This window comes from Enterobacter cloacae complex sp. IR53041, from assembly GCF_049238285.1.
Lineage (GTDB): Bacteria > Pseudomonadota > Gammaproteobacteria > Enterobacterales > Enterobacteriaceae > Enterobacter > Enterobacter roggenkampii.
The window spans coordinates 113,774-229,116 of the sequence record NZ_JBMKHB010000004.1 but is presented as its reverse complement, the minus strand read 5'-3'; the positions used below and the strand labels follow the sequence as shown (position 1 = coordinate 229,116).

The 115,343-nt window shown below is 55.6% G+C and carries 103 protein-coding genes, 1 tRNA gene, 1 other RNA gene and 1 pseudogene (2 of these 106 running past the window's edge); 48 read left to right on the top strand and 58 right to left on the bottom strand.

Annotated elements, in window-relative coordinates:
- Positions 1-218, bottom strand: the 5' end (the start) of a protein-coding gene (gene trhA / locus ACOTXF_RS05065) for a PAQR family membrane homeostasis protein TrhA (RefSeq protein WP_008499713.1). The gene continues 442 nt to the left of window position 1, outside the view; the window shows 218 of its 660 coding nt (coding positions 1-218); the start codon lies at positions 216-218; its stop codon lies beyond the left edge, outside the window.
- Between the two features lie 265 nt (positions 219-483).
- On the opposite strand from trhA, the gene ACOTXF_RS05060 reads away from it, so the two are divergent.
- Both ACOTXF_RS05060 and ACOTXF_RS05055 read left to right on the top strand, forming a co-directional pair.
- On the top strand, positions 484-1,215 hold the full coding sequence (locus ACOTXF_RS05060) for a MurR/RpiR family transcriptional regulator (protein ID WP_232927153.1): 732 nt from the start codon (positions 484-486) through the stop codon (positions 1,213-1,215).
- Positions 1,216-1,331: 116 nt separating this feature from the next.
- Positions 1,332-2,765, top strand: coding sequence for a 6-phospho-beta-glucosidase (locus ACOTXF_RS05055; protein WP_234115160.1), 1,434 nt, complete (start codon positions 1,332-1,334; stop codon positions 2,763-2,765).
- Between the two features lie 65 nt (positions 2,766-2,830).
- Here ACOTXF_RS05055 and ACOTXF_RS05050 read toward each other — a convergent pair whose 3' ends face one another.
- From ACOTXF_RS05050 to ACOTXF_RS05015, 8 genes are all read right to left on the bottom strand, one after another.
- Positions 2,831-3,574, bottom strand: a complete 744-nt coding sequence (locus ACOTXF_RS05050) for an SDR family oxidoreductase (protein ID WP_032675464.1) — start codon at positions 3,572-3,574, stop codon at positions 2,831-2,833.
- Between the two features lie 70 nt (positions 3,575-3,644).
- The gene (gcvP, locus tag ACOTXF_RS05045) at positions 3,645-6,518 is read right to left on the bottom strand and encodes an aminomethyl-transferring glycine dehydrogenase (RefSeq protein ID WP_069598760.1); all 2,874 of its coding nucleotides are present in this window, start codon (positions 6,516-6,518) and stop codon (positions 3,645-3,647) included.
- Between the two features lie 127 nt (positions 6,519-6,645).
- Complete coding sequence (gene gcvH, locus ACOTXF_RS05040) at positions 6,646-7,035, bottom strand: glycine cleavage system protein GcvH (protein ID WP_048963292.1); 390 nt, start codon at positions 7,033-7,035, stop codon at positions 6,646-6,648.
- A 23-nt stretch (positions 7,036-7,058) separates the two neighbouring features.
- On the bottom strand, positions 7,059-8,153 hold the full coding sequence (gcvT, locus tag ACOTXF_RS05035) for a glycine cleavage system aminomethyltransferase GcvT (RefSeq protein WP_048963301.1): 1,095 nt from the start codon (positions 8,151-8,153) through the stop codon (positions 7,059-7,061).
- A gap of 397 nt (positions 8,154-8,550) precedes the next feature.
- Positions 8,551-9,753: an FAD-dependent 2-octaprenylphenol hydroxylase gene (gene ubiI / locus ACOTXF_RS05030; protein WP_232927147.1), complete on the bottom strand. Its 1,203-nt coding sequence runs from the start codon at positions 9,751-9,753 to the stop codon at positions 8,551-8,553.
- Between the two features lie 12 nt (positions 9,754-9,765).
- Positions 9,766-10,944, bottom strand: coding sequence for a 2-octaprenyl-6-methoxyphenyl hydroxylase (gene ubiH, locus ACOTXF_RS05025; protein ID WP_048963291.1), 1,179 nt, complete (start codon positions 10,942-10,944; stop codon positions 9,766-9,768).
- The gene (gene pepP / locus ACOTXF_RS05020; protein ID WP_086538466.1) at positions 10,941-12,254 is read right to left on the bottom strand and encodes a Xaa-Pro aminopeptidase; all 1,314 of its coding nucleotides are present in this window, start codon (positions 12,252-12,254) and stop codon (positions 10,941-10,943) included. Before pepP ends, ubiH begins: the two co-directional genes overlap by 4 nt.
- Positions 12,255-12,285: 31 nt before the next feature.
- The gene (locus tag ACOTXF_RS05015) at positions 12,286-12,864 is read right to left on the bottom strand and encodes a YecA family protein (protein ID WP_074172861.1); all 579 of its coding nucleotides are present in this window, start codon (positions 12,862-12,864) and stop codon (positions 12,286-12,288) included.
- 168 nt (positions 12,865-13,032) lie between these two features.
- Between ACOTXF_RS05015 and zapA the strand changes: the two genes are divergently transcribed.
- From zapA to ACOTXF_RS05000, 3 genes are all read left to right on the top strand, one after another.
- Positions 13,033-13,362 carry a cell division protein ZapA gene (gene zapA / locus ACOTXF_RS05010; protein ID WP_006811891.1) on the top strand — a complete coding sequence of 110 codons (330 nt, stop codon included), beginning with the start codon at positions 13,033-13,035 and terminating at the stop codon, positions 13,360-13,362.
- A 41-nt stretch (positions 13,363-13,403) separates the two neighbouring features.
- Positions 13,404-13,587: non-coding RNA, 6S RNA (gene ssrS / locus ACOTXF_RS05005), on the top strand.
- A gap of 24 nt (positions 13,588-13,611) precedes the next feature.
- Entirely contained in the window at positions 13,612-14,208 is a 597-nt protein-coding gene (locus ACOTXF_RS05000; RefSeq protein WP_025912458.1) for a 5-formyltetrahydrofolate cyclo-ligase, read from the top strand.
- Positions 14,209-14,310: 102 nt separating this feature from the next.
- Here ACOTXF_RS05000 and serA read toward each other — a convergent pair whose 3' ends face one another.
- Complete coding sequence (serA, locus tag ACOTXF_RS04995; RefSeq protein ID WP_021242062.1) at positions 14,311-15,543, bottom strand: phosphoglycerate dehydrogenase; 1,233 nt, start codon at positions 15,541-15,543, stop codon at positions 14,311-14,313.
- 266 nt (positions 15,544-15,809) lie between these two features.
- The gene (gene rpiA / locus ACOTXF_RS04990; protein ID WP_045351717.1) at positions 15,810-16,469 is read right to left on the bottom strand and encodes a ribose-5-phosphate isomerase RpiA; all 660 of its coding nucleotides are present in this window, start codon (positions 16,467-16,469) and stop codon (positions 15,810-15,812) included.
- Between the two features lie 127 nt (positions 16,470-16,596).
- Between rpiA and argP the strand changes: the two genes are divergently transcribed.
- A complete protein-coding gene (gene argP / locus ACOTXF_RS04985; protein WP_008499727.1) occupies positions 16,597-17,490 on the top strand; it encodes a DNA-binding transcriptional regulator ArgP in 894 nt (297 codons plus the stop codon).
- 43 nt (positions 17,491-17,533) lie between these two features.
- Here argP and ACOTXF_RS04980 read toward each other — a convergent pair whose 3' ends face one another.
- The 13 genes from ACOTXF_RS04980 to tkt all read right to left on the bottom strand — a co-directional run bounded on the left by ACOTXF_RS04980 (position 17,534) and on the right by tkt (position 31,550).
- Positions 17,534-18,265, bottom strand: coding sequence for an oxidative stress defense protein (locus ACOTXF_RS04980; RefSeq protein WP_008499728.1), 732 nt, complete (start codon positions 18,263-18,265; stop codon positions 17,534-17,536).
- A 92-nt stretch (positions 18,266-18,357) separates the two neighbouring features.
- Positions 18,358-18,993, bottom strand: a complete 636-nt coding sequence (argO, locus tag ACOTXF_RS04975) for an arginine exporter ArgO (protein WP_021242063.1) — start codon at positions 18,991-18,993, stop codon at positions 18,358-18,360.
- A 149-nt stretch (positions 18,994-19,142) separates the two neighbouring features.
- Positions 19,143-19,997, bottom strand: a complete 855-nt coding sequence (mscS, locus tag ACOTXF_RS04970; RefSeq protein WP_008499730.1) for a small-conductance mechanosensitive channel MscS — start codon at positions 19,995-19,997, stop codon at positions 19,143-19,145.
- Between the two features lie 186 nt (positions 19,998-20,183).
- Entirely contained in the window at positions 20,184-21,263 is a 1,080-nt protein-coding gene (gene fbaA, locus ACOTXF_RS04965) for a class II fructose-bisphosphate aldolase (RefSeq protein WP_008499731.1), read from the bottom strand.
- Between the two features lie 92 nt (positions 21,264-21,355).
- Entirely contained in the window at positions 21,356-22,519 is a 1,164-nt protein-coding gene (gene pgk, locus ACOTXF_RS04960; protein WP_008499732.1) for a phosphoglycerate kinase, read from the bottom strand.
- A gap of 49 nt (positions 22,520-22,568) precedes the next feature.
- Entirely contained in the window at positions 22,569-23,588 is a 1,020-nt protein-coding gene (epd, locus tag ACOTXF_RS04955; RefSeq protein ID WP_032675470.1) for an erythrose-4-phosphate dehydrogenase, read from the bottom strand.
- A 305-nt stretch (positions 23,589-23,893) separates the two neighbouring features.
- The gene (locus ACOTXF_RS04950) at positions 23,894-24,604 is read right to left on the bottom strand and encodes a nucleoside/nucleotide kinase family protein (protein ID WP_047745985.1); all 711 of its coding nucleotides are present in this window, start codon (positions 24,602-24,604) and stop codon (positions 23,894-23,896) included.
- A complete protein-coding gene (locus tag ACOTXF_RS04945; RefSeq protein ID WP_047745984.1) occupies positions 24,601-25,110 on the bottom strand; it encodes an MltR family transcriptional regulator in 510 nt (169 codons plus the stop codon). Before ACOTXF_RS04945 ends, ACOTXF_RS04950 begins: the two co-directional genes overlap by 4 nt.
- A 15-nt stretch (positions 25,111-25,125) precedes the next feature.
- Positions 25,126-26,097, bottom strand: coding sequence for a class II fructose-bisphosphatase (glpX, locus tag ACOTXF_RS04940; protein ID WP_232927144.1), 972 nt, complete (start codon positions 26,095-26,097; stop codon positions 25,126-25,128).
- Complete coding sequence (locus tag ACOTXF_RS04935; protein WP_232927141.1) at positions 26,094-27,371, bottom strand: zinc-binding dehydrogenase; 1,278 nt, start codon at positions 27,369-27,371, stop codon at positions 26,094-26,096. Before ACOTXF_RS04935 ends, glpX begins: the two co-directional genes overlap by 4 nt.
- A gap of 23 nt (positions 27,372-27,394) precedes the next feature.
- Positions 27,395-28,774 carry a PTS mannitol transporter subunit IICB gene (locus ACOTXF_RS04930; RefSeq protein ID WP_048957300.1) on the bottom strand — a complete coding sequence of 460 codons (1,380 nt, stop codon included), beginning with the start codon at positions 28,772-28,774 and terminating at the stop codon, positions 27,395-27,397.
- 27 nt (positions 28,775-28,801) lie between these two features.
- On the bottom strand, positions 28,802-29,245 hold the full coding sequence (cmtB, locus tag ACOTXF_RS04925; RefSeq protein ID WP_047745980.1) for a PTS mannitol transporter subunit IIA: 444 nt from the start codon (positions 29,243-29,245) through the stop codon (positions 28,802-28,804).
- Between the two features lie 313 nt (positions 29,246-29,558).
- Positions 29,559-31,550 carry a transketolase gene (gene tkt, locus ACOTXF_RS04920; protein ID WP_021242065.1) on the bottom strand — a complete coding sequence of 664 codons (1,992 nt, stop codon included), beginning with the start codon at positions 31,548-31,550 and terminating at the stop codon, positions 29,559-29,561.
- Positions 31,551-31,822: 272 nt separating this feature from the next.
- Between tkt and ACOTXF_RS04915 the strand changes: the two genes are divergently transcribed.
- A complete protein-coding gene (locus tag ACOTXF_RS04915) occupies positions 31,823-32,581 on the top strand; it encodes a M48 family metallopeptidase (protein WP_021242066.1) in 759 nt (252 codons plus the stop codon).
- Between the two features lie 209 nt (positions 32,582-32,790).
- Positions 32,791-34,059, top strand: coding sequence for an OprD family outer membrane porin (locus ACOTXF_RS04910; protein ID WP_047745979.1), 1,269 nt, complete (start codon positions 32,791-32,793; stop codon positions 34,057-34,059).
- Between the two features lie 51 nt (positions 34,060-34,110).
- Here ACOTXF_RS04910 and speB read toward each other — a convergent pair whose 3' ends face one another.
- Positions 34,111-35,031: an agmatinase gene (gene speB / locus ACOTXF_RS04905; RefSeq protein WP_008499737.1), complete on the bottom strand. Its 921-nt coding sequence runs from the start codon at positions 35,029-35,031 to the stop codon at positions 34,111-34,113.
- 448 nt (positions 35,032-35,479) lie between these two features.
- Here speB and ACOTXF_RS04900 point away from each other — a divergent pair, with 448 nt between their 5' ends.
- From ACOTXF_RS04900 to ACOTXF_RS04875, 6 genes are all read left to right on the top strand, one after another.
- Positions 35,480-36,040, top strand: coding sequence for a fimbrial protein (locus tag ACOTXF_RS04900; protein ID WP_232927138.1), 561 nt, complete (start codon positions 35,480-35,482; stop codon positions 36,038-36,040).
- 63 nt (positions 36,041-36,103) lie between these two features.
- On the top strand, positions 36,104-36,838 hold the full coding sequence (locus ACOTXF_RS04895) for a fimbrial biogenesis chaperone (RefSeq protein ID WP_265101809.1): 735 nt from the start codon (positions 36,104-36,106) through the stop codon (positions 36,836-36,838).
- Between the two features lie 32 nt (positions 36,839-36,870).
- The gene (locus tag ACOTXF_RS04890; RefSeq protein ID WP_052954093.1) at positions 36,871-39,453 is read left to right on the top strand and encodes a fimbria/pilus outer membrane usher protein; all 2,583 of its coding nucleotides are present in this window, start codon (positions 36,871-36,873) and stop codon (positions 39,451-39,453) included.
- Between the two features lie 6 nt (positions 39,454-39,459).
- Entirely contained in the window at positions 39,460-40,470 is a 1,011-nt protein-coding gene (locus ACOTXF_RS04885) for a fimbrial protein (protein ID WP_048963284.1), read from the top strand.
- Positions 40,471-40,487: 17 nt separating this feature from the next.
- Complete coding sequence (locus tag ACOTXF_RS04880; protein WP_023294519.1) at positions 40,488-42,221, top strand: ShlB/FhaC/HecB family hemolysin secretion/activation protein; 1,734 nt, start codon at positions 40,488-40,490, stop codon at positions 42,219-42,221.
- Between the two features lie 14 nt (positions 42,222-42,235).
- The gene (locus ACOTXF_RS04875) at positions 42,236-50,203 is read left to right on the top strand and encodes a hemagglutinin repeat-containing protein (protein WP_232926844.1); all 7,968 of its coding nucleotides are present in this window, start codon (positions 42,236-42,238) and stop codon (positions 50,201-50,203) included.
- Positions 50,204-50,255: 52 nt separating this feature from the next.
- On the opposite strand, the gene speA is transcribed toward ACOTXF_RS04875, so the two are convergent.
- From speA to ACOTXF_RS04855, 4 genes are all read right to left on the bottom strand, one after another.
- The gene (gene speA / locus ACOTXF_RS04870) at positions 50,256-52,232 is read right to left on the bottom strand and encodes a biosynthetic arginine decarboxylase (protein WP_048963282.1); all 1,977 of its coding nucleotides are present in this window, start codon (positions 52,230-52,232) and stop codon (positions 50,256-50,258) included.
- A gap of 8 nt (positions 52,233-52,240) precedes the next feature.
- Entirely contained in the window at positions 52,241-52,372 is a 132-nt protein-coding gene (gene yqgB / locus ACOTXF_RS04865) for an acid stress response protein YqgB (protein ID WP_127312443.1), read from the bottom strand.
- 94 nt (positions 52,373-52,466) lie between these two features.
- Positions 52,467-52,610 carry a hypothetical protein gene (locus ACOTXF_RS04860; RefSeq protein ID WP_418250466.1) on the bottom strand — a complete coding sequence of 48 codons (144 nt, stop codon included), beginning with the start codon at positions 52,608-52,610 and terminating at the stop codon, positions 52,467-52,469.
- A 116-nt stretch (positions 52,611-52,726) separates the two neighbouring features.
- Complete coding sequence (locus ACOTXF_RS04855) at positions 52,727-52,897, bottom strand: hypothetical protein (RefSeq protein WP_045335271.1); 171 nt, start codon at positions 52,895-52,897, stop codon at positions 52,727-52,729.
- A gap of 138 nt (positions 52,898-53,035) precedes the next feature.
- On the opposite strand from ACOTXF_RS04855, the gene metK reads away from it, so the two are divergent.
- The 8 genes from metK (at position 53,036) to ruvX (ending at position 60,182) form a co-directional block, all read left to right on the top strand.
- Positions 53,036-54,190, top strand: coding sequence for a methionine adenosyltransferase (gene metK / locus ACOTXF_RS04850; protein WP_008499745.1), 1,155 nt, complete (start codon positions 53,036-53,038; stop codon positions 54,188-54,190).
- A 427-nt stretch (positions 54,191-54,617) separates the two neighbouring features.
- Positions 54,618-56,015, top strand: a complete 1,398-nt coding sequence (galP, locus tag ACOTXF_RS04845; protein ID WP_232926843.1) for a galactose/proton symporter — start codon at positions 54,618-54,620, stop codon at positions 56,013-56,015.
- A 58-nt stretch (positions 56,016-56,073) separates the two neighbouring features.
- On the top strand, positions 56,074-56,571 hold the full coding sequence (locus ACOTXF_RS04840; RefSeq protein ID WP_021242073.1) for a SprT family zinc-dependent metalloprotease: 498 nt from the start codon (positions 56,074-56,076) through the stop codon (positions 56,569-56,571).
- Positions 56,572-56,665: 94 nt separating this feature from the next.
- A complete protein-coding gene (gene endA / locus ACOTXF_RS04835) occupies positions 56,666-57,373 on the top strand; it encodes a deoxyribonuclease I (protein ID WP_021242074.1) in 708 nt (235 codons plus the stop codon).
- 51 nt (positions 57,374-57,424) lie between these two features.
- Complete coding sequence (gene rsmE, locus ACOTXF_RS04830) at positions 57,425-58,156, top strand: 16S rRNA (uracil(1498)-N(3))-methyltransferase (RefSeq protein ID WP_046092708.1); 732 nt, start codon at positions 57,425-57,427, stop codon at positions 58,154-58,156.
- A gap of 19 nt (positions 58,157-58,175) precedes the next feature.
- Positions 58,176-59,123: a glutathione synthase gene (gshB, locus tag ACOTXF_RS04825; protein ID WP_008499751.1), complete on the top strand. Its 948-nt coding sequence runs from the start codon at positions 58,176-58,178 to the stop codon at positions 59,121-59,123.
- A gap of 82 nt (positions 59,124-59,205) precedes the next feature.
- The gene (locus ACOTXF_RS04820; RefSeq protein WP_008499752.1) at positions 59,206-59,766 is read left to right on the top strand and encodes a YqgE/AlgH family protein; all 561 of its coding nucleotides are present in this window, start codon (positions 59,206-59,208) and stop codon (positions 59,764-59,766) included.
- Positions 59,766-60,182, top strand: a complete 417-nt coding sequence (ruvX, locus tag ACOTXF_RS04815) for a Holliday junction resolvase RuvX (RefSeq protein WP_023326041.1) — start codon at positions 59,766-59,768, stop codon at positions 60,180-60,182. Before ACOTXF_RS04820 ends, ruvX begins: the two co-directional genes overlap by 1 nt.
- 10 nt (positions 60,183-60,192) lie before the next feature.
- Here ruvX and ACOTXF_RS04810 read toward each other — a convergent pair whose 3' ends face one another.
- A complete protein-coding gene (locus tag ACOTXF_RS04810) occupies positions 60,193-61,173 on the bottom strand; it encodes a type IV pilus twitching motility protein PilT (RefSeq protein WP_049028019.1) in 981 nt (326 codons plus the stop codon).
- A 17-nt stretch (positions 61,174-61,190) separates the two neighbouring features.
- Here ACOTXF_RS04810 and ACOTXF_RS04805 point away from each other — a divergent pair, with 17 nt between their 5' ends.
- Genes ACOTXF_RS04805 through hemW form a run of 5 tightly spaced genes read left to right on the top strand, consistent with a single transcriptional unit; the run spans position 61,191 to position 64,511 of the window.
- Complete coding sequence (locus ACOTXF_RS04805) at positions 61,191-61,892, top strand: YggS family pyridoxal phosphate-dependent enzyme (RefSeq protein WP_045351707.1); 702 nt, start codon at positions 61,191-61,193, stop codon at positions 61,890-61,892.
- Positions 61,893-61,913: 21 nt separating this feature from the next.
- Positions 61,914-62,480 carry a YggT family protein gene (locus ACOTXF_RS04800; RefSeq protein WP_008499757.1) on the top strand — a complete coding sequence of 189 codons (567 nt, stop codon included), beginning with the start codon at positions 61,914-61,916 and terminating at the stop codon, positions 62,478-62,480.
- Entirely contained in the window at positions 62,477-62,773 is a 297-nt protein-coding gene (yggU, locus tag ACOTXF_RS04795) for a DUF167 family protein YggU (protein ID WP_008499758.1), read from the top strand. The genes ACOTXF_RS04800 and yggU overlap by 4 nt, the downstream gene beginning before the upstream one ends.
- Positions 62,774-62,776: 3 nt before the next feature.
- Positions 62,777-63,370 carry an XTP/dITP diphosphatase gene (locus ACOTXF_RS04790; RefSeq protein ID WP_047745970.1) on the top strand — a complete coding sequence of 198 codons (594 nt, stop codon included), beginning with the start codon at positions 62,777-62,779 and terminating at the stop codon, positions 63,368-63,370.
- The gene (hemW, locus tag ACOTXF_RS04785) at positions 63,363-64,511 is read left to right on the top strand and encodes a radical SAM family heme chaperone HemW (RefSeq protein ID WP_047745969.1); all 1,149 of its coding nucleotides are present in this window, start codon (positions 63,363-63,365) and stop codon (positions 64,509-64,511) included. Before ACOTXF_RS04790 ends, hemW begins: the two co-directional genes overlap by 8 nt.
- A 184-nt stretch (positions 64,512-64,695) precedes the next feature.
- Here the strand turns inward: hemW and ACOTXF_RS04780 are convergent, their stop codons facing one another.
- Genes ACOTXF_RS04780 through trmB form a run of 3 tightly spaced genes read right to left on the bottom strand, consistent with a single transcriptional unit; the run spans position 64,696 to position 66,514 of the window.
- On the bottom strand, positions 64,696-65,412 hold the full coding sequence (locus ACOTXF_RS04780; protein WP_008499762.1) for a DUF2884 domain-containing protein: 717 nt from the start codon (positions 65,410-65,412) through the stop codon (positions 64,696-64,698).
- A 56-nt stretch (positions 65,413-65,468) separates the two neighbouring features.
- A complete protein-coding gene (locus ACOTXF_RS04775) occupies positions 65,469-65,795 on the bottom strand; it encodes a YggL family protein (protein ID WP_003862421.1) in 327 nt (108 codons plus the stop codon).
- Complete coding sequence (gene trmB / locus ACOTXF_RS04770; protein WP_025760376.1) at positions 65,795-66,514, bottom strand: tRNA (guanosine(46)-N7)-methyltransferase TrmB; 720 nt, start codon at positions 66,512-66,514, stop codon at positions 65,795-65,797. Before trmB ends, ACOTXF_RS04775 begins: the two co-directional genes overlap by 1 nt.
- Positions 66,515-66,658: 144 nt before the next feature.
- Between trmB and mutY the strand changes: the two genes are divergently transcribed.
- The 4 genes from mutY to ACOTXF_RS04750 all read left to right on the top strand — a co-directional run bounded on the left by mutY (position 66,659) and on the right by ACOTXF_RS04750 (position 70,686).
- Complete coding sequence (mutY, locus tag ACOTXF_RS04765) at positions 66,659-67,711, top strand: A/G-specific adenine glycosylase (RefSeq protein ID WP_169809165.1); 1,053 nt, start codon at positions 66,659-66,661, stop codon at positions 67,709-67,711.
- Positions 67,712-67,737: 26 nt separating this feature from the next.
- Positions 67,738-68,010 carry an oxidative damage protection protein gene (locus tag ACOTXF_RS04760; protein WP_008499765.1) on the top strand — a complete coding sequence of 91 codons (273 nt, stop codon included), beginning with the start codon at positions 67,738-67,740 and terminating at the stop codon, positions 68,008-68,010.
- A gap of 124 nt (positions 68,011-68,134) precedes the next feature.
- The gene (gene mltC / locus ACOTXF_RS04755; RefSeq protein WP_021242082.1) at positions 68,135-69,211 is read left to right on the top strand and encodes a membrane-bound lytic murein transglycosylase MltC; all 1,077 of its coding nucleotides are present in this window, start codon (positions 68,135-68,137) and stop codon (positions 69,209-69,211) included.
- Positions 69,212-69,429: 218 nt separating this feature from the next.
- Positions 69,430-70,686 carry a nucleoside permease gene (locus tag ACOTXF_RS04750; RefSeq protein WP_008499767.1) on the top strand — a complete coding sequence of 419 codons (1,257 nt, stop codon included), beginning with the start codon at positions 69,430-69,432 and terminating at the stop codon, positions 70,684-70,686.
- A 79-nt stretch (positions 70,687-70,765) separates the two neighbouring features.
- On the opposite strand, the gene citG is transcribed toward ACOTXF_RS04750, so the two are convergent.
- Genes citG through ACOTXF_RS04710 form a run of 8 tightly spaced genes read right to left on the bottom strand, consistent with a single transcriptional unit; the run spans position 70,766 to position 78,077 of the window.
- The gene (gene citG, locus ACOTXF_RS04745) at positions 70,766-71,569 is read right to left on the bottom strand and encodes a triphosphoribosyl-dephospho-CoA synthase CitG (protein ID WP_047745966.1); all 804 of its coding nucleotides are present in this window, start codon (positions 71,567-71,569) and stop codon (positions 70,766-70,768) included.
- Complete coding sequence (gene citX / locus ACOTXF_RS04740) at positions 71,547-72,086, bottom strand: citrate lyase holo-[acyl-carrier protein] synthase (RefSeq protein ID WP_047745964.1); 540 nt, start codon at positions 72,084-72,086, stop codon at positions 71,547-71,549. The genes citG and citX overlap by 23 nt, the downstream gene beginning before the upstream one ends.
- Complete coding sequence (citF, locus tag ACOTXF_RS04735; protein WP_048963275.1) at positions 72,083-73,606, bottom strand: citrate lyase subunit alpha; 1,524 nt, start codon at positions 73,604-73,606, stop codon at positions 72,083-72,085. Before citF ends, citX begins: the two co-directional genes overlap by 4 nt.
- Positions 73,607-73,616: 10 nt before the next feature.
- Positions 73,617-74,492 carry a citrate (pro-3S)-lyase subunit beta gene (gene citE / locus ACOTXF_RS04730; protein ID WP_032675481.1) on the bottom strand — a complete coding sequence of 292 codons (876 nt, stop codon included), beginning with the start codon at positions 74,490-74,492 and terminating at the stop codon, positions 73,617-73,619.
- Complete coding sequence (gene citD / locus ACOTXF_RS04725; protein ID WP_021242087.1) at positions 74,489-74,782, bottom strand: citrate lyase acyl carrier protein; 294 nt, start codon at positions 74,780-74,782, stop codon at positions 74,489-74,491. Before citD ends, citE begins: the two co-directional genes overlap by 4 nt.
- 16 nt (positions 74,783-74,798) lie before the next feature.
- Positions 74,799-75,821, bottom strand: coding sequence for a [citrate (pro-3S)-lyase] ligase (citC, locus tag ACOTXF_RS04720; protein WP_047745959.1), 1,023 nt, complete (start codon positions 75,819-75,821; stop codon positions 74,799-74,801).
- A 13-nt stretch (positions 75,822-75,834) separates the two neighbouring features.
- On the bottom strand, positions 75,835-76,698 hold the full coding sequence (locus ACOTXF_RS04715) for a fumarylacetoacetate hydrolase family protein (RefSeq protein ID WP_021242089.1): 864 nt from the start codon (positions 76,696-76,698) through the stop codon (positions 75,835-75,837).
- A 17-nt stretch (positions 76,699-76,715) separates the two neighbouring features.
- Entirely contained in the window at positions 76,716-78,077 is a 1,362-nt protein-coding gene (locus ACOTXF_RS04710) for a 2-hydroxycarboxylate transporter family protein (RefSeq protein ID WP_021242090.1), read from the bottom strand.
- Positions 78,078-78,421: 344 nt separating this feature from the next.
- On the opposite strand from ACOTXF_RS04710, the gene ACOTXF_RS04705 reads away from it, so the two are divergent.
- A complete protein-coding gene (locus tag ACOTXF_RS04705) occupies positions 78,422-80,047 on the top strand; it encodes an ATP-binding protein (RefSeq protein ID WP_047745957.1) in 1,626 nt (541 codons plus the stop codon).
- Complete coding sequence (locus tag ACOTXF_RS04700; RefSeq protein ID WP_008499779.1) at positions 80,037-80,729, top strand: response regulator; 693 nt, start codon at positions 80,037-80,039, stop codon at positions 80,727-80,729. The genes ACOTXF_RS04705 and ACOTXF_RS04700 overlap by 11 nt, the downstream gene beginning before the upstream one ends.
- Before the next feature lie 88 nt (positions 80,730-80,817).
- Here the strand turns inward: ACOTXF_RS04700 and ACOTXF_RS04695 are convergent, their stop codons facing one another.
- Positions 80,818-82,953, bottom strand: coding sequence for an ornithine decarboxylase (locus tag ACOTXF_RS04695; protein WP_047722613.1), 2,136 nt, complete (start codon positions 82,951-82,953; stop codon positions 80,818-80,820).
- A gap of 182 nt (positions 82,954-83,135) precedes the next feature.
- Between ACOTXF_RS04695 and ACOTXF_RS04690 the strand changes: the two genes are divergently transcribed.
- The 3 genes from ACOTXF_RS04690 (at position 83,136) to ACOTXF_RS04680 (ending at position 85,382) form a co-directional block, all read left to right on the top strand.
- Entirely contained in the window at positions 83,136-83,849 is a 714-nt protein-coding gene (locus tag ACOTXF_RS04690) for a DUF554 domain-containing protein (RefSeq protein WP_008499781.1), read from the top strand.
- Between the two features lie 95 nt (positions 83,850-83,944).
- Positions 83,945-84,020, top strand: a tRNA-Phe gene (locus ACOTXF_RS04685).
- Between the two features lie 543 nt (positions 84,021-84,563).
- Positions 84,564-85,382 carry a DUF4225 domain-containing protein gene (locus ACOTXF_RS04680; RefSeq protein ID WP_023326053.1) on the top strand — a complete coding sequence of 273 codons (819 nt, stop codon included), beginning with the start codon at positions 84,564-84,566 and terminating at the stop codon, positions 85,380-85,382.
- Here ACOTXF_RS04680 and ACOTXF_RS04675 read toward each other — a convergent pair.
- Together ACOTXF_RS04675 and ACOTXF_RS04670 are read right to left on the bottom strand one after the other, a co-directional pair.
- On the bottom strand, positions 85,360-85,686 hold the full coding sequence (locus tag ACOTXF_RS04675) for a hypothetical protein (protein ID WP_039265473.1): 327 nt from the start codon (positions 85,684-85,686) through the stop codon (positions 85,360-85,362). The genes ACOTXF_RS04680 and ACOTXF_RS04675 overlap by 23 nt on opposite strands.
- Positions 85,687-85,944: 258 nt before the next feature.
- Positions 85,945-86,496 (bottom strand): LuxR C-terminal-related transcriptional regulator, encoded by a 552-nt coding sequence (locus ACOTXF_RS04670; protein WP_044597653.1) that lies wholly within the window; start codon positions 86,494-86,496, stop codon positions 85,945-85,947.
- 672 nt (positions 86,497-87,168) lie between these two features.
- On the opposite strand from ACOTXF_RS04670, the gene pgaA reads away from it, so the two are divergent.
- The 4 genes from pgaA to pgaD are packed head-to-tail and all read left to right on the top strand — an operon-like array spanning position 87,169 to position 93,305.
- Positions 87,169-89,607 (top strand): poly-beta-1,6 N-acetyl-D-glucosamine export porin PgaA, encoded by a 2,439-nt coding sequence (pgaA, locus tag ACOTXF_RS04665; protein ID WP_048963153.1) that lies wholly within the window; start codon positions 87,169-87,171, stop codon positions 89,605-89,607.
- Positions 89,608-89,609: 2 nt separating this feature from the next.
- The gene (gene pgaB / locus ACOTXF_RS04660) at positions 89,610-91,553 is read left to right on the top strand and encodes a poly-beta-1,6-N-acetyl-D-glucosamine N-deacetylase PgaB (protein ID WP_232926842.1); all 1,944 of its coding nucleotides are present in this window, start codon (positions 89,610-89,612) and stop codon (positions 91,551-91,553) included.
- Positions 91,546-92,874 (top strand): poly-beta-1,6-N-acetyl-D-glucosamine synthase, encoded by a 1,329-nt coding sequence (gene pgaC / locus ACOTXF_RS04655; protein ID WP_048963154.1) that lies wholly within the window; start codon positions 91,546-91,548, stop codon positions 92,872-92,874. The genes pgaB and pgaC overlap by 8 nt, the downstream gene beginning before the upstream one ends.
- Entirely contained in the window at positions 92,874-93,305 is a 432-nt protein-coding gene (gene pgaD, locus ACOTXF_RS04650; RefSeq protein ID WP_008499789.1) for a poly-beta-1,6-N-acetyl-D-glucosamine biosynthesis protein PgaD, read from the top strand. The genes pgaC and pgaD overlap by 1 nt, the downstream gene beginning before the upstream one ends.
- 52 nt (positions 93,306-93,357) lie before the next feature.
- Here the strand turns inward: pgaD and gss are convergent, their stop codons facing one another.
- The 6 genes from gss to ACOTXF_RS04620 all read right to left on the bottom strand — a co-directional run bounded on the left by gss (position 93,358) and on the right by ACOTXF_RS04620 (position 100,788).
- A complete protein-coding gene (gss, locus tag ACOTXF_RS04645; protein ID WP_021242099.1) occupies positions 93,358-95,220 on the bottom strand; it encodes a bifunctional glutathionylspermidine amidase/synthase in 1,863 nt (620 codons plus the stop codon).
- A 184-nt stretch (positions 95,221-95,404) separates the two neighbouring features.
- A complete protein-coding gene (locus tag ACOTXF_RS04640; RefSeq protein WP_047747047.1) occupies positions 95,405-96,382 on the bottom strand; it encodes an ABC transporter ATP-binding protein in 978 nt (325 codons plus the stop codon).
- On the bottom strand, positions 96,379-97,356 hold the full coding sequence (locus ACOTXF_RS04635; protein ID WP_047747049.1) for an ABC transporter ATP-binding protein: 978 nt from the start codon (positions 97,354-97,356) through the stop codon (positions 96,379-96,381). Before ACOTXF_RS04635 ends, ACOTXF_RS04640 begins: the two co-directional genes overlap by 4 nt.
- Positions 97,349-98,194 (bottom strand): ABC transporter permease, encoded by an 846-nt coding sequence (locus ACOTXF_RS04630; RefSeq protein ID WP_008499793.1) that lies wholly within the window; start codon positions 98,192-98,194, stop codon positions 97,349-97,351. Before ACOTXF_RS04630 ends, ACOTXF_RS04635 begins: the two co-directional genes overlap by 8 nt.
- A gap of 5 nt (positions 98,195-98,199) precedes the next feature.
- Positions 98,200-99,153 carry an ABC transporter permease gene (locus tag ACOTXF_RS04625; protein ID WP_032664406.1) on the bottom strand — a complete coding sequence of 318 codons (954 nt, stop codon included), beginning with the start codon at positions 99,151-99,153 and terminating at the stop codon, positions 98,200-98,202.
- Positions 99,154-99,198: 45 nt separating this feature from the next.
- Positions 99,199-100,788: an ABC transporter substrate-binding protein gene (locus ACOTXF_RS04620; protein WP_047747051.1), complete on the bottom strand. Its 1,590-nt coding sequence runs from the start codon at positions 100,786-100,788 to the stop codon at positions 99,199-99,201.
- 245 nt (positions 100,789-101,033) lie between these two features.
- Between ACOTXF_RS04620 and yghU the strand changes: the two genes are divergently transcribed.
- Both yghU and ACOTXF_RS04610 read left to right on the top strand, forming a co-directional pair.
- Positions 101,034-101,900, top strand: a complete 867-nt coding sequence (gene yghU, locus ACOTXF_RS04615; protein WP_008499796.1) for a glutathione-dependent disulfide-bond oxidoreductase — start codon at positions 101,034-101,036, stop codon at positions 101,898-101,900.
- Between the two features lie 158 nt (positions 101,901-102,058).
- On the top strand, positions 102,059-102,391 hold the full coding sequence (locus ACOTXF_RS04610) for a glycine zipper domain-containing protein (protein WP_008499797.1): 333 nt from the start codon (positions 102,059-102,061) through the stop codon (positions 102,389-102,391).
- 119 nt (positions 102,392-102,510) lie between these two features.
- On the opposite strand, the gene ACOTXF_RS04605 is transcribed toward ACOTXF_RS04610, so the two are convergent.
- From ACOTXF_RS04605 to ACOTXF_RS04595, 3 genes and pseudogenes are all read right to left on the bottom strand, one after another.
- Positions 102,511-102,783 carry a hypothetical protein gene (locus ACOTXF_RS04605; protein WP_032653384.1) on the bottom strand — a complete coding sequence of 91 codons (273 nt, stop codon included), beginning with the start codon at positions 102,781-102,783 and terminating at the stop codon, positions 102,511-102,513.
- Positions 102,784-102,985: 202 nt separating this feature from the next.
- Positions 102,986-103,240, bottom strand: coding sequence for a hypothetical protein (locus tag ACOTXF_RS04600; protein ID WP_023326067.1), 255 nt, complete (start codon positions 103,238-103,240; stop codon positions 102,986-102,988).
- Between the two features lie 126 nt (positions 103,241-103,366).
- A pseudogene (locus tag ACOTXF_RS04595) lies at positions 103,367-104,897 on the bottom strand (methyl-accepting chemotaxis protein).
- Between the two features lie 550 nt (positions 104,898-105,447).
- On the opposite strand from ACOTXF_RS04595, the gene ACOTXF_RS04590 reads away from it, so the two are divergent.
- Positions 105,448-107,994: an autotransporter outer membrane beta-barrel domain-containing protein gene (locus tag ACOTXF_RS04590; RefSeq protein WP_232926841.1), complete on the top strand. Its 2,547-nt coding sequence runs from the start codon at positions 105,448-105,450 to the stop codon at positions 107,992-107,994.
- Between the two features lie 181 nt (positions 107,995-108,175).
- Positions 108,176-109,216, top strand: a complete 1,041-nt coding sequence (locus tag ACOTXF_RS04585) for an aldo/keto reductase (protein ID WP_048963157.1) — start codon at positions 108,176-108,178, stop codon at positions 109,214-109,216.
- 64 nt (positions 109,217-109,280) lie between these two features.
- On the opposite strand, the gene ACOTXF_RS04580 is transcribed toward ACOTXF_RS04585, so the two are convergent.
- Positions 109,281-109,769, bottom strand: coding sequence for a TIGR00645 family protein (locus ACOTXF_RS04580; RefSeq protein WP_008499805.1), 489 nt, complete (start codon positions 109,767-109,769; stop codon positions 109,281-109,283).
- Between the two features lie 82 nt (positions 109,770-109,851).
- On the bottom strand, positions 109,852-110,355 hold the full coding sequence (locus ACOTXF_RS04575) for an ESA_00282 family adhesion-associated protein (RefSeq protein ID WP_047747056.1): 504 nt from the start codon (positions 110,353-110,355) through the stop codon (positions 109,852-109,854).
- 103 nt (positions 110,356-110,458) lie between these two features.
- On the opposite strand from ACOTXF_RS04575, the gene ACOTXF_RS04570 reads away from it, so the two are divergent.
- Both ACOTXF_RS04570 and ACOTXF_RS04565 read left to right on the top strand, forming a co-directional pair.
- The gene (locus ACOTXF_RS04570; RefSeq protein ID WP_008499807.1) at positions 110,459-110,863 is read left to right on the top strand and encodes a hypothetical protein; all 405 of its coding nucleotides are present in this window, start codon (positions 110,459-110,461) and stop codon (positions 110,861-110,863) included.
- Position 110,864: 1 nt separating this feature from the next.
- Positions 110,865-111,314 carry a cytoplasmic protein gene (locus tag ACOTXF_RS04565; RefSeq protein WP_232926840.1) on the top strand — a complete coding sequence of 150 codons (450 nt, stop codon included), beginning with the start codon at positions 110,865-110,867 and terminating at the stop codon, positions 111,312-111,314.
- Positions 111,315-111,357: 43 nt separating this feature from the next.
- On the opposite strand, the gene exbD is transcribed toward ACOTXF_RS04565, so the two are convergent.
- Both exbD and exbB read right to left on the bottom strand, forming a co-directional pair.
- Entirely contained in the window at positions 111,358-111,783 is a 426-nt protein-coding gene (gene exbD / locus ACOTXF_RS04560) for a TonB system transport protein ExbD (RefSeq protein WP_008499809.1), read from the bottom strand.
- Between the two features lie 4 nt (positions 111,784-111,787).
- Positions 111,788-112,519, bottom strand: coding sequence for a tol-pal system-associated acyl-CoA thioesterase (gene exbB, locus ACOTXF_RS04555; RefSeq protein WP_232926839.1), 732 nt, complete (start codon positions 112,517-112,519; stop codon positions 111,788-111,790).
- 251 nt (positions 112,520-112,770) lie between these two features.
- Between exbB and metC the strand changes: the two genes are divergently transcribed.
- Positions 112,771-113,958: a cystathionine beta-lyase gene (gene metC, locus ACOTXF_RS04550; RefSeq protein WP_023344922.1), complete on the top strand. Its 1,188-nt coding sequence runs from the start codon at positions 112,771-112,773 to the stop codon at positions 113,956-113,958.
- A gap of 143 nt (positions 113,959-114,101) precedes the next feature.
- Positions 114,102-114,761, top strand: coding sequence for a DedA family general envelope maintenance protein YghB (gene yghB, locus ACOTXF_RS04545; RefSeq protein ID WP_008499812.1), 660 nt, complete (start codon positions 114,102-114,104; stop codon positions 114,759-114,761).
- A gap of 49 nt (positions 114,762-114,810) precedes the next feature.
- On the opposite strand, the gene ACOTXF_RS04540 is transcribed toward yghB, so the two are convergent.
- Positions 114,811-115,343, bottom strand: partial view of an AraC family transcriptional regulator gene (locus ACOTXF_RS04540; protein ID WP_008502996.1) — the 3' portion only. Its footprint extends 367 nt past the window's final position; the window shows 533 of its 900 coding nt (coding positions 368-900); the start codon falls outside the window, past its right edge; the stop codon is at positions 114,811-114,813.

Genomic DNA, 115,343 nt, shown 5'->3' with positions numbered 1-115,343 from the left:
GCGTGATACAGCGTCGAGGCCAGAAACAGCAGGATCATGCTCCCGCCATAGAGGCTGTAGCTGGTAATCGCCATCGCGCTGGCATCGGCGTCTACCGCCTGCACCAGCAATAACACTAAACCGACAATCCCAAACACCAGGCCAATGCCGTGGCTGATGCTGTTGGCTATTTCCTCAGCCAGCGAATATCCCTGTGCGATTAATGGTCTGCTCACCATACAAAACTCCGGGAAAACAAAAGATGATTATTCATCGCATCACTATGCTAACTGAGAATGATTCCAGTGAACACCTGTTAGCTAAAATAATTTCACATCAAAATTTATGACTATAAATCATAGGCATAAATAAATTTTTCACCTAACATTTGTTCACATTAAAATTTAACCATTAAGAATCAAGAGCATAAAAATGGATCCTGCCGTCTGGCCGCATGTTATGATGGATACATGAGGTCTGAATAAGAGTTATGCCACTGTGAGTATGTTCACCCAATCCGCCATTGCCAGTCTCAATAATCTGGAGATGATGGTCTACAACTATGTCATTAAAAACCGTGACAAAGTCATGTACATGACCATCCGCGAGCTGGCGGATGCGGCGGGTGTCTCGACGACCACCATCCTGCGCTTTTGCCGCAAGCTTAACTGCGAAGGCTACTCGGAGTTTCGCGTGCGCTTTAAGCTCTATCTCGAGCAGAATGAACCCCAGCAGGCGAACTTTGGCGCCAGCGAAATTATCAGCTTCTTTAAAAGCGTAAATAATGAAGAGTTCGACGCGTTGTTAGATAGTGCGGTCGATATTATTTTATCGTCGGAACGCATTATATTTGTCGGCGCAGGAACGTCAGGCTCGCTGGCAAAATATGGCGCACGTTTCTTTTCTAATATCGGAAAATTCAGTAACCATATTGATGACCCTTATTTCCCGGTCACCAATGACATGGCGAAAAATGCGCTGGCGATTGTGCTCTCCGTCTCGGGTGAGACCGAGGAAATCCTGCGCTTCGCCAGCCAGTTTAGCCTGCATCACTGCAAGGTGCTCTCCATTACCAGCCACGAGCACTCGCGTCTCGCAAAACTGGCGGACTTTAATCTCTCCTGGCACGTTCCCCAGACGCGTATTGCAGGCGTCTACGATATCACCACGCAAATTCCCGTCATCTATATTCTGGAATCTCTCGGCCGTAAGCTGGCGAAGAAACTTGCAGAATAAAACATCCTGTTTTTTTGATGTGACAAATCACATTATGCCCAATTTGTTATATCGTGACATTTAATTTCGCTTTGCTAGACTCGATGCCAATAAGCCATTTATTGAGAATAGCAGCGATGAAAAAATTGACCTTACCAAAAGATTTTTTATGGGGTGGCGCGGTTGCCGCTCACCAGGTTGAAGGCGGCTGGAACAAAGGCGGCAAAGGGCCAAGCATTTGCGACGTATTGACGGGCGGCGCACACGGCGTGCCGCGCGAAATCACGCAGGACGTGGTGCCGGGAAAATACTATCCCAACCATGAGGCGATTGATTTCCACGGCCATTACAAAGAAGACATCAAGCTGTTTGCCGAGATGGGCTTCAAGTGTTTCCGCACCTCGATTGCCTGGACGCGTATCTTCCCGAACGGTGACGAAACGCAGCCAAACGAAGAAGGGCTGAAGTTTTACGACGACATGTTCGATGAGCTGCTGAAATACAACATCGAACCGGTGATCACCCTCTCCCACTTCGAAATGCCGCTGAACCTGGTGAAGGAGTACGGCAGCTGGACCAACCGTAAAGTGGTCGATTTCTTTGTACGCTTCGCGGAAGTGGTCTTCGAGCGCTACAAAAACAAGGTCAAATACTGGATGACCTTCAACGAAATCAACAACCAGCGTAACTGGCGCGCCCCGCTCTTCGGCTACTGCTGCTCGGGCGTGGTCTATACGGAACATGAAAATCCGGAAGAGACCATGTACCAGGTCCTGCATCATCAGTTTGTGGCCAGCGCCCTGGCGGTGAAGGCCGCGCGCCGCATCAACCCGGAGATGAAAGTCGGCTGCATGCTGGCGATGGTGGCGCTCTATCCGTTCTCCTGCAAACCGGAAGACGTGATGTTCGCCCAGGAATCGATGCGCGAGCGCTACGTCTTTACCGACGTCCAGCTGCGCGGCTACTACCCGTCCTACGTGCTGAACGAATGGGAGCGTCGTGGCTTCTCCATCAAAATGGAAGCGGGTGACGAGCAGATCCTGCGCGAAGGCACCTGCGACTACCTGGGCTTCAGCTACTACATGACCAACGCGGTGAAGGCGGAAGGCGGCACCGGCGATGCCATTTCCGGTTTCGAAGGCAGCGTGCCGAACCCGCACGTGAAGGCGTCCGACTGGGGCTGGCAGATTGACCCGGTGGGCCTGCGCTATTCCCTGTGCGAACTGTACGAGCGTTACCAGAAGCCGCTGTTTATCGTTGAAAACGGCTTCGGTGCCTACGACAAGGTGGAAGAAGACGGCAGCATCAACGATGACTATCGCATCGACTACCTGCGTGCCCACGTGGAGGAGATGATCAAAGCCGTCACCCACGATGGCGTCGATCTGATGGGCTATACGCCATGGGGCTGTATCGACTGCGTGTCGTTCACCACCGGCCAGTACAGCAAGCGCTACGGCTTTATCTACGTGAACAAGCACGACGACGGCACGGGCGACATGTCGCGTTCCCGCAAGAAGAGCTTCGAGTGGTATAAAGGCGTGATTGCCAGCAACGGCGAGGCGCTGTGATTTTTTGCCCGGTGGCACTGCGCTTACCGGGCCTACACGAATAGGAGGCCGGGCCGCCACCCGGCTTATTTCCCGCCCGCTAACTCAATAAAACTCCCCGTCACGTACGACGCCTTTTCGCTCAGCAGCCAGACAATCGCCTGGGCGACCTCTTCCGGCTGGCCGCCGCGCTGCATCGGCAGTAACGCTTTCACGCGGTCCACTCGCCCCGGTTCTCCGCCCGAAGCATGAATATCGGTATAGATCAGGCCCGGACGGACGCAGTTGACGCGAATGCCCTGCGCCGCCACCTCCAGCGACAGCCCCGTTGTCAGCGAATCCACCGCCCCCTTGGACGCGGCGTAATCCACATATTCACCCGGTGCGCCCAGGCGGGACGCCGCGGAAGAGACATTCACTATCGCCCCGCCCTTGCCGCCATGTTTGAAGGACATGCGTTTTACCGCTTCCCGGCAGCAGAGGAAGTAGCCCGTAACGTTGGTCGCCAGGACGCGGTTAATACGCTCGGCGGAGAGATTCTCGATGGTGGATTGCTCAAACAGAATCCCCGCATTATTGACCAGCGCGGTCAGCGGCTCGCCTTCACGATCGAGGCTTTCAAACATCGCCAGCACCTGAGCTTCATCACTGATGTCTGCCCGAACGGCAAAGGCTTTACCGCCCGCCTCAACAATCTGGTTGATCACATCCGTTGCGGCCTTAATGTTGTGATGATAGTTCACCGCCACGGTGTAGCCTTCGCGGGCCAGCTGCAGCGCAGTGGCCTTCCCAATGCCCCGGCTGGCGCCGGTCACAAGTGCAATGCCCATTTTCTTCTCCCAATAAAAAAGCCGGGTGGCGGCTTCGCCTTACCCGGCCTACGTTACTACATCAGCAATGTTACTGGTATTCGCTCATCGGCACGCAGGAGCAGAACAGGTTACGGTCGCCGTAGACATCATCAAGACGCTTCACGGTCGGCCAGTATTTGTTCGCCACGCCTGCCGGGAAGACGGCCAGCTCGCGGGAATAGCCGTGGTTCCACTCGGCCACCAGCTCGTGCTGGGTGTGCGGAGCGTTGACCAGCGGGTTATCTTCCAGCGTCCACTCGCCGTCCTGCACGCGGTCAATTTCCATGCGGATGGCCAGCATCGCGTCGATAAAGCGGTCAAGCTCGGCTTTACTTTCGGACTCCGTTGGCTCCACCATCAGCGTGCCCGCAACCGGGAACGACATAGTAGGCGCGTGGAAGCCGTAGTCAATCAGGCGTTTGGCAATATCCAGCTCGCTAATGCCGGTCTGCTCTTTCAGCGGACGAATATCGAGGATGCACTCGTGCGCCACGCGACCGTCGCGGCCGGTGTAGAGCACCGGGTAGGCAGACTTCAGGCGCGTCGCAATGTAGTTGGCGTTCAGAATGGCCACCTGGCTCGCCTGCTTCAGCCCTTCCGCGCCCATCATGCGGATGTACATCCAGCTGATTGGCAGGATAGAGGCGCTGCCGAACGGTGCCGCAGAGACCGCGCCCTGACGGGTCAGCATGCCTTCGATCTGCACCACGCTGTGGCCTGGGACAAACGGTGCCAGGTGCGCCTTCACGCCGATTGGGCCCATGCCCGGGCCGCCACCGCCGTGCGGGATGCAGAAGGTTTTGTGCAGGTTAAGGTGCGACACGTCCGCGCCGATAAAGCCCGGAGAGGTAATGCCCACCTGCGCGTTCATGTTCGCGCCGTCGAGGTATACCTGACCGCCGAACTGGTGCACCACTTCGCACACTTCACGGATGGTCTCTTCGTACACGCCGTGGGTGGACGGATAGGTCACCATGATGCAGGAGAGCTTGTCGCCCGCCTGTTCGGCTTTCGCGCGCAGGTCAGCCAGGTCGATGTTGCCGTTCTTATCGCACGCGACCACCACGACTTCCATGCCCGCCATCTGGGCTGAAGCCGGGTTGGTGCCGTGGGCGGAGCTTGGGATCAGGCAGATATCGCGATGGCCTTCGTTACGGCTTTCGTGATAGTGACGGATTGCCAGCAGGCCGGCATATTCACCCTGCGCGCCGGAGTTCGGCTGCATGCAGAGCGCGTCGTAACCGGTCAGCTTCACCAGCCAGTCGGAAAGCTGGTTAATCATCACGTGATAACCTTCCGCCTGCTCCGGCGGGCAGAACGGGTGCAGCTCGGAGAATTCAGGCCAGGTGATCGGGATCATCTCTGCTGCAGCATTCAGCTTCATGGTGCAGGACCCCAGCGGGATCATCGCCTGGTTCAGCGCCAGATCCTTGCGCTCCAGAGAGTGCATGTAACGCATCATCTCGGTCTCGCTGTGGTAGCGATTGAAGACCGGGTGCGTCAGGATGGCGTCGTTACGCAGCATGCTGTCCTGAATGGAGCGGCTGTCGAGCGCAACTTCTTTGTCGAGCGCGTCAATATCCAGACCGTGCGCGTCACCCAGCAGCACGCTGAACAGGTTCAGGATATCGTCGCGGGTGGTGCTTTCATCCAGCGTAATGCCGACGGCGTTGTGGATGTCGCTGCGCAGGTTGATCTTTGCCGCGTCCGCGCGTGCCAGCACGGCGGCTTTGTCCGCCACGTCCACGCACAGGGTATCGAAGTAGTGGGCATGGCGCAGCTTAAGACCTTTTTGCTGCAGGCCGCAGGCCAGGATATCGGCCAGGCGGTGAATGCGGCTGGCAATGCGTTTCAGGCCTGCCGGGCCGTGGAACACGGCGTACAGGCTGGCGATGTTAGCCAGCAGCACCTGTGAGGTACAGATGTTGGAGTTCGCTTTCTCGCGGCGGATATGCTGCTCGCGGGTCTGCATCGCCATGCGCAGCGCGGTATTACCAGCAGCGTCTTTGGAGACGCCGATAATACGGCCAGGCATGGAACGTTTGAATTCATCTTTCGCGCCGAAGAACGCCGCGTGCGGGCCGCCGTAGCCCATCGGTACGCCGAAGCGCTGTGCTGAGCCGAATACGATATCCGCGCCCTGTTTGCCCGGGGCCGTCAGCAGCACCAGCGCCATAAAATCGGCGGCAACGCTGACAACAACCTTGCGGGATTTCAGCTCGGCAATCAGCGCGCCGTAGTCGTGCACTTCGCCGGTGGTGCCCACCTGCTGCAGCAGCACGCCGAAGACGTCCTGGTGATCCAGCACTTTGTCAGCGTCATCGACGATCACGTCAAAGCCGAAGGTTTCCGCACGGGTGCGCACCACGTCCAGCGTCTGCGGATGTACGTCAGCCGCCACGAAGAAGCGGTTGGCATTTTTCAGCTTGCTCACGCGCTTCGCCATCGCCATCGCTTCGGCGGCGGCGGTCGCTTCATCGAGCAGAGACGCGGAGGCGATATCCATACCGGTCAGATCCAGCGTTACCTGCTGGAAGTTCAGCAGCGCTTCCAGGCGACCCTGGGACACTTCTGGCTGATAAGGCGTATAAGCGGTATACCAGCCCGGGTTTTCCAGCATGTTGCGCAGGATCACCGGCGGCAACTGCACGTTGGTGTAGCCCATGCCAATGTAAGACTTATAGCGCTTGTTCAGGCCGGCGATAGCCTTCAGCTCCGCCAGCGCGGCGAACTCCGTGGTGGCTTCCCCCACCTGAGGCGGCGTGGCTAGCTGGATGTCTTTTGGCACAATCTGGCCGATCAGTGCGTTTAATGAATCCGCGCCAACCGTCTTCAGCATCTCCTGCTGTTGCTGAGCATCCGGCCCAATGTGACGTTCAATGAAGGCGCCACGGTTTTCAAGCTGGCTTAAAGTCTGTGTCATGAGCGATGGTTCCTGAAACGTGCAGTGAATCGTAGTTATCTGTAACGCTGTTGCCCGGTGGCGCTAACGCTTACCGGGCCTACGTTGATCTCCAGGCCGGATAAGCGCAGCGCCATCCGGCACAACGTTATTCGTCTTCCAGTAGTGCTTCGTACGCGGTCGCATCCAGCAGCGCGGCAACCTGGGATTCGTCGCTGGCTTTGAGCTTGAAGATCCAGCCGCCTTCATAAGGCTCGCTGTTGACCAGCTCCGGGGAGTCGCTCAGCGCGTCGTTGACCGCAACAATCTCACCGCTTACCGGTGCGTAGATGTCTGATGCCGCTTTTACGGACTCCGCCACGGCGCAGTCGTCGCCTGCGCTCACGGTCGTGCCCACGTCAGGCAGGTCAACAAACACCATGTCGCCCAGCAGCTCCTGCGCGTGCTCGGTGATCCCGACGGTGTAAGTGCCGTCCGCCTCTTTACGCAGCCACTCATGTTCTTTGCTGTATTTCAGTTCTGCTGGCACATTGCTCATTGAAGTTCTCCTGATAAAAATAGTTAGGCGACCGGCTTACCGGCGCGAACAAAAATCGGTTTGGTCACGTTGACCGGCATTTCGCGGTTGCGGATTTGCACCACCGCCGTTTCGCCAATGCCTGCCGGCACGCGTGCCAGTGCAATACTGTAGCCCAGCGTCGGTGAGAAGGTTCCGCTGGTGATCACGCCTTCGCGAGGATTGCCGTCAGTATCGGTAAAACGTACAGGCAGCTCGCCGCGCAGTACGCCTTTTTCCTTCATCACCAGGCCAACCAGCTGTTCAGTGCCCTTCTCGCGCTGCATCTCCAGCGCTTCACGGCCAATAAAGTCACGGTCAGCCGGTTCCCACGCGATGGTCCAGCCCATGTTGGCGGCCAGCGGAGAGACGCCTTCGTCCATCTCCTGACCGTAGAGGTTCATGCCCGCTTCCAGACGCAGCGTATCGCGCGCGCCCAGGCCCGCAGGCTTCACGCCCGCCTCCACCAGCGCACGCCAGAAATCAGCGGCCTTTTCGTTCGGCATCGCAATTTCGTAGCCCGCTTCACCGGTGTAGCCGGTGGTGGCGATAAACAGATCCCCCGCCTGCACGCCGAAGAACGGCTTCATGCCTTCGGTGGCTTTACGTTGCTCATCGTTGAACAGAGACGCGGCTTTCGCCTGCGCGTTAGGCCCCTGCACGGCGATCAGCGACAGGTCATCACGGACGGTGATGTCGATGGCATACGGTTCGGCGTGTTGGGTGATCCAGGAGAGGTCTTTTTCGCGGGTGGCGGAGTTTACAACGAGGCGGAAGAAATCTTCGGTGAAGTAGTAGACGATAAGGTCATCAATCACGCCGCCCGAGGCATTCAGCATGCCGGTATAGAGCGCTTTACCCGGCGTCTTCAGTTTGGCAACGTCGTTTGCCAGCAGATAACGCAAAAACTCCCGGGTGCGGCTACCGCGCAGATCGACAATCGTCATGTGGGACACGTCGAACATACCGGCATCGGTGCGCACCGCGTGGTGCTCATCAATCTGCGAGCCGTAGTGCAGCGGCATCATCCAGCCGTGGAAGTCCACCATGCGGGCGCCGCATAACACGTGTTGTTCGTACAAAGGAGTCTGTTGAGCCATCTTGTCCTCGTTGAAAAATTCACCGTGAAACCCGGTATCGGCCCCGCGTTCGGGCACCGACGCAAACGTTCTCTTTTACCTGAACTTACCACCGAAAACGGCGGTTAACCATAAGGCAAAACAGGTCATCACATTAGCTTATGACCAAAAAACGCTGAAAAGCCTACAGAGTTATCCACTGGAAAAATGCGATTAACCCCGCACAAAATTAACAATGATCTAACAGGATTTAGCACATGGTGATATTTCGTGCGGAAAAACGGGCCGAATTTCTGTAACGAGAAAAACACGACATTATATTATCTAATGCGAAAAATGACGTGAAATTAGAATATTTCAAACGAGGGAATTTCCCCGGCGCAGAGGCCGGGAAAATAAAGTGTGACGGGGGTCTAAATTAGCGTAGCCAGTCCGGCAGGTCGTTCAGACCCATCGCCTGACGAAGGAGTTGGGGTTTAACACCCGGAAGGGTGTCAGCAAGCTTGAGGCCAATGTCGCGCAGCAGTTTTTTCGCCGGATTGGCACCCGCAAACAGCTCGCGGAAGCCCTGCATGCCCGCCAGCATCATCGCCGCGCTGTGCTTGCGGCTGCGCTCGTAGCGACGCAGGTAGAGATGCTGGCCGATATCTTTGCCTTCACGATGCAGGCGACGCAGCTCTTCTACCAGCTCCGCCGCGTCCATAAAGCCAAGGTTAACGCCCTGCCCGGCCAGCGGATGGATGGTATGCGCCGCATCGCCCACCAGCGCCAGACGGTGCGCCGCAAACTGGCGCGCGTAGCGGCCGGTTAACGGGAATACCTGACGCTCGCTTTCAAGCGTGCACAGGCCAAGGCGGTTATCAAAGGCCACGCACAGCGCCTGGTTAAAGGCCTCCGGCGTCGCCTCATGCATCTGCTGGGCTTTTTCCGGCACCAGGGACCAGACAATTGAGCACAGGTGCGGATCGGCAAGCGGCAGGAACGCCAGTATGCCATCGTTGTGGAAAATCTGGCGCGCGACGCCGCCGTGCGGCTCTTCGGTACGGATCGTCGCGACCAGAGCATGATGGCGGTAATCCCAGTACGTCAGCGGGATATCGGCTTTATTACGCAGCCAGGAGTTGGCACCGTCAGCACCGACCACCAGACGCGCGGTCAGCATGTCGCCATTCTGCAGGGTGATAAACGCCTCGTTTTCGCCCCACGCCACCTGCTGGATCTGCGCAGGCGCAATCAGCGTCACGTCGCTGCACTGCTGTGCTTTCTGCCAGAGCGCGTGGTGGATCACCGCGTTTTCAACGATGTGCCCCAGATGGCTATAGCCCATGCTTTCATCATCAAAAGCAATATGACCAAAGCTGTCTTTATCCCACACTTCCATGCCGTGATAGCAGCTGGCGCGGTGCGCCACAATATCTGCCCAGACGCCAAGGTGCGTCAGCAGCTTTTCGCTGGCCGCATTGATCGCCGAGACGCGGAGTTCCGGCGGCGCATCCGGTGCAACGGGCTGAGGCTGCTTTTGCTCCAGCACCGCCACGCGCAGGCCGCTGCCCTGTAATCCGCAGGCCAATGCCAGTCCAACCATTCCGCCGCCAACGATGGCGACATCAACATTTTGCACGGTGATAACTCCTTAACGCGCGACCCAACCCAGGGTCCGCTGCGCCAGCACGTCGCGTGCCGGAATGAATAGTTCCATCGCCATCAGTCCAAGGTTGCGACCCGCAACCAGCGGTGCCCAACGATTGGCAAAAAGATGGACCAGACCATCGGTCACACCGATGGTGGCCTCTTTATCCGCCTGTCGGCGCTTCTGGTAATGACTCAGCACCGAATAGGCCCCACAGTCTTTTTGCTCGCCCCACGCCTGCGCCAGAGATTCGGCCAGGCTCATGACATCGCGTAAGCCAAGGTTGAAACCTTGCCCCGCGATGGGGTGCAGCGTCTGCGCAGCGTTACCGACAAGCGCCAGACGATGGGAGACAGACTGAGACGCCGTGGTCAGCGAAAGCGGGTAGACCGTCCGCTTGCCGGCATGGGTAATACGCCCCAGCCGCCAGCCAAAGGCTTTCTGCAGCTCGGTACAAAAACGTTCGTCGGACCAGGCCTTAACCTCTTCCGCCTTATCCTGCGGGTGACACCAGACCAGGGAACAGCGCCCGTCCGACATCGGCAGCATCGCCAGCGGGCCATGCTGCGTAAAGCGCTCAAAGGCCCTGCCGTTGTGTTCAGCTGCGGTAGAGACGTTCGCAATGACCGCCACCTGCCCGTAAGGCTGCTGGCGCCACTCCACGCCACACTGGGTGCCGAGCGACGAGCGCGAACCGTCCGCAGCGACCAGAAGCTGGCCTTCAAGGACGGTACCGCTTTCCAGGGTCACGCTGACCGACGCGTCACTCCGACTCACGCTGGCCACGCGCGCGGGACAATGCAGCGTAACGCCCGGCGCGTCCTGGAGCAGGCGGAACAGACGTAATCCGACGTCGTGCAGCTCAACAACCTGACCCAGGGCATCAATCCGGTAATCCTGCGCGTCCAGCGTGACAAAGCCTGCATGGCCGCGATCGCTGACGTGAACGGTCCCGATCGCCGTAGCACGGTCGGCAATCGCCTGCCAGATCCCAATGCGGGAAAGCTGCTGGCAGGTGCCCTGCGCCAGCGCAATGGCGCGAGCATCAAAACCGGGGTGGTTCGACGCCTCTGGCGCAACGGCTTCTACCAGGTGCACCGGAAGCTGGCCCTGCGTCATATGCGAAATGGCCAGCGCCAGCGTGGCCCCGGTCATGCCGCCGCCCACGATAATCACGCTCATGCGCGCGCCGCTGCCATCAGCGCCTCGATATCGTCAGCGTTTTTCACGACGCTGGCGGTCAGGTTTTCGTTACCGGTTTCGGTGATCACGATGTCGTCTTCAATACGAATGCCAATCCCGCGGTATTCTTCTGGCACGTCGGCATCCGGCGCGATGTAGAGACCCGGCTCCACGGTTAACACCATGCCCGGCTCCAGCACGCGCGAACGGTCGGTGCCGTATGCGCCAACGTCATGCACGTCCAGCCCCAGCCAGTGGCTCAGGCCGTGCATGAAATACGGTCGGTGCGCATTTTCAGCAATCAGGGTGTCGACATCCCCTTTCAGGATCCCGAGCCTGACCAGACCGGTAATCATGATGCGCACCACTTCGCCGGTCACTTCCTGCATGGAAGTCCCCGGACGATACAGTTTGAGCGCTGTCTCAAGGGATTCGAGAACAATGTCGTAAATCGCGCGCTGTGCCGGCGAGAATTTACCGTTCACCGGGAAGGTACGGGTGATGTCCCCCGCATAGCCCTGATATTCGCAACCGGCGTCAATCAGCACCAGATCGCCGTCGCGCAGCGCACTTTCGTTTTCGGTGTAGTGCAGAATGCAGCCGTTTTCCCCGCCGCCGACAATGGTGTTGTAGGAGGGATAGCGCGCGCCGTGGCGGTTAAATTCGTGGTGAATTTCGCCTTCCAGCTGGTATTCGAACATCCCGGGACGGCATTTCTCCATGGCGCGGGTGTGTGCCAGCGCGCTGATTTCGCCCGCGCGGCGCATCACATTTAGCTCTTCCTCAGACTTGAACAGGCGCATCTCATGCACCACCGGACGCCAGTCCGTCAGCGTGGCCGGTGCGGACAGGTTCTGGCGCGAGCCTTTGCGCAGCTTATCCAGCGCGGTGAAGACAATCTCATCGGCGTAGGCATATTCGCCCTGCGCGTGATAGAGCACGTCGAGGCCGTTAAGCAGCTGGTAGAGCTGCTGGTTGATTTCGCTAAACGCCAGCGCACGGTCAACGCCCAGCTTCGCCGGCGCGGCCTCCTGGCCCAGGCGGCGGCCAAACCAGATTTCGGCCGTCAGGTCGCGCACGCGGTTGAATATCACGCTGTGGTTGTGGGTGTCATTGCTTTTAATCAGCACCAGTACCGCTTCCGGCTCGTTAAAGCCGGTGAAGTACCAGAAATCGCTGCTCTGGCGATAGGGATATTCGCTGTCAGCGCTGCGCGTCACTTCAGGCGCAGCAAAAATTAGCGCGGCGCTGCCCGGCTGCATTTTCGCCAGCAGCGCCTGACGGCGGCGCGAATACTCTTGACTCGAGATAACCATGACACCCTCCTGTGCGTTATTTTTCTTAATGTAAGGTTGGCTTACGAACTTCCGGTGCGGTCGGCTGTGAGCGCGTAAAGTTGTCGTGGCACAGCAGTGCCGCCACGCGCACGTACTCGATGATCTCTTCGAGAGACATTTCCAGCTCTTCCTGGTCTTCGTCTTCATCGTAGCCAAGCTGGGCAATGTTGCGCAGGTCGTCGATCGCTTCACCCGCTTCGCCGGTCACTTTATCCAGTTTAGGCTGCGTGACGCCCAGCCCCAGCAGATAGTGGTTTACCCAGCCGGCCAGCGCATCGGCGCGATCGAACACGCTGACGTCGTCGCCGTCAGGCAGATAAAGCTGAAAAAGGAAGCCATCGTCTTCCAGCGAATCGCTGATGGCGGCGTGCATTTTACGCAGCGCTTCCGCCAGCTCGTGACCAAACGCCAGCCCTTCATTCGTGAGGTCGTGGATCAGCGGCTGCCAGGAGCTGTCGCTGTTTCCGCCGCACAGCATGCCACTGATCAGACCGTGCATTTCGGCAGGGGTTAAACCGACTCCCTGCTGGTTCAGTAACTGGTATAAATCCTTGTAACCAGGCATTTCGTTCTGTATAGACATGCGCATTCGTCATCATTGGGGGGAAGTTTCATGATATGCTACCACTTTGGACCCTGGTGATACCAGAAAAGGGCTTGTATCTTCACATCAGGGTAGCTATAGTGTCGCCCCTTCGCAGCCCCCGGGGCCGTAAGCGAAGGCAGCGCAGTCAATCAGCAGGAAGGTGGCATGTCTGCACAACCCGTCGATCTCCAGATTTTTGGCCGTTCACTGCGAGTGAATTGTCCGCCTGAACAAAGGGATGCTTTGAATCAGGCTGCGGACGATTTGAATCAGCGGTTGCAAGATCTAAAAGAACGCACTAGAGTCACAAATACTGAGCAGCTGGTTTTCATCGCCGCGTTGAACATCAGCTATGAACTGACTCAGGAAAAAGCGAAGACCCGCGACTACGCGGCAAGCATGGAGCAGCGCATTAAAATGCTCCAGCAGACCATAGAACAGGCATTGCTTGATCAAGGTCGCAATCCCGAAAGACCGGGACCCAAGTTTGAATAACACTTCTCAGTTGACTATGGTAGAGTAACTGTGAAGACAAAATTTCTCTGAGATGTTCGCAAGCGGGCCAGTCCCCTGAGCCGATATTTCATACCACAAGAATGTGGCGCTCCATGGTTGGTGAGCATGCTCGGTCCGTCCGAGAAGCCTTAAAACTATGACGACACATTCACCTTGAACCAAGGGTTCAAGGGTTACAGCCTGCGGCGGCATCTCGGAGATTCCCTCTCTTTTCTTCTACCGACTACCATGACTCAATTCCCTGAAGTTTCAGCTTCACGCCAGGACATTCGTCAGCTCATTCGTCAACGCCGTCGTGCGTTAACCCCAGAACAGCAAGCGCATTTTGCCCAGCAGGCCGCCGCCCGTATGATGGCGTATCCCCCTGTCGTGATGGCGCGCACGGTTGCCCTGTTTCTGTCGTTTGACGGCGAACTGGACACCCAACCGCTGATAGAGCAGCTCTGGCGCGCCGGGAAGAAAGTATACCTGCCGGTGCTGCACCCGTTCAGCGAAGGCAATCTGCTTTTTTTGCACTATCACCCGCACAGCGAGCTGGTGGTGAATCGTCTGAAAATCACCGAGCCGAAACTCGACGTGCGCGACGTGCTGCCGCTGTCACAGCTGGATGTGCTGATTACGCCGCTGGTGGCGTTTGATGAGCAGGGACAGCGCCTGGGAATGGGCGGTGGTTTTTACGACAGAACGCTACAAAACTGGCAGCAGTATGGGTTGCAGCCGGTAGGCTACGCGCATGATTGCCAGGGCGTGGAGGCGTTGCCGGTGGAGAAATGGGATGTGCCGTTGCCGGCGGTAGTGACGCCCAGCAAAATCTGGGTCTGGTAGGATAAAGCCGGGTGGCGGCTGCGCCTTACCCGGCCTACATAAATCCTCAAACATTGTAGGTCGGGTAAGCGTCAGCGCCCCCCGACACCACAGACCGCACCATCAGTAAAGCAGACGCGCGCGAATCGTCCCCGGAATGGCCTTCATGCTCAGCAGCGCTTTCTCGGCCACATCGTCATCCGCTTCGATATCAATGACCACATAGCCCATCTGCGAGTTGGTCTGCAGATACTGCGCGGCAATGTTGACGCCCTGCTCGGCAAAGATCTGGTTGATCGCGGTGAGCACGCCTGGACGGTTTTCGTGGATATGCAGCAGACGACGACCGCCGTGCAGCGGCAGAGACACTTCCGGGAAGTTCACCGCAGAGAGCGTAGAACCGTTGTCGGAGTATTTGCTCAGCTTACCTGCCACTTCCAGACCGATATTCTCCTGCGCTTCCTGCGTAGACCCGCCGATGTGCGGCGTCAGGATCACGTTGTCGAACTCGCACAGCGGAGAGGTGAACGGATCGCTGTTGGTGGCAGGCTCCGTTGGGAAAACGTCGATGGCCGCCCCTGCCAGATGCTTACGCTTCAGCGCATCGCACAGCGCAGGGATATCGACCACCGTGCCACGCGCGGCGTTAATCAGCAGTGAGCCCGGCTTCATCAGCGCCAGCTCTTCTGCGCCCATCATGTTTTTGGTGGAGGCATTTTCCGGCACGTGCAGGCTTACCACGTCACTCATGTTCAGCAGGTCAGACAGGTGTTGAACCTGGGTGGCATTGCCTAAAGGCAGCTTGCTTTCGATATCGTAAAAATAGACATGCATACCGAGAGATTCCGCCAGAATCCCCAGCTGGGTACCGATGTGGCCATAGCCGATGATACCCAGTTTTTTCCCACGGGCTTCGTAGGAGCCCGCAGCCAGTTTGTTCCAGACGCCGCGGTGTGCTTTGGCGTTAGCCTCCGGAATGCCGCGCAGGAGCAGCAGCAGTTCGCCAATCACCAGCTCCGCCACGGAACGGGTGTTAGAGAACGGGGCGTTGAAGACAGGAATACCGCGTTTCGCAGCAGCATTCAGGTCAACCTGGTTGGTACCGATGCAGAAGCAGCCGATAGCCACCAGCTTTTCCGCCGCGGCAATCACATCTTCAGTCAGGTGAGTACGGGATCGCAGGCCAATGAAGTGGGCATCACGGATGGACGCTTTCAGCTCTTCGGTATCGAGCGCGCCTTTGTGAAATTCGATGTTGGTGTAACCTGCCGCACGAAGGCTATCGATTGCTTTTTGATGCACGCCCTCGACCAGCAGGAATTTAATCTTGTCTTTCTCCAGTGATACCTTTGCCATTTACCCGACCCTGTTTTTGTCTGAACTGATGTTGTGCTGGATATAAATCCGCTGTAGCCAACATATCAAAAAAAACTATTGCAGCAATATGAACGTTTGCGTCGGCACGCTGAAGGAAAGTCATACAGCGCAAAATGGCAGAGGAAAATGCTATGGAAATTTACAAACGCGGAAGGATCGGCAAAAGAGCCATAAAAACGTGACACAAGTCACCGAATTTAGCGTTTCAAAAATTTTTTAGCGGGGGGAGGACTCCCCCCGTCAGATCATTTTACGATGGTTTTCACGCCCTCAGCGGTGCCGATCAGCGCCACATCCGCGCCACGGTTGGCGAATAGCCCTACGGTCACTACGCCTGGAATGCCGTTGATGGCGTTTTCCAGCGCAATCGCGTCAAGAATTTCCAGACCGTGAACGTCGAGGATTACGTTGCCGTTGTCGGTCACTACGCCCTGACGATATTCCGGACGACCGCCCAGCTTGACCAGCTGACGGGCAACCGCGCTGCGGGCCATCGGGATCACTTCAACCGGCAGCGGGAAATTACCCAGAATGTCCACCTGCTTGGAGGCGTCGGCGATGCAGATAAACTTGTCCGCAACGGAGGCGATGATTTTTTCGCGCGTCAGCGCCGCGCCGCCGCCTTTGATCATCTGCATGTGGCCGTTGATTTCATCCGCGCCATCAACGTAAATCCCCAGACGATCCACTTCGTTAAGATCGAAAACGGTAATGCCGAGGCTTTTCAGCTTTTCCGTGGAAGCATCAGAGCTGGAAACCGCGCCCTCGATCTGCCCCTTCATCGTGCCCAGCGCATCGATAAAGTGTGCCGCGGTTGATCCCGTACCGACACCGACAATGGTACCCGGCTGTACGTACTGGAGAGCGGCCCATCCTACTGCTTTTTTCAGTTCATCCTGCGTCATGATCGTTTTGCCTGTGGTGTGAAAACTCAGGGCGCATTATAGAACACGTCGAATGGAATTCGTCTGCCACAAAGGGAAAATTGTGTCATAGTGCAGAATAAGCAAAATTAAGGAGCCAGCCAGAGCAATGAAACGTCCGGACTACAGAACACTACAGGCACTTGATGCAGTTATTCGTGAACGAGGCTTTGAGCGCGCGGCGCAAAAGCTTTGCATCACGCAGTCCGCCGTCTCTCAGCGTATCAAACAGCTTGAAAACATGTTCGGCCAGCCGCTGCTGGTGCGTACCGTGCCGCCACGTCCAACAGAGCAAGGGCAAAAGCTCCTCGCTCTGCTGCGTCAGGTTGAACTGCTGGAAGACGAGTGGCTGGGTGACGAACAAACGGGCTCTACGCCGCTGCTGCTCTCTCTGGCGGTCAACGCCGACAGTCTGGCAACCTGGCTGCTGCCGGCCCTGGCGCCGGTCCTCGCGGACTCCCCTATCCGCCTGAATTTGCAGGTTGAAGACGAAACCCGCACCCAGGAGCGCCTGCGTCGCGGTGAAGTGGTTGGAGCGGTCAGTATTCAGCCTCAGGCGCTGCCAAGCTGCCTTGTCGATCAGTTAGGCGCCCTGGACTACCTGTTTGTGGGTTCAAAAGCCTTTGCGGAACGCTACTTCCCCAACGGCGTCACCCGCGCGGCGCTGCTGAAAGCCCCTGCCGTGGCCTTCGACCATCTGGACGATATGCATCAGGCGTTCCTGCAGCAAAACTTCGACCTGCCGCCGGGCAGCGTGCCGTGCCATATCGTGAACTCGTCAGAAGCCTTCGTGCAACTTGCGCGCCAGGGCACCACCTGCTGCATGATCCCGCACCTGCAGATTGAGAAAGAGTTGAAAAGCGGTGAGCTGATTGACTTAACGCCGGGGCTGTATCAGCGTCGGATGCTCTACTGGCACCGTTTTGCGCCGGAAAGCCGCATGATGCGCAACGTCACTGACGCGCTGCTGGCGTACGGGCATAAGGTATTGAGACAGGATTAAAAAGAAAAGCCGGGTGGCGGCCACGCCTTACCCGGCCTACAGATTACTGAGCCGGTTTCGGCTGTGCTGCAACAGGTTCAAGCTGGAACACCACATCCACCTGATCGTCGAACTGGATTGTCGGCTGCTCGTAAGTTTCCTGAGCGGATACCGGCGCTGCGTCAGCCTTCATCATACGAACCATTGGGCTTGGCTGGTAGTTAGAGACGTGGTAACGCACGCTGTAAACCGGACCGAGCTTGCTCTTAAAGCCAGAAGCCAACTGTTCCGCCTGGTGAATGGCATCATCGATCGCCGCTTTACGCGCTTCGTCTTTGTACTTCTCCGGTTGCGCAACGCCCAGCGACACGGAACGGATCTCGTTCAGGCCCGCCTTCAGCGCACCGTCCAGCAGCGAGTTAAGCTTATCCAGCTGACGCACGGTCACTTCAACGGTACGCACCGCACGGTAGCCTTTCAGGATGCTTTTGCCATTCTGGTAGTCGTAATCGGGTTGAGTACGCAGGTTCGCAGAGTTGATATCTTTTTTACCGACACCGTTCTGCTCGAGGAAAGAGAGGTATTGCGCAACGCGATCGTCAGCCTGCTTCTTGGCCGTCGCTGCATCTTTCGCCGCCACATTCACCTCAATTGCCAGGGTTGCAACATCGGGTACCGCGTCCACGCTTGCGGTGCCTGACGTGACGATGTGCGGGCCATCCGGCAATTCGCTTGCCTGCACCGACACCGCACCGAAACTCACTAATGCCGCCAGGGCCATCACTTTAAACTTCACTGTCATTCCTCCATGTTGCGAAGAGTGCCCCAATAACAGGGCGCATGCCAGCAAGCTTAGCGGGTCTTATTCAGTTGTCCATAAGACAAGGATTAGTTGAACAATTCCTGGACATGATGAATCCCCTCTTTCGCCAGCTGGAAAGCGATAAACCACATCACCAGGCCGACCAGGGTATTAATGATGCGCTGGGCTTTAGCCGTACGCAGGCGGGGTGCCAGCCATGCCGCCAGAATGGCGAGACCGAAGAACCACAGGAAAGAGGCGCTGACCGTACCGAGCGCAAACCAGCGTTTCGGCTCAACGTCCAGTTGACCGCCCAGGCTGCCCAGCACGACGAAGGTGTCGAGATACACATGCGGGTTAAGCCAGGTCACCGCCAGCATGGTGACGATAATCTTCCAGCGCCCCTGCTTCATGACCTCCGCGCTCGCCAGTTCGAGGTTGCTGCTCATTGCCGTTTTCAGCGCGCCGAATCCGTACCAGAGCAGAAACGCCACGCCGCCCCAGGTGACCAGCGCCAGCAGCCACGGAGACTGCATCAGCAGCGCGCTGCCGCCAAAAATCCCGGCACAGATCAGCAGCAAATCGCTTACCGCGCACAGCAGGGCAATCATCAGATGGTACTGGCGGCGGATGCCCTGATTCATCACGAACGCATTTTGCGGGCCGAGGGGAAGGATCATGGCTGCACCTAAGGCAAGCCCTTGAAAATAATAAGATAGCATGATGATTTTCTCGCAGTGTTGTTCTGGAAGCTGACTATACTGCGCGAACTACATTAGATGAAATGGATAATATTAATTGGGTATTAGCGGAGCTTATGAAGGTAAAGCCCGGTGGCGCTAGCGCTTACCGGGCCTACAACGTCGGGGGATTACTCGGCGGCTTTCTCGCGTTTAAGATTCACGTCCATCTGCGGATACGGGAAACTGATGCCGTTGGCGTCGAAGTCGCGCTTAATGCGTTCCAGCACGTCCCAGTATACGTTTTGCAGATCGCTGCTTTTGCTCCAGATACGCACCACAAAGTTAATGGAGGAAGCGCCGAGTTCATTCAGGCGAACCGTCTGCTCTTTGTCTTTCAGAATGCGATCGTCAGAAGCAATGATGTTGGTAATCAGCGACTTCACCTGATCGATGTCGGAGTCGTATGCCACGCTGATAATCAGTTCGTTACGACGCACCGGCTCACGGGAGAAGTTGATGATGTTGCCCGCGATAATTTTCCCGTTCGGCACGACCACGATGCGGCCATCGACGGTACGCATAGTCGTTGAGAAAATCTGCACCTGCAGCACGGTTCCGGCAATGCCGCCAAGGTCAACGTATTCGCCGGAGCGGAACGGACGGAAGGTCACCAGCAGCACGCCTGCCGCCAGGTTTGAAAGCGAGCCCTGCAGTGCCAGACCAATGGCCAGACCGGCGGCACCGAGAACGGCAATGACGGAGGCGGTTTGCACCCCCACACGGCCCAGCGCGGCAATCAGCGTGAAGGCGATAATGCCGTAGCGCACCAGTGCGGAGAGGAAGTCTGCCACCGTGGCGTCAATGTGACGGGCCAGCATTACGCGGTTAACCGTATTCGAGACAATACGCGCCACGATCATCCCGACGATGATGATGGCAATCGCCGCGACGATGTTCACGGCATAGCTCAGCAGCAGGGCCTGGTTGCGCACCAGCCAGTTACCGGCGTTATTGATGCTGTCTACAACATCGAGTTGTTCCATTTATTCTTCCTTTTGTTAAACCAAAACACAAAATCCATCCCCCATGGAGACAGGCAGGTCAGTAAAGGGTAAACAAAAAGCACCGGCTTTGCCAAACAGATCACAAAAACAGGGCTGGCAGGGTATTGAAAAAGCATAAAAAAAGGCCCGCTTTTGCGGGCCTTCTGATGCTGTTAGCAGCTCAAATTACAGAACGTCGATCGCGTTCAGTTCTTTGAAAGCCTGCTCCAGACGGGTCACCATGGACGTCTGCGCTGCGCGCAGCCATACGCGTGGATCGTAGTATTTCTTGTTCGGCTGGTCTTCGCCTTTCGGGTTGCCCAGCTGGCCCTGCAGGTAAGCTTCGTTCGCTTTGTAGTACTGCAGGATACCGTCCCAGGTTGCCCACTGGGTGTCGGTGTCGATGTTCATTTTCACAACGCCGTAGCTTACGGAGTCTTTGATTTCCTGAGCAGAAGAACCGGAACCGCCGTGGAAGACGAAGTTCAGGCTGTTGTGCGGCAGGTTGTGTTTCTTGGAAACGTATTCCTGAGAATCACGCAGGATGGTTGGGGTCAGAACCACGTTACCTGGTTTGTAAACGCCGTGTACGTTACCGAAGGACGCTGCAATGGTGAAGCGTGGGCTGATTTTGCTCAGCTCGGTGTAAGCGTAATCAACGTCTTCTGGCTGGGTGTACAGTGCAGAAGCGTCCATGTGGCTGTTGTCCACGCCGTCTTCTTCACCGCCGGTGCAACCCAGTTCGATTTCCAGGGTCATGTCCATTTTGGCCATGCGCGCCAGGTACTTAGAGCAGATTTCGATGTTTTCGTGCAGTGACTCTTCAGACAGGTCGATCATGTGAGAAGAGAACAGTGGCTTACCGGTTGCCGCGAAGTGTTTTTCACCCGCGTCCAGCAGACCGTCGATCCACGGCAGCAGTTTCTTCGCGCAGTGGTCAGTGTGCAGGATAACTGGAACACCGTAGTGCTCAGCCATCTGGTGTACGTGGTGCGCACCAGAGATAGCACCCAGGATTGCAGCACCCTGAGGAATGTCAGTTTTCACGCCTTTACCTGCGATGAACGCAGCGCCGCCGTTAGAGAACTGAACGATAACTGGAGCTTTAACTTTAGCAGCAGTTTCCAGTACGGCGTTGATGGAGTCGGTACCCACGCAGTTAACTGCTGGCAGAGCGAAGTTGTTTTCTTTAGCTACCTGGAACACTTTCTGTACGTCATCACCAGTGATAACGCCAGGTTTTACGAAATCAAAAATTTTAGACATGTTGCTTAGTCCTGTATCTTCGGCCGTTAGAAAAGGTGCGAGCTCTTAAAAGCGCGCTGAAAATTGGGCAGGTTTCCCTGCCCTTGAATGGCTTACTTCTTAGCGCGCTCTTCGAGCATTGCTACTGCTGGCAGTACTTTGCCTTCCACGAATTCGAGGAATGCGCCGCCACCAGTGGAGATGTAGGAGATCTTGTCAGCGATACCGAACAGGTCGATTGCTGCCAGGGTGTCACCACCGCCTGCGATAGAGAACGCTTCGCTGTCTGCGATTGCGTTAGCCACGATTTCAGTCCCTTTGCGGAAGTTCGGGAATTCGAACACGCCAACAGGACCGTTCCACAGGATAGTTTTTGCGTTTTTGAGGATTTCAGCCAGTTTCTGTGCAGAAACGTCGCCCAGGTCCAGAATCTGCTCTTCGTCTTTGATGTCGTTTACAGATTTCAGGGTCGCGGTTGCGGTTTCGGAGAACTCGGTCGCGACGCGAACGTCAGTTGGAACCGGGATATCACAGGTACCCAGCAGGCGTTTGGCTTCGTCAACCAGGTCTGCTTCGTACAGGGATTTACCGACGTTGTGGCCCTGAGCGGCAACGAAGGTGTTCGCGATACCACCGCCAACGATCAGCTGGTCAGCGATTTTAGACAGAGAATCCAGAACGGTCAGTTTGGTAGAAACTTTAGAACCACCAACGATAGCGACCATCGGACGAGCAGGCTCTTTCAGTGCTTTACCCAGCGCTTCCAGTTCGTCAGCCAGCAGAGGACCGGCACACGCTACGTCTGCGAATTTACCGATACCATGGGTAGACGCCTGAGCACGGTGAGCCGTACCGAATGCATCCATCACGAATACGTCGCACAGCGCAGCGTATTTTTTGGACAGGGTTTCGTCGTCTTTCTTCTCGCCTTTGTTAAAGCGAACGTTTTCCAGCACAACCAGTTCACCGGCTGCAACGTCAACGCCGTCCAGGTAATCTTTCACCAGGCGAACCGGGTTGGACAGTTTGTCTTTCAGGTAATTAACCACTGGCAGCAGAGAGAACTCTTCGTTGTACTCGCCTTCAGTTGGACGACCCAGGTGGGAGGTGACCATCACTTTCGCGCCCTGCTTCAGAGCCAGCTCAATGGTTGGCAGAGATGCACGGATACGCGCGTCGCTGGTCACTTTGCCATCTTTAACCGGTACGTTCAGATCGGCACGGATGAAAACGCGTTTACCAGCCAGATCCAGATCGGTCATCTTAATTACAGACATGGTGAATCCTCTCGTTGATTCTTAAAGTTTTGCAGACGCACGATGCGCCTTACCTGAAACCTTGAGCAGCCATTGCTAACGTGGTGTCGAGCATTCGGTTAGCAAAGCCCCATTCGTTATCACACCAGACCAGCGTCTTGATAAGGTGTGCGCCACTGACCCTCGTTTGCGTGCCATCGACGATGGCGCTGTGCGGGTCGTGGTTAAAATCTACTGAGACCAACGGTAATTCCGTATAGTCAACTATACCATGAAATGCCCCCTGTGCCGCTTTTTGCAGCAACAGGTTGACTTCACAGGCTTTTACCGGTTTTTTCACCGTCACGCTAAGGTCGATCGCGGTGACGTTGATCGTCGGGACGCGCACGGCAATCGCCTCAAAACGATCGTTGAACTGCGGAAAAATTCGCGTGATCCCTGCAGCCAGCTTTGTATCCACCGGAATGATTGACTGGCTCGCTGCACGCGTGCGCCGTAAATCCGGGTGGTAAGCGTCAATGACCTGTTGATCGTGCATGGCGGAGTGAATCGTGGTCACGGTGCCGGACTCAATGCCATACGCATCGTCTAACAGTTTGATGACCGGAATAATGCAGTTGGTGGTACAGGAGGCGTTGGAAACAATGCGATGTTCGGCTTGCAGCTCATGCTGGTTGACGCCAAACACGACGGTCGCGTCGAGGTCGTTACTGCCGGGATGAGAAAACAGGACTTTTTTCGCACCTGCAGAGAGATGCGCTTCGCCATGTTCGCGATTGCCATACACACCGGTACAGTCAAGCACCACATCCACACCCAGTTCACGCCAGGGTAGCCCGGAGATGCTGTTCTCATGCAGCACACGAATAGCGTCATCACCCACAAAAAGCTGATCTCTTTCCTGGCGCACATCCCAGGCAAAGCGTCCGTGGCTGGTGTCATACTTCAACAAATGCGCCATGCCCGCAGCATCCGCCAGTTCATTGATTGCCACCACGGTCATTTCCGCCCGACGTCCGGATTCATACAAAGCACGAACCACATTACGCCCGATGCGACCGAAGCCGTTAATCGCTACGCGTACGGTCATAGATCTCCTGCAAAGCAATCCCTGAGTTTGAGGTGGCTGAAAGAGTAATCCAGCTACGCCCGAAGGGGAATCCTTGCTGTCACAAACTGCGATTGATTGGTCATTTGTCGAACATTTAATCGACTGAAACGCTTCAGCAAGAATAAGCGAATCGGGGAATAAAAGGAATGTCTGTCCAGATTAAGAGCGATTTTATCTGATCTCCATCACATTTTTCCGGAATAATCGCTTTCGTACCCGCCACGTTAAAACGCGGCGGGTGGAACGACGCACCGAAGACACCGATCCGTGAGTGTCGCGCACGATCAGACGAGGCGGTATTCGCCACTTGCCGACATCATCAGTTCCACATTGGCAGGACGGCTATGACGCAAAACACGTTCCACGTTTGGCCCATCGGTGCGCGCATAAAACGCCTCAGCGTCGGCCTGAGAGAGTCCCCCGGCCAGCTTACGCCCCACGAGGCGCGTACGTAACGCTTCGGCGGGCGCGCGAATAAACACTGAAAAATCGCAGTATTCCATCAGCGCCTGCCATCGTTCGTCATCAAGCAGCAACCAGTTACCTTCAACAATCACGACAGGCGCCGTTACCACAATCGCCTCTTCGACAGGATCGTGCGTTTGTCGGTCATACTGCGGCCAGGTACCGTCGCCCTCTTTGATCTGCCGCAGGTGTTGTGCAAGCCTGTCGACATCAAAGGTCTCCGGCGCACCTTTGTACGCACGCAGGTTATGGGCCTCAAGCCACACGTTGTAGTGATGAAATCCATCCATCGGCAACGTCTGGATGGGCGGCATTCCCTCCGTCTGACGCGAGAGGTATTCCCAGAAGGCGGTCAGCGTGGATTTGCCCGTCCCGGGCGGCGCGCTGAGAAAAACAATCGTACGTCTGCTGGCGCTGGCGAAATGCCGTTTCGCCAGTTGGCGCAGCAAAGGTTTATGAACATTTTCGATTTCGTCGTCAGGATAGTGTGCTTCTACATGAAGCCCGTTAACCGTTAACCCAATTTTCACGGCGTAAGTTCCTTTAAAATTGTCGTTACCGCCAGGGTGAGCGCCGTTTTGATCATTGCGGTAAACCGAACCTCAGACCATGCGGCAAAATCAGCAAATTTCATCGACTCCAGCGCGCCGAATAACGTCGCGTTACGGGTGATGCAATTAACATTACTGATAAAATCCCAGGTGATGTCATCGGCGAAGCCAGGGATCGTATCCTGCTCCTTCAGATACTGAAAAAACTGGGAAAAATGCGTAATGTCGGCATAGAGCCATTTTTCCATTTTCCCCAGCGCATAGATCAGGCGTAACGCCACGTCGATGTCATCAAGCGGCCCACTCCGGGCAAGTAACGGCTTCACTGCATATTCCACGATCTCTTCATCGTTATCGACAAACAGCGACGGCAGAAAACATTTAATGCCCTGGAGCAAAAAAGAGTGTGCCGTCGTCATAAATGCCAGGAGGTTGTTCTGAGCATCCAATTGCTCAAGCACATCGTCTTCTGTCAGCGTCGTCATTGGTATCCCGATAAATCACCATGAATGCAGAGAGTCTATTATATTACACGTTCGATCTGCGCCGCCGATCAGTAAAGTTTGCGTGCGCACACCCTTCGCAACCTGTTGAATACCTTTGACCAGATCGCCACCCGTTACGCCCGTCGCGCTGAACAGGATGTCATTGCCCTCCACCAGTTCGTTGAGGGTATAGATGCGATTGATCTCCACGCCCATTTCTGCACATCGACGGTGCTCATGCATGGCGATCGAACAGTTCTCAGGGCTCTCCCCTTTTGCTGCACAAAAATCAATAAGCTCCGCCTGCATATCGCCGCCCAGCGCTTTCACCGCGCAGGCGGAGATCACCCCTTCCGGCGCGCCACCTATGGTGTACATCAGGTCATAGGGATTATCCGGTAAGCAGGTCAGTACGCTTGCAGCGACGTCACCATCGGGCAGCGCAAACACTTTCACGCCCAGCCGTGTCGCCTCGGCAATTGCATCTTGCAGGCGCGGCTTGTCCAGCGTCACCATCCGCAGATGCTCAAGCGACTTGCCCAGCGTCCGGGCAACGTTACGAAGGTTTTCCGCCAGCGTGAGCTCAAGGCTGATCGCCCCCGCCGCCGCCGCGTTAACCACCAATTTCTTCATATACATATCAGGCGCATGAAACAGGCTGCCCTCCGGCGCGAACGCCATTACGGCCAGCGCATTGCTTTGTCCCATCGCCACCATGCGGGTCCCCTCAATGGGATCGACAGCAATATCCACCGCCGGGCCAGCGCCGCTTCCGACCTCCTCACCAATCCACAGCATTGGCGCATGGTCGATCTCACCTTCGCCAATGACGATCCGCCCACGAATCGCTATATCATTTAGCGCCCCGCGCATGGCGGTTACTGCCAGCCCGTCGATCCGATTTTTATCGCCGCACCCGGTTTGCGGCCAGGCGGCCATCGCCGCCCGTTCCGTCACGCGAAAAAGCGGCCATGCCAGAGACATCATGCCGCAGCCTCCCCAATATCCACACCAAACTGCGCCAGCAGATAGCGTTCTGCTTTTTCATTCCAGATGCCATGCGTCTCTTCCACCAGCCTTGCCAGTTCCCGGAACAGCGGGTCGGTTTTGCCCTTTTCAGCAAAATCGGCAATGGCCGTTAACGGCATGGTGACGCCGTTATAGATAAGCTTTTTGCCACCCGGAATGTCCGGCAGATTGAGCACCGTATGCGGCACAGCATCAAGGCCGCCGATGTGGGTCACCATAAACGACGGCTGAAGCTGGCCCGTCGCGCTCAGCGCAATTACCTCTTTCATGTCCTCCGTCGAGCCGCCGGAGGTGCCTACCACATGCGTACTGTTGTAATGAACATTGTAAAAATTAAACGGCACCTTGAAATTGCTGTCCGTGGGCCCGGCGAAGAAATTCAGACACCCATCTTCGGCGAGCAGGTCGTCCGCCAGCTCTATGACCGCCGGAACCGCGGCATAGACAAACACGTCGTCAAAGCCGACATTGTCCGTCATTGCACGTAACGCAGCGGCAGGCGCCTCCATTTCGGCGGTATTGACATAGATAAGTTCAATGCCCTTTTGTGCCGCCAGCTCAACGGGCAGCAATTTTTTCGCCTGCGCGAGTCGCGCGTTATCAATATCCACCACCACAACGCGCGACGGCTGAATACCGCCGTTAATCGCATAATCAATCGCACCAATCCCCATCGGCCCGGCGCAGGCCAGAAGCGCAATATTCCCCCCCGGCTTCACTCCCATCCGGTGTTCATAAACATATTGCGTCGTATGATAATTGGCGTTATATGCGCCGATAATGCAGCACATGGGTTCCGCCAGCGAAGCCGCCGCAAAATAAGAACCGTGATAAGGCAAAACGCAGCCCAGATTAATCGCAACTTCAGGAATAATCATATACGTCGCATTGCCGCCAAAATATTCATAGCTGTAGCCAGCAGAATAACCACTAGGCAATCCCATTGCCGGTTGTAATACAAAGCGCTGACCTTTTTTATATTTATCGGTTAGATTTTTTCCGACCTCAACAATCACCCCGGCGCATTCGTGTCCAGTAATGACCGGATGGTTTTCCAGATCGCCCGGCACACGTTTATGTTCACTGCCTAATTTCGCCGCCTTCCAGGTGGATAAACAGACGCTGTCGGAAATTACGCTAACCAGGAGTTCATTGTCACTTATTTCGGGCAGTTCAAATTCACGGATACGAACATCCTGCTTGCCATAAATGGCAGCCACTTTCGTTTTCATATTGACTCCAGAAATCAGATAGATTAATTCGTCGTTAAATGCTTAAATAATTCGTCAAGCTGCGGATCGCCAAGATAGTTTTTTATCAACACTAACGGTTTATCACTGACTCGTTTAGCGCGTCCCTCCAGGCTGGCATGGGTAACAACAATGTCCGCGTCGTCAGGCACATTTTCGATGGCGTAATGTTTTACTTCTATATCTCGCCCGGCTTTTTCCAGACGTTTACGGAAAGTCGTTGCGCCCATCGCGCTGGAACCCATTCCGGCATCGCAGACAAAAGCGATACGCTTAATATCCCGATAAGAAAACTTGCCTTCCTGCTTCATGGCTTTTACGGCTTTGGCAGAATCACCGAACGTATCTTCTGTTCCAGCTTCGTTATTCTTATCCATTTTTAGGATAAAAGAGGCGATAGCAAAGGTGACTAGCGTGCCTGCCGTTACGCCAGCGATCGTGGCGAGGAAAGCGCCTTTAGGCGTTAACGCGAGGTAGGCGAAAATCGAGCCCGGACTTGGGCCAGCCACCAACCCACCGCCTAACAGGTTAAATACCCACGTACCACTCATGCCGCCAGCAATCATCGCAATCAGCGTCAACGGTTTCATCAGTACGTAAGGGAAATAGAGCTCATGAATGCCGCCCAGGAAGTGGATGATCATCGCGCCGGGCGCAGACTTCTTCGCCATCCCTTTGCCGAAAAACGCAAAAGCCAGCAACAGGCCCAAACCCGGCCCCGGGTTGGAGGCCACCATAAAGAAGATGGACTTACCCGTCTCGGAAGCCTGCTGCATTCCCAGGGGATAATAAACGCCCTGATCGATGGCGTTATTCAGAAACAGAATTTTTGCCGGCTCGTTAATCAATGACAGCAGCGGCAAATAGCCCGCATGTACCAGTGATTCGATACACCCTTTAATAAAGTTATTCGCAATCGACACCGCAGGGCCTATGACTTCAAACCCCAGCAGGCAGAGGATCATGCCCGCGATGCCCAGCGAGAAGTTATTGATGACCATCTCAAACCCCGCCGGAATGCGCTTATCCAGCAGTCGGTCGATGTGCTTAATCACCAGACCGCCGAGTGGTCCCATGATCATTGAACCGAGGAACATAGGAATATCCGCGCCGATAATCACGCCGATAGTGCCGATCCCCCCCATCACTGCGCCACGTTTGCCACCAACCAGGTGTCCGCCGGTAGATCCAATCATCACCGGCAGTAAGTAAGTGATCATCGGACCGACAATTTTGGCGAAATGCTCATTTGGCATCCATCCGGTTGGAATAAATAATGCGGTAATAAATCCCCAGGCAATAAAAGCACCAATATTCGGGATGACCATCGCAGTCAAAAAGCCCCCAAAAGCCTGGACCTTCGCACGAGCAGACTTGTGTTCCATAATAATGTCCTGTAAAGGAAAGAATAATTATGCGCGAGCGATGATATCCGCCAACTGTTTTTCTGACTTAGCGGTTAACAACGCTGACAACATTTCTTCTTCACATAATAATTCGCTTAATGCCTGAATAGCGCCGATATGTGAATCCGCATCCGCAGCCGATAAACCAATGAGTAATTTTACAGGTTCATCTACTTCGGTAAACTGCACTTCCTGTTTAAGAAGCGTTAATGACATACCTGTTTTTAACGCACCGCACTCCGGACGGGCATGAGGCATTGCCACACCCGGAGCGAGAATATAATAGGGACCATTCGTGACCGTAGAGGTTTTAATCGCCTCAATATAAGCAGCATTAATATAATGATTTTGCAGCAAAGACGACATGGAAAAATCAATGGCTTCCTGCCAGTTCTTTGCTGCCGGTTTTACTGAGATAGAGGATTCAGGGAAATAATCAATCAACCGCATATATAATCCTTATTGTATTTTAAGGGTGCAGCGTATCGCTAAAAATAAAAATACGCCTGCGGTGGAATGAAATCAAACGGGGAGAAAATAGCAACGGTGTTACGCTGCGTTTTATTAAAACGAAGAAAAACAATTCGTTATCGACAGAAAAATAAAAAGCAATCCTATATTTGTGATGTGGCTTGCAAATCACACATTTATCAACATTTCATATTTGTGATAAAAATCACCAAATAACCATTGTTAATTATAAAATAAGTCACAGGAAATAAAACGGGCCGCCTGAGCGACCCGTTTTGCCTCACAGGGAGAATTACAGCAGTTCTTTCGCCTTAGCGACCACGTTCTCAACGGTGAAGCCGAACTCTTCGAACAGCAGTTCTGCCGGAGCAGATTCACCGAAGGTGGTCATACCGACGATAGCGCCGTTCAGGCCCACATATTTGAACCAGTAGTCAGCGATACCCGCTTCCACTGCCACACGCGCGGAAACCGCTTTAGGCAGTACGGATTCACGGTAAGCGGCATCCTGCTTGTCGAACGCGTCGGTAGACGGCATGGAAACCACGCGCGCCTTCACGCCTTCGGCAGTCAGTTTTTCCCATGCAGCAACGGCCAGCTCAACTTCAGAACCGGTAGCGATGAAGATCAGCTCTGGCTGGCCCGCGCAATCTTTCAGCACGTAACCACCGCGAGCGATGTTCGCCAGCTGCTCTGGCGTACGCTCCTGCTGTGCCAGGTTCTGACGGGAGAGGATCAGCGCGGTAGGACCGTCCTGACGCTCAACGCCGTATTTCCACGCTACCGCGGATTCCACCTGGTCACACGGACGCCATGTGCTCATGTTCGGGGTCACGCGCAGGGAAGCCACCTGCTCTACCGGCTGGTGAGTTGGACCGTCTTCGCCCAGACCGATGGAGTCGTGGGTGTAAACCATCACCTGACGCTGTTTCATCAGCGCCGCCATACGCACGGCGTTACGCGCATATTCGACGAACATCAGGAAGGTAGAGGTGTACGGCAGGAAACCACCGTGCAGGGAGATACCGTTAGCAATCGCAGTCATACCGAATTCACGTACACCGTAATGGATGTAGTTACCGGCAGTGTCTTCGTTGATTGGCTTAGAACCGGACCACAGGGTCAGGTTAGATGGCGCCAGGTCAGCGGAGCCGCCGAGGAACTCAGGCAGCAGAGGACCAAACGCTTCAATGGCATTCTGAGACGCTTTACGGCTCGCAATTTTAGACGGGTTCGCCTGCAGCTTAGCGATGAACTCGTTCGCTTTCGCGTCGAAGTCAGACGGCATGTCACCTTTCATACGACGGGTGAATTCAGCCGCTTCCTGCGGGAAGGCTTTCGCGTAAGCCGCGAACTTCTCGTTCCACGCCGCTTCTTTCGCCTGGCCTACTTCTTTTGCATCCCACTGAGCATAGATCTCAGATGGGATTTCGAATGCAGGGTATTTCCAACCCAGCGCTTCGCGGGTCAGTGCAATTTCTGCGTCGCCCAGCGGCGCGCCGTGGGAGTCGTGCGTACCCGCTTTGTTCGGGGAACCGAAGCCGATGATGGTTTTGCACATCAGCAGGGACGGTTTGTCCGTCACAGCGCGCGCTTCTTCTACTGCACGTTTAATCGAGTCAGCATCATGACCATCAACGCCACGCACAACGTGCCAGCCGTAAGCTTCGAAACGTGCAGCGGTGTCGTCAGTGAACCAGCCTTCAACGTGACCGTCGATGGAGATACCGTTGTCGTCATAGAACGCAACCAGTTTACCCAGCTTCAGGGTACCTGCCAGGGAGCACACTTCGTGAGAAATGCCTTCCATCATGCAGCCGTCGCCCATGAACGCGTAGGTGAAGTGGTCAACGATGTCGTGGCCAGGACGGTTGAATTGCGCCGCCAGGGTCTTCTCAGCGATCGCCATACCCACAGCGTTAGCAATACCCTGACCCAGCGGGCCGGTGGTGGTTTCTACGCCAGCGGTGTAGCCCACTTCCGGGTGACCTGGAGTTTTGGAGTGCAGCTGACGGAAGTTTTTCAGCTCTTCGATAGGCAGATCGTAGCCGGTGAGGTGCAGCAGGCTATAGATCAGCATAGAGCCGTGGCCGTTAGACAGTACGAAACGGTCGCGGTCAGCCCATGACGGGTTCTGCGGGTTGTGGTTCAGGAAATCGCGCCACAGGACTTCGGCGATATCAGCCATACCCATAGGGGCCCCTGGGTGGCCGGATTTGGCTTTCTGTACTGCGTCCATGCTCAGCGCACGAATAGCATTAGCAAGCTCTTTACGTGAGGACATTTTAACTCCAGATCGGACTGTTAAAGGCCATGCCCTTGACGACAGCGCGTTTTGGGCTACGCCGGAAAAAAGTGCCAACAATGTAACCCAAGCGGCATGCCATGTACATGGACCATTCTTTTGCAGCTTAAGAAATCTCTGGATCATGCTCGCATGTTGCGCAATCTGCTCGCCCGGCCCTGTAGATATTCCTTATACTTAGCCCGACACCGGCTTCGCTGACGGTGCACTTTTCGGATTTTATTCAGATTAACGAGTACGGAAGCAACCTCATGAAAATGCGTGCAATAGTGCTGGCCCTGGGTACAACGCTCCTGCTGAGCGGCTGTCAGAATATGGATTCTAACGGCCTGATGACCTCAGGCGCAGAGGCCTTTCAGGCCTATTCCCTGAGCGATGCGCAGGTAAAAGCGCTGAGCGACCAGGCCTGTAAAGATATGGACGGAAAAGCCACGCTTGCGCCGGCTAACAGTACCTACACGCAGCGTCTGAATAAGATTGCTTCCGCGCTGGGCGATAACATCAATGGCCAGCCGGTGAACTACAAGGTGTACATGGCGAAAGACGTCAACGCCTTCGCGATGGCAAACGGCTGTATCCGCGTTTACAGCGGGCTGATGGACATGATGACCGACAACGAAGTTGAAGCGGTTATCGGCCATGAAATGGGCCACGTTGCCCTGGGCCACGTGAAGAAAGGGATGCAGGTAGCCCTGGGCACCAATGCCATCCGCGCAGCGGCTGCCTCTGCAGGCGGTATCGTTGGCAGCCTGTCGCAGTCACAGCTGGGCGACGTAGGTGAAAAGCTGGTGAACTCTCAGTTCTCCCAGCGTCAGGAGTCCGAAGCGGATGACTACTCCTATGATCTGTTGCGCAAACGCGGCATTAATCCATCCGGTTTAGCCACCAGCTTCGAAAAACTGGCCAAGCTGGAAGCGGGACGTCAAAGCTCCATGTTTGACGATCACCCTGCCTCAGAAGAACGCGCACAGCATATTCGCGACCGTATGGCCGCAGACGGAATTAAATAATTTCAGAAGGAGGCAGTTTTGCCTCCTTTTTATTTCGCATGAATTGTTAACTTAACAGCACGTATCGATAACACCCCTGAAAGCCCCGCCAAATCTGCCCTGTCACATCGAAACGCCTGGTCACATAATTATTGCAAAGGTCACTTTTTCCGGTAATTATCCCCCCTGCAGTTATTCAATTAATATATCCAGACAGAGACGTTCCCTCCGTGAAAAAAGAATTATCATTAATTGCTTTAAGTTTATTTGCCGCATTACCTGCCGCTGCAAGCCAGCAATCCGACAGCCAGGGTTTTATTGACGACAGCCATCTGGACCTGTTTTTACGCAATGCGTATATTAGCCGTGATTATCATCAGGGCCAGCAGGACAAAGCCGAATGGGGTCAGGGGATCATCGCCACGTTTGCATCCGGCTATACCGAAGGACCGGTTGGCTTTGGTGTGGACGGTATTGCTCAATACGGCGTGCGCCTGGACGGCGGCCGCGGCAAGAGCGGCGCGGGCGGCATCGACTTCTTTAAGCAGGAAGACGACGGCCGGGCAAAATCCGATCTGGCAAAGTTTGGCGCAACCGCCAAAATGCGCATCTCGAATACCGTACTGAGCTACGGGAATCAGCGACCAGAATTGCCTATCGTGAATGCCGACAGCTCCCGCCTGCTGTTTGAAAGCTATACCGGCACCATGCTGACCTCAAAAGAGATCGATGGTCTGGAAATCAACGCCGGTTATTTCACGGACGAGCAGCGTAAAAGTGACGACCGCCACAACAGCGGGCTGAAGAGCCTCTCCTTCGGCGGCGCGAGCTACCAGTTCAACGACCAGTTCAGCGGCGCGCTTTACGCCTCTCACAATGAAGAGGTGATGAACAAGCAATATCTGGGCCTGAACTTCAAACAGCCGTTCAGCACCGGGCAGCAGCTGGTGCTCGACTTCAACGGTTATAACTCCCGTCTGGACCAGAGTTATGCGGACAGCCTCGACACGGGCCGCAGCAACGCTATCTGGAGCCTGGCGGCGAGCTACATCTGGGATATTCACACGTTCAAAGTGGCGTACCAGCAGAGCAGCGGCAGCACCGGCTACAACTACGGCGGCTACCGCGACCAGGGCGGCGTGGGTGATGGCGGTAACACCATCTGGCTGGCAAACTCCTACTGGTCTGATTTTAACGGCGAAGATGAACGTTCCTGGCAGGCATCCTACGGTCTGGACTTTGGTGGCCTTGGCCTGCCGGGTCTGAGCTGGACCACCGCCTACGTGCGCGGGGACAACATCAAAACCGCAGAAACCAGCAACGGCAAAGAGCACGAGTGGTTTAATCAGATCCAGTACCAGGTGCAGGATGGCCCGGCGAAGGATCTGAAACTGAAACTGCGCTATTCCGTACTGCGCGTCTCCAGCAACGCCAGCGATTATAACGTGGGTGGGGACGAGATCCGCGCTTACGTGGAATACCCGTTTAACGTGTTTTAAAGGCAATAAAAAACCTCTCCAGGGAGAGGTTTTTTTTACGCCAGAAGAGGCTTATTCGCCTTTTTTGGCTGCCTGGATGTAGAGCATTTCCAGTGCCAGGGTCGCTGCGGCCAGCGCAGTGATCTCGGACTGGTCATACGCAGGCGCCACTTCCACCACGTCCATCCCGACAATGTTAAGATCCTTCAGGCCGCGCACCAGCTTGATGGCACGGTCTGAGGTCAGGCCGCCGATCACCGGCGTACCGGTACCCGGTGCAAATGCCGGATCCAGGCAGTCGATGTCGAAGGTCAGATACACAGGCATATCACCCACGATCTGCTTCACCTGCGCGAGGATGTCATCAACACCGCGATCGTTAACCTGACCCGCATCCAGCACGGTGAAGCCGTTGTCTTTGTCGAATTCAGTGCGAATACCGATCTGCACGGAGTGGTTCGGGTCGATCAGACCTTCGTTCGGCGCGGTGAAGAACATGGTGCCGTGGTCAAACTCACAGCCGTTGGCGTAGGTGTCGGTGTGGGCATCGAAGTGCACCAGCGCCATTTTACCAAAGTGCTTCGCGTGGGCGCGCAGCAGCGGCAGGGTCACGAAGTGGTCGCCGCCGAAGGAGAGCATGCGCTTACCGGCAGCCAGCAACTTCTCGGCGTGGGCCTGCAGCTTTTCGCTCATCTCACGCGCGTCGCCAAAGGCGTACACCAGGTCACCGCAGTCCACCACGTTCAGACGCTCGCGCATGTCGAAGTTCCACGGGAAGCGGTTGTGCTCCCAGGCCAGGTTAGTGGAAACCTGACGGATCGCCGCCGGGCCATGACGGCCACCCGCACGGCCTGACGTTGCCATGTCGAACGGCACGCCGGTGATCACCCAGTCCGCATCACTGTCGTACGGCTGGAAGTTCATCGGAAGGCGTAAAAAACCAAACGCGTTAGATACCAGAGAGTTATCGTACTGATGACCTAAAGTGCTCATGTCCTGTCCTCGTATCATAGATAGACGATCGTTGCTAAAGGTGAAAAAAAATCCCTTCCGCGTCGTTAAGCCCGACGAGGAAGGGATCGTTTCATATCGTAATGCTGTATGGCGCTAAGAATAGCGCCTGAATCCATTAAATTCAAGCGACTCATAAATACAACATATATAGACAACCCATCCTATTCACCAAATAAAATCATAGCCATAAAAATATTATAATCTTTACAATTCACATATTTTCCAAGTGAATATTCAATTCATCCCACCATCTATTTCGCCCTTGTAATTCAAAGAAAAAAACACCTCATACCATATTCATACATACATAAACAGCATGAGACAGTCTCAATTCGGAATTTATTTAGTTTCATCCTGTGGTTTTCTCTTTTTTTACTCCCTACAATCCCGCCGCTTTATTAAAATTTATGTCTAAATGGAATTATCTATGAACAAATATTTAAAAATTGGTCTTTTTACCATTCTGGCGGGAGCGGGTTCTGCAGCAGCGGCAGAAGATGGCACAATTACCTTTGACGGAACGATCAGTGACGCCACCTGTATTATTACAGGCGGTGACGCACAGGGTGAATCCACCTCTCCTGATTTCACCGTGCATCTGCCAAGCGTCAGCACCACCGCGCTGGCCACTGCGGGTCAGCGCGCGGGAGACACGCCATTCTTCATTAAACTGAGCGGCTCAAATTGCACCAACAACAAAGTCGCCAGCGTCTTCTTCGAACTGGCACAGAGCACCAATATCAACACCGCGACCGGTAACCTGAAAAACACCGTTACCACGGGTGGTGCCGATAAAGTTGAAATCGGTCTGTTAGATTCCAGCAAAGCTGTTTTGGATCTGAATACCGCAAACAATAACCCGAAAACAGCGGTCATTTCGGGTAATACCGCTCGCTTCGACTACTGGGCGCAGTACGTTGCCACCGGCGGTGCGGCAACGGCCGGTAAAGTCACCACTGACGTCGTTTATTCCATTAAGTACCAGTAAGACCTTTGAGCAGTGGGAGTGATCCCACTGCTTTCCCTGCCACATTTAGGAACGTTGAGCCTGATGGTCAGTAATATTCTCAAAGTAATGTTAATGGTGACATTGACGTGGTTCCCCTGCGCCAACGCCACTATACAAATTTTAACAACTCGTGTGGCATTCAATGCAAACGAGAGTGAACAAACCGTTCGCGTAAATAACCTCAGTAAAAACCCGGAGCTGGCGCAGGTCTGGCTTTCCAGCACCGACAAAACCGATGGGACGGAGAAGGAGAATCTTCCGTTCTTTATCAATCCTCCCGCTGCGCGCGTTAACGGTCAGAAAGGGAAAGTTTTCCGTATATTCCAGACAGAGGAAGCCGCAGGAAAATACCCGAAAGATCGCGAAACCCTACTCTGGCTAAACGTGCTGGATATTCCACCTGAACTGCCGGAAGAGGCGGATCGGAATCAGATAAAAATGGCGTTCCGCACGATGATCAAATTTTTCTATCGCCCTGCGGGCCTGAAAGGCAATCCCATGCAGGCGGGCGATGATCTGAAGTGGGAACTGCGTAAAGTGGCAAAGGGCTACGACGTGGTGGGAACCAATAACTCGCCTTTCCACGTGAGCATGACGAGCGTGTGGCTAACGAATGCCGACAATAAAGACATTGAGATCCCCGGTGACATGATTGTCCCTTATGGAACGCTGGTTTATCACTTTCCGCAGGTGAGCGCAGTGAGTGGACGCGGCATATTTAAATACAATTATATCACTGATTTAGGCGCATATATTAAGCGCACCTATAACTTTTAACTTTTTATACGTTCTACCTTTCGGAAGGTCAAATGTCCGCACGCCATAATAAATACAGGCTTCTCAAAAAAGCGAAAAGTACCCTTGGCCAGATAATGATTCTGGCATTGTGCATTTCAGGCCAGGTTAACGCAGAAACAGAAAAAAAAGCGGTAAACTTTTCTCGCGGCTTTATGAATTTCTATGACAGTGGATTAGACCTTAGCCAGTTCGACGGGGTAGATAAAATCCAGCCAGGTGATTACAAACTGGAAGTATTTAGCAACTTGCGGAAATTAGGAACCTGGCCCATTTCATTTATTCCGGCAAACAATACGCAGGGCGTAAATGCCTGCATGACGCCGGAAATGATTATCCGCTTTGATGTCGATACCAGCAAACTGCCGGAAAACTGGAAGACGGGCCGCTGCCTGATCCTTGAAACGCTTATCCCCGGCGCCACCGTCACCTACAACCAGGATGATGAGCGCCTGGATGTCACCGTTCCGCAGGCGATGCTGCTCAATACACCAGAGGGTTATATCAGCCCTGAACTATGGGATGACGGTGAACCTACCCTCATGGCCTCCTACGCGCTGAGTGGTTCAAGCACGCGCAACCGTGAGTTAGGTGAAACCAGCAACTATCTCTTTGGTAACCTGCAAACCGCTATGACGCTTGGTGCGTGGCGTTTTGTAACCTATGACACCCTGAACCTCGGTAATGATATTGAGGATGAAGGGGTCGATCATCTGCAGGCATTTGCCAGCCGGGGAATTGCGGCCTGGCAATCTGAAGTGGTGCTGGGCGATCTCAACACCAGCGGGGAGATGTTTGATACAACGGCCATTCGCGGCGTCAGACTCGCCACCGACGATCGCATGCTGCCGGATTCCGTGCGCAGCTATGCGCCTGTCGTTCGTGGTTTTGCCAACAGCAACGCGACGGTCACCATCAAGCAGTCCGGCAGTACCCTCTATGAAAAAGTGGTTCCCCCAGGCGAGTTTGCCATCAGCGATCTCTATGCAACGGGCTACAACGGCGATCTGGAAGTCACCGTCAAAGAGACCGATGGCACCATCAATACCTTTACCGTCCCCTACTCCAGCGTTCCGCAGCTGCTGCGCGAAGGCTATTTTCGCTATTCGGTCTCCTCGGGTGAAATCCGCAACACATTTCTTGCCGATGATCCGTGGATGACGGAAGGCACGCTTCAGTACGGTTTGCTTAATAATCTGACCGGTTACGTAGGCGCTCAAACCGCGTTTGATGGCGATTACAACGCCCTGCTGGGTGGTGTGGCTATCAATACCCCGCTGGGGGCATTAGGCCTGGACGTTACCCGCTCTTATACGAACTTTAACTCCAGCACCGGGAGCGATGACTGCGGCTCACTGTGTGACATGTCCCTGCGTATCAGCCTTGCTAAAAATCTTTCCGAAACCGGGACAAATTTCAGCCTGGTGGGTTACCGCTACTCCAGTAAAAATTACTACTCGCTGTCGGATGCCGTCAGCGTGAAGCAGGCGCTGGAGCATGGTAACGACCGATATTTACCCGAGCGCTATCGTGAACGCCTGGAAGCAAACATCAACCAGATGCTGCCTGCGGGTTGGGGAAGTTTCTACGTCAGTGGTTTCATCGGCAACATCTGGAACGATGAACTGCGCCGCACGGAAAAATCCAACTACGCGCTGGGATACAACAACAGGTTTGGCTCGTCGACCTGGGGCATTTCGCTTGGCCGAACCAACAATGAAGACGGTGGTCACGACGATACGATCTACCTGAGCGTATCTATGCCGCTCGGCCATCGTTATGAAAAACAGGCTCGCCTGGGAGCAAACTTTAGCTACAACAGTGATGAGGCCACCATCCGCACCTCGCTCAGCGGCTCGGCCGGCGAGCGATCGCAGTATGGCTTTAGCGGCTACTTCAGCGAGTCCAGCAGGCCAGAAACCAACTTCGGTACCAACCTGTCTTATGTGGGCGATAGCGCTTCCGGCGGCGTCGCGTTCAGCCAGTCCCTCCATAGCTTCATGGGCGGTCTGAACATGAACGGTGGCGTGGTTGTGCACCGTGGCGGTATCAATTTGACCCCAACGTTAGGCGACACCATTGGCGTGATAGAGGCCAAAGGCGCTGAAGGGGCAAGAGTTTACCCTGATTCAAATGCGGTCATTAAAGATAACGGCTATGGGATTGTCGGCTATCTGACGCCTTACAGATACAACGATGTCTTCATTGATCCAAAAGGTACATCAATGAGTGTCGATGTAGAGGATACGCGTAAGAGCATTGTGCCAACCGCCGGTGCCGCCGTGCATATCAAAATGGAAACACAGCAGAAGCAACAGACCTTTGTGCGCTTCACACATGCCTCCGGGCAAAAGATCCCCTTCGGCGCATCCATTACCGATGGTAGCAATACCACGCTCGGTATGGTCGGACAGGGTGGCCTGGCGATGCTGACCTTACCTGAACCTGGCAAGCCGATCGTTATTAAATGGAATAGTAATAAGGTGATGAACGCGTGCTCAGCAGATGTCAATCACCTTTCTGATAACAGAAAAACCCGCAACATGAATAAAGCCGCCTCCTTTAATGCAATAGATATTATCTGCAAAGGCCTTTAACAGAAAATGAATAAATACATTACTACTCTGCTTTATCTCGTTTTATTATCCGTTTTATGGATGTTTACCCTTGAAGCAAAAGCCTCTGCGTGCAGACTCGAAGGCGTGGAAAAGGTTTTAAATATTACAGACGACATTACGTTAAACCCTGCGGATAAAGGCTCCACTGGAACGGTCTTATGGTCGAAAACGTATACTTCACCTAACATCAAATATATCTGTGATGAATCAACGCAAACGCAGTGGCACACCGCTTACAGCCGAAATTATCTCTCTTCCTCGGTAGATAAAGTCTATACAACCGAAATTCCGGGTATCGGTATTCGGATGAAATGGCCAGCCAACGCAGGGAACACCTGGGTGCCGGGTAACTCCGGCTCTCCGGTGACCTGCAGCCCGAGCTGTTCTATCGACAACAGCACCGTATTGGTAGAGTTCGTGCAGACAGGTAATATTAATCAGGGAGAATCCGAGATCCCTGCCGGCGAAATGGTTAACGTAAAAGTCAAACCTTTGCTCACGCCAGAGGATGCGCTTCGTATTCTTACTATCAATTTCTCAGCGCCAATTAAAGTAAATACGCGTTCATGTTCCATTTATCCCTCGTCGACCAACGTCGATTTGGGGACCTACAGTATTGCCTCATTCCAGAATACGCAAAATTATCAAGGTGATAAAAAGGACTTTTCTATTACCATCACATGCCCGGAACAGGCACAAGTTGGCTTAACTTTCTCTTCCCTGATCAATACCAAATTCGCATCAATGAACGGTCTTTTGGGCGTCGAGACCGGCGAAGGTTACGCGAAAAATTTCGCGATTATGGTTTACGAAAAATCCAGCCCTTATGTCTCATCGGCCCTTGTTCTTGGAAAAGAATACCCTTTCCAGGTTTCATCCCGCTTAACTAAAAACTATCAGGCCCAGATATTCGTTCCTGCCGAGGTTAATCGCGAAAACTCATTAAGTGCTGGCAGGGTGGTCGGCGCAATTCAATACACCATGGCTTTAAGATAATTATCAAGGAGAGATTCGTGCTTCAGCGTTTTTCAAAATATGCACTTTTATTAGTGCCGTTCATTCCTGTGGCTCACGCTACGGCGGCACTCCCTGGTCAGCAAAATAAACAGGAACTGGATCGTCTCGAAAGACAAACCAGCCAGGCATTAATAGAAGAAGCCAAGCGGACCGAGCAGTTAATCCAGCAACAAAAAAAAATGCGCGAAGCCGGAGATGAAACCCTGGCCAGCAGCGACTCGAACTGGAAATTTCAGGTCAATCATATTGTCATCCTTGATGATACGCAGTTTGACAACTCACCGCAGCGTCAGGCGATTATCGATCGCTATGAGGGCAAAATGCTCGGTCGAACAGAAATATTTGAACTGGCCAAAGAACTGACCGATTTTTATATTTCTCGTGGTTATGCCACGACGCTGATTGGTGTTGAGCCCGGTAATATCAAAACGGGCACACTCTCTCTGCGGGTGATGTGGGGAAAAATACACGATCTTAAGGTTAACGGGCAAGCGCCGTCCTTCCGTGAACGCACGCGCATGTTCACTGCCTATCCTTTTGCGAAAGACAAGATTCTGAACATGCAGGATGTCGATCAAATGGTCGAAAACCTGCTGCGCGTTTACCCTAACGACAATATTGAAATTCAACCGTCTGTTATAAACAGCTATTCCGATCTTAATCTGCTGCACGTGCCTGCATTCCCTCTTTCGGTCACCGCGGGTCTTAACAACTCTGGCTTTAAGGCTGACGGCTGGCAGCAGTATTATGGCAGCGTAACCGCTAAAAACATTGCCGGCATCAATGATATTTTCAACGTTTATTATTCATGGAATAACCTGAAGAATAACCAGGATAATCAGGATTCGTGGTCAACGAGTTACAGCATCCCACTGGGTTATTGGTCGTTTGACGCGCTTTATTACAAATCCAGCTACGACAAAACGCTTGCCGGCAATAACGCCAGCTACGCTTCTGACGGAGATTCTGACCGTGCTTCTCTGCGTGTCAGCCGCATGCTCGGCCGTAACGCCACGGGTAAAACCAGCTGGTGGGCAAAAGTTGAAAGACGTAATAGCAACAACAGCATTGAAAACCAGCGTATAGACGTCAGCTCTAAAACCTATACCTCGATTTCGTCGGGCGCTACCTGGGTCGGCGCCCTGATGAACGGCTGGTTCTATGGCGATGTGGGCGTGACGGCAGCGGTTCCCTGGTTTGGTTCCGCCTGGAAAAACGATGCCGACCTTAAAGGGTTTGACCTTGATTACGTCAAGTACAACGGCATTGCCAGCTGGACGCGTCCGCTTTTTCAGTCTGGCCGTTTAGGTGGCGTGTATGAACTCAACGCAGGGTTCCAGTACACCCCGAATGTACTGGTTAGCGATGCAAAATTAACGCTGGGCGATGAATTCACCGTACGCGGCTTCAAGGACGATAGCCTGCTGGTTGATAGCGGCGGCTGGATCGCCAATACCCTGCAGTTTCCATTCGATGTTGGCGTCGGCGGTATCTATCAGCTTATTCCCTATGTAGGTTATGACCTGGGCTTTGCCAAAGATAATTGCCCGAAAGGCGTCAACGTATGTGATAGCCAATTCATGATGGGTGGCTCTGTCGGGATTAAAGCTACCGGTAGCCATTTTTCAACGTATGTCCTCGCGGGCTGGCCTATAAAAAAACCAGATTCACTGGAAGAGAATACCGTCGATAACACGGTCGTTTATTACAAGATGGAAGTAACGTTCTAATTTAAGGAATTTTTATGAGCAACAATAAAACCTCAAAAACGAAGCTAACCGCAGGGAATTTGCATAAACACCTTTGCCCACTTTTTATTTCAATAGCGGGTATTCTCGCAGCTAATGCCGAAGCCGCAACGGTGCCGGATGCCAGCCAGAGTAAAGGGCCAACAATGGGTCAGGCGGCTAACGGCACGCCAGTCGTGAATATCACCGATCCGAATGCGAAAGGCGTCTCGCATAATAAATTCGACCAGTTTAACGTTGATAAAAATGGCCTTATTTTTAACAACAGCATGCAGGATGGTGTGTCTAAGATCGGGGGTTACACGGTTAAAAACGCCCAGCTTGAGCATGAAGCAAAAGCAATTATCAGTGAAGTGACGGGAGCCCAGGCGTCCTATATTAACGGGACGATGGAAGTCTTCGGCAGAAAAGCGGACGTGATCGTTGCTAACCAAAACGGTATTAGCGTTAACGGCGCCACCACCATTAATGCCAACAGCCTGACGCTGAGTACCGGTAAGGTGCAGATGAAAGAGGACGGCAACTATAAACTAGCTGTTGAAAAAGGCACCGTGTCTCTAACAGGGCAAGGCATTTCTACCGAAGGGCTAAGCTACTTCGACATTGTCAGCCGAAGTGCAAAACTGGAAGGTGAAATTGCCGGCCAGGCGGACGTTAAGGTAGTTGCCGGGCAGAACGATTACGATCTCTCCAGCCGCCAGCACACGACTCGCGCCACGGGTGACGGCCATACGCCGGATGTCGCGATTGACGGTCGGGCGATGGGGTCAATGTACGGTGGTAAAATTCAGCTTATCAGCACCGAATCCGGCGCAGGCGTCCGTCATGAGGGCAGTATTATTGCCACGGGTGACATTGAGATCAGTGCGAACGGCGACGTGACGCTGACAGGTTTACGCAGCGATAAAAATGTCACTGTCAGCGGCAACAATATTGCCCTGAACAAAAACAGCAGCGGCACCGGAAGTGCAGAAGCGCAAAATAATATTATCCTGCATGCGCTCTCTGGCATGACGGTGAATAACGACGTTATCTCCCGTAACGGCACAATCCGAATTGATGCCTCAACCCTGCTGCAAAATACGGCTGCTATCATTGCGCAAAACAGTGCCACAACAGCGGTACCCGCCATTCAGATTAATGTTGCCGGGCAGTACACCCTTTCCGGAAAACTAAAAGCGCTGGATGCTAACGGCGCTGTCATTTCCGGTGGCGTCGTGACGTTAAAAAATGGCGATTTTGTCGTCATCCAGAATGGCCAGCAGGTGCCCTTCAGCACCCTCGTCTCCGATGCGGAGATCGTCAGCAACAGTGGTAATGTCAACGTTACCGCGGGCAGCATGACTAACAATGAAGGCGTTATTCTCGCGAAGAAAGGGACGCTGCAGTTCAACCTGACCGGTGCGTTTGAAAACAAGGGTTCCGTCAGCGCCACAGGGGATATCTGGATTGCATCAGGTTCAATGAAGAACAATGGCATCCTGTATGCCAGCAACGCCCAGACGCTGTCTGTCGGCCATCTCGACAACGCAGGCCGCCTCTACGCGGATAAAAACCTGGTTATGACCGCCAGCGCCCTGAACAACAGTGGTCATATTGGCGCTAATAGCGGTGAGATGCGCATTAAGGTCAACGGTGAGGTTTCAAACAGCGGCACCCTGAGCGGTAACGATGCGCTGATCTTCATTGATGCCGACGGTAACATCGTCAACGACGGCACCATTGCCAGCAACAAGCATGACGTGACGGTGGCATCCGGCGGCGACACGCTCAGCAATACCGGACGTATTTCAGGACGTAATGTCTCCACCCAGACCCGTAAAGCCAGTGCAACCGTCAGTAACAGCGGCACCATCAGTGCCAGCGAGAAACTGGCCATCGCAACCGCGAATCTGAAAAACCAGGCCGGCACGCTGAGTGGGACCACTGACATGCAGCTTGATGTCAAAAAAGAGCTACAGAATAGTCAAAAAGGCAGCATTATTGCCGGGAAGAACCTCACCATAAAGGGTGACGGCGCGCTGGCAGTACACAATGACGATGGGCTGATCCAGGGCGATAATATCAATGCCAGCGGAATTACCACCCTCTCTAACACCCATGACGCGCTGATCGCGGCAAGAGAAAACCTCTCCGTTACAGCGACATCGTTGCTTAACGACGCCTCAACCATTCAGGCCGGTAGCCTGACGCTCGATCGCGTCAGCACCGTCGATAACCTTAACGCCGCCACGCTGTATGCCAGCAAGACGCTGCAACTTACCCATCTCAACACGCTGAATAACACCGGCAGTTTTGTGATTTCTGACGGCACGCTGTCACTGTCCGATGTGAACACCCTCAATAACACTGAAGGTGCAACGCTATTCGGTGCTGGAAATACCACGCTGAGAAACGTAGGTACCCTTAATAACAGCGGCGCATCGATGATTAAATCGGATAATGCGCTCTCGATCGCGACGACCACGACGCTTAATAACAGCAGTGATGCAGTGATTGCCTCTGAGGGCAATCTGAATATCAGCGGCGTGAAGACGTTAAACAACCGCTCGGTGATCATCGGCAATGGCAATATCGCGATCGATGCCGTTGAGGAGCTGAAAAACGACGGTGTGGTTCAGGCAGGTCTGGATCTGATTATTCGCAACGTCAAAAACCTGGCCAACACAGGTGAAGGGCATGTTTTAGCTGCACTGCGTAACCTGACGATTGAAGACGTTGAGTCGCTCATCAACAGCGACGGCGCGGTCATCTCCGCCAATATGCAGACGGTGCTGAACGCCATCGGCGTTCTGACCAACCGCACGGCCGGTGTCATTCAGGCTGTAAACGGCCCGCTGGAGATTGTCGCCAACACGTTGAGCAACATTGGCAGCCTCACCGCAGAGGACGGGCAGCAGTCGGTGTCCACTCTCGTGGCGGGCGGCGACATTACGATCAATGCGCAAAACATGCTTAACACCGAACAGGCGGTGATTGTGTCGACGCAGAGCGATCTGTCAGTTAATGTCGCTAATAATCTGATCAACGCCAATGCAGCGGTACTATCGGGTGCCAACAATACGAACCTTAACGTAGCGGGCGGGACGATTAGCAACGAAAAAAATGCCCTGATCGCCGGGAATAACATTACGATTAATGCCTCGCAGCTGAATAATCATGATTCCGGCACGACCTCTGCCAGAAACGACCTCAACATCCATACCGGTTCATTCAATAACATCAATGGCATCCTCGAAGCGGGTCATGATTTATTGCTCAAGGTAAAAGACTCCATCGCGCTGAATGACAATAACCGCAGTATTCGTGCAGGTCATGATATGACGCTCAGCACGGAAGGTACGCTGTTCAACAACACCATGATGGAAGCCATCGGTAACTTGACGCTCCAGGCAGACGGTAAGGTGATCAACAGCAAGTCTGTGGTCACGGGGGGTGATTTACACATCAACGCTAATGAGGTAATGAACAACAGCAACAGCCTGCTCTGGTCGTTAGGGAAGATGGATATTAATGCCCACGACGGTGCCTTTGTTAACGACTATAACGGCAACGTTCTGAGCATGGGTGACATGTCGCTCATCGCGAAAACGATTATCAACTCCGCTGGGATCATTCGCTCCGAACAGAACATCAATATTGATGCGGCCTCTCTGGAAAACCAGAGCACTTATACGGGTGGCACCATTTCGCAAACCCAAACGCAGGATGCCGTGGGTCAATGGGCCGGTATTGATAATGTAATGACGCAGGTCAGGATTACCACGGTTCTGCACATCCCGGTTCTGGCGTCAGATATCGCTATGAGTAAGCTCGGCGAAATCAGCGCCGGGAAAGATATTAATATTAACCAGCGCGGCATTTTCGACGAAAAAGAGGTTAAAAATAACGGCGGCCTGATCCAGGCGGGACGTGATATCACCATCACGGGTAATCTGCTGAACTCGCCAACCTATACCTCCGAATCCATGTATGACTATCTGAATCTCATTCTTGAGCAACCGATAGTACTGACCGACTACTGGAAGGTGGCAGCAGAGCACTACACGACGCTGACCTTCAACTCGCTCTATCAATACCTTGATTTCATCTTTGGTGACGGCGCACCTGCAACCAAAAGCGGTACCCAGGCTCCAAACAGAGAGCGTAGCTATAAATCGCTTCTCGACGCCGCGAATGACTCAACCCAGCTCAACTACGTCATGAGCAAAGTGTTTGGTGAAACGTGGAATTCGCAAGATTACGCGACCCTGAACACGGCATGGCATAACCTGGTAAGCAATGACACCAGCATTACCCCTCTGAAGACGAATATGATCTACTTCGTGCCTTCAGAAAAAGGTGAAATCACGGCGGGTCGTAACTTTACGCACAATGGCGGCACGCTGGATAACGGCCTGGCTAACGCTGGCACAATCAAAGAAAACGCCAAAATTGAGAATATCGACGTGGGTGACTACACCATCGACACCGCCGTCGCGGGCTATGATGTTGCCATCAATACCAAAAAGCTGAATGAACTGGCCATGGGGATCAGCCCACTGCCGACCATCAAGGATTTGGTCTCTCTGCCGGGCATGTTTGAAGTCACTGACGAATTCAAAAAAGCCTCTGAGGCGGCGAAAAACGGTACCGAATACAGCGGCCCGGCCAACCACATCATTCCGATTTTCGAAACGCGCCCGGAAATGATCGATCAGAGCAAGTACAGCGGCTCTGACTACTATTTCGACAAGGTGGATTACACTACCACCGAAACCGTTAACGTCATTGGCGATAACTACTTTATCTCCGAACTGATTCGTCGAGAGATCAGCCGCTCCGTAGGCAGCATGTTTGCGATACGAGACGGTCTTGAAGGCGATGCGCTGGTACAAAACCTGATGGATAACGCCGGTATTGCGGCGAAAAACAGCGATCTAAATCTGGTGGTGGGACAGCCTCTGAGCGAAGAGCAGCGCAATGGGCTGACCCAGGATATCGTCTGGTTCGTGAGCCAGAACATCAAAGGGACGGAAGTGCTGGTGCCGGTGGTCTACCTTTGCCCTGAAACCCTTAGCCAGCTGGCTAACGGTGATATCAGTAAAGGCACAGCGTCCATTGCAGCCGGAAATAGCCTTTCAGTTGATGCCACCGCCATTAACAACGTGAACGGTACCCTCTCCTCTAAGGGTGACGTCACGCTGAAATCCAAAGGGGATATTAACAACATCAGCAATGCGACAGATGCTGGCATCTCGGCGGGCGGTAACGTCTCAATGACGTCGGAAAATGGCAGCATTGCCTCAAACGGCGCGGCAGTGAACGCCGGTGGCGACATTGACATGAAGGCTGAAAAGGGCGACATCACCCTGACCGCATCTGTCGGACACGGCGAAGACGGCAAGCAGAAGATTCATGCGCACGATGATGGCGTCACCGCAGGCGGCAGTATCAACATGCAGGCGAAAACTATCACTTCCAACGCGGCTGATATTACGGCAGGCCAGGACGTGAATATGAAGGCGAGCGAAGGTGACGTCACCTTCAACGACCTGCATCAGATTGATTCTAACCGTACCATCAATACCGAGATCAACGGTCTGTCCAGCTATACCACCACCGACACCAAAACGGTGACCGGCGAAGCTATCGGCGCAACCGTCAAGGCTGGCGGCAATGTGCAGATTGATGCCAGCAAGAATGTGGTCATCGAAGGCGGCAGCATTGACGCGAAAAGCGGCTCCATCAACGCGGCAGAAAACGTTGAGATAAAGACGTCTGAAAACGTGTCCGCTGAGGAACACACCACACAGTCTCGCCAGTTTGTTGCTGAGGCCGGCATCAGCGGCGCCGGTAAATCCGCCTCGGCTTCCTACGGCAAAAACGAGGGCACCACAAAAAATACCACCTCTGGCGACTACACCAGCGCAGGCGGTAATTCTGAAACCTCCGCGATTGGTGCCAAACCGGGCCGCGCACCGATCACCGATACTGCCGGTTTCAGGGTGGGTATGGAAGACACAACCGATACCGTGTCGACCCAGAGCAAGCAGAACACCAACGCGTCCATTAATTTTACCGATTCCGGCTCCGTAAATGCAGGAAAAACGGCGGATATTGGCGGCGCAGACCTTTCCGCCGGAGATAAGCTCAGCATTAACGCGAAGGATGTCGCAAGCACCAAATACGAGGATGAAACCAAAACCACCGTCACACATAAAGACCGCTTTGTCGGTGTTTCAGGTGAGGCCCACAGTGCGGTAGTTGATGCGATCGACAAAACCGGGAATCTCATTGATAAATCGCAGCAAGGCCAGTCGATTAACAGCGGAACCACGACGGCGGAAGTGCTGGGCGATGTGTCCAACATCATGCTAAACGATCTTGCTGGCGGCTCCGTCACTTTCGGCGGGAACACGACAAAAACGAAAGAAACGCGCACCGCAACGGCGGAGAATACCACCAATATTAATGCTAAAAACGTCAGCATTAATTCGACCAACGATACCACGCTCAACGGCGTGAACGTGAACTCGCAGAATACGGAGATCAATGCGGGTGGTAATGTGGACATTAACGCAGCGAAATCAACGACCTCTTACACCAATGAAACCGAAAAACACAAAGGCGGCCTTACCGCAGGCGTGGGAGTGGATATAACCGGCGCAAGCGGCGGTATTTCAGTCGATTACAACGGCAGTACGGAACACGGCTCGGGCAACTCTACGTCGTATAAGAACAGTACTATCAACGGCAACACGGTGACAGTGAACGCTGGCGGTGATATGAACATGAAGGGCGCTAACATCGATGCAGAAAAAGCGGATGTTAACATTGCAGGCGATATGAATATCACCTCCGTGCAGAATACCGAGCACACCGAAAGCAGCCGCGGTAACTGGGGCGCTTCTGTGGGCATCTCCGTCTCGGCAGCGGGCATCATCCCGAACGCGTCCGTCAACGGGGGCGGCGGCTCTGAAAGTTACGATTCGTCTAAAACAGCGAAGCAATCCGGTATCAATACCAGCGGCGAGCTGAATGTGAAAACCGGAGGCGACCTCAATATGACCGGGGCTAATCTGGTATCTCAGGATGGCACCGGGTCGGTGAACGTTGCGGGTGATATCAATGCGAAAACGCTGGAAGACCACGTTGAGCAGGATAGTCTGTACGGCGGTGGCGGCATTGGCCTGAGCAATGGCGTAGTGCCTTCCGGTAACATCTACGTCGACACCGTGGATGAAATTCACTACAACGAAACGCAGAAATCCACTATCGCCGTGGGTGACACCACCAGTGCGGCAGTGAATGGCGATCTCAATACCAATAAAGATGAAATGTCGGTTGTCACGCGTGATGAGAAAGAAGCAGGAAATAACATTTCCTACACGCTTGCCGATCCGGGGATTCGTAAGAAGAAGAAAAGCGGCGCTGACGCAGACAGCGATACTCCAGCGAAGCCGGATGACGGCCATACGGACGATGGCGGCTGCCCTCAGAAGTGTACGCCGACTAAGCCAGGCTCAACGCAGCAGCAGACGACTACCACGACGCGTACAACGTCTGATTCTCAGCATATGACGATTGAGAAAACGACGGCGACAACGACCTCTACGTCCGCCTCTTCGGCGGTCCATAAGGAGGTCGTCGCGTCTGAAACCGCACGCAGTGAAGCCGTGCCAAACGTTGCGCCGTCAACGTCCCAGCCGCTGACGCCAAAAGCGAAACCAGAAGCCACAACAGTTACACCAGTGAAGAAATGGGCCGTACCGGAAACTAACTATCCGGTGCTCTCTCCGGGCTCTGCAACGGGTAAAACCGGTAAAGACATGCCGAAAACGCCGGAACACAAGAAGTGGAATGGCGACATGAGCAAAGGTGCGATGAACGCGCGTCCACAGTGGAAGGCGTTGCAAATCGATCGACCGATTGATATCTATGCTCCGGTAACCATTACCTTCACCGACGAGCAGTACAGCTAAAACAAAAGGGTCTGACTTTCGTCAGACCCTTTTTTAACGCCCCTTTCGAACGTTATTCGTCTTCCAGATACGTATATCCGTACAGACCCGCTTCAAACTCTTCCAGGAACTGCTGCTGCAGCGCATCGTCCAGCCCGGTGTTTTTCACCTGGTCGCGGAACTGCGTGAGCAGGGTTTTCGGATCCAGCTGAACGTATTCCAGCATGTCCGCCACGGTATCCCCTTCGTCAGACAGCTCAACTTCCACGCTGCCGTCAGGGAAGACAAACACGTCAACCGCCTCGGTATCGCCGAACAGGTTGTGCATGTTGCCGAGGATCTCCTGATACGCGCCGACCATAAAGAAGCCCAGCATTGGCGGGTGCTCCGGGTCGTATTCCGGCATTGGCATCGTCGTGGCGATACCGTCGCCGTCCACGTAGTGGTCGATGGCGCCGTCAGAGTCGCAGGTGATGTCCAGCAGTACCGCGCGACGTTCCGGGGCATGATTCAATCCTTCCAGCGGCAGAACCGGGAACAGCTGATCGATACCCCAGGCATCCGGCATCGACTGGAACAGCGAGAAGTTGACGTAAATCTTATCCGCCATACGCTCCTGCAGCTCGTCGATTATCGGACGGTGGGCGCGGTTGCTCGGGTCGAGCTGCTTCTGCACTTCATGGCACATATTCAAATAGAGCTGCTCTGCCCACGCGCGCTCCTGCAGGCTGAAGGTGCCTGAAGAGTAGCCGACGTGAATGTCGTGCAGATCCATCTGGCTGTCGTGCAGCCATTCGCGCAGGGAACGACGCGTGCCCGGCTCGTGCATCTCCTGCCAGGTTTCCCACATGCTTTGCAGGGAACGCGGGGCATCATCTGCCGGCGGCGTCGCTTCGGTGGTTTCGCTGCGCTCAACGCCGATAATGTTAGAGACCAGCACCGTATGGTGCGCGGTCACCGCGCGACCGGATTCGGTAATCACCGTCGGGTGCGGCAGGCCGTTCTCTTCACAGGCGTCGCCGATCGCCCAGATGATGTTGTTCGCGTATTCGTTCAGGCCATAGTTCACGGAACAATCAGATTGTGAGCGGGTCCCTTCATAGTCCACGCCCAGGCCGCCGCCCACGTCGAAGCACTGAATATTCACGCCAAGCTTGTGCAGCTCAACGTAGAAACGCGCCGACTCTCGCACGCCGGTGGCGATATCACGAATGTTGGCCATCTGCGAGCCGAGGTGGAAGTGCAGCAACTGAATGCTGTCCAGACGACCACGCTCGCGCAGAATTTCTACCAGCTGCAGCACCTGGTTGGCCGCCAGGCCGAACTTGGATTTTTCACCGCCGGAGGACTGCCATTTTCCGGAACCCTGCGACGCCAGACGCGCACGCACGCCAAGGCGCGGCACCACGTTCAGACGCTCGGCTTCTTCCAGCACGATGGCGATTTCAGTCATCTTCTCGATAACCAGATAGACCTTGTGGCCCATCTTCTCGCCAATCAGCGCCAGACGAATGTATTCACGGTCTTTATAGCCGTTACAGACGATCACTGAACGGGTCATCCCCGCATGCGCCAGCACGGCCATCAGTTCGGCTTTGGAACCCGCCTCCAGCCCCAGCGGCTCGCCGGAGTGGATCAGCGATTCAATCACGCGGCGGTGCTGGTTTACCTTGATCGGGTAAACCAGGAAGTAGTCGCCTTTATAGCCGTAGGATTCACGCGCGCGTTTGAACGCGGCGTTAATCGAACGCAGGCGATGTTGCAGGATCTGCGGGAAGCAGAACAGTGCAGGCAAACGCTGGCCCTGAGCCTCACGGGCTTTCACCAGTTTGGCGAGATCCACGCGCGCTTCAGGGACGTCGGGATCCGGGCAGACGCTGATGTGGCCCAGTTCGTTGACGTCGTAGTAGTTATTGCCCCACCAGGCAATATTGTAAGTGCGCAGCATCTTGCTGGCTTCCTCGGAGCTCATCGCAACCTCCTGCATAGAACGTAGTACACCCTGTTCGCCCGCTGACGAAGGCGAAAAAGAAGACATGTCGTCAGACATAGCGAACCTCAACTCTTTGTATTAAGTGTAAAACAGTTGACTACTATCGCAGCGTTATACGGCGATAACAACCCATAAACGGCTCCGTTTCCCAGCAGAGTATGCTGAAATCCAGACCGTGCGACCGGTTTCTTATTCATATCATTGTAAAACACGTATCCGAACTCTGTATGACAAGGTTCGGCGAAACCACGAGAAAACTCTTGTATTAACAAGAGCGCCCTTGTTCAGTTTTCACAAAGCGTGACCGGCCCTGGAATCCTGAGAAGCGCCGAGATGGGTATAACATCGGCAGGTTTGCAGACTAGAAATGCGGGTTGCGGGAATCAAATGCGCGCCAGAACGGCTGCGCTGAATTAGCGGAAAACGATGGTTCATTATCTCGTATCACCTCCACGGCCGCCTCTGCTGAAACGGACCCCAAGCCAAAGCTAAAAGTTCACTGCTTTACCCGGCTGGAAGTGGCGACACGATGAGTTCATCGAGCGCTTATTTTATATGAGCCGCGCGCCGCGTTTTATACCGAGAAGGGGGCTAAAAAGCAAAACAAAAATGCGCGTGTTGCCAGCACCGTCAGGAATTTTTGCCAGCAGCAATTTCAACTGAGTGAGAGATGAGTCAAAAAAAACTGGAAATCGGGTGAAGAAGTGACCTAAAATAGCCATCCAGATGTTAATCCATCTATACTGATTAACACTCATACTGCCAGTGTCAAAAACCTGCAGGCCTTGGTAGAATTATCTCCTTTGGCTATTCCACACAGCAGCTTGAGCTAACCAAATTCCTCTTAGGTGAAATAAAACATGGCAAAACACCTGTTTACGTCCGAGTCCGTATCAGAAGGACATCCTGATAAAATTGCTGACCAAATCTCCGATGCGGTGCTGGATGCGATCCTCGCGCAGGATCCAAAAGCACGCGTCGCGTGTGAAACCTATGTCAAAACCGGCATGGTTCTGGTTGGCGGTGAGATCACCACCAGCGCATGGGTTGATATCGAAGAGATCACCCGTAACACGGTGCGTGAGATCGGTTATGTGCATTCTGATATGGGCTTTGATGCCAACTCCTGCGCGGTACTGAGCGCGATTGGCAAACAGTCTCCAGACATCAACCAGGGCGTTGACCGTGCCGATCCGCTGGAACAGGGCGCGGGCGACCAGGGCCTGATGTTCGGCTATGCAACCAACGAAACCGACGTGCTGATGCCAGCGCCAGTCACCTACGCACACCGTCTGGTGCAGCGTCAGGCTGAAGTGCGTAAAAACGGCACCCTGCCGTGGCTGCGCCCGGATGCGAAGAGCCAGGTCACCTTCCAGTACGACGACGGTAAAATTGTCGGTATTGACGCGGTGGTTCTGTCTACCCAGCATGCCGAAGATATCGATCAGAAATCCCTGCAGGAAGCAGTGATGGAAGAGATCATCAAGCCGGTTCTGCCAACCGAATGGCTGAGCAGCGCCACCAAATTCTTTATCAACCCAACCGGACGCTTTGTTATCGGTGGCCCAATGGGTGACTGCGGCCTGACCGGTCGTAAAATCATCGTTGATACCTACGGCGGCATGGCGCGTCACGGTGGCGGTGCATTCTCCGGTAAAGATCCATCAAAAGTGGACCGTTCTGCAGCGTACGCGGCACGTTATGTGGCGAAAAACATCGTGGCTGCCGGCCTGGCTGACCGCTGTGAGATTCAGGTTTCCTACGCCATCGGTGTGGCTGAACCCACCTCCATCATGGTGGAAACCTTTGGTACCGAGAAAGTGCCTTCAGAACAGCTGACCCTGCTGGTGCGCGAGTTCTTCGACCTGCGCCCATACGGACTGATTCAGATGCTGGATCTGCTGCACCCAATCTACAAAGAAACCGCTGCATACGGTCACTTTGGTCGTGAACATTTCCCATGGGAAAAAACCGACAAAGCCGCCCTGCTGCGTGAAGCTGCCGGTCTGAAGTAATCGACTGACATCGCTTTTAAAAGGCCAGCCTTCGGGCTGGCTTTTTTTTTGTCGGGTGGCGGCTACGCCTTACCCGACCTACGGGGTACGGAGGTTTTGTAGGCCGGGTAAGGCGCAGCCGCCACCCGGCTTAAAGGCACACCGTTTGGAACCGATTACACCGTAGCGGATGTCTTCCGCTTTCAGAATATTCTCTTTGCATGATCGCCATTCTTCTGCTGTTACATTCCCTTTCAGTTAAGTCTGAAATATCTCCTTTCGCGATGCGCCTCACTTCATTTACCTCTATATTTTCAAAGCTTTAATTTTATTTACGGTTGCACACGAGTGTAACCGATTACACCTATGTGATTAATCTCACATATTTTTACGGGTCGCTCACCTACCCTTACCATCAATAAAACTGATAACCCAACTGGAGGGCATAATGCCTGACAATAAAAAACAGGGGCGTACGTCCAACAAGGCGATGACATTCTTCGTCTGTTTCCTCGCCGCCCTGGCAGGATTACTTTTTGGCCTGGATATCGGCGTGATTGCCGGTGCATTACCTTTCATCACTGACGAGTTCCAGATTAGCGCTCACACCCAGGAATGGGTGGTCAGCTCCATGATGTTCTGTGCGGCCGTTGGGGCCGTCGGCAGCGGCTGGCTCTCCTTCAAACTCGGACGTAAAAAGAGCCTGATGATTGGCGCGATCCTGTTCGTGGCCGGCTCACTCTTCTCTGCCGCAGCGCCTAACGTTGAGGTTCTGCTGGTTTCCCGCGTGCTGCTCGGTCTGGCCGTGGGCGTGGCGTCCTATACCGCCCCACTGTATCTGTCGGAAATCGCGCCGGAGAAAATCCGCGGTAGTATGATTTCGATGTACCAGCTAATGATCACCATCGGTATCCTGGGCGCGTACCTTTCCGATACGGCGTTTAGCTACAGCGGCGCATGGCGCTGGATGCTCGGCGTGATCATCATACCTGCGGTTCTGCTGCTGATTGGCGTCTTCTTCCTGCCGGACAGCCCGCGCTGGTTTGCTGCAAAACGTCGCTTCCACGATGCCGAACGCGTGCTGATGCGCCTGCGCGATACCAGCGCGGAAGCGAAAAACGAGCTGGAAGAGATCCGCGAAAGCCTGAAGGTCAAACAGTCCGGCTGGGCGCTGTTTAAAGAGAACAGCAACTTCCGCCGGGCGGTGTTCCTCGGCGTGCTGCTCCAGGTGATGCAGCAGTTCACCGGGATGAACGTCATCATGTACTACGCGCCCAAAATCTTTGAGCTGGCGGGTTATACCAACACCACCGAGCAGATGTGGGGGACCGTCATCGTGGGTCTGACCAACGTGCTGGCGACCTTTATCGCCATCGGTCTGGTGGACCGCTGGGGACGTAAGCCAACCCTGACGCTGGGCTTCCTGGTGATGGCGGCCGGTATGGGCGTCCTCGGTACCATGATGCATGTGGGCATTCACTCCCCAACCGCCCAGTACTTTGCGGTAGGCATGCTGCTGATGTTTATCGTCGGGTTTGCGATGAGCGCCGGGCCGCTGATCTGGGTGCTGTGCTCTGAGATCCAGCCGCTGAAAGGACGTGATTTTGGTATCACCTGCTCTACCGCAACGAACTGGATTGCCAACATGATCGTCGGCGCAACGTTCCTGACCATGCTCAACACTCTGGGCAATGCCAATACCTTCTGGGTCTACGCCGGTCTGAACATCTTCTTTATTGTGCTGACTATCTGGCTGGTTCCGGAAACCAAACACGTTTCGCTGGAACATATTGAACGTAACCTGATGAAAGGTCGCCCGCTGCGCGAAATCGGCGCTCACGACTGATCCTCTTGCGGGAGGCGCCTCTTGCGCCTCCCCGCTTCCCGCTTTATGCTCTGCCCCTATGAAAGCTCCCCGTCTCCCCATCGCCATTCAGCAAGCCGTTATGCGCAGCCTGCGGGAAAAACTCGCCCAGGCGAACCTGAAGCTTGGTCGCAATTACCCTGAACCCAAACTCGTCTACCAGCAGCGTGGCACCTCGGCCGGTACCGCCTGGCTGGAATCCTATGAGATCCGCCTGAACCCGGTTCTGATGATGGAAAACCAGCAGGCGTTTATTGATGAGGTGGTGCCGCACGAGCTGGCGCACCTGCTGGTGTGGAAACACTTCGGACGCGTCGCCCCCCACGGCAAGGAGTGGAAGTGGATGATGGAAGCGGTGCTCGGCGTTCCGGCGCGCAGAACCCATCAGTTCGAGCTGGAATCGGTGCGCCGCAATACCTTCCCCTACCGCTGCCAGTGTCAGCAACATCAGCTTACCGTCCGCCGCCATAATCGCGTGGTGCGCGGCGAGGCAACCTACCGCTGCGTGAAATGCGGCGAGCCGCTGGTGGCGGAATAATTATCTGAACGTTCAGGAACTTTCCTGATCTGACTGATTGCATACAGGAACAACATTCGTTACGTTGCGGGCTCGTTTTGACACGGAGTGTAAGATGTCCCGTAATTTTTCTCTCGCGGTCGCCTTTCTGACGACGGCGCTCTCAGGCCACGCCCTGGCCGACGGTATCAACAGTTTCTCTCAGGCCAAAGCGGCCGGTGTAAAGGTCAACGCTGACGTACCGGGTGATTTCTACTGCGGCTGTAAAATTAACTGGCAGGGTAAAAAAGGGGTCGTTGACCTTGAGTCCTGCGGCTACAAGGTGCGTAAAAACGAAAACCGCGCCAGCCGTATTGAATGGGAACATGTCGTTCCGGCATGGCAGTTTGGCCACCAGCGCCAGTGCTGGCAGGATGGTGGACGTAAAAACTGCGCCAAAGATCCGGTTTACCGCCAGATGGAAAGCGACATGCATAACCTGCAGCCCGCGGTGGGCGAAGTGAACGGCGATCGCGGCAACTTCATGTACAGCCAGTGGAACGGTGGCGAAGGTCAGTACGGCCAGTGCGGTATGAAGATTGATTTTAAAGAGAAAGTCGCCGAGCCCCCTGCCCGCGCGCGCGGCAGCATTGCCCGCACCTATTTCTATATGCGCGACCGTTACGATCTCAACCTCTCCCGCCAGCAGACCCAGTTGTTCAACGCCTGGGACAAGCAATACCCGGTGACGGAGTGGGAATGCCAGCGCGACGAGCGTATCGCCAGAGTCCAGGGGAATCACAACCCTTACGTCCAGCGGGCTTGCCAGGCGCAAAAGAGCTAACCTACACTACGGCAATTCGCTTATATCGCATGACACATGGAATTTCTGACTATGCGCATTCCCCGCATTTACCATCCTGAACTGATTACCGCAGGCCGTGAAATCGCCCTGTCTGATGACGCCGCCAACCACGTTGGCCGCGTGCTGCGCATGGGCGCCGGCCAGGCAATACAGCTGTTCGACGGCTCGAACCAGGTTTTCGACGCGGAAATCACGCGGGCGGATAAAAAAAACGTACACGTGAACGTCCTGCGTGGTGAAGTGGATGACCGGGAATCACCGCTGCATATCCATCTGGGCCAGGTGATGTCGCGCGGCGAGAAAATGGAGTTCACGATCCAGAAATCCATTGAACTGGGTGTAAGCCTCATTACGCCACTTTTTTCTGAGCGCTGTGGCGTTAAACTGGATGCGGAACGTCTGAACAAAAAGATCCAGCAGTGGCAGAAAATTGCCATCGCGGCTTGCGAACAGAGTGGCCGCAACCGTATTCCGGAGATCCGCCCGGCGATGGATCTGGAGGAGTGGTGTGCAGAAGAGGACAGTGGGCTGAAGCTCAATCTTCATCCGCGCGCCAGCGCCAGCATCAATACGCTGCCGCTGCCCGTTGAGCGCGTTCGCCTGCTGATTGGCCCTGAAGGCGGCCTGTCGGCGGACGAAATTGCGATGACGGCACGTTACCAGTTTACTGATATTCTGTTGGGACCTCGCGTTCTGCGCACTGAGACAACGGCACTCACGGCCATTACCGCGCTACAGGTACGGTTTGGCGATCTGGGTTGACGCATTATTGGAGAGAAAGATGATCAAGCTCGGCATCGTGATGGACCCCATCGCAAACATCAACATCAAGAAAGATTCCAGCTTTGCCATGCTGCTGGAAGCGCAGCGTCGCGGCTATGAACTCCACTATATGGAGATGAACGATCTTTACCTGATCAACGGTGAAGCCCGCGCGCGCACCCGCATCGTTAACGTCGAGCAGAACTACGACAAATGGTACGAATTCGGTACAGAGCAGGACATTGCCCTGGCCGATCTCAACGTCATTCTGATGCGTAAAGATCCGCCATTCGACACCGAGTATATCTACTGCACCTATATCCTTGAACGTGCAGAAGAGAAGGGAACGCTGATCGTCAACAAGCCGCAGAGCCTGCGCGACTGTAACGAGAAGCTCTATACCGCCTGGTTCTCTGACCTGACGCCGGAAACCCTGGTGACCCGCAGCAAAGCGCAGTTGAAGGCATTCTGGCAGAAGCACGGCGACATCATCATGAAGCCGCTGGACGGGATGGGCGGCGCGTCGATTTTCCGCGTGAAAGAAGGCGACCCGAACATTGGCGTGATTGCCGAAACCCTGACCGAACTGGGCACCCGTTACTGCATGGCACAGAACTATATTCCGGCAATCAAGGACGGCGACAAACGCGTGCTGGTGGTGGATGGCGAACCGGTCCCTTACTGCCTGGCGCGTATCCCGCAGGGTGGCGAAACCCGTGGTAACCTGGCGGCCGGTGGCCGGGGTGAACCGCGTCCGTTGACCGAAAGCGACTGGGAAATTGCCCGCCGCGTAGGCCCGACGCTGAAAGCCAAAGGCCTGATCTTCGTCGGACTGGATATCATCGGCGATCGTCTGACCGAAGTGAACGTCACCAGCCCGACCTGCATTCGTGAAATTGAAGCGGAATTCCCGGTCTCGATCACCGGAATGCTGATGGACGCCATCGAAAAACGCCTGCAGAAATAACCCACCAATGAGTGACAGCGCCCGGGTTTCTCCGCATACTGGTCGCTGTCGCTTTTTAAACCAGGAAACAGTACCTCTGACAATGAATTTACAGCATCACTTTCTTATTGCCATGCCTGCTCTCCAGGACCCGATTTTTCGCCGCGCCGTGGTTTATATTTGTGAATACAATGAAGACGGCGCGATGGGTATTATCATTAATAAACCGCTGGAAAATCTTCAGGTTGAAGGGATTCTGGACAAGCTGAAAATCCCGGCTGAAGCGCGACTGCCGGAGATCCGGCTTGATAAGCCCGTGATGCTGGGTGGACCTCTTGCAGAAGATCGCGGCTTTATCCTGCATACGCCGCCGGTGTTCTCTTCCAGTATCCGCATTTCGGATAACACCGTCATCACCACCTCGCGTGACGTGCTCGAAACGCTGGGCACCGCAGAGCAGCCTTCTGAAGTGCTGGTGGCGCTGGGCTATTCGTCGTGGGAGAAAGGCCAGCTTGAGCAGGAGATCCTCGATAACGCCTGGCTCACCGCCCCTGCGGACATGAATATCCTGTTTAAAACGCCGATTGCCGATCGCTGGCGCGACGCGGCGAAGTTGATTGGCATTGATATCCTGACCATGCCTGGCGTAGCGGGGCACGCCTGATGAGCGGAACGCTTCTGGCCTTCGATTTTGGCACCAAAAGCATTGGCGTCGCCGTGGGGCAGCGCATCACCGGCACCGCGCGTCCGCTTACCGCCCTGAAGGCCAACGACGGTACGCCGGACTGGAACCTCATTGAGCGTCTGCTCAAAGAGTGGCAGCCGGATGACGTGATTGTCGGATTACCGCTCAACATGGACGGTACCGAACAGCCGCTGACTGCCCGGGCGCGTAAGTTCGCCAATAAAATCCATGGCCGCTTTGGCGTCTCCGTGAAGCTGCACGACGAGCGTCTCAGCACCGTCGAAGCGCGTGCGGGTCTGTTTGAGCACGGCGGCTTCCGCGCGCTCAGTAAAGGCAGCGTGGACTCCGCTTCTGCCGTCATCATCCTCGAAAGCTATTTCGAGCAGGGCTTTTAAGCACAGGGGCCTAGAGCCGCCCCTGCGCCCGTCTCTCCGCCAGGCTTTGGTCAAAGTTCTGCATGCCTGCCTGCTGTCCGGTTTGAATCATGCCGGGCAGCTGCCACGTTTTTCCTTCTCGTATCAGATTCGCCGCCGCCGCGGTATTCACCAGCAGCTCATACAGCGCGACGCGCCCGTCCTGTAAGTCAGGAACCAGCTTCTGCGCCAGCACCGCCCGCAGGCTGCCGGCCAGCTGGTTACGCACCGGATCTTTCTCCTGCGCCGGGAACGTATCGACCAGCCGCTCAATCGCCTGCGATGCCCCGCGCGTATGCAGCGTCGCCAGCACCAGGTGCCCGGTCTCCGCTGCCGTTAGCGCCAGGCGGATCGTTTCGCTGTCGCGCAGCTCTCCCAGCAAAATCACGTCCGGATCCTGGCGTAAGGCACTGCGCAGCGCATCGGCAAATGACGGGCTGTGCTGGCCGATCTCCCGCTGCTGGATCAGGCAACGTGCGCTCTGATAGATAAACTCCACCGGATCTTCGAGCGTGAGAATATGGCCGTCAGTATGGTGGTTGAGAAAATCGACCATCGCCGCCAGCGTCGTGGATTTGCCGCTGCCGGTCGCCCCCGTCACCAGAATCAACCCGGACGCATTGGTTAACAGTTCCGGGATAACCCTCGGTGCGCCCAGCGAAGCGAGCTGCGGACAGGTACGCGGCAACAGCCGTAGCGTCACAGAGACTCCGCGCATCTGCTTAAAGGCACTGCCGCGCAGGCGCTGGCCTCCCGCCACCGTAGCGGCAAAATCCACCTGCCCGTTGGCCCACCATATCCCCTGCTGCTCATCGTTGAGCCACGCTTTTAACAACGCCCCGAGGTCCGGAGAAGGAAACGGTGCCGGTTCAAGGCGGCCCGTTCTGCGCCAGAGAGGTGGCGAATCACTGCACAGGTGTAGATCGGAGACGTTATGCTTTACACTAAGGGCCACAATTTCTTCCACATCCATAGACTACTCCTCGGAAAATGAACGACATTGCGCATAACCTGGCACAGGTCCGGGACAAAATCTCAGCCGCCGCAACGCGTTGCGGCCGGGCTTCAGAAGAAATTACGCTGCTTGCAGTCAGCAAAACCAAGCCTGCGAGCGCCATCGCAGAAGCCATTGACGCAGGCCAGCGGGCGTTTGGTGAAAACTACGTCCAGGAAGGCGTGGATAAAATTCGCTACTTCCAGGAACAGGGGAAGACGGATCTGCAGTGGCACTTTATCGGCCCACTGCAGTCGAACAAAAGCCGCCTGGTGGCGGAGCACTTCGACTGGTGCCATACCGTTGACCGTCTGCGCATTGCGACACGCCTGAACGACCAGCGTCCGGCAGAGATGCCAGCGCTTAACGTGCTGATTCAAATCAACATCAGCGATGAAAACAGCAAGTCCGGCATTGCGCTGAGCGAGCTGGATGCGCTGGCAGCCGAGGTGGCCGCCCTGCCGCGCTTAAGCCTGCGTGGTTTGATGGCAATCCCGGCGCCTGAGTCAAGTTATGAAAGGCAGTTTGCCGTGGCACAGCAAATGGCTGTAGCATTTGAGGCGCTTAAAGCGCGCTATAACACGGTAGACACGCTTTCTCTGGGCATGTCGGATGATATGGAAGCCGCCATTGCGGCAGGCAGCACGATGGTGCGCATCGGCACGGCAATTTTCGGTGCGCGCGACTACTCAAAATAATAAGGAAACCTGAGGAACGCCATGAAGACGTTGACTTTCCTGCTCTCAACGGTCATTGAGCTGTACACGATGGCGCTTTTGCTGCGCGTCTGGATGCAGTGGGCCCGCTGTGATTTTTACAATCCGTTCTCGCAGTTTGTCGTGAAAATCACGCAGCCTGTTGTCGGACCGCTGCGCCGTATTATCCCGGCCATGGGGCCCATCGACAGTTCGTCTCTGCTGGTGGCGTTTATTCTGAGCGTTATCAAAGCGATTGTGCTGTTTATGGTCTTCACCTTCCAGCCGATTATCTGGATTGTCGCCGTCCTGATTTTGATCAAAACCATCGGTCTGCTGATCTTCTGGGTGCTGCTGGTCATGGCGATCATGAGCTGGGTGAGCCAGGGCCGTAGCCCGGTGGAGTACGCCTTGATTCAGCTGACCGAGCCGCTGCTGCGCCCGATCCGTAACCTGCTTCCGTCTATGGGCGGCATCGATTTTTCGCCGATGATCCTGGTTCTGCTGCTTTATGTGATCAACATGGGGGTCGCTGAACTGCTGCAGTCCACGGGCGATATGCTGCTGCCGGGGCTGTGGATGGCGCTATGAGTGCCGTAAGCACCTGCGCTGACGGGCTGGTTTTACGGCTGTATATTCAGCCGAAAGCCAGCCGTGACGGTATTGTTGGACTGCATGGCGACGAGTTAAAAGTCGCCATCACCGCCCCGCCGGTTGACGGCCAGGCGAACGCGCATCTGACCAAATATCTGGCAAAACAGTTTCGCGTCGCCAAAAGCCAGGTCATCATTGAAAAAGGCGAACTGGGGCGACATAAACAGGTAAAAATCCTTAATCCGCAATCTATCCCGACGGAAGTCGCGGCTCTGACAGAACAGGACTAAACCATGCAGAAAGTTGTTCTCGCGACCGGCAACGCCGGTAAAGTGCGCGAGCTGGCCTCGCTATTAAATGATTTTGGTCTGGACGTGGTCGCCCAGACCGATCTTGGCGTGGATTCCGCCGAAGAGACGGGGCTGACGTTTATCGAAAACGCGATCATTAAAGCGCGCCACGCTGCGCAGGTAACTGGCCTCCCCGCGATTGCCGACGACTCCGGCCTGGCCGTAGACGCCCTCGGCGGCGCGCCGGGGATCTACTCTGCGCGCTATTCCGGCGTTGACGCTACCGACCAGCAGAATCTGGAAAAGCTGCTTGTCGCCCTGAAAGACGTCCCGGACGAGCAGCGCACCGCGCAGTTCCACTGCGTGCTGGTCTATCTGCGTCACGCGGAAGACCCTACGCCGATCGTCTGCCACGGCAGCTGGCCGGGCATGATTACCCGTGAAGCGGCAGGCAACGGCGGCTTTGGTTACGACCCGATTTTCTTTGTCCCTTCCGAGGGCAAAACCGCTGCGGAACTGACCCGCGAAGAAAAAAGCGCGATATCCCACCGCGGACGCGCGCTGAAACTGTTACTGGAAGCACTGCGTAATGGCTAATTTGCCACCTCTGAGTCTTTATATTCACATCCCGTGGTGCGTGCAAAAATGCCCGTACTGTGATTTCAACTCGCACGCGCTGAAGGGCGAAGTGCCGCACGATGACTACGTTGCGCATCTGCTGGCCGACCTGGATGCCGATGTACCTTACGCACAGGGACGTGAAGTTAAGACCATTTTCATTGGTGGCGGTACGCCGAGCCTGCTGTCAGGCCCGGCGATGCAAACGCTGCTGGACGGCGTGCGTGCGCGCCTGAACCTGGCAGCGGATGCTGAAATTACGATGGAAGCCAACCCCGGCACCGTTGAAGCCGACCGTTTTGTCGACTATCAGCGCGCGGGCGTGAACCGCATCTCCATCGGCGTGCAGAGCTTTAGCGAGCCGAAGCTGAAGCGCCTGGGGCGTATTCACGGCCCGGAAGAGGCGAAGCGCGCGGCAAACCTGGCGACCGGCCTGGCCCTGCGCAGCTTTAACCTCGATCTGATGCACGGCCTGCCGGATCAGTCTCTGGAAGAGGCGCTGGACGATTTGCGCCAGGCCATTGCGCTGAATCCCCCTCATCTGTCGTGGTACCAGCTCACCATCGAGCCCAACACCCTGTTTGGCTCACGTCCGCCGGTGCTGCCGGATGACGACGCGCTGTGGGATATCTTCGAGCAGGGTCACCAGCTGTTAACCGCTGCGGGCTATCAGCAGTACGAAACGTCGGCATATGCAAAGCCGGGCTATCAGTGTCAGCACAACCTGAACTACTGGCGCTTTGGCGACTATCTGGGCATCGGCTGCGGCGCGCACGGCAAGGTGACCTTCCCGGACGGGCGTATTCTGCGTACTGCCAAAACCCGCCACCCTCGCGGGTATATGGAAGGCCGCTACCTGGAGCGTCAGCACGACGTCGAGGCGGCGGATAAGCCGTTTGAGTTCTTTATGAACCGCTTCCGTCTGCTGGAAGCCGCGCCGCGCGCTGAGTTTGCGCTGTACACCGGGCTGCCGGAGTCGGTGATTCGCCCGCAGATCGACGAAGCGCTGGCGCAGGGGTATCTCACGGAATGTGAGGAATACTGGCAGATCACCGAGCACGGCAAACTGTTCCTCAATTCCCTTCTTGAGCTGTTCCTCGCCGAAGAAGCTGAAGGCTGATTCAGGATTTTGCATCCCGTTCTGCCGGCTGAGGGAAAGGCTGGCAGAGTGTGGGGATGATCGACCTGAAGAAACAGTCGATCACCATGGGTAAAGGATGTTAAAAAGCGTTCACCATGTCCCCGAACACCTGTCTACCATGTCCCCGGACCGTACACCCTGAAAGGGAGAGGGTTAGGGGACCTTACTTCAGCGTCCCCACCAGCGCCTTCCGGCTATCTTCCAGCGACACCACGCGCTTACACACGTCTTTGCCGAACTGCTGGAAATCATCTTCCTGGTTTTTCCACTCGTTCTGAATGGAGGTTTGCAGGCCGCCCAGACTGCCCAGCACGCCCTGCAGCGGGTTACCGCCGCCTTTCAGCACCGCTTTGGCGCCCATCTCGTTGATGCTGTCCTGCAGGATGCCGCCCATCGCCTGGTTCACCAGCTGCTGCCCGTCGGCACGGACCTGATCGATCGCCTTGTAGTGGAACGTCAGGCCGTCGGAGCGCGTCTCGATAATGCGGTTCATCTGTTCTTTAAGCTGCTTGTCCAGCTTCGTCAGGCGGGTGCGCATGTTACTGCTCTCACCCACCTCTTTGGTGATGATCTTATCCAGCGCCACGCGGCTCTTTTCGACGCGCGTCAGGGCACCTTCATTAATCCACGGCAGCGCGGTACGCAATTCGGACTGGTAGTCTTTCGCCTGCTCGCGCTGTGCGGCAGTCAGGTTGTACTGTTTGCCGTTATAGGTGACGTTCCCTTCTGGCGTAATTACCAGATTGCCGTTCTCGCCTTTGACCTGCACGGTTTGCGGGCTTAACACCACGTCATCACGCGGGGTGACGCTACATTGATAATCCGCATGGGCGGTGAATCCGGTTGCCATCAAAGCAACAGCCAGCAACGTTTTGCGCATCTTAAACACTCCCTCAGACAAAACGGGCCAGCTAATGCTGGCCCTTGACTGCTTTATTAGTCCCACCAAACGTCGAAAAGTTCGCTGACGCGGACATCTTCGAGCTTGTGGTCTTCAAGCCATTTACGGACCAGGGCCTGATGTTCTTCGGTGCATTTACCCACTTCCTGGGTGCAGATCAGACCTTCCCAGGCCAGATAGCCGCTACCGTCGAAGGCCAGTTTGTTTGGCTCGATCACCTCGTTGATGAACGCATCCACGTCCTGATCGATCTGCTCAACGCTGGTGCCTTCCGGGAAACGCCACGCAACGGAGAAGCCCACTTCCTGGAATTCTTCGATGTGCATCTTTTTACGCAGACGACGGCTACGATTCTTTGCCATTATTTCACCCTCTCGAACATTAAGTCCCATACACCGTGACCAAGACGATGGCCACGCTGTTCAAATTTCGTTACCGGACGCGATTCCGGACGCGGTACATAGTCGTTGCTCGCAGACTGGTTTTTATAACCGTCGAGCGACGACATCACTTCCAGCATATGTTCCGCATACGGTTCCCAGTCGGTCGCCATATGGAAGACACCGCCCAGCTTCAGCTTGCTTTTAACCAGCTCGGCAAACGGCGCCTGAACGATACGGCGTTTATTATGACGCGCTTTATGCCACGGGTCAGGGAAAAAGAGCTGAACCATGGTTAAAGAATTGTCAGGAATCATTTTGTGCAGCACTTCCACCGCGTCGTGACACATCACGCGCAGGTTCTCAACGCCCTCTTCATGGGCCGTTGCCAGACACGCACCGACGCCCGGGGAGTGGACTTCGATACCGAGGAAGTTCTGCTCCGGGCGCGCTTTCGCCATGGTCACCAGCGAGGCGCCCATACCGAAGCCAATTTCCAGCGTGACCGGCGCGTCGCGGCCAAACAGCTCGCTGAAATCCAGAGGCTGCTCGCTGAACTCAACGCCCATCACCGGCCAGTAGTTGTCCAGCGCGTGTTGCTGACCTTTTGTCAGGCGGCCCTGACGACGGACAAAGCTGCGAATACGGCGCAGCGGGCGACCGTTTTCATCAAATTCCGGTGAAATGACGTCGTTTTTCATAAAAGAGTTGTCTGCTTGTGAGAATGTTCGGGAAACGGGCATTATCCAAAGTTAAGGCTTCTATGCAAGCATGGGAAAGATCCGGTTTACAGCAGATTGACGCTGTGCTGCAATCTGCGTCCCTGATTATGCGAATCGATGACCATGCAAGCCTCTCAATTTTCAGCCCAGGTGCTGGACTGGTACGACAAATACGGGCGTAAAACCCTGCCCTGGCAAATTGAAAAAACGCCGTACAAAGTATGGCTCTCCGAGGTGATGTTGCAACAAACGCAGGTCGCCACGGTGATCCCTTACTTCGAGCGTTTTATGGCGCGCTTCCCGACGGTCACCGATCTGGCGAACGCCCCGCTGGACGAGGTGCTGCACCTGTGGACCGGGCTTGGCTATTACGCCCGCGCGCGCAACCTGCACAAGGCCGCTCAGCAGGTCGCGACGCGCCACAACGGTAAATTCCCGGAAACTTTCGACGAGGTGGCGGACTTACCCGGCGTCGGGCGTTCGACCGCAGGCGCTATTCTCTCCCTGTCTTTAGGCAAGCATTTCCCGATCCTCGACGGCAATGTGAAGCGCGTGCTGGCACGCTGCTATGCCGTTGACGGCTGGCCGGGGAAGAAGGATGTTGAAAAACGCCTTTGGGAAATCAGTGAAGCGGTTACCCCAGCCAACGGCGTCGAGCGTTTCAACCAGGCGATGATGGATCTCGGCGCCATGGTCTGCACGCGCTCAAAACCCAAATGCGAACTCTGCCCGGTGAATAACCTCTGCGTGGCGTATGCCAACCATTCCTGGGCGCAGTATCCGGGCAAGAAACCCAAACAGACGCTGCCGGAGCGCACCGGCTATATGCTGCTGATGCAGCACGGCGATGAGGTCTTCCTCGCCCAGCGTCCGCCGAGCGGTCTGTGGGGTGGTCTATACTGCTTCCCACAGTTTGAAGATGAAGACTTGCTGCGTGAATGGCTTAAACAGCGCGGGATTGCTGCCGATAACCTGACACAGCTGACCGCGTTTCGCCACACCTTCAGCCATTTCCATCTGGATATTGTGCCGATGTGGCTTCCCGTGTCCTCCGTCGCCTCGTGCATGGATGAAGGCACCGCTCTCTGGTATAACTTAGCGCAACCGCCATCAGTCGGACTGGCGGCTCCCGTGGAGCGCCTGTTACAGCAATTACGTGCCGGTGCAATGGTTTAGCATCGACAAGAAAAAGAGGAATGAGTATGGCCAGAACGATTTTTTGTACTTTCCTGCAGCGTGACGCTGAGGGCCAGGATTTCCAGCTTTATCCGGGCGAGCTGGGTAAACGCATCTACAATGAAATCTCCAAAGAAGCCTGGGGACAGTGGCAGAAAAAGCAGACCATGCTGATCAACGAGAAGAAACTCAGCATGATGAACCCGGAACACCGCAAGCTGCTGGAGCAGGAGATGGTGAGCTTCCTGTTCGAAGGTAAAGACGTGCACATCGAAGGCTATACGCCACCGGAAAAATAATATCGAGCGGCTGTTGCCGGGTGGCGCTACGCTTACCCGGCCTACAAAACCGTAGGCCCGTGCAAGCAAAGCGCCGCCGGGCAACAGCAACGACCAGGCAAACACAACACGCACTCCCGGAATGATGAAAAAACTTTTAGCGCTAGCCCTTGTTGCGCCGTTGCTGGTCTCGTGTTCGTCAAAAAAAGGCGATGATTACAACGAGGCCTGGATCAAGGACACCAACGGTTTTGACATTTTGATGGGGCAGTTTGCCCATAACATCGAGAATATATGGGGATTTAACGAAGTTCTTATTGCCGGACCTAAGGACTACGTTAAGTACACCGACGCCTATCTGACCCGTAGCCACATCAACTTTGATGAGGGGACGATCACGATTGAGACCATCGCAGGCACGGACCCTGCGGCACGGCTCCGTCAGGCGATTATCAAAACCCTGCTGATGGGTGACGATCCGGGCTCTATCGATCTCTACTCTGATGCCGACGATATTACCATCTCGAAAGAGCCGTTCCTGTACGGTCAGGTCGTCGATCAGACCGGCCAGCCGATCCGCTGGGAAGGTCGCGCCACGAAATTTGCCGACTACCTGCTGCAGACGCGCCTGAAGAGCCGCTCTAACGGTCTGAAGATTATCTACAGCGTCACCATCAACCTCGTCCCGAACCACCTCGACAAGCGTGCGCATAAGTACTTAGGCATGGTGCGTCAGGCCTCACGCAAGTACGGCGTGGATGAGTCGCTGATCCTGGCGATTATGCAGACCGAATCCTCGTTTAACCCGTATGCGGTAAGCCGTTCCGACGCCCTGGGGCTGATGCAGGTTGTACAGCACAGCGCCGGTAAAGACGTGTTCCGCGCGCAGGGCAAATCCGGCACGCCGAGCCGCAGCTATCTGTTCGACCCGCAGAGCAACATTGATACCGGCACGGCCTATCTGGCGATGCTGAACAATGTCTACCTCGGCGGCATCGACAACCCGACGTCGCGTCGCTATGCGGTGATCACCGCCTATAACGGCGGCGCGGGCAGCGTGCTGCGCGTCTTCTCAAATGACAAAGTGCAGGCCGCAAACATCATCAACAGCATGGCGCCAGGGGATGTCTACGCCACCCTGACCACCCGCCACCCGTCCGCGGAATCCCGTCGTTATCTGTATAAGGTGAATACGGCGCAGAAGAACTACCGTCGCCGGTGATCCGCACACCTTCTCCTGCAAGGAGAAGGTGTTCTGCTTCCCCCCACCCATACGAAAATGTTATTTGCATCACAATCCAAACTGCAAATTAATGTGGATTGCATTTTTTTGCGGGAGGTAACAAAACATATCGTTGCCAACTGATAGAATTGCATCAAATAACAACCCTGAATGTTTCTATAACAACATATCTCCCGCTCACTTGTGAGGAAAGTAACATGAACCTTAAGCTGCAGCTTAAAATATTGTCGTTTCTGCAGTTCTGCCTGTGGGGTAGCTGGCTGACTACACTCGGCTCCTATATGTTTGTGACGCTCAAGTTCGATGGTGCGTCAATCGGTGCCGTCTACAGCTCGCTCGGTATTGCGGCTGTCTTCATGCCAACGCTGCTGGGGATCGTGGCGGATAAATGGTTAAGCGCCAAATGGCTGTACATGCTTTGCCACCTGGTGGGCGCGGGGACGCTGTTTATGGCAGCCCAGGTGACCACGCCGGGGGCGATGTTCATGGTGATTCTGCTCAACTCGCTGGCCTATATGCCAACGCTTGGGCTGATCAACACCATCTCCTACTACCGCCTGAAGTCCGCGGATATGGATATCGTGACCGATTTCCCGCCAATCCGTATCTGGGGCACCATCGGCTTTATCATGGCGATGTGGGGCGTAAGCTTCGCGGGCTTCGAACTGAGCCATATGCAGCTCTATATCGGTGCGGCGCTCTCCGTATTGCTGGCGATCTTCACCCTGACGCTGCCAACCATTCCGGTGTCTAACCAGCAGAAAAACCAGAGCTGGAGCACCATGCTCGGCCTGGATGCCTTCGCGCTGTTCAAAAACAAACGCATGGCGATCTTCTTCATCTTCTCCATGCTGCTGGGCGCGGAGCTGCAGATCACCAACATGTTCGGCAACACCTTCCTGCACAGCTTCGATAACAACCCGCTGTTCTCCGGCAGCTTTATCGTTGAGCATGCGTCGGTGATGATGTCCATCTCTCAGATCTCTGAGACGCTGTTCATCCTGACCATCCCGTTCTTCCTGAGCCGCTACGGCATCAAGAACGTCATGCTGATCAGTATCGCGGCGTGGATGCTGCGCTTCGGTCTGTTCGCCTACGGCGACCCAAGCCCGTTCGGCACCGTGCTGCTGGTGCTGTCGATGATTGTTTACGGCTGCGCCTTCGACTTCTTCAACATCTCCGGCTCGGTGTTTGTGGAAAAAGAGGTTAAACCTGAAATCCGCGCCAGCGCGCAGGGTATGTTCCTGATGATGACCAACGGCTTCGGCTGTATTCTGGGCGGCGTGGTGAGCGGTAAAGTGGTTGAGATGTACACCACTAACGGCATCACCAACTGGCAGCCGGTGTGGCTGATCTTCGCGGCGTACTCGCTGGTGCTGTTCTTCGCGTTCATCGCGCTGTTCAAGTACAAGCACGTGCGTGAGCCGCACGGTGCGCAGCCAATAGCGCATTGATTGTTGTGCCCGGTGGCGCTGCGCTTACCGGGCCTACAAAACCAGACCGTAGGCCGGGTAAGGCGAAGCCGCCACCCGGCTATTTTATTGCAGAGAGCACCCACCCCACCGACAGCAAATCCGCGCTGCCGCCCGGGCTCAGGTTCCGTTCAATCAGTGCGTTATCCATTCTGCTCAACGCCTCGCGGTCCCAGCCGTTATCCAGCAGTTCCCGCGCGTAGCCCTGAACGTAGCGCAGCCCTTCCATGCCGCCGCGAGAAACCAGATTACTGTCCTGATTGACGGCCATCAGGCGCAACAGCAGGCCGTGAAGCGACAGTCCGTTCCACTGCGCCAGCGCCTTACGCGCCGTCGCAAAGCCGCTCTCCGCCTCACCGCGCGCGCCGGTTAAGCCGTACTGCTTAAACTGCCGCTCGCCCGCCGTCGCCTGTCCGCTGCGTGCGGCCAGCTCCCGCGACACCAGCCCGCGGCAGATGTTACTCACCTCACAGCAGAGGCTCTCTGCGGAGACATTTTTCACACGCCCGGCGGCGAAGCACAGTAACCCCAGGGCAAAAATGCCGCCCTTGTGGGTGTTCACTCCGTTCGTCGCGGCATACATCGCCTGCTCGCAGGCCAGCCCCATCGGGCGGAGAAGTCGTAGCTGTTCCCCAGCCGGTTTATCCGCATGCGCGCTGCCCAGCTCGGCAAAGCGCGAAAACCACGGCGTAATCGCCGCAATGCTGCGGACAAACAGCGCGTGGTCCATATCGCGATGGGAACCGTTGTTCAGCCTGTCCACCAGCCCCGGCTTGGGCGTCAGCTCCAGCTCCTGCCACAGCGCCGCTTCGGCAAGCGCGGGCACGTCAGCCGGGCGCGGTTTAGTCGCGAGCAAACCAGTCATCGATCGTCTTCTCCACGCGGGAAACCACCTGCTCAACGGGGTGATTGCGCGAACGGGAACAGGCATGCGCGGGCGCGTCGCAGATCAGACAGCGTCGGAGATTCGTCCCCAGCGACTGACGCCCGACGTGGCCGTGCTGAGGGCAAATCACGTCCAGATCCCACAGCCTGCCGAGCGGGTGCGTCTGCTCCAGTTCTGCACAGTGCGCCTTAATTTCCACCGCCGGATGGGCCACGCACCACAGGGCTTCGGGCCCGGTCGGGAGCCACAGCACCTGGCGGTCCAGCACCTGCCAGCGGTTTTCCCACAGCAGCTGGTCGCACATCTGCAGCGCCACGCCCATGGTATTGCGGTAGCGCAGGCTGTCCTTGATTTCCCCTGGCGTGACCAGCGTGAGGGAGATCACCGGTTGTTGATAGTGCTCAAGCATGTCAGCCTGGCGCGCTGCGCGGCGCTCTTTCGCCGCCAGCAGTTCGTCAAGGCTGACACCCGCCCGCACGGGTGTCGCTAAAGTCATACATCCTCCTTTACCTGTCGCACGGTGTCGATCACGCTGCCGTCGCGGTAGCGGATCACCCCGACGATTTTGTCGGTGAACTCAATCGGTTTCGGGACGCCGGTCAGGGAGATCGCTCGCTCGTACAGCGCGTTGATATCCACAACCTTCAGCCCGGCTTCCATGAGTCGTTCGCGGATCTCCGGGCGCGCCGGGTTGACCGCGATGCCGTGATCGGTAACCAGGACATCGATGCTCTCCCCCGGCGTAAGGCGCGTGGTAACGCGCTTCACCACCGTCGGAATGCGGCTGCGCAGCAGCGGCGCGACCACAATGGTCAGGTTCGCCGCGGCGGCCACGTCGCAGTGCCCGCCGGACGCGCCGCGCATCACGCCGTCTGAGCCGGTGATGACGTTGACGTTGAACTCGACGTCGATCTCCAGGGCGCTGAGGATCACCACGTCGAGCTGGTCGCAGCTTGCCGCCTTGCTGCCGGGGTTGGCGTAGACGTTGGTGGAGATCTCCACGTGGTTCGGGTTGCGCGCCAGCGAGGCCGCCGCCTGACCGTCAAAGCACTGGGTATCGAGCAGCTTTTCGATGAGCCCCTTCTCGTGCAGATCCACCAGGCTGCCGGTGATGCCGCCGAGCGCAAAGCGCGCCTTCACGCCGCTGCGCTCCATCTTCTCTTCCATAAAACGGGTGCAGGCCGTGGCCGCCGCGCCGGAGCCGGTCTGCATCGAGAAGCCCGGTTTAAAGTAGCCGGAATGCTCGATCACGTCCGCCGCATAGCGGGCAATCATCAGCTCGCGCGGGTTGCTGGTGACGCGCGCTGCGCCGACGCTGATTTTCGCCGGGTCGCCTACGCTCTCCACCTGCACGATGTAGTCCACCTGGTCCTGCACCAGGCTGGCGGGCATATTGGGGAACGGCACCAGCTCTTCGGTCAGCAGCACCACCTTACGGGCAAAGTGCGCGTCCACCATCGCATAGCCCAGGGAACCGCAGCACGATTTACCGTGCGTGCCGTTGGCGTTGCCAAACTCATCGCTGCACGGCACGCCGAGAAACGCCACGTCGATACTCAGCTCGCCGTCCTGGAGCAGCTTCACGCGCCCGCCGTGGGAGTGAATTTGCACCGGCTCGTCCATCAGCCCGTGGGAGATGGCGTCTGCCAGCCTGCCGCGCATGCCCGAGGTGTAAATCCGGGTGATGACGCCGCTTTCGATATGCTCGATCAGGGCGTCGTTACAGGTCATCAGCGAGCTGGAGGCCAGCGTCAGGTTTTTGAAGCCCATCCGCGCCAGCAGCGCCACGACGGTGTTGATCACCCGGTCGCCTTCGCGAAAAGCATGGTGGAAGGAGATGGTCATCCCGTCCTGCAGGCCGCTGCGCTTAACCGCCTCTTCAATGGAGGCGCAAAGCTTGCGGCCGTGCTTCGCGTCGCTGTCCGCCAGCCACGGCGTGGCGCTGTGGGCGGTATCAAACGGTTTTAAGTCCCGCAGATGGGGAAAATTCACGTGAAGAAGTTCAGTCTGATTCATTGTCTTATCCTTACCGACGCACGCCGGAGGCCGCCGCGCGCTCCAGCACCACCTGCGCGTGGTTAATAATCGGTGCATCCACCATTTTGCCGTTGAGCGACACCACGCCCAGGCCGTTACGCTCGCCCTCTTCTGCCGCCTCAATCACCCTTCTGGCGTGATCCACCTCTTCCTGCGTCGGGGCGTAGGCGTTGTGCAACAGGTCAATCTGGCGCGGGTTAATCAGCGATTTGCCGTTGAAGCCCATCTTGCGGATCAGATCGACCTCGCGCAGGAACCCGGCCTCGTCGTTAACGTCTGACCACACCACGTCGAAGGCGTCGATACCCGCCGCGCGGGCGGCGTGCAGCACGGCGCAGCGGGCGTAGAACAGCTCGGTGCCGTCGCCGCGCTCGGTCTGCATATCCATCACGTAGTCAAAGGCGGCCAGCGCAATGCCGATGAGGCGCGGAGAGCTGCGGGCAATCGCCACGGCGTTGATGACGCCAATGGCCGATTCAATCGCCGCCATCACGCGGGTGGAGCCGACCTCGCGGCCGCACGCCTGCTCGATGCGCTCGAGGTGGCCCTCCAGCTCGTAAATGTCGTCCGGGGTATCGGTTTTCGGCAGACGGATCACGTCCACGCCGGCCCGCACGGCGGCTTCCAGATCCAGCAGACCAAACGGCGTGTTCAGCGGGTTAATGCGCACCACGGTTTCGATATCCTGATACATCGGGTGCTGCAGCGCGTGGAACACCAGCATGCGCGCCGTATCCTTCTCGCGCAGGGCAACGGCGTCCTCAAGGTCAAACATGATAGAGTCGGGACGGTAGATAAAGGCGGTAGAGAGCATGGCGGCGTTAGCGCCTGGCAGGAACAGCATACTGCGGCGGAGTTTGCTCATTTCAGCGCCCCCCAGTTGATGGCCTGTTCATCGGCGGCACGCATCAGCGCGCTTTGCAGGCGGGCGCGGATCACACAGTCCAGCGCCCCTTTGTCTTCAATAATGATTAATCCCTGGTGCACGTTCATGGCGCGCAATGTGTCGTTGACCACCTGGCGAATGTGCTCGCCAAACTGCTTAATCACTTCGCTGTGGATGACGATCTCCAGCTCGCCGTGAGCGGGAGCAATTTTCACCATCAGGTCGCTGGACTCCTGCGTTCCGGCCAGCGCCTCCCTTACAATTTTCATGATAAATTCCTGGTAGTTAAGCGACTTCCGCACTCGCACGGTAATGCGTTTCGAGATGCGTGAAGGTGGAGTCCGGGACAATCTCCCGGATCCGGGAAAACTGCTGTGTCTTCAGTAAGCGGCGCACTTCGGACGCCGATATGGCGTTGCCGGTGGCCTTGATGCGCGGCATTTCTACCACCTCGATATGCGAGGCCAGCAGGTCGTGCAGCGTCTGGTTGTACTGGCGGGTGATGTCGCAGAACGGCTCCGAGCCGATGAAGCGGTGCGTGATGCCGAGCGCCGGGGCGATGAAGTCCCGGAAGATCAGCACGTCGATCTCGCTCCACGCCTGCTGCACCTTGCCGGTCTCCTTCAGGAAGTAGGCCGGAAACGTGGCGCGGGAGATGATGTACTGCGAGCCTTCATGCACCACCACGTTCGGCAGATGCGCCACGCCCGCCCGCACCATCTCCAGACGCGCGCTGAACGGGAAGAACGATGCGTCTTCACGCACCACGAACAGATGCAGGGCATCGCACCGCTGCGCCGCCTGCTCCACCAGATGGCGGTGGCCGAGGGTGAACGGATTGGCGTTCATCACGATGGCGCCAATCTTCTCCCCGCACTTGCGCTTCGCGCTCAGGGAACGGCAGTAGCGCGCGATCCCCTGCGGCGTGTTCTCCATCAGCACCGCGTTGTTCCCGCTCTGGGCAATCGGCCAGAATCCGCTGCGGGCAAAGCGCTCCCGGTTGCACGGCCGGGTGCAGAGGAAGAGGTGAAAATGGCCGCGCTCCAGCGCCGCATTTTCCACCTCTGCCAGAAGCCGCGCGCTGAGGTTCTCGCCGCGAAGCTGCTCGTTGACCGCCACGCACTTGATGACGTTGGCGGCAAGCCCTGCGCAACCCACCAGCTGCGGGCCGGACCAGGCTTCGACGAACAGCGTGATGTCGTTGTCCAGGCCAAGGCCGCTGTCTGCCAGCAGGTAGCGGATCTGGCTTAAGCGTTCCGGGTGTTTCGCCACCAGCGTGTGGCGAAAATCGATGGGTTGCGAATGCATGCTGCCGCCTTACCTAATGTGCTGCCGCAAGCCCGACGGCTGGCGCTTCCACGATCACGTTGCTGAGATGACCGATATGCTCGATCTCCACCTCAATGCGATCCCCCTCTTTCATAAACAGCGGCGGGTTACGCTTTTTACCCACCCCACCAGGGGATCCGGTGATGATCACATCGCCAGGACTTAAGCGGGTGAAGGTGCTGATGTACTCGATCAGCTCCGCCACCTTGTGGATCATGCTGCTGGTGTTGTCTTCCTGCACCATGCGGCCGTTCAGCCAGGTGCGGATTGCCAGTTGGTGCGGATCGGGGATCTCGTCCGCCGTCGCCATCCACGGGCCAAACGCGCCGGTTTTGCGCCAGTTTTTACCGGCGGTAAACCAGGTGTGCTGCCAGTCGCGGGCGGAGCCGTCCATGTAGCAGCTGTAGCCGGCCACGTGGCGCAGGGCGTCGTCGCGGCTGATGTTCTCCCCGCCTTTACCGATGATCACCGCCAGCTCGCCTTCGTAGTCGAATTCGCTGGAGTGGCGCGGCTTCAGCACCGGCTCGTTGTGGCCGGTCTGTGAGTCCGGGAAGCGGACAAACAGCGTTGGGGCCGGGTTGTGCTGGTCAAACTCCTTGCGCTTGTCGGCGTAGTTCATGCCCACGCAGAGGATTTTTTCCGGCTGCTCAATCACCGGTAAGAAGGTGATGGCGCTCATCGGCACGTCCACGGCATCGTTCAGGTAGCGGGTGGCCTGCGCCAGCCCGTTGCCCTGCAGCAGCGCCTTAAGGTCGCTGTAGCGGTCGCCCAGACGGCGGCCTAAATCAATCACGCCGTCGGCCTGGACGATGCCGTAGCTGCGTTTTCCCTGGTATAAAAAGCTTGCGAGTTTCATTGTTCTTTCCTGAAAACTTAAACGAGGAAGTTGCCCAGAATCAGCAGTGAGATGGAGACGTTAATCGCCCCGCCGATACGGGTAGCAATCTGGGCGAACGGCATCAGGCTCATGCGGTTGCCTGCGGTCAGGATCGCCACGTCGCCGGTACCGCCCTGGCCGCTCTGGCAGCAGGAGACGATGGCGACATCAATCGGGTGCATGCCAATCTTTTTGCCGACGAAGAACCCGGTCGCCACGAGCGCGGAGACGGTGCTGATAATCACCAGCAGGTTGGTCAGCGTGAAGGCGGCCACCAGTTCATGCCATGGGGTGATGGCCACGCCAACGGCAAAGAGAATCGGGTAGGTCACGGAGGTCTGGAAGAATTTGTACACCACCTGAGAGCCTTCCAGCAGGCGCGGAGAGGCGCCGTTGCAGAGCTTCACCAGCACCGCCATAAACAGCATGCCGACCGGCGCAGGCAGGCCAATCAGCTTGTGGCCGAGCATGCCCAGCATGTAGAGCAGCACCGCCAGCAGCGCGCCGGAGGCGATGGTGGTCACGTCCGCTTTGCCGGAGAACGCCGGTTGAGAAACGGTGGCATCGGCATTGGCGCGGTTAGGCATCAGCTGGCCTTCACCGGTCAGGTGCGGGTAGCGTTTACCCAGCTGGTTCAGGCAGCCGGAGATGATGATGGCAGTCAGACCGCCGAGCATGACCATCGGCAGCACGCGACCGAGCGCCACGCCCTGGTCCATATGCAGCAGGGTGGCATAGCCGATGGAAAGCGGGATTGCCCCTTCCCCGACGCCGCCCGCCATGATCGGCAGGATGATAAAGAAGAAGATCTGGAATGGCTCAAGACCCAGCGCCAGGCCGACGCCCATCCCCACCAGCATGCCGACGATTTCGCCGCACAGCATCGGGAAGAAGATGCGCAGGAAGCCCTGAATCAGCACCGTGCGGTTCATGCTCATGATGCTGCCGACAATAATGCAGCAGATATAGAGGTAGAGAATGTTGGTGGATTTGTAGAACTTGGTGGTGGACTCGACCACCACATCCGGCAGCAGGCCATAATAGACCAGCGCGGAAGGGATAAAGGTGGCGCAAATCGCCGCCGCGCCGAGCTTGCCGACAATCGGCAGGCGTTTGCCAAACTCACCGCAGGCAAAGCCGAAGAAGGCCAGCGTCGCCACCATCACCACGATATCGCTCGGCAGTTTTCCGCCCAGGCAATCAATGGCGATCAGCGCGCCCGCCAGAACGAACAGCGGCAGAGGAATAATCCCGATTTTCCAGGTATCCATAATATGCCACCAGCGCTCTTTTAGTGAAGGCCGCTGAATTTCAATCGGGTCGTGGGTAACAGAGAAAGAATCGTCAGTTGTGCTCATAATAAGCCCCTTGGTTATTTTGTGCGTTCAGCTTAGAGTCACAAAGGCTTACTTTATGTGAGGAATGGCATATTAAAAGCGAAGTTTTAATGGCAGCTATGGTTTTAATGGTTTCTTTTATTTAATGTGATTTACGCCTTATTTATGGCCGTGGTTTTTATGGTTTCTTTTCTGAATTGAACAAACAAATAACATTTATTCGTGCAGCCAGGGGCCACCCGTCTTTGGGATAACGCTTTTACAACGCCCGCTGTGCAAGGGATCACAAGTTTTCGGCAAAGCGGACGTCCGCGCGAAAAAAGATGATATATTGGCGTTCTTTGTCGCTACCTTGCGTGAGAGTTATGAAAGTCTCTTTCCAGATAAAGCTGTTTATTTCGCTGGTTGCCTTTTTCTCAGTGCTTTTTGCGTTACTGGGCGGATATTATTATGCCGATGTCGGGAAACAGCTTTATCAGGAAATGAGTACGCGCGCCAAAATACAGGCTGAAGAGATTGCGCTTATTCCAACATTGCGACATGAAGTTGAACAAAAGAATATCGCCGCCATCCATGATTTTATGCAGAAGATTTCTGCGCACAGTGACGCCAGCTTTATTGTGATTGGTGATAATAAGGGCCAGCATCTTTTTCACTCCGTCTTCGCCGACAGAGTGGGCACCACGCTGGTAGGCGGTGACAACGAAGCCGTATTGCAGGGTAAAAGCACCACCACCATCCGCAAAGGCGGGTTGGGCATTTCGCTGCGCAGTAAGGCCCCCATCTTCAACGCTGCCGGACAGGTGGTCGGCATTGTTTCGGTCGGCTATCTCACCAGCTACCTGGACACCATTACCGTCAGTAAAGTGGTCAATATCCTGATTGCCGCGGTGCTGCTGCTGATTGCTCTCTTTATCTTCTCCTGGTTCTTTACCCGCAGTATTAAGAAGCAGATCTTCTCCCTCGAGCCGCGCGAGATCGGCCTGCTGGTGCGCCAGCAGAAGGCGTTGATGGAGTCTATTTATGAAGGCGTAATTGCCATTGACGATCAAAGGCGGATTGAAGTCATCAACCAGGCGGCGCGCAAGCTGCTGGGGCTGAGCCAGCCGGCCCGTGAGCTTCGCGGGCAGCTGATAAGCCAGGTGATCGATCCGGTCCCGTTCTTCGACACGCAGACGATGCTGGCGAAAGATACCCATGATGAGATTTGCCGTTTTAACGATCTCACGGTGATTGCCAGCCGGGTCCACATCATGCTTGAGGGGTCGCTGCAGGGCTGGGTGATCACCTTCCGCGATCGCAACGAGATCGACTCGCTGAGCGCCCAGCTCAGCCAGGTCAAACGCTACGTCGATAACCTTCGCATCATGCGTCATGAGCAGTTAAACCGGATGACCACCCTCTCCGGTCTGCTGCATATGGGCCGCTATGAGGAGGCGATTGGCTACATTCAGGCTCAGTCTGAACACGCTCAGGAGCTGCTGGACTTTATCTCTTCGCGCTTCAGCTCCCCGACCCTGTGCGGCCTGCTGCTGGGGAAAGCCGCCCGCGCGCGGGAGAAAGGGGTCGAGCTGAGTTTCGACCCGGCCTGTCGGCTGGACAAGCCGTTCCTGCCGCTGGGGGAACAAGAGCTGATTTCGATTATTGGCAACCTGCTGGATAACGCTATCGAAGCGACGCAGCGGTCGCCGCTTCCCCACGCGCCGGTGGAGGTGCTGATAAAGCTCAGCGACCAGGAGCTGATTATTGAAGTGGCCGACCAGGGCGTTGGCATCAAGCCGGAGATCCGTGACCGGATCTTTGAGCGCGGCATCACCACCAAAACGCGCGGCGATCATGGGATTGGTCTGTATCTGATCGAAAGCTACGTCACACAGGCTGGCGGCGCGATAGAAGTTGCCGATAATATCCCGCGCGGCGCCATTTTCTCCCTGTTTATCCCGTCCACGGGAACCGCCCGGCAACTGGAAGACACCGACTATGCAACATGAACTTATCGACGTACTGATTGTTGAAGACGAGAACGAGCTGGCGCAACTGCACGCGGAGCTGATAAGCAAGCATCCGCGTCTGAGGCTGGTGGGCATTGCCTCGTCGCTGGCTGCGGCCCAGGCAGAGCTTGCAAGCAAACAGCCGCAGCTGGTGCTGCTGGATAACTATCTGCCCGACGGCAAAGGGATCTCGCTGATCAATAACCCCATGCTGGCCCGCGCCAACTGCTCGGTCATTTTTATTACTGCCGCCAGCGATATGGACACCTGCAGCCAGGCGATCCGCAACGGCGCGTTCGACTACATCCTCAAACCCGTCTCCTGGAAGCGGCTCAGCCAGTCGCTGGAGCGGTTTGTGCAGTTTGCCGAACAGCAGCGCGTCTGGAAGATTGTCGACCAGCAGAACGTCGATTCGCTCTATCAGCTTCAGGCGAAAAACTACCGCCAGGACAACGGCAGCAAGGGCATTGAGGAAAATACCCTGGCGCGGGTGCAGTCGCTGTTTAACGACAAGGCAACGCACTGCTTTACCGTGGATGAGGTGGTGAGCGAGACGGGACTGAGTAAAACCACCACCCGTCGCTATCTGGAGCACTGCGTGGAGACGGGGTTTCTCAGCGTGGAGATGCTGTACGGCAAGATTGGGCACCCGAGGAGGATGTACCGGCGCGCAGAAGCCTGAAGCGATATTGTAGGCCCGGTAAGCTTGCGCCACCGGGCAAATCGCCGGGTAGCGCTGACGCTTACCCGGCCTACGTTCGGGGAAGAGTCTACTTCAACACATATCCATACAGCCGCTTAATCCCGTCGGCATCCTTCTCGCTGTACACGCCCTGCAGCTCCGGCGAAAAGCCCGGCAGCAGGTTGATGCCCTCCTCCAGCGCCAGGAAGTAACGCTGTACCGCCCCGCCCCAGACTTCACCCGGCACCACGCACAGCACGCCCGGCGGATAGGGCAGCGCCCCTTCGGCAGCAATCCGCCCTTCGGCATCCCGTATGCGAACCAGCTCCACGTTCCCGCGAATATACGCCTGATTGGCATCCTGCGGGTTCATCAGCACCTCAGGCAGGCTCTCCTTGCGGAACATCGCCTTCTGCAAATCCTTCACGTCGAAGCTGACGTAGAGATCGTGCATCTCCTGACACAGCTGGCGAAGGGTATAATCCCGGTAGCGCACCGGGTATTTCTGGAAGATCGTCGGCAGCACGTCGGCCAGCGGGGTGTCGTCTTCAATATGCTGTTCAAACTGCCCCAGCATTGCCACCAGCTGAGCCAGCTTGTCGCTGCTTTCGGCAGGCGTCAGCAGGAACAGGATCGAGTTAAGGTCGCATTTTTCCGGCACAATGCCGTTTTCACGCAGGTAGTGCGCCAGAATCGTCGCCGGGATCCCGAAATCGGTGTACTCCCCGGTTTCGGCATCAATGCCCGGCGTGGTCAGCAGCAGCTTGCACGGGTCAACAAAGTACTGCTCGCTCGCATAGCCCTCAAATCCGTGCCATTTGGCCCCCGGCTCGAAGCTGAAGAAGCGCAGCTCGCTGGCAATGGCGTGCGTCGGATGATCCTGCCACGGCCGCCCCGCCACCACCGGTGGGATAAACGGCTTGATCATATGGCAGTTGGCAATGATGGCCTTGCGCGCCTCAATGCCCAGCTCCACACACTCGGCCCACAGCCTGCGCCCGCTTTCCCCTTCGTGGATTTTCGCATTGACATCCAGCGCCGCGAACAGCGGGTAAAACGGGCTGGTGGAGGCATGCAGCATAAAGGCGTTGTTCAGCCGCTTGTGCGGGCAGAAACGCGCCTGGCCGCGAATGTGGTTATCCTTTTTATGGATCTGCGACGTTTGCGAGAACCCGGCCTGCTGTTTGTGCACCGACTGGGTCACAAAGATGCCCGGATCGTTCTCGTTCAGTTCCAGCAAGAGCGGGGACGTTTCCGCCATCATCGGAATAAACTGCTCGTAGCCTACCCAGGCGGAGTCAAAGAGAATGTAGTCGCACAGATGGCCGATCTTGTCGATCACCTGACGGGCGTTGTAGATCGTCCCGTCGTAGGTGCCAAGCTGAATGATCGCCAGGCGGAAGGGACGCGGCTCGTCGGCTTTCTCCGGCGCCGCCTCGCGGATCAGGTCCCGCAGATACGCGTCGTCAAAGCAGTGGTCGTCAATCCCGCCAATAAAGCCAAACGGGTTACGTGCGGCCTCAAGGTACACCGGCGTGGCGCCCGCCTGGATCAGCGCCCCGTGGTGGTTAGATTTATGGTTGTTGCGGTCAAACAGCACCAGATCGCCGCGGGTGAGCAGCGCGTTAGTTACCACCTTGTTGGCCGCCGACGTCCCGTTCAGCACGAAGTACGTTTTATCCGCGTTGAACACTTTAGCCGCGAATTTTTGCGCATGCTTGGCGGACCCTTCGTGGATCAGCAGATCGCCCAGCTTCACGTCGGCATTGCACATGTCGGCGCGAAATACGTTCTCACCGAAGAAATCATAGAACTGCCGCCCTGCCGGGTGTTTTTTGAAAAAGGCGCCGTGCTGGTGGCCCGGACAGGCGAAAGTGCTGTTGCCCATCTCCACATACTGACTCAGGGTGTCAAAAAAGGGCGGCAGCAGGTTCTCTTCGTAACGGCTGGCAGCAGTTTCCAGCTCCAGGAACTCCTGAGCTTTACCCGAGATGACCGCGGTGGCGCCGTCAGGCACCTCCGTTGGCTCCTGCGAGAAAATAAACACCGGTAAATGAAAGCCCGTGCGTTTCAGCAAGGCAAGGATGCCGCTGCGACTCTCTGTCGTCGTCATGACGACGGCTGCCACATCGGTGAAATCCGTGCTGTCCAGCGTCACCTTTTCGCGATGCGTAGACACCGTTGAGAGCAGCTCGCGGCTGACGGCGATTTTCATGGTTTTCATAAGCGCAATTACCCTCACCGAACGGTGAGACAGGAAGGAGAAAATTCGCGCAATAATGTCACCTTTTATTTTGAGGTGCAAGAAGGAATCAGTATGCACTTATATCACCCAAAGCTAAGGCCCGCGCAGCGCTGACGTGCCATAATAATGCAATATCAATGATTAAATAACAGGAGTTAAGCGTGGTTATCGGGCCATTTATCAACGCAGGAGCCGTATTGCTGGGCGGCGTACTCGGCGCAGTGCTGAGCCAGCGGCTGCCGGAGCGTATCCGCTCATCCATGCCCTCGATATTCGGTCTGGCTTCGTTAGGGATCGGTATTCTGTTAGTGGTCAAATGCGCCAACCTGCCGGTGATGGTGTTGGCCACCCTGCTCGGCGCGCTGATTGGCGAGTTTTGCTATCTGGAAAAAGGCATCAATAATGCGGTAGGCAAAGCCAAAAACCTGATAGCCCGACCGGGCAAGGCGAAGCACGGCACGCACGAGACGTTTATTCAGAACTATGTCGCCATCATTATTCTGTTTTGCGCCAGCGGCACCGGGATTTTCGGTTCGATGCAGGAAGGGATGACGGGCGATCCGAGCATTTTGATTGCAAAAGCGTTTCTGGATTTCTTCACCGCCACTATTTTTGCCACCACGCTCGGCATTGCCGTCGCGGCGATTTGCGTGCCGATGCTGCTTATCCAGCTGGCACTGGCTACCTGCGCCACGTTAATTCTCCCGCTCACTACGCCGGCGATGATGGCAGACTTTACCGCCGTCGGCGGCCTGCTGCTGCTGGCAACAGGGCTGCGCATCTGCGGGATCAAGATGTTTGCCGTGGTGAACATGCTGCCCGCGCTGCTGCTCGCCATGCCGCTCTCCGCGCTTTGGACGCACTTTTTCGCTTAAGGATGCGGCGAAATGGTGAGAGATTGCGCAGTCCGTAACGAAAACAACATTTTTCGTTGACGACACCGGGCAGATCGGGTTTAATGCGCCCCGTTGCCCGGATAGCTCAGTCGGTAGAGCAGGGGATTGAAAATCCCCGTGTCCTTGGTTCGATTCCGAGTCCGGGCACCACTATTTAAAGAACCCGCCCTCGTGGCGGGTTTTTGCTTTCTGAGTCAACAACTTGTTGGTTTATCAGTAGTTACCACTCTTATCTTTCCTCCGGCCCCGCTTCCCGGTGGTACAAAATGGGCATTATGATAAAGCCTACCAAAGACCGAAACGGCACCTACTATACAGTGGACACATGCCGGATTGCCCAGGGCCTCCGAAAACATCCAGTCGTGCTGCACATCCGACCTGATTGATGGTGAAATTCCCGACAAAAACGGCTGGCTTTCCGCTGGTGTTGCCCTTTCCCTACTACAGCGGCCACTCAAGCGAGAACGGGCTTCTCATTGATGCCATTGAGCAAAAATCTGGCCTGATACTTTCGGTGATGCCCGGTGAAAGCCGTCTAGTAGGCCGAGGTGTGTAGCTGCAAAAAGCGACTTCTGCTTCAGACCCCGTAACCACATTGCTACTATATTGTGCATACGTTGGCACGCATGGCAGTCAGAGGGAGCCGTTTATCAGTCTAAACAGACGCCGGTAAAGCAATTGAGAGGAATTACAATGGATGCAGCATTGCTTAACATGATGCAATCAGGTGGAAGAAATAAAGCCTGGGCGGAAACGATGGTGAATATGGAAGCCAGGAAACTGGTAAATACAGCCAACACTCTGTCGGCTTTTCATCTCAGCGATGGTCTGACTCGAATGAAGTTCATTCAGGAAATTCGGGACCTCATAGAACAACAGTTTACGCTAGCTCGTCAGGCTAAATCAGATAAAGAATGCATGGACTGCGTTAAAATACTTCGAGAAGAAAACTATAACCTCCTGGAACAAGCTCGTTTATTACGAACGAAGGCAGCGAAGCTTTACGCGAAAGTCGAGTTCATCCGAGAGAATAACAAAATTGTTGGGTATGTTATCTCGGCAGTTAGTGTTGTCCTGGCCGGTGCTGAAATAGCCGCAGGATTTACACTGATTGGCACGATGACCCCTCTCGGAGTTCTTGCTGGTGCGATTCTGGTTACTGACGGGGCAAACAGCATCAGTAAAGAAGTGGCTCGCTACGCAACGAACAACACTACCAGTGAAGGGCTGGTCGCGAATGCCGCGATGTCTACAGCTGAGTTTATGGGCTTTAGTCGTGAGAATGGTTTAGGTGTCTACAAATCAATCTCACTGGCCGCTAATGCGTATACCATTTTTGGCTTGTTACGGCGACCTGGTACCTGGCGACTGTTTCGTTATCTACCCACAGACTATTACCGAAAGGTGAGCACATTGAGCCGCCCGCAGCTTACAATGAAAATAGCAGGTTACGGCGTGAAAGCTAAGATTATTTTTGATCTGTTGTCCGTCAGCGACCCGTCTCAGAATTAGTCAGCATTTTACGGTAACGCCAGGATTTGTAGCCAAGTTTTGCTGGCGTTATATACCAGATAAAAGGTAGTACAATCAATAACGTGAGCGCAAGTGTCAGACTTGTATCCCTGGATGCAAGTAAAAGAGTTAAAGCCAGTATGATAAAGGCAATAATAGTTATCCACTTCATTGCCTTAAAACGATTGGCCAGATCATGAGTTACGCTATCAAACGAACCACCGTAATTCTCGATATTGTTTTTTAGCTTTTGAAGATCTCGTTTACTAAAACCTGATTTTAAAAGTGCTTCTTCGCTGGTCATTCTACTAACCATCCCATAACTCACTGAAACATGTGACGAAGTTTAACTGAATTTGACGGATAAATCGCTACCTGTCGATATTTGTCAAATTTATATTTATATCAAATAGTTGAAGATATCTTACAGTGGCGGTGACCAGACTCTTCAATCGTGTCCATGACAACGTCCTTGTGTCGTTTTGAGCCAGAGTAAATCCAAACCCAAGGCCAGGAAGTTGTCCTTATCCAGCGTTCTCAAACCTCTGAATACCGCCCGCAATTATGCTTTTGATCTCTCCCCAACCCAGGGATCGTTCCCACCTGCGCCCAGCAGTTTGTTTTTGAAGATAAACAAACACGCCTCGTTGAAGTTCTCCGCCCCCAGCCGTTCCGAGAGCGCCATTCGTTTGCGATAGAGACTTTTCACCGACGTATTCAGCTCGCCTGCAATCTCCTCCATTGACATCCCTGCTCTCAGCAACCGCAACATGATCGTTTCATGCGTGCTCAGCCGTAAATTCAGCAGCCACTTCGTGGTCAGGCGACGGCCCTTCATATTGAGCACCAGGTTAAACAGCGAGGCCATGTCCGGCGCCGTCAGCGACGTGTTCATAAACAGCTTCATACTGAGCAGATTCTCCTCGCGATGGCGCATATCAAGCATAACGCAGCAAATCGTTTTTTTCGTTCTGGCCGGATGGCGTATCAGGTAATCATATAAACGGAGCGGCGCACGACTATCAATCAATACAGAATATTCATCTGCACCGTTATCAAATATGTTTCTGTCAATCGAATCGAGCAGGATAATATCCGGAAAAAATATCCGCATCCCCCTGACAAGGTAGCGATCCTGAGTCACTAACACTATTGAAGTTGCCACTAACCATCCCTTTTAGATTAAAGCAAGAACGATCCTGCGAAAAGAAGACCGCCTTCGTTTTATAGCGCTGTTATATTAACGATAGATGTATTCTGGCTTTGGACATCCCTCAATACACACATTGATGAGTAAGACTTCCTGTAGACTATCATTCAATGTCTGTCTTTAATTATAAATAAAAAACAATCGCAGAAAAGTCACTTCTCTAAACATTAAGAATTTTTGTCATGAAACTTCCCAAACATGCACCAGAAAGTACTTTAATTGAGGCTAACAAGCGTCATTAAAAATATATACAAAACTGTCACAATAAAAATAAAATCATTATATTTCAATGAATTACAATTAATCACTCAATTCAAAATAAACACAAAAAACTGCTCATTACAGAATTATCTCAAAACGACACAGCCGCTTTTCAGCATATTTATCGGGCAACATATCGGGTGTACATTACCTCCCATCCAGTCCACTAAGATGAGGCGCCATAATTACCTTTAAGTAAGTACCCCTTAACGTTACTGCATTCAGATTTAATGTTCTCATTTATGGCCTTTAACGCAGAGTTAAAAGGCAGCCGTGTTATGCAATGGATTCATGATAAACAAATGGCAAATAGATATGGAAAGATCGCTTCGCTTCAGTACATTATTCTTTTATCGCACCCCAACATTATTGTTTCTGTTATTACTCTTTCCTGTTCTGGTTCAGGCGACGGAATCCGTTTATGAGCAACAGATTCAACAGGCGCGTAACGGTAATTACACGTCGTTTCTCGATTATCTTCAGCGTTATCAGCAGCAGCATGCCCTGACGCCTGAGCACGTTGCGGACTGGTTACAGGTGGCTGCCTGGGCAGGTCATGATGACGAGGTTATTCAGGTCTGGCAGCGCTACAGCATTTATATGCCGCTGCCCGCCCGCGGCGTTGCGGCTGTCGCGCAGGCCAGACGAAATCAGAAAGCGTGGGAGCCCGCTCTGGCGCTCTGGAAAGAAGCGCGCAGCCTTGCGCCGGATAACGACGATTATCGTATCGGCTACATCAAAACCCTGGCCGATGCCCGTAAAGATACGCTTGCCCTTCAGGAGGCCCGACGGCTGGTGGCGGAGGCCCCCTCGCAGGCGCATCTTCAGACGCTGGCATACGTCTGGCTACGCCAGGGAAAAAGCTGGGATCGGCTTTTAGCCGACACGCGCGCGCTGTATATCGCGCCAGAAAATCACGCGCTTCTCCGCGAGCGGGTCGACGCGCTAACGGATAACCGGGTCAATACCCCCGCGCTCCTGCTTTCACAAAAGGTGGCGCTAGCCCCCGCGGAGCGTCGTCGTCTTGAGCTGAATGCCGCCGCCGAAAGCGTTCGCCTTGCAGACGTGCCTGGCAGAACAGAAAAGGAGCGCCTGCAGCTTGCGCAATCCGCGCTGAATCGTTACGACGCGCTGCTGTCTCGCTGGCAGAGCGAGCCGCTGGCCGCGGAAGACGTCGTGCTTGCGCGTATCGACCGGCTCGGCGCGCTGTATGCCCATGCCGATTACCCACAGGTCATCAGCGAATATCAGGATCTGACGGCAGCCCGTCATCCGGTGCCGGGCTGGGCAATCGGCTGGGTGATCTCCGCATATCTGCAGGAGAAAAACGCTGCCGCCGCCTTCGCGCTTCTGCAACGCTATCCGCAGTACGCATCCGATCCGCAGGACGAGGAGCACGCGCTTTTCTACGCCTGGCTGGATACGGGAGAGTATACGTCCGCCCGCCGGTATGCAGAGCGCCACACCCGCAACGTTCCCTGGACCCGTTACGATTTCGGTTCCCCGACCCCTCAGCCGAACGATCGGTGGCTTACCGGTCAGTCGCTCCGTTTTAACTATTTGCTGGCGACGAATGCCCTGCCGGAAGCCGAAAAGCTGGCGCGACGTCTGGCGACAACGGCACCGGGCAATCAGGGTTTGCAGATTGACTACGCTACCCTGCTGCAGGCGCGAGGTCTGCCGCGCGCGGCCGAGCAAACGCTGAAAATGGCGGAGGCGCTGGAGCCCTCGAATCTGGAGCTTGAGCAGCAGCAGGCTTACGTCGCCATGGATCTGCAGGAGTGGCGGCAGATGGATTTACTGGCCGACGACGTCGTTGCCCGCGCGCCGCGCGATCGCAGCGCAAGGCGTCTGGACAGGCTCCGCACCGTCCACCATATGTCCGAGCTGCGCCTCAACGCGAGCAAGGGTTTGCACTCCGATAACCCTGTCAGTGGGACGCACGACCTCAACTGGGACGCCACGCTCTATGGCCCGCCCGTAGCGGATAACTGGCGGCTGTTTGCCGGCACCCGCTATGCAGAGGGCAATTTCGATGAAGGCAAAGGCACCAGCCGTCACCTGTTGGGCGGCATCGAATGGCGGCCACGCGATCTCCAGCTCGAAGCCGAGCTCTCAAGCAACCGCTATCACGGCGCGAACAAGCCGGGCGCTCGCCTCTCAACGACGTACAGCCTCACCGATAGCTGGCAGGTCAGCGGCAGCCTTGAGCGCCTGTCGCGCAACACGCCCCTGCGGGCGTTACGCAACGGGATCAGCGCCAACCGGGGGGAAGGCGGCGTGCGCTGGTATCAAAACGAGCGCCGTGAGTATCAGTTCAGCGCCGCCCTCAGCCGCTTCTCGGACCATAACCGCCGACAGGAATACACCCTCACGGGCAAGGAGCGTCTCTGGCAGACCCCATCCCTGACGCTGGATCTCGAGCCGGGGATCGCTGCCAGCAAAAACAGCCTGCAGGACACCCTCTATTACAACCCGGCGCGGGATCTCTCCGTGACGGCCGCCCTGGCCGTTGACCATGAGATGTATCGCCATTACGACACCCTCTGGAGCCAGCAGTTCGTGGCGGGAGGCGGCCGCTACTGGCAGAAAAATCAGTCTGCTGGTGCCATCGCTCTGCTGGGTTACGGACAACGCGTTCAGTGGAACAACGTCATGGATACCGGCGTGATGCTGAACTGGGACAAGCGCCCTTACGACGGCAAACGCGAGAGCAACCTCTCCGTCACGTTTGATGCGACTTTACGCTTTTAAGGATGATGATAATGAACACACGTTTTTCCGCGAGCCTGATACTCATCGGCTGGCTCTGCCTCAGCGCGAGCGTCTGCGCGCAGGCACTCTCGTTTATTGCGCCCAGCGCACGGCCGCAGCTGGAGGCGAGTAAACCCTGGCCGCAGAACCAGTTTCTGGTGCTGGACTACCACGACGTCGAAGACGATGCCGCCGATCAGCGCTACCTCTCCGTGCGCACCAGCGCGCTAAACGAGCAGATAAGCTGGCTGCTGCACAACGGTTATCACGTCATCAGCGTGCAGGACATTCTGGATGCCCATGACGGAAAAAAAACGCTGCCGCCCAAAGCCGTTCTGCTCAGCTTTGACGACGGCTACAGCAGCTTTTACACCCGCGTCTGGCCACTGCTTCAGGCGTGGAACGTCCCTGCGCTCTGGGCGCCGGTGGGCAGCTGGGTGGATACGCCGGAAAATCAAAAAGTTAACTTCGGCGGCCTGATGACGCCACGCGATCGCTTCGCGACGTGGGACATGGTGCGCGAGCTCAGCCGGTCTCCGCTGATTGAGATCGGATCGCATACCTGGGCCTCGCATTACGGCATTCCGGCTAACCCGCAGGGCAGCCGCGAACCGGCCATCGCCAACCGCTTTTATGATAAAGCGACGGGCCGCTATGAAACCGATCGGCAGTTCAACCAGCGGATCGGCGATGACGTTCGCAAAGTGACTGAAAAAATCACGCAGGTGACGGGCAAGGCGCCGCGCGCCTGGGTCTGGCCCTACGGTGCCGCCAACGGCACGTCGCTCGCCATCGCCAGACAGCAGGGTTATGAGCTGGCCTTTACCCTTGAGGACGGGCTGGGAAACGTGCAGGAGCTGGGCAACATCCCCCGGCTGCTGATCGCCGGCAATCCCTCGCTCAAGGCGTTTGCCAGTACGGTCAGCCAGGTTCAGGAGCACGAACCCGTGCGCGTCATGCACGTCGATCTCGACTACGTTTACGATCCCAATCCAGCCCAGCAGACGCAAAATATCAACAGGCTGATCCAGCGGGTCTACGACATGAAAATCAGCCATGTTTTCCTGCAGGCGTTTGCCGACCCGCAGGGCGACGGCAGGATCAGGGCGCTCTATTTCCCCAACCGCCAGCTGCCGGTCCGGGCCGATCTCTTTAATTTTGTCTCCTGGCAGCTGCAAACCCGCGCGGGCGTGAAAGTCTTCGCGTGGATGCCGGTGCTCTCGTTCGATCTCGATCCTGCCCTGCCGCGCGTGCAGCGTCGGGACCGCTCATCAGGCCAGCTGTGCGAAGCCACCGATCCCTATATCCGGCTCTCCCCGTGGGACCCGCAGGTGCGCCAGCAGGTGACGGACATCTATGAAGATCTGGCCCGCTATGCCAGCTTCAACGGGATCTTATTCCATGACGATGCGGTGCTGACGGACGTGGACGATGGCCCTCAGAGCACAACACGTCAGAAAAGCCAGACGCTTATCGGGTTTACCCACGCCCTGAGCCTCGCGGTGAAGCACATCCGCGGCCCGCAGATAAAAACCGCGCGCAACATGTTCGCCTTGCCCATTCTGCAGCCCGAAAGCGAAGCGTGGTTCGCGCAGAATCTTGACGATTTTCTGGCGGAGTATGACTGGACGGTGCCGATGGCCATGCCGCTGATGGAGTCCGTCCCGGCAGACGAGAGCGATGCCTGGCTGACGCGTCTGGTTAACGCGGTCGCCGCGCGCCCCGGCGCGCTCGATAAAACCATTTTCGAGCTGCAGGCCAGGGACTGGGATCGGAAACCGCAGCGCGCCGTCTCCGACAGCCAGCTGGCACAGTGGATGCGCGTGCTCCAGCTGAACGGCGTCAAAAACTACGGCTACTACCCCGACAACTTCATCAACAACCAACCTGATATCTCACGCATCAGGCCTGTATTTTCTTCGTACTGGTACCCTGACAATGACTGATCGCATTATCGCCTTTTCCATTTTATGTCTGGTATTTGGGTTGCCGTTAGGCGTGGCCGCCCTCTTTACCGGCGAGCTGATTCTGGATTTTGTGTTCTTCTGGCCGCTGTTCATGTCCGTGCTCTGGATAACAGGCGGGCTCTATTTCTGGTTTCAGCTTGAACGCCACTGGTCGTGGGATAAAGAGACGCCCGCCCCGACGCTCGCCGGTGAGCCGCTCATCTCCATTCTTATCCCCTGCTTCAACGAGGGACGAAATGCCCGGGAGACCATCAGCGCCGCGCTGGATCAGCGGTATGAAAATATCGAAGTTATCGCCATCAACGACGGCTCGTCTGACAACACCGCGCAGGTGCTGCAGGCGCTGGCGCAGGAGCAGCCGCGCCTGCGGGTGATTAATCTTGCGGAAAACCAGGGGAAAGCGCTGGCGCTCAAAGCCGGGGCAGCGGCGGCCCGGGGCGATCTGCTGGTCTGCATTGACGGCGACGCCCTGCTCGACCGCGATACGGCAGCGTATCTGGTGGCCCCGCTGATTCAGTATCCCCACGTCGGGGCGGTCACCGGGAATCCGCGTATCCGCACGCGCTCCACGCTGATTGGCCGCATTCAGGTGGGCGAGTTCTCATCGATTATCGGGCTCATCAAGCGGACGCAGCGGATCTATGGCCGGGTCTTTACCGTCTCCGGCGTCATCGCCGCCTTTCGCCGACAGGCGCTGGCGGACGTCGGGTACTGGAGCCCGGACATGATCACCGAAGACATCGACATCAGCTGGAAGCTGCAGCTGCGCCACTGGGATATCTTTTTCGAGCCGCGGGCGCTGTGCTGGATCCTGATGCCGGAGACGCTGAAGGGCCTGTGGAAACAGCGTCTGCGCTGGGCCCAGGGCGGTGCGGAGGTGTTCCTGGTCAACCTTCGCAGGATTGTGCGCTGGGAGCATCACCGCATGTGGCCCCTGTTTCTCGAATACGCCCTGTCAACGCTGTGGGCCTTCGCCTACGCCATGACGGTGCTGTTATTTATCCTCAGCCATATCACGCCGATTCCCGCCAGGCTGACCGTGGAGAGCCTCTTTCCACCGGAGTTTACCGGGCTGCTGCTGGGCGTGATGTGCCTGCTGCAGTTCCTGGTCAGCCTGTTCATCGAGCGGCGCTATGAACGGCAGGTGGCCAGCTCGCTTTTCTGGGTGATCTGGTTCCCGATGGTGTACTGGATGATCGGCCTGTTCACCACCCTCGTCGCGTTTCCAAAAGTCATGCTTAAACGCCAGCGCGCCCGCGCGCGTTGGATCAGTCCGGACCGGGGAAAAGGACGCATTTAATGAACGAAAATACCTTAATTCTGACCGAACATCGGCTGTTGCCACGTCTTTTCGATGCCGCGTTAACGCTGGTGGCGTGGGGAGGCTTTCTGTTTTTCCTGTATGCCCGGCTCTGGATGCAGCTCACCGAGGAGAGCGACCACCGCTGGAGCGTGATTATTGCGTCCTTTAATACGGTGTTGCTCTACCTGCTGTTCGCCGCGCTCAACGGCTGGCTGCTGATTTTGTGGTATCAGTACAATCGCCGTCGGGCCCACGCGAGGCGGCGTCAGCCTGGCTATTTTCACCAGGAGGAGCTGGCCCGCAGCTTTAATGTCTCACCGCAGATCATCTCTGAGATGAGCCAGTACAACCTGCTGACGGTCTATCATGACCAGATTGGCCGCATCATCGATCTGAAGATCAACGGGCAGGAAGAGGAAGAACAGTAACAAAAAGCCCCCGCAGGATACCCTGCGGGGGCTTTTTTATTGCGGGTAAGAGCTACTTATCTTTAACCACGATCAGCGGCTCAATATCGCTCTCTTTCTTCACCACCAGCGAGTCATCGCCGCGCAGGCAGGTCCCACCGTAGTTCCCGCCCACGGTAAAGGTACAGACCTGTATGTACTTGCCGTCGACCTTCGGCAGGCACCAGAGCTGCTGGTAGATGTTTTTGCGGTCAACAAACTTGCCGCTGGATTTATCCAGCAGTTCGTCCTGGGCGCTGATCAGATCGATATTACTGCCGCAGCGTCCGGCAATCGGCTTAACGGCGTATCCGGTCTGCTTCAGCAGATCGTTGACCTCAAAATCGGTGTCGAGCAGATAACGGTGGTTCGGGAACAGTTGCCACAGCACCGGGAGAATCGCCTTGTTGCCGGGAATAACGGTCCACAGGGGTTCAAAGACCAGCACCTCCGGGCGCAGCAGGACGTCAATCAGGCGCACTTCGCCTTCAGGATGTCCGGTGCGGATCGGCACCGCCGCGTATTCGGTTTCGCTGACCTCGCGGATCTGCTCAATCGCCGTCTCCCACGCCCAGGTTTTCCACACGCAGTTGACGTGGCGACCTTCGTCGTCAATCAGCTGTCCGGCGGCATCCCAGCTCAGCGCCCCCAGCCCGTGGAGGATTTTGGTCTCGAACCCGGCCTGCATCAGCGAACGCTGAATAAAGAGCGCGTGATAGTCCTCTTCGACATCGTTGTCCTGCATGATGTGGACGAATGGCCGGGCGTGGCTGTGCTTCCAGGCGCCGGTTAGCTCTTCCAGCAGGCCTTCTGCCGGGTTATGCCCGTTGCCGCGATAGCCATTTTTCACCCACTCTTCGAGAATCAGCCCGCCCTCGGTATGGCAGGAGGCGGAGTCGGCGTTGTACTCGTAGACCTTGATGCCGCGCTCATCCATGCAGAAATCCATACGACCGGTGATCATATGGTGACGGCGCCACTGCCAGGAGAGGCGCAGGCGCGGCCAGAGGATTTTCGGGATGTCGAAAAGCGCCAGCAGGCTGTCGTCTTTCAGCACCTTGTCCGTCGCGTGCAGGTACATCAGGTGCAGCTCGTTGGTGGCTTTGATCAGCTCCTGCTCGGCGCTTTCGGTAATGGTGAAGTACTGGCAGGGATCTTTGTTGATCACGTGACCGTTGGCGCGAATATACGCCTGCTGCAATGCGTCATTTTCGTTGAGCCATTTCCCGTCGAACTGACGTGTGTTTTTCAGCCGCGCGCCGCTGATTTTCAGCAGTTCGCCGTCGATTTCCGGCTGCGGAATGCTGTGTTCTGTGTCGTCGGTCTGGATCATCCAGCCGAGAATTTCCGTGTCGCTGAAGGTGTCGTGGAGGGTGTAACACCCGTTCTCCACGCTCAGGCGCAGCTCGCGCGTCCACTGCTGCCCGAGCGGCAGCGGGGAGTGAATCACGTTCTGCTCGGCGATACGCACCTTATCGTCCAGAAGCTGAGTGATCACCGCCACGTGGCCGGTTTCGTGAAACTCGCCACCTTTTTGCCAGATCAGCAGCGCTCCGGCGCGCGGCGCGCGTTTTGAGCCGTTGGCAAAAGCCTGAAGGGGCAGAATGTTATCGTTCACCACCTGACGCAAAAAGCGCAGGGAGAAAATTTCCCACGCCATACCAACGTCGGTAAACACAAAGCCATAGTTGAGGAACAGGAAACGGCGGGCAAACTCAACGCACTGCCACTTGTGGCCCATGTATTCGTTGCCGATGTAGCTGCGGAAATCCGCATCTTCCGGATAGTTTCGCGGGTCCAGACTGCCGTAATTTGAAGAGTAAATCGCCACGCCACCGGGCGCATAGCCTAACAACGTCCCGAATGGCGCATCACTGCTTAACGTTCCTTTACGCATGTATCCAACCTAAAACAGGCAGGCGGCAATTTTTTATGGGTTGTCGTCGTCTGCACGTTGTAATTAACCTGACAGAGGAGCGTTTATCATACACCTGCGTGGTAAATAATTCGCCTTACCCGGCCGACAAAACGCAAAACCCTGTAGGTCGGGTAAGCGAAGCGCCACCCGACACGTTTAAGGCTCACATCTTAAACAGCCAGCACGCCGCGAAATGCCCTGGCGCGATCTCCTGCATGGCAGGCTCCTGCGTCTGGCAAACCGTCATGGCGTGAGGGCAGCGGCTGCAGAACTTACAGCCCGGCAGCGCGGACGTAGGGCCGGGCATTTCGCCGCGCAAGGTTGCGTCTTCGAGGTTGCGAATCCGCGGGTCGGGCTGGGGAACCGCCGCCAGCAGCGCGCGGGTATAAGGGTGCGCCGGACGCTGATACAGTTCATTCGCCGGGGCCACCTCCACCAGCTTACCAAGATACATCACCCCAATGCGGCTGGAGATATGACGCACCATCGAGAGATCGTGGGCGATGAACAGATAGGTCAGCCCCAGCTCCTGCTGCAGATCCTGCAGAATATTCACCACCTGCGCCTGCACCGAGACGTCCAGCGCCGAGAGCGGCTCATCGCACAGCACAAATTCGGGACGCACGGACAACGCGCGGGCAATACTGATGCGCTGGCGCTGCCCGCCGCTGAACTCATGCGGAAACCGCTCAAGGTGTTCCTGCTTAAGCCCCACTTTGTAGAGCAGCGTTTCCGTTCGTTCGCGCTGTTCTTCACGGCTGTAGCCGTGGATCTGCATCGGCTCGGCCACCAGCTGTCGCACGGTCATACCGGGGTTGAGCGAGGAGTAAGGATCCTGAAAAATCGCCTGCATCCGCTTACGCAGCGGCTTGAGCTCTTTTTCGCGGGCGTGGGCAATCGCCTGTCCGGCAAAGTGGATTTCGCCCGCGGTGATATCGAAAAGGCGCAGGATGGCGCGCCCGAGGGTGGATTTTCCGCAGCCGGACTCGCCCACCAGGCCAAACGTCTCGCCGGACTGGATATCAAAGCTCACGCCATCAACCGCCTTCACCGCCGCGCCTTTACGCAGCAAACCGCCGTTAAGCGCATAGTGTTTGCGCAGATCGCGCACGCTTACTAAAGGGGCCTGTTGTTCACTCATGCCTGAATCTCCTTATCGGCCCATAGCCAGCAGGCGGCGCGATGGCCTTCACCCATGGCGTAAAAAGCGGGCTGCCGTTCACACTGGGGCATGCGTTTCGGGCAGCGTTCGGCGAACGGACAGCCCGGCGGCGGGTTAAGCAGACCAGGCGGCGCGCCCTCAATGGGCGATAAACGTTGGTTGACCTCATCCGGGCGCGGCAGCGAGGCCAGCAGCCCCTGGGTATAAGGATGCGCAGGGCGATAAAAAATGTCTTCCACGCTCCCCTCCTCCATCACCTGCCCGCCGTACATCACCACCACGCGGCTGCAGACCTGCGCCACCACGCCGAGATCGTGGGTGATCAGCAGAATCGCGGTTTGGGTCTGCTGTTGCAGGCTTTTCAGCAGACGCAGGATCTGCGCCTGAATGGTAACGTCCAGCGCGGTGGTCGGCTCATCGGCAATAAGCAGCTTCGGGTTGCAGGAGAGCGCAATGGCGATCATCACCCGCTGGCGCATCCCGCCGCTGAACTCGTGGGGATACTGATCGTATCGGCGTTCCGCCTCGGCAATCCCCACCTGTTCCAGCATGGCGATCGCCGCCGCTTTGGCCGCTCTTTTGGTGAGCCCTTTATTGCGCATCAGGATCTCTGCCATCTGTTTGCCGATGGTCAGCACCGGATTCAGGGCGGTCATTGGATCCTGGAAAATCATCGCGATCTCGTTGCCGCGAATGGCGCGCATCTGCGCGGGCGTTTTCTGCGCCAGATCGTCATTCTGGAAGCGAATGCTGCCGCCGGTTATCCGTCCGTTGCTCCCCAGAAGCTGAATGATGGACTTACAGGTGACGCTTTTCCCGCAGCCCGACTCGCCGACGATGCCGACGAGTTCCCCCGGCTGCACCTGAAAGCTCACGCCGCGCACCGCGTGAACCTCGCCCTCGCGGGTGCGGAAGGTGGTTTGCAGATTCTCCAGCGCTAATAAGCTACTCATCGCGATTCGCTCCTGGCTCAAAGGCGGTACGGAACACATCGCCCAGCACGTTAAAGCTGAACACCGTCAGCAGGATCAGAATGCCGGGGAACATCGCCAGCCACGACGCTTCGCCAATATAAGACTGGGCGTTGTTGAGCATGCTTCCCCACGACGCCGCCGGTGCCTGTACGCCCAGCCCTAAGAAGCTGAGCGTCGACTCCATCAGAATGGCCGAGGCGATATTGAGCGTGGCGGCCACGATAATGGTCGGCAGCACGCCGGGAATAATGTGGCGCACGATAATGCGCAGCGGGTGTTCCCCCGACGCGCGGGCATAAAGCACATACTCGCGCTCTTTCACCGACAGGGTTTCTGCGCGCACCAGCCGCGACATGTTCATCCACGTCAGCAGGCTGATGATCAGAATGATGTTATCCACGCCCGGCTTGAGGTACGCATTCACCACCAGCAGCAGGAAGAAGGCCGGAATGGCCATCAGGATATCCACGGCGCGCATCATCAGGTTGTCCAGCCAGCCGCCAAAGTAGCCGCTCACCGTTCCCACCACCGTGCCGATAAGCGTGGAAAAGAGCATGGCGAGAAAACCGACCATCAGGGAGATCTGCCCGCCATACAGCGCGCGGGTGAAGTAGTCGCGCCCGTACTCGTCGGTGCCGAACCAGTGTGCGGCATCCGGCGGCAGCGTGCGTGCGCCGAGCGCCATCCGATCCGGATCGTACGGACTCAAGCCCGCACAGAGCGCGGCGATAACAAATATAAAAAGCACAAACAGGGAGAACTGCGCCGGACGGTTGCGGCGCAGCTGGTGACGAACCTGCTGCCAGCGTCTGCTCATGCGGGTTACCTCAGCGTACGAATGCGGGGATCGGCGAAGCGATAAAGCAGATCGGCGATCAGGTTACCGACGATCAGCATCATCGACGAGAGCATGATGATCGCCATGATCAGCGGGTAGTCCAGCGAGGCGATCGACTGGATCCCGAGCAGCCCCATCCCCGGCCAGGAGAAGACGCTTTCCGTCACGTAGGCCCCCACAATCAGCTCACCGAACGACAGCCCAAACAGGGTGATCACCGGCAGCAGCACGTTTTTCAGCACGTGGCGGAACAGAATGCTGGAACGCGTGGCGCCGTAAGCCAGCTGGGTCTGCACATAGTCGGCAGAGAGCTGCGAGATGGTGTTGGAGCGGATGTAGCGCACGTAGCTGGAGAGGTTGTAGAACGTGAGGGCAATACACGGCAGCACGCCATGACGCAGCACGTCCAGCACATTATCCTCCATGCCGATGGTGCGCATTCCCATGCTGGGGAACCAGTTAAGCTGCACGGCAAAAACGGTGATGAGCAAAATGCCGAACCAGAAAATCGGCACCGAGATGCCGATATAGGCGAACAGGTTCAGCAGGTGATCCAGCCAGCGGTGCTTAAATGCCCCCGCCAGCAGGCCCAGCGGGATCGCCAGCACGATCGCCAGCAGCAGCGACGCGCCCATCAGCCCCAGCGTGGCCGGAATGCGTTCGCCGATCATCTCCAGCACCGGGCGGTGGTAAATCAGCGAATAGCCGAGATCGCCCCGCAGGACGTTCTTCAGCCACAGAACGTACTGCGTGACCAGCGGCTTATCCAGCCCCAGGCTCTGGCGAATACGTTCGATATCTTCCGGAGCCATGCGCGGCGTGATGTACGCCGCCACCGGATCGCCGGGCGCGAGCTTGACCAGCAAAAACGCCACCAGCGAAATAAAGAACAGCATCGGCAGCAGCTGCAGCAGCCGACGCGTGAGAAGTGTGTTCACGACATGCCCTTACCAAGGCCCCGACCCGATGGCCGGGGCAATCGCTTATTTCTGATAGATTTTTGACAGATCCTGGAACAGATAGACCGGCTTCGGCTCCGCTTCCTCGGTGCCGCCGAAACGCTTGTCCACCGCGACGGTCGCATTGGTATAGGCGATCGGGTAGTACGTCATGTCGTTCGCCACGATCTGCTGAATTTGCTTGTAGATATCGGCACGTTTTGCGGCGTCGGTTTCCACGGCGCCTTTATCCCAGAGGGCATCAAACTGCGGATTTTTGTAGTGCGCGTAGTTATAGGCTTCGTTGCTCATGAACAGCGATTTGTAGCCGTCCGGCTCTGAGCCCATGATGTAGCCGCCCAGGTTCAGCTCCCACGCGGTGTTGTTCATATCGAGGCTGCGCTGGGACATGGCGTTGGAGTCCAGCGGCATCAGCTCCACGTTCACCCCAATGCCCTTCAGCGCCTGCTGAATGTAGAGCGCCATGCTCTCCTGGGTTTTGTTGGTATTCACATACGCCAGGCGCAGCTTGAGGTTGTCCGGCGCGCCGGACGCTTTAAGCCGCTCTTTGGCTTTTTGCAGGTCGAATGTGTATTGCTCGACGTCATCCGTCTTGTAAAGCGTATCGGGCGTCAGGAAGGACGTCGCCGGTTTGGCGTAGTCCAGCGAGGTAAAGGCGGTCTGGGTCAGCTCGTCTTTGTTGATGGCGTACGCAATGGCCTGACGCAGTGCTTTGCTCTTCATTACCGGCACGTTCTGGTTGAACGTCATATAGGCCAGACGGCCTTCCGGATAGACCACGAAGTCAAACTTACCGGTATTTTTCAGGCGGTTCACATCCTGCGGGTCAACCATCTTGAGGTTGATTTCACCGTTTTGCAGCGCAAGGTTGGCGGCGTTACTGTCTTTGGCGAAACGGTAGGTCACTGAATCTAGCTTCGCTTTGCCGTTCCAGTAATCGTCAAAACGGGTCAGGGCGTAATATTGTCCGGCGCGGTACTCTTTAAATTTGAACGGCCCGGAGCCGACCGGTGCATCGTTTTTGCTGCTCTTTTCCAGGTCGCCTTCGCTGGCGAACACGTGCTGCGGGATCGGGTAGATCTGTACCAGCGTGCCGGTAAAGGCCGCGCTGACCTGCGGTAAGGTGAACTTAACGGTGCGGTCGTCAACCTTGCTCACCTGTACCGGCTTATCGCCGTAGGTGAACATGCTGCGGAAGAAGCTGTGCTGTTTGGCATCGAGCAGCTTGTTGAACGTAAAGACCACGTCGTCCGCCGTCAGCGGCTGGCCGTCCTGCCATTTCAGGTTGGGTTTTAACGTCAGGGTGTAGCTCAGGTTGTCGGCGGAGGGCGTCAGGCTTTCCGCCAGGCCCCATTCGATCTTACCGTTGTTGAAGCTATAGAGGGGAGCATACAACGCTTGCATGATCGTCAACGTGGTACGGTCGCTGGCGTAGAGCGGATTTACAGCTAACGGGTCGCCGGAGGTAATACCGATAATCAGCGAACCGCCCGCTTTTGGCGCATCGCTTTTTGCCGCTGAGGGCGTATTTGTCTCTTTATTTTTCGCATCATCACAGCCCGCCAGGCCTAACGCGAGCGAAACAACCACTGCCGATAACAGAAGCTTGCGCATCTCACTAACTCCTTGCCTTATAAAGTGTTTATGACTGCATCTTTTATTTATGTTGAAGCATCATATGCAGCTTTATCCGTTTACGCATTAATTATGAAAATGCGATTTTCGATTAAGCTTATACCTGATTTGATATATATAAGCGCCGGAAGGAATAGCGGCAGATCGATTACGCTCAGTTCGTTAAACGCTTCACAAATCTCCTGCTACACTGCCTCAACACATCACTCAAAAGGCAGGCCAACATGTCAGACAACACGTATCAGCCACCCAAAGTGTGGGAATGGAAAAAGAACAACGGCGGCGCGTTCGCCAACATCAACCGCCCCATTTCCGGCGCGACCCATGAGAAAGATCTTCCTGTCGGTTCGCACCCGCTGCAGCTTTACTCGCTCGGCACACCGAACGGTCAGAAGGTGACGATCATGCTCGAAGAGCTGCTGGCGCTGGGCGTAACGGGCGCGGAGTACGACGCGTGGTTGATCCGCATCGGCGAGGGCGATCAGTTCTCCAGCGGCTTCGTGGAGGTGAACCCGAACTCGAAAATCCCGGCGCTGCGTGACCACTCCACGAACCCGCCAACGCGCGTCTTTGAATCCGGCAATATCCTGCTCTATCTGGCGGAGAAATTCGGCCACTTCCTGCCGAAAGATCCGGCGGGACGCACCGAGACGCTGAACTGGCTGTTCTGGCTGCAGGGCGCGGCGCCGTTCCTCGGCGGCGGCTTTGGCCACTTCTATAACTATGCCCCGGTGAAAATTGAGTACGCGATTGACCGCTTCACCATGGAAGCTAAACGCCTGTTCGACGTGCTGGATAAACAGCTGGCGCGCGGTCGCTACGTGGCGGGTGAGGAGTACACCATTGCGGATATCGCCATCTGGCCATGGTTCGGCTGCGTGGCGCTGGGCAGCGTGTATAACGCCGCTGAGTTCCTCGACGCAGAAAAGTACACCAACGTGCAGCGCTGGGCGAAAGACGTGGCGAACCGCCATGCCGTTAAGCGCGGACGCATCGTTAACCGCACCAGCGGCGAGCTGAACGAGCAGCTTCACGAACGCCACGCGGCGAGCGACTTCGAGACCAATACGGAAGATAAGCGTCAGGCGTAATGTTCTGCCGGGCGGATCGCCGCCCGGCAACCGAGATCCTTTCGCAGGGCATGATTGGCCTAAAGGTTGAGCCGGTATTGCTGGCACTATCTGTGCGTTTTTCTCACCTCAGAGTGAGAAGCGACGTATCAACCGACAGCAGTCACAAAGGATCTGTTATGAAACTGATTAAAACAACGCTGGTTATCAGCGCCCTCATTTTTTCCACCTCGGGAATGGCCATCGATAAAACCGCCGCTGGCGCGGTAGCAGGTGCTGCCATTGGCGCGGCCACGGGCAAAGATCTGAAATCCACCGTTGGCGGTGCCGTTGTTGGCGCAGGCACGGGTGCCATGTTCAAAAACGGCGACAAAGGTAAAGCCGCGCGTAAAGGCGGCGCCGTAGGGGCTGCCGTGGGCGCAGGCGCCGCGGCGGTTACCGGCAAGAGCGTGCTGAAAGGTGCAGCCGTTGGCGCGGGCACGGGCGCGCTGATTGGTGAAGCGACGCACTAATAGTTTTCGCCGGGCGTCGCAGCGCGTGCCCGGCCTCATGGCTGTTCAGTAATAACTCCCTGCACCCAATCACGACTATTTGCCCTCAACTTATGGTCAGAAATGTCACCCGGAATATATCAATGGTGGTCGTCATACTGATGCTCAATCACCATTCCTTCCGCCACGCTCGCCACATGGCGTGCACGCGGATGATAGACCGGTGCAGGTGCGGCATACGTTGTTTGTACAGGTGCAGGCGCAACGCTTACCGCCTCAGGAACCGTAGCTGACTGCGGAACAATCACGACCTTATACCCGGCAGGAACATCGACCGTGACGCTCTGGGCCATCGCTGTATTGACCACGGCAAAACCTGCCAGGGCAGCAAATAAAATAATACGTTTTTTCATAAATTGAATTATTTCCTGTATCAAGAAGATAATTCATTATGTCGACTGAATCTTAAGACAATATTAATTTTCATGTTCTGGAATGTGCAGAAAATGCCAAATATATTGTTACAAGCGAATATTTTAATATTTGAAATATATTGACTTACGCTTTTTAAAAAGGCGGCAAGAAACATGCTCGCATGCCGCCTCGCCTGTTATGTTAATACTTTATATCCCGCGCTTTTTGCCGCCCGGCCTGTTTCATCTGACGTTTATCCTGGCGGCAGTCGTGATTACTCTGGTTATTGTTCGCCACGCAGGTCTGCTTCACCTGCCGTGACGCGTCGCGGGTTTCCTGCCTGACATCACGCGCCACGCGCCGCTCCTGCGCCTGCTGGGTCGCACTGGTGGAAACCGAGAAAAGCGTCAGAAAAATGAGAGAAAAGACAGGGATAAAAGATAACGATCTGTTCATAGCAACACCTCGTAGAAGAGAGTCCAGAACGTCAGGGGTTAGCAAAAGAATAGCAGTTTCAGAGCACGCGGAATGGGGAAGGCGTTAATAATGTAAGGCCGCTCAAGGCGGCCTTACAACGTTGCGTTATGCCGTCAGGCGGAACTTCTGCACCGAGCGCTGAAGATCTTCGGTCTGACGCTCCAGCGCCGAAGCCGCCGCGGAAACCTCCTCCACCAGCGAGGCGTTTTGCTGGGTGACGCCGTCCATCTGGGTAATGGCGATACCGACCTGCGAAATGCCCTTACTCTGCTCCTCAGAGGCAGAGGCGATTTGCTTCATAATGGTCGTCACTTCCGTCACGTCCCGCAAAATCGCATCCATGGTCGTACCCGTGTCGCTTACCAGCTTTGCACCCTGCTCGACGCGGGAAACGGAATCGGTAATCAGCCCCTCAATCTCTTTCGCCGCGTTGGCGCTGCGGCTTGCCAGGTTGCGGACTTCGCCCGCGACGACGGCGAAGCCGCGCCCCTGTTCGCCCGCGCGTGCTGCTTCAACCGCCGCGTTAAGAGCCAGAATATTGGTCTGGAAGGCAATGCTGTTAATGACGTTGGTGATTTCAGCAATTTTCTTCGAGCTTTCCGAAATACCGCTCATGGTGCTTACCACCTCTTCCACCAGCGAACCGCCGCGGCTGGCGGTGGTTGAGGCCACATCGGCCAGCTGGCTTGCCTGGCGGGCGCTCTCCGCGTTCAGTTTCACCGTAGCGGTCAGCTGTTCCATGCTGGCTGCCGTCTCTTCCAGTGCCGCCGCCTGCTCCTCGGTACGGGAGGAGAGATCGTTGTTACCGCTGGAAATCTCCGTCGCCCCGCGCCAGATATTTTCACTGCCGGAGCGGATCGTGCTGACCGCCTCGCGCAGGCTGTCCTGCATGGCGCTCAGCAGCGGCACCAGCTGTCCCACGCAGTTGCGGCCGAACGGCTCAATGGGCTGGCTGAGATCGCCCTGAGCAATCTGGCGGAACTGCTGGCGAATGCGGTCCAGCGGTTTGACCAGCATCGCGACCAGGTAACGGTCGGTGAAGAGCAGGATCAGCAGACCGACGATCGTGGCGACGATAATCACCGTACGGGTCATGCTGGTCAGGCCGTCCACCACCACGCGGGTGCTGTCGAGCGACTTCGCTGCAGCATTGTTGAACTCTTCAGCCGCCGCGCCGAACGCGCGGCTCAGCGTTGGCGTGACGTTATTGGCCTGCTGACGATAGCCGTCCAGCGCGCCCAGTTTCGCCTGCTGCATTTGCGGCGTCACGCCCTGTTCGAGCAGCGCCTGCCAGGCACCGATCACCCGGGAAGAGACCTGGGGAGATCGCTTTCATCTCGGCCAGCTTCTTGCCCATGTTATCCAGCGCCTGCTGGGCAGAGGCCAGATCCGGCGTGCCGCCTGCGGCTTTGACTTCCATTGCGCGGCTCAGACGGGTCACAAAGCGGAAATACTGATCGTTGCCCTGGCTGAGCACCGTCATCTGCTTGACCAGCTGGCGATCCACCTCGTTGCCATCAGAAACGCGAGACAGAGACCAGGTGCTGTACAGCCCAACACCCGCCCACATTAAACAAAAGATCCCGAGAATCGCCAGCATGACGAAACGGATCGTGAAATTACGGAGCATATTCATAAGTCTTCCTTGCCGTGAGGGTGAATTCGCCCAGAGGCGAGTCTTACCCTCGTTATCGGCAGAAACTGACGAAGTTATACTATTTCGCGCGTAATTTTATAAAAATCTTCGCTACCCTGTCGTTCGCCGGAAAAGGATAATCACTGCGGGGAAAATCTTACTGCTCAATACATGTTTTCATATTTCAGCAGCCGTCGAAATGTAAAACAGACAAACAGTTAATTAACCTCACAACCCGAAAGGATGAATACCCTGATGAATGAGACGGTCAAAGAACCGCACGACCGGTCAAGAAACCCTTTAATTTGTATGCAAATCATTCCAAAGCATTTAGCTCATGAATTAAATTAAATTTATTAATCAGATTTAATTATTTAAACGCTAATTATTGTGCAGGATATTTTTTTAGATTTCATTACATCCTTACCTGCTGAGGAAGTTCTTATTTTAAATAAATTCATTTAAAAAGAGCCGGACAATTTTCGACTCATCCAGAGAACTTCAAATGCGCAAATTAATGAATCGTACATTGCTTTCGCAATGTGTATTAGTGGCTTTAACGTCATTTGGCGCCCAGGCTAACGTAACACCCGCTACGCCCTGCCAGCCGGGCGTGACATCGCAGACCTGCGGCTTAACGAAATATGTAGATAATAGTTTCTATGAAGATCCCGGCGTGACTAATGCCATTATGGCCGACACCACCGCAAATAATATCTTTATGGATGGAAGCCGTGAATCAGGGGATACCCAGTCATTAACCGTTTCTGGTACCGACATGTCCGGCCATTATATTCAGGGCAGCAACGGGGGGACGGCTAATATTACGGTGAATAACGGCGCCACCGTCGATATGATCGAAGTGGGCAATACCGGTGCAACCACCAATACGACGGTGACCATCGATGACGCCACGCTGAATGGCGAAAATGACGCCGGAAGCTACGAGGGCAAGAAAGCCTATATGATGGGTTCCGCCATTTATCTCGACCCCATGGATAAAGGTTACCACACCGTCAATGTTGAGGACGGCAGCATGCTGCACGGCAGTATTCTCAGTGCGGGAGCCGGTGCACAAAATATTGCCATCAGCAACAGCACGATGGATAAAGGCGGTATTTACGCGGGTAGCGATAAATCTGATACCAATATTACGCTGACTAACGCTTCCGTGGATGCCTCGCAGAGCGAAATCACGCAGAACATCGACACGCTGGCGGTAAAACTGAGCGGATACAAGCCATTCAGCGACATCAACCTGGATGCCTTTGGCGATGTCGCCATCGCGATGTACGGAACGAAGGCTGATTCGCTGGCGCTGGATAACAGTACGGTCACCGGCGACATTGGGGCCTTTAACGAAAACGGCACCACGCTGATTTCATTGACCAATAACAGCGTGGTAAATGGCAATGTGACCGTCGATGGTAACGCCACAAATTCCGTTCTGGTGGATAACAGCACCGTGAATGGCGAGATAAATACCAGCCAGAGTACGGGCAATAGCACAATTACGCTGCAGAACAACGCGACCGTCAACGGTGATATTACAACGGGTGCAGGTGATGATACGGTCGTGCTGACCAATGATTCACATGTCAATGGCAATGTTAACGGTGGTGACGGCAGCGATACCCTGTCAATGGATGCGGGCAGTTCTATATCCGGACAAATAAGCCAGTTTGAAACGGTAAATACCACCAGCGATAACAGCATTGCCATTGATAAAATTAACGATGCAACCAGCTGGAGTTTGCAAAACGGTTCAACCCTGATCGCCAACACCACCGGCAGCAATGCGCTGGTTACCATGAGCACCGACAGCTACGTGAATTTCGGTAATATTACCGGCGCCAATAACGCCGTGGTGGTGAACAGCATTACGCCGTCAGCGCAAAATCAGCAGGGAATAGTCTTGGGGACCTTCACCACGTCGGGCAGCAGTGCGCCGCAGAATTATGCAGCAGCCACGTTTACCAACGGCGACCAGACCGTGGAGAACCGTAGCGGCGCCTATAACTACAACAACAGTCTGAATATTGTTGCGGCCGACAGCGCGCCTCAGGCTCAGCTGACTGCAGATAATAGCCAGAGCTGGAATATTGAATTTAACAGCCAGAAGGGCAACCTTGCGAGCGACGTTCAGGGGCTGGTAGCCGGCCTGGATGCAGCGGAACAGGCCGGGCATCAGGTAGCGGATGACATCAGCAACCACATGAACCAGGTGCATCTGGCAAACCTGCTGGGAGAACAGCAGGACGGTGCGCAGGTCTGGGGCGATTTCCTTTATCAGAACGGTAATTTCAGCAACGACGTCGACTATAAAAGCATCACTCAGGGTGCGCAGGGCGGCGTAGACTGGACGGCGCATCTGGACAACGGCGACAGCGTCACCGGCGGTATCGCGCTGGCGTGGACGCGCAGCCGCGTGCAGGACACCAGCGACGGCGCGGATAGCTTCAAAGACAGCGTTTACGGTAACTACTACAGCCTTTATGGCGGCTGGCAGCAGGCGCTGAACGGCCGAACCTGGGGTCTATTTGCTGACGGCAGCTTCAGCTACGGCGATATGCGTTACTCGCTGTCTGCCAACAACGTGACGGGCGATACCAGCGGCATGACGGAAGCGCTGCACGGCTCCACCGATGGCAGTCTGTATCTGGCGCAGGCCCGCACCGGGGTGAACGTGTTGCTGCCAGGCGAAACGCTGCTGCAACCCTACGCCACTCTTGGCTGGGATCAGACCAAAGCGAACGGCTTCTCTGACAGCGAAGTCACCTTTGCCGACAGCCAGGTCTCTTCCTGGAACGGCGGCGCGGGCGTGAGGCTCACCACCACCCTTCGCGATTTGAACAAGAACGTGAAGGTGATTCCGTGGATCGACGCGCGCTTCCAGAAAGAGTTCAGCGATAACACCGACATTCAGGCGGCGGATTATCACAACACCTCCGGTCACAACAACACCATGGGCATCTTTGGGGCAGGTATCAACGCCACCATCGCCCATAACTTCACCCTGACTACCGGCGTCTTTGTCGGTACTGGCGATGTGGATAACGATGCCAGCGTACAGGCGGGGATGAGCTACAGCTTCTGATTGTCGTCTGATTGCCCGGTGACCTGCGTGTACCGGGCAGTGCGGGACTCAACGTCTGACGCATCCCGGGGAAAATTGCTGGCAGGGAGTTCTGCCATCGCTTCTCCCCGGGATTTGTGTTTTGATAAGGACAGAATGAAAACGCCGTTTCAAAAATTCATCGATAAGAAAAGGAGACATCATGTCCTGGTACCCTGCCCCTGACCGCTACGAGAACATGCAGTACCGCCACTGTGGCAAGAGCGGCCTGCGCCTGCCCGCGCTGTCGCTTGGCCTGTGGCATAGCTTCGGCCATATTCAGCCTCTTGATGCCCAGCGGGCGCTGCTGCGTAAAGCCTTTGACCTCGGCATTACCCATTTCGACCTTGCCAACAACTACGGCCCGCCAGCAGGCAGCGCGGAAGAGAATTTTGGCCGTCTGCTGCGGGAGGACTTTGCCGCGTATCGCGACGAGCTAGTTATCTCCACCAAGGCGGGTTACGACATGTGGGCCGGGCCATACGGCTCAGGCGGATCGCGCAAATATCTGCTCGCCAGCCTCGATCAGAGCCTGAAACGCCTGGGCGTCGACTACGTGGATATTTTCTATTCCCACCGCGTGGATGAAACCACGCCGATGGAAGAGACGGCCTCTGCGCTGGCGCAGGCTGTTCAGAGCGGCAAGGCGCTGTACGTGGGCATTTCCTCCTACTCAACCGAGCGCACGCAAAAAATGGCCGAGCTGCTGCGCGAGTGGAAGATCCCCCTGCTGATCCACCAGCCGTCCTATAACCTGCTCAACCGCTGGGTCGATAAGACCGGTTTGCTGGATGCGCTGGCGGCAAACGGTACCGGGTGCATCGCCTTTACCCCCCTGGCGCAGGGGCTGCTGACCGGAAAATACCTGAACGGTATTCCTGAAGATTCACGCATGCAGCGTGAAGGCAAGAAAGTCCGCGGTCTGAACGAAAAAATGCTGACCGAAGCCAACCTGAACAGCCTGCGTTTGCTGAGTGAAATGGCGCAGGCGCGGGGTCAGACTATGGCGCAGATGGCGTTGAGCTGGCTGCTGAAAGACGCGCGCGTGACGTCAGTGCTGATTGGCGCAAGCCGCCCGGAACAGATTGAGGAGAACGTTCGGGCGCTGGATAACGTGTACTTCAGTGAGGACGAACTCAAGCGGATTGACCAGCATGTTGCGGATGGGGAGTTGAACCTGTGGCAGGCGTCGTCTGATAAATAAGGCCGCACCGAGCAGTCCCCTCTCCCCTTTGGGGAGAGGGTTAGGGTGAGGGGTAAGGCGTACTTTACTTCTTACTGATCTTATCCAAATACCCCATCACAAACGCAGACAGCACAAACGTCAGATGGATAATGACGTACCACATCAGTTTGTTATCCGGCACGTTCTTCGCGTCCATAAACACGCGTAGCAGGTGGATAGAAGAGATCGCCACAATCGACGCGGCCACTTTATTCTTCAGCGACGAGGCATCCATTTTGCCCAACCAGCTGAGCTTCTCTTTGCGCTCGTCGATATCCAGCTGAGAGACGAAATTCTCGTAGCCGGAGAACATCACCATTACCAGCAGCCCGCCCACCAGGGTCATATCCACCAGCGACAGCAGAACCAGAATCAAATCCGCCTCGGCAATGGAAAAGATATTCGGCAGAACGTGCAGGATTTCCTGAAAGAACTTAATCGTCAGCGCGATAAGCGCCAGCGAAAGGCCAAAATAGACGGGAGCCAGTATCCAGCGAGAGGCGTACATGGCGTTTTCAAAAAAGCGTTCCATAAAGTCCTGTTTGCAAAAGAAACCAGCGCCCAGTATATCCCAATGGCGCTGACTGTTTGCAATAGCTCACCAGTATGGTCACTCAGACGTTGTCGGGGTTAACCTCGGGACGGGCGTATTCCGGCCAGACCAGCACCACCAGCTCCGGGTAGGCTTCAAGGCTGAACTCACGAAAACACTGACGCAAATTTAATACGTCCAGATCGGAATAAGAGACCTTCTCGCCGTTAAGGCAGCGTTTTTTGATATTGTCATAATATCTATACACGGCTGAATTGAGATCGCTACAGCGTCGCTGTGCTTCAAACAGTCCGGGCGTGTCATTAATTTCCGACATTTTCATGCGTTTAATTGTCGCGTGTAAAAAGTCGATATATTCATGGTTCACCCGCCAGTACCAGACAGGCGTAACGGAGTTCATCAATACAGAGAAATGGTCTTCCCCTTCCTCTTTTGTCATGAGTTCCGGTTGCGGCGGTTCACTGGTGTCTTTCGACACTTTCGTTTTATTGAACTCCTGCATCAATAAAAGCACACCAGCGGTCAGTAATAGTAATGTGATGACCGTAAAAAAGATGCTGTTCATGGGTAGGCTCCATTTTTTTTGATTTTAAATTTGCCTCATGATATTGTCAACGAATCTCACGCCTTTACCAACCCCACCCTGTTGAAATTAAAGGAAATTAAAAATGCTGCCCGACTATCTCGTCCCGGCTAAGTACCACATTACGCCTGTGGAACAGCAACCGACGGAAGCAGAAAAAGAGGTCAGTTTCACTCAGGGGAAAAGAAAGCTCTCTGATTTCGAGCCTGATATATTAATTGGTGTTTCCCGTACCGGCAAATCCCGTAATATGTTGCTGGAAGAGCACGATCGTCATATAAAAGACCGCTTATTTCGCGCCATAAAAATTGAAGCCTTTGTCCACCTGCTGAATGATCTGCAGGCCGAAGGTGAAATAGATGCCCAGAAACTAAGTCAAATATTGGCCGAAAAAACCAAAGAAATTAACGAAGCGGGCAATGAAATTTGGCTTAACTTAATTACGCGCGAAAAAAACAACCCAATTTTTTATAGCCTGGGGGAGGATTAACGTGAAGGAAGTTAAAAATAACGACGTTTATTTGACTTTGGATGATAAAAAAAGTGATGAATTTATCTTAAAGCAAAATCTCGACGCGCTGCGAAACACAAAAAATGACGAGATGACGCGCATTACACAAGACCTGGTATCGATCCCGGCGACGCTGGTGCGGCTGAAATGGCAGAATCGCAGTGAGATTTATCCGCTGCAGGTCAAAGAAGAAATTTACGGTGCCGTGATGAACGCCATCATGGAACAGCGGCCAGAGCTAAAAGAGAAGCTTCTGGGACGCCTTGAGGCCAACTACCAGTATCTGCTTGCCAGAGAGATCGCCACCCTGCGTCTGACGCGCAAACTGTCAGACGGCGAGTACCGTACCTCAAACGTCACCTGCGTTGCGCTTGATGAGGACGCGCTGGCAACCCCCTCTATCGCACCGACGGAAAATAAAAACGCATAAACCCAACAGGCATAAAAAAAGCCGGCTTTCGCCAGCTTCTTTATCACTTCGCGGCCGCTTTCTCTTCGCCGACCAGCCCAATCTTCAGATAACCCGCCTGATGCAGCGTGTCCATTACCTTCATCATGGTTTCATAATCAACGGTTTTATCCGCACGGAAGAAGACCGTGGTGTCTTTTTTACCGCCGGTAAGCTGATCCAGCGCCGGGATAACAGAGTCGGCCGTTACCGGGTCGTTCCCGAGGAACATCGATTTATCGGCCTTCACGGACAGATAGACAGGCTTTTCCGGGCGCGGCTGCGGCTGGCTCGACGAGGCTGGCAGATTCACCTTCACGTCCACCGTCGCCAGCGGCGCGGCCACCATGAAGATGATCAGCAGAACCAGCATGACGTCGATAAACGGCGTCACGTTGATCTCATGCATTTCGCCGTTATCGTCGAGATTTTCGTTTAGACGCATCGCCATAATATCAACCCACGCGCAGTTTGGACGCCGCGTGCACCGGCTTAACGGCGCTGGCATTCAGGTCGAGATCGCGGCTTTGCAGCAGCAGAACCTGCGCGGCAACGTCACCGAGGGTGGCTTTGTAGCTGCCAATCATGCGCGCGAAGATGTTGTAGATAACCACCGCCGGAATCGCCGCGACCAGACCAATCGCCGTCGCCAGCAGCGCTTCTGTGATACCCGGCGCAACGACCGCCAGATTGGTGGTTTGGGTCTGCGCGATACCGATAAAGCTGTTCATGATGCCCCAGACCGTACCGAAAAGACCGATGAACGGCGAAATCGCGCCGATGGTGGCCAGATAACCATTGCCGCGCCCCATGTGTCGGCCAACCGCCGCCACGCGACGTTCCAGACGGAAACCGGTACGCTCCTTGATGCCTTCGTTATCTTCACTGCCCGCGGAGAGTTCCAGCTCGTTCTGTGCTTCATTCACGAGCAGGGTAGTCAGGCTTTTCGCGTGGAAGGATGAGGTCATATCTGAGGCCTGATCCAGAGAGCGGGCTTCTGCCAACTGCTGCTGTTCCCGCTTGAGGCGACGCTTCTGCGAAAGCAGCTCGGCGCTCTTGCTGAAGAAGATAGCCCAGGTGACAACGGACGCCAGAATCAGGCCGATCATCACAATCTTAACCACGATGTCAGCATGCTGATACATGCCCCAAACGGAGAGATCCGCCTGCATCAAATTATTACCCACTCTGTATCTCCAGGACGCAAATCACAAAATCTGAACGTAATAATATCAAAACATCGTCGAATTGATAGTAGTTCTCATTAGTATTTGCATAGTGCCGCAATTTTCGTTCACTTTCCTTGCGCTTACGCAGTAAAAATTTCTTATGCGCTTTTTTGCTAATATTTTCTGCTTATTCGATAAGCCTGCGGGTGCAGTTTTTTCCAATCGTGGTAGTCTGGACGTCCAGACGTATAAAAACAGGGTTAGCGAACATGACAACGAAGCATCTTGATACCACGCTGGTACAGGCAGGACGCAGCAAAAAATATACTCAGGGATCGGTCAACAGCGTGATTCAACGCGCCTCCTCGCTGGTGTTTGACACCGTTGAGGAGAAAAAAAACGCCACGCGCAACCGCGCAAAAGGCGGGCTGTTTTATGGCCGTCGCGGCACGCTAACCCACTTTTCTTTACAGGAAGCGATGTGCGAGCTGGAAGGCGGCGCAGGCTGCGCGCTGTTCCCGTGCGGCGCGGCGGCGGTCGCCAACACCATTCTGGCGTTTGTGGAACAGGGCGACCATATCCTGATGACCAACACCGCCTATGAACCCAGCCAGGACTTCTGTACCAAAATCCTCAGCAAGCTCGGCGTGACGACCGGCTGGTTCGACCCGCTGATTGGTGAAGGTATTGCCGAACTTATTCAGCCAAACACGCGCATTGTGTTCCTGGAATCGCCGGGGTCGCTCACCATGGAAGTTCACGACGTGCCGGCTATCGTCAAGGCCGTGCGCAGCAAAGCGCCAGAGGCGATCATTATGATCGACAACACCTGGGCGGCAGGCGTGCTGTTCAAAGCGCTGGAATTCGACATTGATATTTCCATCCAGGCGGCGACGAAATACCTGATTGGCCACTCTGACGGCATGATTGGTACTGCGGTTTCCAACGCGCGCTGCTGGGATCAGCTGCGTGAAAATGCCTATCTGATGGGCCAGATGGTGGATGCCGACACGGCGTACATGACCAGTCGCGGAATCCGCACGCTGGGCGTTCGCCTGCGTCAGCACCACGAAAGCAGCCTGAAGGTGGCCGAATGGCTGGCGCAGCATCCTCAGGTTGAGCGCGTAAACCATCCGGCGCTGCCGGGCAGTAAGGGGCATGAATTCTGGCAACGTGACTTTACGGGCAGCAGCGGTTTGTTCTCGTTTGTGCTGAAAAAACGGCTGAATAATGACGAGCTGGCAAGCTATCTGGATAATTTTAGCCTCTTCAGCATGGCCTACTCCTGGGGCGGTTTTGAATCCCTGATCCTGGCTAACCAGCCGGAGCAGATCGCGGCCCTGCGCCCCGGCGGTGAAGTGGACTTCAGCGGTACCCTGATTCGACTGCATATCGGTTTAGAAAATGTTGACGATCTGATTGCGGATTTAGCAGCAGGGTTCGAGCGTATCGTGTAGAGTGCTGGCTGAAAATGTACTCTCTGGACGCTTTTGTGGACACCGCAAGCAGAAAAGTCTGCATGAGTTGCGCCCGGGATCAAACCCGACGGGCGAATTAGGGAGTACAATAGCGCTATATCTGCTGTTCCACAGGAAAGTCCATGGCTGTTATTCAAGATATTATCGCGGCGCTCTGGCAACATGATTTTGCCGCCCTGGCGGATCCTCACGTCATAGGCGTCGTCTATTTCGTGATGTTCGCAACGCTGTTTCTGGAAAATGGATTACTGCCAGCTTCGTTTTTACCCGGTGACAGTCTGCTTTTGCTTGCCGGGGCGTTGATCGGCAAAGGCGTCATGGACTTTACGCCCACGATGGTTATCCTCACTTCCGCAGCCAGCCTGGGCTGCTGGCTGAGCTATCTGCAGGGCCGCTGGCTCGGCAACACGCGCGTGGTCAAAAGCTGGCTGGCGCAGTTACCCCATAAATACCATCAGCGTGCAACCTGCATGTTTGACCGACACGGCCTGCTTGCGCTGCTGGCCGGACGTTTTCTGGCGTTCGTTCGCACCCTTCTGCCGACGATGGCGGGCATTTCCGGTTTGTCGAACCGCCGCTTCCAGTTCTTCAACTGGCTGAGCGCCCTGCTGTGGGTTGGCGTGGTGACGACATTCGGCTACGCGCTGAATATGATCCCCTTCGTGAAACACCACGAAGATCAGGTGATGACCTTCCTGATGGTGCTGCCGATGTTCCTGCTGGTGGCGGGTCTGGTGGGAACCATCGCGGTAGTGATTAAGAAAAAGTACTGCAGCGCGTGATAAAAAATTGCCGGGTGGCGGCTACGCCTTACCCGGCCTACGTTTTTCGTCAGGCTCCCTGCATCGTTCTTATACGTGACGCATCCTCTCCCGGCGTGACGCCGAAATAGCGCTTAAATTCCCGACTGAACTGCGACGCACTTTCGTAGCCCACCCGCATCGCCGCCGCGCTGGCCTTCATGCCGTCGTGGATCATCAGCATCCGCGCCTTATGCAGCCGGTAGGTTTTGAGGTACTGGAGCGGCGAAGTGCTGGTCACCGATTTAAAGTTATGGTGAAACGCCGAGACGCTCATATTGGCTTCCGCCGCCAGCTGGTCGACGCTGAGGTTTTCGGTGTACTGGCTTTCGATACGCTTGAGCACGCGGCTTATCAGGCTGAAGTGGGTCTGTCGGCTCACCAGGGCAAGTAACGCGCCGCCGCCCGGGCCCAGCAGCACGTGGTACAGAATTTCTCGGATAATCTGCTTGCCCAGTATGCGCGCGTCCAGCGGCCTCTCCATGACGTCCAGCAGACGCTCAATGGCGCAGAGGATCTCTTCCGACAGCGTTGCCGAGTTGATCCCGCTTGAGGCCATCGAAG

Bases quoted from the DNA above. Each gene is read 5' to 3' on its own strand.
- ACOTXF_RS05060 (WP_232927153.1), top strand. From the start codon at position 484: ATGTTCACCCAATCCGCCATTGCCAGTCTCAATAATCTGGAGATGATG.
- ACOTXF_RS05055 (WP_234115160.1), top strand. From the start codon at position 1,332: ATGAAAAAATTGACCTTACCAAAAGATTTTTTATGGGGTGGCGCGGTT.
- ACOTXF_RS05050 (WP_032675464.1), bottom strand. From the start codon at position 3,574: ATGGGCATTGCACTTGTGACCGGCGCCAGCCGGGGCATTGGGAAGGCC.
- gcvP (WP_069598760.1), bottom strand. From the start codon at position 6,518: ATGACACAGACTTTAAGCCAGCTTGAAAACCGTGGCGCCTTCATTGAA.
- gcvH (WP_048963292.1), bottom strand. From the start codon at position 7,035: ATGAGCAATGTGCCAGCAGAACTGAAATACAGCAAAGAACATGAGTGG.
- gcvT (WP_048963301.1), bottom strand. From the start codon at position 8,153: ATGGCTCAACAGACTCCTTTGTACGAACAACACGTGTTATGCGGCGCC.
- ubiH (WP_048963291.1), bottom strand. From the start codon at position 10,944: ATGAGCGTGATTATCGTGGGCGGCGGCATGACCGGGGCCACGCTGGCG.
- ACOTXF_RS05015 (WP_074172861.1), bottom strand. From the start codon at position 12,864: ATGTCTATACAGAACGAAATGCCTGGTTACAAGGATTTATACCAGTTA.
- zapA (WP_006811891.1), top strand. From the start codon at position 13,033: ATGTCTGCACAACCCGTCGATCTCCAGATTTTTGGCCGTTCACTGCGA.
- ACOTXF_RS05000 (WP_025912458.1), top strand. From the start codon at position 13,612: ATGACTCAATTCCCTGAAGTTTCAGCTTCACGCCAGGACATTCGTCAG.
- serA (WP_021242062.1), bottom strand. From the start codon at position 15,543: ATGGCAAAGGTATCACTGGAGAAAGACAAGATTAAATTCCTGCTGGTC.
- rpiA (WP_045351717.1), bottom strand. From the start codon at position 16,469: ATGACGCAGGATGAACTGAAAAAAGCAGTAGGATGGGCCGCTCTCCAG.
- argP (WP_008499727.1), top strand. From the start codon at position 16,597: ATGAAACGTCCGGACTACAGAACACTACAGGCACTTGATGCAGTTATT.
- argO (WP_021242063.1), bottom strand. From the start codon at position 18,993: ATGCTATCTTATTATTTTCAAGGGCTTGCCTTAGGTGCAGCCATGATC.
- mscS (WP_008499730.1), bottom strand. From the start codon at position 19,997: ATGGAACAACTCGATGTTGTAGACAGCATCAATAACGCCGGTAACTGG.
- fbaA (WP_008499731.1), bottom strand. From the start codon at position 21,263: ATGTCTAAAATTTTTGATTTCGTAAAACCTGGCGTTATCACTGGTGAT.
- pgk (WP_008499732.1), bottom strand. From the start codon at position 22,519: ATGTCTGTAATTAAGATGACCGATCTGGATCTGGCTGGTAAACGCGTT.
- epd (WP_032675470.1), bottom strand. From the start codon at position 23,588: ATGACCGTACGCGTAGCGATTAACGGCTTCGGTCGCATCGGGCGTAAT.
- ACOTXF_RS04945 (WP_047745984.1), bottom strand. From the start codon at position 25,110: ATGACGACGCTGACAGAAGACGATGTGCTTGAGCAATTGGATGCTCAG.
- glpX (WP_232927144.1), bottom strand. From the start codon at position 26,097: ATGATGTCTCTGGCATGGCCGCTTTTTCGCGTGACGGAACGGGCGGCG.
- ACOTXF_RS04935 (WP_232927141.1), bottom strand. From the start codon at position 27,371: ATGAAAACGAAAGTGGCTGCCATTTATGGCAAGCAGGATGTTCGTATC.
- ACOTXF_RS04930 (WP_048957300.1), bottom strand. From the start codon at position 28,774: ATGGAACACAAGTCTGCTCGTGCGAAGGTCCAGGCTTTTGGGGGCTTT.
- cmtB (WP_047745980.1), bottom strand. From the start codon at position 29,245: ATGCGGTTGATTGATTATTTCCCTGAATCCTCTATCTCAGTAAAACCG.
- tkt (WP_021242065.1), bottom strand. From the start codon at position 31,550: ATGTCCTCACGTAAAGAGCTTGCTAATGCTATTCGTGCGCTGAGCATG.
- ACOTXF_RS04915 (WP_021242066.1), top strand. From the start codon at position 31,823: ATGAAAATGCGTGCAATAGTGCTGGCCCTGGGTACAACGCTCCTGCTG.
- speB (WP_008499737.1), bottom strand. From the start codon at position 35,031: ATGAGCACTTTAGGTCATCAGTACGATAACTCTCTGGTATCTAACGCG.
- ACOTXF_RS04900 (WP_232927138.1), top strand. From the start codon at position 35,480: ATGAACAAATATTTAAAAATTGGTCTTTTTACCATTCTGGCGGGAGCG.
- ACOTXF_RS04895 (WP_265101809.1), top strand. From the start codon at position 36,104: ATGGTCAGTAATATTCTCAAAGTAATGTTAATGGTGACATTGACGTGG.
- ACOTXF_RS04890 (WP_052954093.1), top strand. From the start codon at position 36,871: ATGTCCGCACGCCATAATAAATACAGGCTTCTCAAAAAAGCGAAAAGT.
- ACOTXF_RS04885 (WP_048963284.1), top strand. From the start codon at position 39,460: ATGAATAAATACATTACTACTCTGCTTTATCTCGTTTTATTATCCGTT.
- ACOTXF_RS04875 (WP_232926844.1), top strand. From the start codon at position 42,236: ATGAGCAACAATAAAACCTCAAAAACGAAGCTAACCGCAGGGAATTTG.
- speA (WP_048963282.1), bottom strand. From the start codon at position 52,232: ATGTCTGACGACATGTCTTCTTTTTCGCCTTCGTCAGCGGGCGAACAG.
- yqgB (WP_127312443.1), bottom strand. From the start codon at position 52,372: ATGAATAAGAAACCGGTCGCACGGTCTGGATTTCAGCATACTCTGCTG.
- ACOTXF_RS04860 (WP_418250466.1), bottom strand. From the start codon at position 52,610: ATGAACCATCGTTTTCCGCTAATTCAGCGCAGCCGTTCTGGCGCGCAT.
- ACOTXF_RS04855 (WP_045335271.1), bottom strand. From the start codon at position 52,897: ATGGCTATTTTAGGTCACTTCTTCACCCGATTTCCAGTTTTTTTTGAC.
- metK (WP_008499745.1), top strand. From the start codon at position 53,036: ATGGCAAAACACCTGTTTACGTCCGAGTCCGTATCAGAAGGACATCCT.
- galP (WP_232926843.1), top strand. From the start codon at position 54,618: ATGCCTGACAATAAAAAACAGGGGCGTACGTCCAACAAGGCGATGACA.
- ACOTXF_RS04840 (WP_021242073.1), top strand. From the start codon at position 56,074: ATGAAAGCTCCCCGTCTCCCCATCGCCATTCAGCAAGCCGTTATGCGC.
- endA (WP_021242074.1), top strand. From the start codon at position 56,666: ATGTCCCGTAATTTTTCTCTCGCGGTCGCCTTTCTGACGACGGCGCTC.
- rsmE (WP_046092708.1), top strand. From the start codon at position 57,425: ATGCGCATTCCCCGCATTTACCATCCTGAACTGATTACCGCAGGCCGT.
- gshB (WP_008499751.1), top strand. From the start codon at position 58,176: ATGATCAAGCTCGGCATCGTGATGGACCCCATCGCAAACATCAACATC.
- ACOTXF_RS04820 (WP_008499752.1), top strand. From the start codon at position 59,206: ATGAATTTACAGCATCACTTTCTTATTGCCATGCCTGCTCTCCAGGAC.
- ruvX (WP_023326041.1), top strand. From the start codon at position 59,766: ATGAGCGGAACGCTTCTGGCCTTCGATTTTGGCACCAAAAGCATTGGC.
- ACOTXF_RS04810 (WP_049028019.1), bottom strand. From the start codon at position 61,173: ATGGATGTGGAAGAAATTGTGGCCCTTAGTGTAAAGCATAACGTCTCC.
- ACOTXF_RS04805 (WP_045351707.1), top strand. From the start codon at position 61,191: ATGAACGACATTGCGCATAACCTGGCACAGGTCCGGGACAAAATCTCA.
- ACOTXF_RS04800 (WP_008499757.1), top strand. From the start codon at position 61,914: ATGAAGACGTTGACTTTCCTGCTCTCAACGGTCATTGAGCTGTACACG.
- yggU (WP_008499758.1), top strand. From the start codon at position 62,477: ATGAGTGCCGTAAGCACCTGCGCTGACGGGCTGGTTTTACGGCTGTAT.
- ACOTXF_RS04790 (WP_047745970.1), top strand. From the start codon at position 62,777: ATGCAGAAAGTTGTTCTCGCGACCGGCAACGCCGGTAAAGTGCGCGAG.
- hemW (WP_047745969.1), top strand. From the start codon at position 63,363: ATGGCTAATTTGCCACCTCTGAGTCTTTATATTCACATCCCGTGGTGC.
- ACOTXF_RS04780 (WP_008499762.1), bottom strand. From the start codon at position 65,412: ATGCGCAAAACGTTGCTGGCTGTTGCTTTGATGGCAACCGGATTCACC.
- ACOTXF_RS04775 (WP_003862421.1), bottom strand. From the start codon at position 65,795: ATGGCAAAGAATCGTAGCCGTCGTCTGCGTAAAAAGATGCACATCGAA.
- trmB (WP_025760376.1), bottom strand. From the start codon at position 66,514: ATGAAAAACGACGTCATTTCACCGGAATTTGATGAAAACGGTCGCCCG.
- mutY (WP_169809165.1), top strand. From the start codon at position 66,659: ATGCAAGCCTCTCAATTTTCAGCCCAGGTGCTGGACTGGTACGACAAA.
- ACOTXF_RS04760 (WP_008499765.1), top strand. From the start codon at position 67,738: ATGGCCAGAACGATTTTTTGTACTTTCCTGCAGCGTGACGCTGAGGGC.
- mltC (WP_021242082.1), top strand. From the start codon at position 68,135: ATGAAAAAACTTTTAGCGCTAGCCCTTGTTGCGCCGTTGCTGGTCTCG.
- ACOTXF_RS04750 (WP_008499767.1), top strand. From the start codon at position 69,430: ATGAACCTTAAGCTGCAGCTTAAAATATTGTCGTTTCTGCAGTTCTGC.
- citG (WP_047745966.1), bottom strand. From the start codon at position 71,569: ATGACTGGTTTGCTCGCGACTAAACCGCGCCCGGCTGACGTGCCCGCG.
- citX (WP_047745964.1), bottom strand. From the start codon at position 72,086: ATGACTTTAGCGACACCCGTGCGGGCGGGTGTCAGCCTTGACGAACTG.
- citF (WP_048963275.1), bottom strand. From the start codon at position 73,606: ATGAATCAGACTGAACTTCTTCACGTGAATTTTCCCCATCTGCGGGAC.
- citE (WP_032675481.1), bottom strand. From the start codon at position 74,492: ATGAGCAAACTCCGCCGCAGTATGCTGTTCCTGCCAGGCGCTAACGCC.
- citD (WP_021242087.1), bottom strand. From the start codon at position 74,782: ATGAAAATTGTAAGGGAGGCGCTGGCCGGAACGCAGGAGTCCAGCGAC.
- citC (WP_047745959.1), bottom strand. From the start codon at position 75,821: ATGCATTCGCAACCCATCGATTTTCGCCACACGCTGGTGGCGAAACAC.
- ACOTXF_RS04715 (WP_021242089.1), bottom strand. From the start codon at position 76,698: ATGAAACTCGCAAGCTTTTTATACCAGGGAAAACGCAGCTACGGCATC.
- ACOTXF_RS04710 (WP_021242090.1), bottom strand. From the start codon at position 78,077: ATGAGCACAACTGACGATTCTTTCTCTGTTACCCACGACCCGATTGAA.
- ACOTXF_RS04705 (WP_047745957.1), top strand. From the start codon at position 78,422: ATGAAAGTCTCTTTCCAGATAAAGCTGTTTATTTCGCTGGTTGCCTTT.
- ACOTXF_RS04700 (WP_008499779.1), top strand. From the start codon at position 80,037: ATGCAACATGAACTTATCGACGTACTGATTGTTGAAGACGAGAACGAG.
- ACOTXF_RS04695 (WP_047722613.1), bottom strand. From the start codon at position 82,953: ATGAAAACCATGAAAATCGCCGTCAGCCGCGAGCTGCTCTCAACGGTG.
- ACOTXF_RS04680 (WP_023326053.1), top strand. From the start codon at position 84,564: ATGGATGCAGCATTGCTTAACATGATGCAATCAGGTGGAAGAAATAAA.
- ACOTXF_RS04675 (WP_039265473.1), bottom strand. From the start codon at position 85,686: ATGACCAGCGAAGAAGCACTTTTAAAATCAGGTTTTAGTAAACGAGAT.
- ACOTXF_RS04670 (WP_044597653.1), bottom strand. From the start codon at position 86,496: ATGCGGATATTTTTTCCGGATATTATCCTGCTCGATTCGATTGACAGA.
- pgaA (WP_048963153.1), top strand. From the start codon at position 87,169: ATGGAAAGATCGCTTCGCTTCAGTACATTATTCTTTTATCGCACCCCA.
- pgaB (WP_232926842.1), top strand. From the start codon at position 89,610: ATGATGATAATGAACACACGTTTTTCCGCGAGCCTGATACTCATCGGC.
- pgaC (WP_048963154.1), top strand. From the start codon at position 91,546: ATGACTGATCGCATTATCGCCTTTTCCATTTTATGTCTGGTATTTGGG.
- pgaD (WP_008499789.1), top strand. From the start codon at position 92,874: ATGAACGAAAATACCTTAATTCTGACCGAACATCGGCTGTTGCCACGT.
- gss (WP_021242099.1), bottom strand. From the start codon at position 95,220: ATGCGTAAAGGAACGTTAAGCAGTGATGCGCCATTCGGGACGTTGTTA.
- ACOTXF_RS04640 (WP_047747047.1), bottom strand. From the start codon at position 96,382: ATGAGTGAACAACAGGCCCCTTTAGTAAGCGTGCGCGATCTGCGCAAA.
- ACOTXF_RS04635 (WP_047747049.1), bottom strand. From the start codon at position 97,356: ATGAGTAGCTTATTAGCGCTGGAGAATCTGCAAACCACCTTCCGCACC.
- ACOTXF_RS04630 (WP_008499793.1), bottom strand. From the start codon at position 98,194: ATGAGCAGACGCTGGCAGCAGGTTCGTCACCAGCTGCGCCGCAACCGT.
- ACOTXF_RS04620 (WP_047747051.1), bottom strand. From the start codon at position 100,788: ATGCGCAAGCTTCTGTTATCGGCAGTGGTTGTTTCGCTCGCGTTAGGC.
- yghU (WP_008499796.1), top strand. From the start codon at position 101,034: ATGTCAGACAACACGTATCAGCCACCCAAAGTGTGGGAATGGAAAAAG.
- ACOTXF_RS04610 (WP_008499797.1), top strand. From the start codon at position 102,059: ATGAAACTGATTAAAACAACGCTGGTTATCAGCGCCCTCATTTTTTCC.
- ACOTXF_RS04605 (WP_032653384.1), bottom strand. From the start codon at position 102,783: ATGAAAAAACGTATTATTTTATTTGCTGCCCTGGCAGGTTTTGCCGTG.
- ACOTXF_RS04600 (WP_023326067.1), bottom strand. From the start codon at position 103,240: ATGAACAGATCGTTATCTTTTATCCCTGTCTTTTCTCTCATTTTTCTG.
- ACOTXF_RS04585 (WP_048963157.1), top strand. From the start codon at position 108,176: ATGTCCTGGTACCCTGCCCCTGACCGCTACGAGAACATGCAGTACCGC.
- ACOTXF_RS04580 (WP_008499805.1), bottom strand. From the start codon at position 109,769: ATGGAACGCTTTTTTGAAAACGCCATGTACGCCTCTCGCTGGATACTG.
- ACOTXF_RS04575 (WP_047747056.1), bottom strand. From the start codon at position 110,355: ATGAACAGCATCTTTTTTACGGTCATCACATTACTATTACTGACCGCT.
- ACOTXF_RS04570 (WP_008499807.1), top strand. From the start codon at position 110,459: ATGCTGCCCGACTATCTCGTCCCGGCTAAGTACCACATTACGCCTGTG.
- exbD (WP_008499809.1), bottom strand. From the start codon at position 111,783: ATGGCGATGCGTCTAAACGAAAATCTCGACGATAACGGCGAAATGCAT.
- metC (WP_023344922.1), top strand. From the start codon at position 112,771: ATGACAACGAAGCATCTTGATACCACGCTGGTACAGGCAGGACGCAGC.
- yghB (WP_008499812.1), top strand. From the start codon at position 114,102: ATGGCTGTTATTCAAGATATTATCGCGGCGCTCTGGCAACATGATTTT.